Source organism: Haloarchaeobius iranensis, from assembly GCF_900103505.1.
GTDB lineage: Archaea > Halobacteriota > Halobacteria > Halobacteriales > Natrialbaceae > Haloarchaeobius > Haloarchaeobius iranensis.
In genome coordinates, this window is record NZ_FNIA01000004.1 from 113458 (window position 1) to 225407 (window position 111950).

Below are 111950 nucleotides of genomic sequence, written 5' to 3' on the forward strand. Positions count from 1 at the left end.
GACTGAAGATGTCGACCGAAGACAAATCCAACCGACGGATCATGGATCAGTTCGGCGAGGAGAGCCGCATCCCCTACCTCAACATCTCCGAGGGCGACGTGGGCGTGGTGGTGGTCGTCCCCATCCTCGCGATGCTCGTCGTCGCGATGACGGTAGACGCGTTCATCCTGCCGACGCTGGTCCTGAGCTTCCTCCTGATGCTCGGCGTGGTGTACGTCACGCCGTCACACCTGACGGCCCCGGCGTATCTGGGCGCCGTCTACCGACATCTGAAGCGGCCGAACTGGACCTACAGCGTCCCGTACTACGAAACGATGACAGAGACATCGACGGACACGACAGCGAACGAGGGCGGTCTGTTGAACTACACCCCGTTCAAACCGGACGAACGGACGCAGGACCTGACGAACATCGAGCGAGCCTGGCCGGGTGCTGGTGCGATACAGCGTCGGGACGGCGTCATGGAGGCGTACGTGCAGGTCGAGCCCGGCAACATGGACTTCGCGATGGCGGACGACTGGGCGGCCATCCAGGAGGCATGTTCCGAGTTCGCGAACAAGGAGCTCGACTTCCAGCTCAAGTTCCACGCGACGACGAGCACCTACCCCGTCGAGAAGCTGGTCGAACGGCTCAACCAGCGGATGCTCGACGACGACGTCCAGAACAACCCCATCTTCGCGGAGCTGCTCGACGAGTACCGCGAGCGCCGGCCCAGCCAGATGCGGGCACGCGGGGCACAGGAACTCCAGTTCTACATCGGGGTCCGGGTCGACGAGTTCGAGATCAAGAACCGCTACGAGCACGAGCCGACACCGCTGGAGAAGCTCTCGAACATCCCCCTGTTGGGCATCCTGTTCTCGCCGTTCGTGGGGCGCCATCAGGACCGCACGGAGGCGGAACGCCACATGGCGATGTTCGACCGGCTGGACGACCGGCTCGCGACCATCGAGGGTGAGCTGGTCCAGAACATCAACGGCTGGGACTCCCGCCGACTGAGCACCGTCGAGCTGTTCGGTCTCTGCCTCGACTTCTGGAACGGCGAGGAGCACGACTTCGGGACGGCCTCGGAGTCACTGACGGCCAGCCCGGCCATCGGACGGACGGAACGGGGTGAGGTGGATGACTGAGTTCGTCGCGGCGGGCGGGGCACTGCTGCTCGCCGGGAGCACACTCGCCCTGGGGCTGTTCGGGAACTCGCAGGAGGCCGAGGAGCCGCCCGAAGCGGCGGACGAGACGGCGGCTGAGCGGTCCGGTTCTGAGACGGTCGACGACGAACTCGGGGACGAAGAGCCGCCGGCGGACGATGACCGCGAGGACGACGCCCCGGAGGCGGTCCCCGAGGATGCGGAGTGGTCGGTCGACGGCGACGACGACGCGCTCGACGCGGACGGGCTCGACACCGAGGAGCTCGCCGGCGAGACCGAGGCGGACGGCGGGGGGCTGCTCTCGAAGCTCAACCCGCTGCACTGGTTCGGCGACGACGAACCCGAGGTCGAGATGCACGAACTGATGGACGAGGAGATGGAGGCAGCGGCCGTCGAGGGATGGGCCGCCATCGACGAGGTCCACGACATGCAGGCCGACGCGGTCGCCCCCGCGGCCATCGAGTGGGAGACGCGTGCGGCCCGCGTGGGCGAGCAGTGGACGACGACGCTGTACATCTCGGACTACCCTGACTACCCCTCCGACGGCTACCTCTCGAAGGTGTTCCAGACGACGGACGTGGAGTTCGACCTCACCGTCCACCTCCGGCCGAAGAACCAGGAGGCGGCCCGCGACGAGCTGCGGAACGTGGCCGACGAGCTACAGGTCGACGCCGACCTCGAGGAGAGCGTCCGCGGCAACTACCTGCAGGAGCGCGCGAACGAGGCCGCATCGACGTACAAGGCGGTCGAGAGCGGCACCCGCGTCTTCGACCAGGGGATGTACCTGACGGTCCGCGCGGAGAACCGCGAGGAGCTCGAGGAGGCCACCAGGAAGATGCGGTCGCGGCTCCGCGACGACCCCGCGAACCTCACGCCGAAGACCGCCATCTGCAAGCAGGACCTCGCGCTCCAGTCAGCCGCCCCGGTCGGCTACAACGAGTTCGGCCGCGAGTCCATCGCGCTCGGCGGCGCGGTCGGTGCGATGTTCGCTTCGATGAACGAGGCGTCGATCCTCGAGGAGGGCGGTGTCGAGTTCGGACTCCACAAGGACACCGACAGCCCGGTGGTCGTGGACCCCTTCCAGCGGGACAACGGCTACTCGATGTTCACCGTCGGCGACGTGGGCTCCGGGAAGTCGTTCGGGGCGAAGCAGAACTTCGTCCGGTCCATCGAGCAGAGCGAGGACCGGATGGGTATCATCCTGGAGCCGCTCGGCAACTGGTCGGGTGTCGCCGAGGCGCTGGGCGCACAGCGGATCACGGTCGGTGGCACCCTCGGGCTGAACCCGCTCGAGATCAAGCCCACGCCCGAGCACGTCCGGGAGACGATGGGGCAGGACGCGAGCCCGTTCAAGGAGAAGAAGGACGACGCGATGAGCTTCCTCGTGAACTACTTCGAGCTCCGGAACGTGGAACTCGGCGACCGACGGACCACGCTGGAAGCCGCGCTCGACCACGCCTACGAACGGAACGGCATCACCGATGACGTCTCCACGCACGGCCGTGACAGTCCGACCATCCGCACGGTCATGGATGTCCTCGAGGACATGGTGAACGATCCCGAGGAGTACGTCGTCAGGACGCCCGAGGAGACAGAGAAGATCACGAACGACGCGAAGTGGCTCATCGACCAGCTCCGGCCGTTCGAGGAGGGTGGCCGCTACGCGAACCTGGGCAAGCCGACGGAGTTCGACTTCCGTGACCAGAAGGTCGTCTACCTCGACCTCGCCCAGCAGGAGGGGAGCGTCGGCGGCGCGACGAGCCTGCTGATGCAGCTGCTCATCTCGCTGGTGTACGAGCGCGCCAAGGAGACGGAGAAGGAGGTCGTGTTCTCCATCGACGAGGCGCGGTACATCATGCAGGACGCGGCGAACCTGGAGTACCTGGAGACCGTGTTCCGCCACCACCGCCACCACGACCTCTCTATCAGGCTCATCACCCAGACCGTCGACGAGTTCTTCCAGCACCACGAGAGCGAGGCCATCCTGGACCAGATCGCCATCAAGCAGTTCCACCGGCTCGACGGGATGGACGAGAAGTGGGCCGACGAGTTCGAGCTGAACCACGCCCAGATGCGGTTCGTCCAGAACGCCGTCCCCGGCAACGAGGAGACCGGGTTCTCGGAGGCGCTGCTGGGTGTCGACGGCGAGTGGCGTGGCATCGAGATCCACGCGATGCCGAAGGAGACGGCGGTCATCGACTTCGAACCCGCGAACGAGGACCGCGGGTCCCTCCCCGGAGCCGGCGCGTCCGCGGCGGAGCGCGAGGCCGAGGCGGTGGAGGAGAAGCTGTCCGAGCGCGTCGATGAGCGGTCGGGGTCCGCGTTCGAGTTCGGCGGGACGGCCCCGGAGTAGAAGCCCGTTTCTGTCACGCCGAGTTGCAGTCGCTCCGTCACGAACAGTCGTTCGACTGCCGGTCCGCCGGTCGCCGAGCGTCACTGGAGCGATGCCGCCAGCGTGACAGGTCGAACTGTCTGACCGAGACCCTCGATAACCACCGGTTTGGGCCAGTACCGACGCCATAACCGGGTTACCTGTGTGAATAGATAACAGTATACTTTATAACCCCTGAGTCGTAACGGCAGGACAACATGAAGCGACGGCACCTGCTCGGAGCCTGCGCTGGCGTGACCTCCCTCCTGGGGGGATGTGTCAGCAGGGTCCAGGTGCCGACGGAGGACGACCCCGCCAGACGCAGGAGCAATCCGGTCAACCGTGGTGACCTGGTTCGACCCCAGGACGACTCCCTCCGGCGGGTGTCGGACCTGCCCCTCGTCTCGCTGAAGCGAGCACCGGCACCGCCGGAGGGCGAACCACAGCCGGCCGAATCACCGTCGAACGGTGGCGAACTCACCGTGACGGACGAGTACTGGCGAAACCGCACCCACGTGACCGCCTACAGCATCGACGGGGTGGAGGTCGAGGTGTACCCCGACCAGCCCGTCGGCGATTCCGACGTCGGAAAGCTGTACGTCGCGCTGATGGAGTACCCCCGCCAACAGGTCATCGCCGAGGGGACCAGCGAGCGGTTCCAGCGCTCCCAGCGACGGCAGTCCATCACGGTCGATTTCGACCTGTCCACGGCACCACGGAACGAGCGCCTCCAGTACGTCGTCTTCCTGCTGCCCGGTGACGCGGATATCGACTCGGTCGACCCCGGTCGGACGGAGTTCGTCATGGAGACCGACCCGTTCGTCGTCTACTCCGGCGAGGAGCGCATCCGCCGGGCACCCACCGGTGAGGAACCCGGCGAGTCGACCGGGAGCCGCTACAGCCGGACGCCCATCGAGGGCGCGTACCTGCTGCGTATCGGCGGCCGGACCGCGGGGCGGGACTGGGACCTGAACCTCCTGGTGTTCAAATCCGCACACGAGGAGTCCTGGCGCCGGTCCCGCGGCCGTGCGAGGCACGAGTACGTCACCGTCGAGCTGGTCAACGGGGCCGCGAACGAACTCGCGACGCTCCTCTACGAGGAGGCCGGGTCCAACGGCGCGAACGGGGAGAACGCGAGGGTCGAGTTCGCGGTGGACGTCGTCCAGTCGCTCCCGTATGCGCCCGACAGTGTGACCGCCGGCTTCGACGACTACACCAAGTTCATCCTGGAGACGCTGGTGGACGGCGGGAACGACTGCGAGGACACCGCTATCCTACTCGCGTCGGTCCTCGAGGCGTCGGCGTTCAACAAGGACGCCGTGCTCATCCAACCGCCCGGGCACATGGCCGTGGGTGTCTGGGGGCCGGAGCTCGAGGGCTACAAGTACCACCACGAGGGGCGGACGTACACCTACATCGAGACGACGAACCCCGGCTGGAGCATCGGCGACGCACCCGAGGCGTACCAGGGCGAGCGTGCCGAGATTCACCAGGTGTAGGGAGACGGCGACGTCTCACGGAAAGATACAGGTAGCCTGGGTGAAAGTATCCTCGCAGGACGGGTATGAGCGAGACGAAAGAGATCGTACTTGGAGAGACGGTTGACGGGGCGGCCGTGGCGGTACCCGTCGTGGAACTGCTGACCGGACGCGGCTTCGTGACGGGCAAGTCGGGGTCCGGAAAGTCGAACTCGGCGAGCGTCATCGCCGAGGAACTGCTCGAGGCCGGCTTTCCCCTGCTCATCGTCGACACCGACGGGGAGTACTACGGGCTGAAGGAGGAGTACGAGCTGCTCCACGCCGGCGCCGACGAGGAGTGCGACATCCAGATCGCACCCGAGCACGCCGAGCGGATGGCGAACCTCGCCCTGGAGGAGAACGTCCCCATCATCCTCGACGTGTCCGGCTACCTCGACGAGGACGAGGCGAACGAGCTCATCCTCGAGACGGCGAAGCACCTGTTCGCGAAGGAGAAGAAGCTGAAGAAGCCGTTCCTGCTCGTCGTCGAGGAGGTCCACGAGTACATCCCGGAGGGCGGTGGGATGGACGAGACCGGGAAGATGCTCATCAAGATCGGCAAGCGCGGGCGCAAGCACGGGCTGGGCATCGTCGGCATCAGCCAGCGCCCGGCCGACGTGAAGAAGGACTTCATCACGCAGGCGAACTGGATGGTCTGGCACCGGCTCACCTGGGAGAACGACACCAATGTCGTCGGCCGCATCCTCGGCAGCGACTTCGAGGAGCGCGTGACCGACCTTGACGCGGGCCAGGCGTTCATGATGTCGGACTGGGCCGAGCAGGAGGTCCAGACGGTGCAGTTCCGGCGCAAGCGGACGTTCGACGCCGGCGCGACGCCCGGCCTGGAGGATTTCGAACGGCCCGAGCTGAAGTCGGTCAGCGACTCCCTGGTCGACGACTTAGAGGAGATCAGCGAGGAGAAGTCCCGGCGCGAGAACCGCATCCTGGAACTCGAGGCCGAGGTGGAGAAGAAGGAACAGCGTATCGAGACCCTGGAGGAGGAGCTGGAGCGCGCGAAGGACATATCGAACGCCGCGAAACAGATGGCCGACGCCGTCGCGGGCAACAGCGGCATCGAGACGCCCGGCGAGCAGTCGACGCTCCCCACCGACGGGGCCGACGACGACGCGACGGACGGCGTGAGCGAGGCGGGTGACGATGACCAGACGAACGCCGAGATAGAGGCCGAACGCAACGAGCTCCGTCGGCGAGTGCGAGAGCTGGAGGGCGAGGTCGACCGACTCGAATCGCGCAACGAGAGCCTGCGGGAGGAGGCCGAGTCGCTGCGGGCGGGTGATGTCGACGCCGATGTCGTCCAGGACCAGCGCGACCGCATCGCGTTCCTCGAGACCGCCGTCGACCAGCTCCAGCGACGGCTCTCCGGCCGGGCCGACGACGGGACGACGAGTGACGAGCTAGACGCCACCGCCGACGTGACCGCACTCGTGGAGACCGACCCCATCAGCGAGCGCATCGAGCGGGCCATCCGCGAGGCGGACTGCAACGAGCGCTACACCTGGGAGGTCGTCACGGTGCTCGGAGAGAAGGCCCCGCTGACGGTGGGCGACCTGTCGACGTTCGTCGACACGGGGAGCGACCGCATCCAGAGCGCGCTCACTGAGCTGCGTCGCGAGGGCGTCGTCGCCCGGGAGAAGTCGACCGGCGAGTATCGACTCGACGAGGCGTCTATCCGGTCGATGGTGGCGACAGCTCGCGAGCGCGAGGCGGTCGCGTCGCTGACGGGTCGGGAGGGACCGTCGTAAGCGTCGTCGGGCGACGGCCGGCTCAGGCCGACCGCTCGGCGGCGAGTCGCAGGAAGTTCTCGTACACCCGCGTCGCGTCGACGCCGTCGAACCCGTGGTCGCCGTCTTCCCAGCCGAAGTCGGCCACGAGGCGGTCACGGTACTCGGCGGTGAACTCGGGGTGGAACTGCACCGTCCACAGCGGCGCGTCGCGGTGTCGCGTGCCGAAGACGCGGCAGTGGCCGGCGGACGCGACGACGTCGAGCCCGTCGCCCGGCTCGGTGACGGCGTCGCCGTGGACGGCGGGGACGACGGGGGCGACGCCGTCGAACAGCGGGTCGTCGCCGAACTCGACGTCGACCAGCGTCGCCGTGGTCCCGACGTGTTCGACCGTGCCCCCGAGGGCAGCGTTGACGAGCTGGTGGCCGAAGCAGACGGCGAGTGTCGGTATCTCGCGTTCGACCAGCTCCGCGACGAGCGCCATCTCGTCGTCCATCCAGGGGTGCTCGTCGGCCTCGTACACGCCCGCGGTGCTCCCGGTGAGAACGACCGCGTCGACGCCGTCGAGCGTCGGTGTGTCGCCGTCCGGGTAGCGCGCGACGACCGGCTCGTCGAACTGGGCGAGCAGCGCCTCCTCGTGGTACTCGGCGTCGGGGTCGACCTCGTTCCGGACGACGAGGACGGTCTGGTCCGCCATCGTCTACGCGATACTGCCGACGTCGTCGATGGGCATCACCGAGTAGTCGACCGAGAGGATGTCCTTCGTGGCGCGGATCTTCCCGACGAACGTCGAGATGTCGGTGAGGCTCCCCTCGAGGATGAACAGCTCCATGCAGTAGTGGTCGCCGACGTGGTTGTGGACGTTCGAGGCGACGAGGTTCTCGTACTCGTGGCGGAGGTTCATCATCCGGTGTTCGACCTTCGAGGACTCGTAGTCGAACAGCACGGTGATGACACCGATGAGCTCCCTCTCCTCCAGTTTCTTGTCCTCGAACTCCCCGAGCAGGTTCCGGGAGGCCTCGCGGACGACCTCGCTCCGGCCCGTGTAGCCGTGTTCGTCCGCGAACTGGTCGATTCGTTCGAGCAACTCCTCCGGCATGGAGACGCTGACGACTGTCATGTATTAACGGATTCGTCCAGATATATTAAGAAGTTCGTATCAGCCGGCGCTCAGGCGGACTCAGTTATTAGCCTCGAGGGCGTCCCGCCGGTCCCGGTAGGTGGCTGCCGTCTCGTCGGCCCCGGTGCGTTCGCAGACCTCGCTGAGTTCGTCGAGCGTCTCCCGCAGGTACGCGGACGCACCGATGGCCTCGTACTGGTCGACTGCCGCCTCGTACGCGTCCCGTGCCTGCTCGTACTCGCCGGCGGCCTCGAGCGCGCGGGCGTGCCAGCGGCGGGCCCTCGCCAGTCCGGGTGACCGGTCGAGCGACTCCAGCGTCTCCACGGCGTCGCCGAGTATCTCGGTCGCCTCGACGGCGTCACCACCCGCGAGTACGAGCAGGCCGCGGTGTGCCCGTGCGAGTGCGCGGTCCCGTTCGTCGCCGACCTCCGCGACGAGTTCGTCGCAGGTCTCGAGCAGCCGCGCCGACTTCTCGAACGCGCCCCGTTCACGGTGGGTCGCCGCCAGCCCGCGCAGGGCGCGGCACTCGTGATACCGGAGCTCCTCCTTGCGTGCGATATCGAGCGCCTCCGCCAGGTGTGTGGCCGACTCGTCGAGTGCGCCGCGCCAGCGGAGCGCGTTCCCGAGCGCCCTGTTGGCGTTCGACTCGTGTTTCGCGACGCCGAGGCGCTGAGCCTCCTCGACTGCACCGCGGAGCCGCCCGACGGCTTCGTCGAGTGAACCGCGGTCCCTGGCTGCGATACCGAGGTTGATGCTGGTGCTGACCGCCTTCCCCCGGGCGCCGATCTCGCGGTACTGTCGATAGCTGGCCTCGAAGAACTCGACGGCGTTGGCGAGGTCGCCCCGTTCCCACTGGACGATTCCGAGGTGGTTCAGCACCTCCGACTCGGTGCGCTTCGACTCCACCTCGTCGAAGATGGAGAGCGCGTCCCGGAGTCGGCGTTCCGCCTCGTCGATGTCGCCCTGGTACCACGCGAGGAGTCCGAGACCGTTCAGCACCGAGGCCTCGCCCTTCCGGTCGTCGACCTCGCGGACGAGCTCGAGCGACTCCTCGGCCAGCTCGCGGGACCGGTCGAACTCGCCCTTGGACTCCGCGATGATGCTCTGGACCTCCAGGCTCCGGGCCCGTAGCACCGCCTGCTGCCGGGTCGACGCCGTCGTTTCGGCCACCGTCTCGATCCGCTCGCACTCCTGGCGGGCGGCGTCGAAATCCCCCGCGTCGACGTACATCTGCGCGCGGCCCACGAGGGCGTGTCGCCGACACCACGTCGAGCAGGATTCGGGGAGCCCCAGCTCGGTGTACTTGGGGTGGCCGTACAGCGGCGCGAGGTTGGGTGAGTCCCGGCCGAGTTCGAACACCCGGTCGACGACCACGTCCCGCCAGTGGTCGGGGCTGTCGTCGAACGCGTCGACCGTCGGCGCGTCCCCCTGCCGGTAGCGGACGACCTCGCTCCGCAGCGACGGCTCGGTCACGAGTCGGAACAACGGGTTGACCGCCGCGGCGAAGATGCGATGCGCGCTCGCGTCCTCGCGTTCGTCGACGAGGTACGTGAGGAAACTGTGTGACCAGGCGTCGTGGACCGCCGCGACCCCGTCCTCGTGCGGGAACAGCACCTTGCCCTGGAGTGCCGTCACTGCCCGCTCGACCGCGCGGGGTTCGGGCCCGTCGTCGTCCAGGGCGAGCGCGTCGAGCAGGTCCCGTTCGACGGGGAGACCGCCTGCGTTCAGCACGTTCACGAGTGTCGCGACCACGAGCACTGCCGGGTCGTCCGCGACGTCGTCGTACACGTCGCGGACGTTCCGCGACAGTGGACTCGCCGTCCGCCGGTCACCCTCCACGGCGATGTCGGCCGCGTTCCCGTAGCGGTGTGCCAGCGTCAGCAGCTCTCCGGCACCGTCGCTTCCCGTGGCCTGTGGCGGCCTCGCGGAGTCGCCTGCCAGGTCCTCGTCGTCAACGAACTCCTCGAGCGGAGGTATGGGGCCGTCGACGATGCTCGCGACGTGGTCGTGCAGTCGTACACGTTCCTGGTCGTCCAGGTCGGGGACCTGCACGGTCTCGACGCCGCCCTGTCGGAGCGACTCCCGACGCGGGTCGAGCGGCTCCGGGGGTGACGACCACTCCGACTGCCGTGCGTCGAACAGGAACGCGATGTCGTCGTCGGCCTGCTCCAGGGCTTCGAAGACGGCGTTGGCCGCGGGCCGGACGGCGTCCTCCACGACTACGAGTGGCGTGCCGGGTGCCTCGTCGAGCGACGCGGCGAGCCGCAGCGGGTCGTCGAGCACGGCGGCGCTGTCGCTCTCGCGATAGCAGACGGGACCGTTGCCACGTTCGCGCCAGCGACAGGCGGCCGCCTTGCAGACCGTGCTCTTCCCCGCACCGGGCGGCCCGACGACCGCCAGGTTCCCGCCCGTCGCGAGCGCGTCGACGAGGTCGACGGCGAACTCGCGCCGCTGGCCGTCGACGACGTGCTCGCGGTCGAGCGTCCGGCCCGCGGCGACCGCCCCGAGCGTCGGTGTCGTCCGCAGCATGGCACCCGGCGACCTGTCGTCGTCGTGTGCGAGCGTGCGCTCGTCGACCGGCACGAACCCCTGGCTCCGGAGGACGGCCTTGCTCGCCTCGTCCCACCTTGGCACATCGGCCGCGGCGCCGACGAGGGAGCTGACGCCGGTCTTCCGGTCGACCGACGGGGTCTCGGCGGCGTCGAAGACGGTCGTCGCCCAGCTGGTCGCCGCCTCCGTCGCCGCCACGTCGGCGACCGCGTGGATGGACCCACCCTCCTCGTAGATCGTCACGAACACGCGGCTGGCGTCCGGTGCCTCCACGAGGAACACGCCGAGCCGTGTCGGCACGTCGTCGCTCGTCTCGACCCGAACCTCCGCGGTGTCGTCCGGGCCGAACGTCGTCGGCGCGACCGAGCGCATCGTCTCGTGGACCCCCTCGTCGACGGCGAGTGCGACGGCGGCACCGTCGTCGACGAGCGAACGGAGCGTGCTGACGGTCCGGTCGTCGGTGACCGAGGGCCACACCCCTCGCACCGCGGTCGCGTCTTCGAGCGCCGAGCGCAGTCGCCCGACCAGCTCGAACGGGTCGGCCTCGGCGACCGTCTCGACGGTCGCGTCGGCGAGGACGGCCGGTTCGAGCGGGGTATCCCCCGGCAGTGGCGCGAGCGCGTCGGCGTGTCGCTGGACGGCGTCGAGCGCCGTTACCTGATCGCGGTACTCCTGGAGGGCGAGCGAACCAGTGGTGGTCCGGACGTAGCCGTCGTCGGCACGTTCGACCCAGCCTGCGTCCTCGAGCTCGCGGAGGGCCCGGTTGACGGTCGAACGGGAGACGTCGAGCTCGTCACAGAGATCCCGCACGTGATGTCCGCCCCTCCCGAGATGCCCCAGCACCTGTCGCCGTCGGTCGAGGAGCTCGACCGCCGAAGCGACGTCGTCGGGACTCATGTATCGTCAGGAATGATTTGTCAGGGGTGTTATTAAAACTCACGTCGTGAGACGCTGTGTCAGTCGGTGAGTTGACCGTGTATGCACCCGTCCACCCAAGTGGGATCAGTGGAACCATCGGTCACGTCGACGTGATGGGGGATACGGAGGGTCGAGACGCTCGGCCCGCCCACGTCGGCGCCCGGGGGGACGCCGGCGTGGCTGCACGCCGCTGGTCCTGACACGCCGCCGGGTCCTTGCCCGGGACCTCGGCGGTTTCGCCGACGGAGTGGGTTCGTGCCTGCCCGCTCCCGTCGGTCGTACGGTTTCGGACGCCACCGGCCCCTTGCCCAGGCCGCCGGTGGTTCGCGACGGGCGGGGTTCGTGCCCACCGCCGCCCGTCAACCGAAGCTTTCTGTCCCTGCGACGACTCGGCCTCCCGACGCACGGCGTCCGTGACAGCGTTCGCCGCCGCTACTGCCCGTAGGATTCGAACTTCTCCTCGACGACGCCGAGCTGGGCGTCGCTCAGCTCCTGTGGCTCGCCGTTCCCGCGTGCCTGCAGGTACACCTGCGAGAGGTTCTCGACGTGACCGGTGTTCTCGACGGCGGACGGCAGGTCCTCGCCGGTCACGACGAGCCCGTGGTTCTCGACGAAGCAGGCCCGGGAGTCGGCCTCGTCCATCGCGTCGACGATGTTCCGGGCGAGCTCCTCGGTCCCGTACGGCGCGTACTCCGCGACCGGCACCTCGCGGCCGACCGCGACGATCATGTAGTGCACCGGCGGCAGCGGCTCGTGGAGCACCGACATCGTCGTCGACCACGTCGAGTGCGTGTGGACGACCGCACCGGTGTCGAGGAACCGGTAGAGGTGGCGGTGCATCGGCACCTCGCTCGACGGTTTCATCTCGCCGGCGACCTGCTCGCCCTCCAGGTCGACGACCGGGACATCGTCCGCGTCGAACCCGTCGTACGGGACGCCGGTCGGCGTGACAGCGAAGGCGTCGCCCTCGCGGACGCTCAGGTTCCCGGTCCGACCCGGAGTGAGGTCCGCGAGTTCGGGTGCCCAGTCGACGACCGCCTGTCGTTGCTGTTCGTGGCTCATGCCGCGACCACCGCCGCGATGTCGCCGAAGTCGTCGACGTGGTGGTCCGGGTGGCGTCGGCTCTCGAGCTCCGTCTCGTCGGAGTTGAACAGTACCGTCGTCAGACCGACGGCGTTGCCGCCCTCGATGTCGGCGGTGACCGAATCGCCGACCATGACGACCTCGCTCGGCCGCAGGTCGAGCTGGGAGAGCGGGAGCGTGAACATGATCGAGGCCGGCTTCTCCGAGCCAGCCTCCTCGCTGGTGACGACGAGGTCGATGCTACCCTCGATACCCAGGTGCTGTATCTTCTTGAGCTGGATCCGGGTGGTGAGGTTGCTCACGATGGCGATGTCGAGCCCCGCCTCGCCGATGGCGTCGAACGTCTCGACGACGCCGTCGAACAGCTCCATCTCGTCGATGTACGCGTCCCAGTAGGCTTCGCCGAGCTCGAGCGCGTGGCGGGACTTGTGGGTGCCCGTGTGAATCTCGATGAGGCGTTTGAAGTAGAGGAAGCGCTCGTGGGCCGACGCGGTGCCGGCGAGCTCGCGTTTCACCTCCCTGCGAGCTTCCTGGTAGCGCGCCTCGAACGCCCCGCGGTCTAGCTCGTAGCCGAGGTCGTTCGCCCGTCGCCAGGCCGTCCGCTTCCCGGCCTCGTTACAGGGCTGGTACGGGTACAGCGTGTTGTCGAGGTCGAAGAAGACCGCACTGAAGTCCATGGTACCCCGAAACGTGGGGGCGGCGCTACATTACGCTGTTCATCCTCAGCCCCCCGGTCTGGCGACCATCGCGTACAGCCAGAGCGCGTAGAAGAACCCGTAGAACCCTGAGACACCGGGGATCGCGGTCGCGAGCCTGACCGGGACGGCGACGAGCAGTCCGAACGGTCGAGCGACCGTCGGGAGCGCTCGCGCGGTCTCGACCATCGACGCGGTGTCGCTGTGGCTGGGGAAGGCGGTGAGGGCGAGCGTCCCACCGACCCAGACGAGGAGCGGCCACACCGGCGTGCCGGCCAGGGCGACCGCACCGACGAACGCGGCGAGTGCGAGCGTCGTGTTGACCACCAGCGGGGCGAGTGCGACGGCGGTGTCCGCCGGGAACGACTCGATGGGTTCGTGGTCGACGTACGCGTCGCTCGCCAGCGGGTTGAGGTACGCACTCCCGTGGACTGGCACCCCGAGCAACCGGCACGCCAGCTCGTGAGCGAACTCGTGGGCGACGATACCGGGTGCGAGGAGGGCGGTCACGACGATGTTGGCTCCGGTGGCGACGTGGGACACGCTTCTCGTCCCGGCAGTGGGGCCGGCGGGCGAAAACGGTTGCCCTCGCCGACGGGGGTCCCGTCAGTCACGCCGAAGTCCGGGGAGTTACGGTCGTCGCCGTGGACGGTCGACCATGGAGTTCGACGGATACCTCGGCACGGACGAACGCGACTGGGAGGCCACCGCCGACGGCACGCTCCGGGTCGCCATCGTCGGCCTCGGCTGGTGGTCGCGCGAACGCGTCCTGCCGGCGCTGGCGAACCTGGAGAACTGTACCGCGACGGTCGGCGTCAGCGGGTCGTCGGCCAAGCGCGAACGGGCCGTCGCCGACTGGCCGTCGGTCGAGCACGGGCTCTCCTACGACGAGTTCGCCGCCGGCGAGGCGGTCGACGCCTACGACGCGGTGTACGTCTGCACGCCGAACGCGCTGCACCTGCCACACGTCGAGACGGCGGCCGAGTTCGGGAAGGCCGTCCTCTGCGAGAAGCCGATGGAGGCGTCGGTCGAGCGCGCGGAGCGACTCGTCGCGGCCTGCGAGGACGTGCCACTGATGGTCGGCTACCGGATGCAGACCGACCGTGCGGCGCGGTCGGTGCGCCAGCTGGTGCGCGAGGGCGTCGTCGGCGACCCGGTGACCGTTCACGGCCACATGTCACAGCCCATCGCCGAGATGTTCGACGACCCGTCGCACTGGCGACTGGACCCCGACCTCGCGGGCCCCGGGGCGTCCGTCACCGACCTGGGCGTCTACCCCATCAACACCAGCCGGTTCGTGCTGGACGCGGACCCCGAAGCCGTGACCGCTGCGACGTGGTCCGGTGGGGGCGAGTGGTTCGAACGCGTGCCCGACGAGCGCGCGGGCTTCCAGCTCGCGTTCCCCGACGGGGTCACCGCGCTGTGTTCCGTCTCGCAGAACGCGTACAAGACCGCCGAGTTCCGCGTCGTCGGCACTGCCGGCGAGATACGGATGCGGCCGGGCTTCTTCGGTGCTCAGGAGAACGAGCTGTTCCTCTCGACCCCGGCGGGCGAGACCAGTGTGACGTACGAGCCGGCCGACCAGATGCGCGAACTGTTCTGCTTCTTCGCGGACCGCGTGCTGGGTGAGAAGGCCATCCCGGCGGACGGCGAGCACGGACTCGTCGACATGCGTGTCGTCGAGGCGGTGTACGACGCGGCCGAGGACGGGACTCGTCACCAGTTCTGAGACGGATCTCGGGAGTGGGGGGCTTCGGTACCTAACGTGTAGCGGTGTACGACGAAGTGGGCGGCGAGAGAGATCCCCATCCGTGACCCTGGAGACGACGTCTGCGCGTTCTCCCCGCCGACCACAGACTGGGACGTTCGTCGTAGTCACCGGGCGTGCGTCTCGGCGGTTCGACCGCCAGAACCACCGTACTGCACGGCAATCGAGGGCGCGCATCTATTTCCTACTATCGTAGTAGCTGGGTAGAAACTATTAACATAGTACACCACATAGCTGGAGGTACACGAGCATCCGAGCCGCTCGATGGTTCACCAATGACCGAACCGAAACAGACGCTGAAGACGACCGAGAGTCGAACGCCGTCGCGGGACAGACGGCGTAGCAGAGCAGGTGGCACGAGTCGGGCCGAGGAGGCCGAGCGCACGCAGGACGAGCGCACGGTCTGCCCCGAGTGCGGCACCGACGCCATCACCGACGACGAGCACGGCGAGACCGTCTGTGGCGACTGCGGGATGGTCCTCGAGGAGGACCTGGTCGACCACGGCCCCGAGTGGCGTGCCTTCGACAGCCGGGAGAAGAACCAGAAGTCGCGTGTCGGTGCCCCGACGACGCAGATGCTCCACGACAAGGGGCTCTCGTCGGTCATCGACTGGCAGAACAAGGACGCCTACGGCTCCGCGCTCTCCTCGCGCAAGCGCCAGAAGATGCAGCGCCTGCGCACCTGGGACGAGCGCTTCCGCGCCCAGAGCGCCCAGGACCGCAACCTCAAGCAGGCGCTCGGCGAGGTCACCCGGATGGCCAGCGCGCTCGACCTCCCGGACAACGTCCAGGAGACCGCGTCGGTCATCTACCGCCGTGCGCTCGAGGACGACCTCCTGCCGGGCCGCTCCATCGAGGCGATGGCGACGGCGTCACTGTACGCCGCCGCCCGACAGGCGAACGTGCCCCGGAGCCTCGACGAGTTCGCACCGGTCAGCCGAGTCGAACGTCGGGAGTTCGCTCGCGCGTACCGGTACATCGTCAAGGAGCTCGACCTCGCGCTCGAGCCCGCGGACCCGCTCGACTACCTGCCGCGGTTCTGCTCCGAGCTCTCGGTGCCCAACGAACTGAAGCACCGGGCCGAGGAGCTGCTGGAGGCCGGCAAGCGCCAGAGTGTCCACAGCGGCAAGTCGCCCGTCGGGCTCGCGGCGGCGGCCATCTACGCCGCCTCGCTGCTGACCGACGAGAAGCTCACCCAGCGCGAGATCGGCGACGCCGCCGACGTGAGCGAGGTCACCATCCGGAACCGCTACAAGGAGCTCCTCCAGGCGGACGAGGAGTTCCAGCAGACCCCCCAGGCGACGGCGTGATGGCCTCGAAACCCCCAGTCCACCGCGGGCACGGCAGCGGCCGTCGCGAGGGCGAACGACTAAACGACTCCCCACCGAACCAGGGCCAACGACCTGACCGAGCATGACAGACACCGACGCGGGGTCGACCGACGACATCGTCGCTGAGACGGTCGAACTCCTCAAATCGTTCGAACTGACCGAGTACGAGGCGAAGTGCTTCGTCGCACTCGCCCGCATCGGACAGGGCACCGCGAAGGAGGCCAGCGAGGTCGCCGATGTCCCACAGGCACGGGTGTACGACTGCATGGAGACGCTTCAGGACCGCGGTCTCGTGGATGTCCAGCAGTCCAAGCCGCGCCAGTACCGGGGAAGCGACTCCGACGACGCACTCGACACCATCGAGCGGCGCGTCGACCGGAAGCTCGAGCGCCTCCAGGAGCTACTCCCCCAGCTCCGCGAGGGTGAACGCGGCGACGACGGCGGAGAGATATGGGTCACCGACGGGAGCGACGAGGTCGCCGAGCGGATGGCGACCCTCGTCGAGGCCACCACCGACGAGGTGATGCTCGCTGTCGCCGCCCTCGACCTCCTGACGGACGACCTGCTGGACGCACTCGCGGCCGCGGCCGACGCCGGCGTCGACGTCACCGTCGGCTCCCCGGACGGGACCATTCGCGAGCGCGTCACCGAGCGCGTCGCGGACGCGACCGTCGTCGAGACGTGGACCTGGTGGGAGACGGTCCCCATCCGGAACGGCGCGGTGTCGAGTGTCCTGATGACCGACGGCGAGGCGCTGCTGGTGAGCGCGGACGCGCCGACGGAGCTCCCGAGCGTTCGCACGCACCGGGCCGTCTGGACGGACAGCGGCGAGGCACCGCTCGTCGGGATGATGCGGCCGCTGCTCGCGAACGCGATTCGCGGCGAGGTCGAGGGAACGGCCGCAGTGTAGGAGGGCGGGTCGAGACGGCCGGCCAGCTCAGTTCGCGGCGACCCGACGGAGGTTCTTCACGAGGTCCGGACGCTGTTCGACGAGCACGTCGAGCAGCTGCCCGGCACGCTCCCGATGGAAGTCAGCAGCACGCAGGTCGTCGGCGTCCGCGTAGTGGCGGGCCACGCCGAACAGCCCGGTGACGAGTAACACCACGTCCGAGGCGTCGAAACGGGCGGTGAACTGGTCGTGGGGGAGCGCCTCCACACGGGCGGTCAGGGATTCGACGCGCATCCTGACGGCATCGACCACGTACGCGCCGGTGTCGGTCGTCCGGTCGGAGTCCTCGAGATACCCGAGCGCGGAGCGGGCCGCACGGAGGAGCTGTTCGTCCACGTCGACGGCGACGGTCTCGCCGGTGAGAGGTCGCGGCTCGAGCGACGGGGAGAGTCTCGCCGGGTCGTCTACCGTTCGGGTGCGGGAAGCGGGTGCCATGGGTCGGACGGCTACTGCTCGTGACGCCGACAGCATATAACGGCCAGACCGTTGCCGTGAGTTCGGTTCGATTCACGGTTCCGAAGTGGAAAACTACGTTTCACTGTCGGGTCGGAACGCTTTGCGAGCGGACGAGCGCCTTCGAGATGTTTTACCCCGCAGCCTCAGCCGGTCTCGTAATCTCACGGCCGCCAGCTCGGCACCCTCGGCCACAGCCACCCCTCGCAACGGCGCAACCGTCGCTTGAAGCGGCCGTACCATTCATGGTCGCCCCCGGACACGCTACACCGGATGGGACAGGAGTCGATCTTCACGACCGAGTCGGTCGAACCGACGCAGCGAGACAGCGTCTTCGCGAGCAGTTCGGACGCCGCCCGGACCGACCGGAACCCCGGACGCGAGGGGGGAAGCGACGTGAATCCGGTAGTCGACCAGCACGCGCCGTTCGACCGTCGGTTCGACGCCGCGACGACCGCCCTCGGACTCGCACCGACGACGCTCGACTTCGAGACGCCGACCGTCACCCGGATGCGTATCGAGTCGGCCGCCCGCGAGGCGACCGGCGAGACCGAGGCCGTCGTCGAAGCCGCGCGCGAGTTCCTCCTCGGCGTGGTCGCCGAGCCGTCGGCCTATCCGCTCGGGCGCTGAGCGGCGGCCGGCCGGAACTCACTGAACCTCCTCTTGGAGTCGTTGCAGCACCGGTATCTCGTCGACACGTTCCGCGGGGAGCGCCCGCCAGTCGATGCCGGACGGTCGTCGGCCGTCCCGGGCCGGCCGGAGCGTCCGCTCGGGCGTCACGACCAGGTCCATCGGCACGTCGTGCTCGCCGTGTGGGAGGCTCTCGCCCCGGACCTGTCGCTCGTGGACGGTCGTGGCGACGGTCGTCTCGGCGTCGACCCGGTCGAACTCCGCCAGAACCCCGAACTCCAGGTCGCTGTAGCCCTCACCCTTCCCGATTCGTGCGCCGTCCTCGGAGACCGCGACGCTCCCGCTGACGACGAGGTCGACGTGCGGGAGTTCGTCGGGGGCGACCGCGACGCCGGCGTCCCCCAGTCCGCCGACCGTGGTCGCGTCGTCGATGTCCGTGACGGTCTCGGGGTCCAGCTCGACGAAGCACCGCTCGTCGCGGAGCCGCGGGACCGCGACGAAGAGCGTCTTGCCGGCCCGGAGCGCCGCCCGACGGACCGGGAGCTGTGGCGCGTCCGGATTCGCCTTCACCGTCCGGGCAGCCTGCCACTCGTCGGTCTCCGTCAGTCGGTCCGCCGCCGCGTCGGCGCCCGCGAAGTTCGGGATCCGGTAGTGCGGTGGGTACGGGAACCGCGCCGTCCCGCTCTCCTCGAGGTCGTCCCAGACCTGCTGGCGTATCTGCTCCTTCTCCATCGGGCCGGAGTTGGAGCCGTGACCTGAAAAGGACTCGCGGCCGCACCGCCGACTGCTGGTCGGACTGTGTGGCGTAGCCCGGCGGGCAGGCCGACGTAGTGGGGTGGTGGAGGGGAAAGGTGGCGGAGGGGAGCGGTGGTGTGGGGGGATGGAGGGGAACGCTGGTGTGGGCCGAGGTGGCAGGCAGGGAGCGCGGTGTGGGTGGGTTCGGTGTGGGATGCCGGTGGACCTTACGCGCCCGCGGCGTCGTCGGGGCCGTGACCGTGGCCGACGACGAGCGCGAGCGCGTTCAGGGCCAGCAGGACGAGGAACGCCCCTGCGCCGTCCGCACTCCCGAGCCCCGACGCGAGCAGCGGCAGGTGGACGAACGGGAGGACGACTGCCAGCCAGAAGCTGCCCTTTCGAACGGGCGCGAGCAGTGACTGGGTGTCGATGCGTCGGTCGTGGGTGTCGGGGAGTGCGGTGGACATCAGGGGCACCTCGTCGGCATCAACGCCTTGAACGGACACCACCATATAACGGGTCGAGCGTTCGGGTTATTTCCCTGCGTTTTACCACCTGCTGTTTCGTTTTGCCGTTCTTCGAGACCTTTCGAGAGACGTTTAGAAGTTTTACAAGCCGTCCTGAAAGCTCAATCCATATCTGGCCTGCTGGTTGTGTTTGAATCCGAACAACTGTTGCAGTCCCGGTCGGGCGGGCTCGAACGGGTCGTTCGACCGGCTCGAACGACGGCGCGCCCCCCGAACGGTTTACCGGGGCTTCCGAATTTATACGTCCGGCCGCGCTACCGCCGGCTATGGAACTGGACTACGTTCCGCTCGGACGGACGGGTACGATGGTCAGCGAACTCGCCTTCGGCACCTGGCGCTTCGGCCGCGAGACGGAGGCCGGCGTCGAGATCGGCGAGAACCGGGCCTACGAACTCCTCGACGCCTACGAGTCACACGGCGGCCGCTTCATCGACACCGCGGACGTCTACGGCGGCGGCGACAGCGAGACGTGGATCGGCAACTGGCTGGCCGACCGCGACCGCGAGGACTACGTCATCGCCTCGAAGATCTACTGGCCGACGCGCGAGGACGACCCGAACGGCCGCGGGCTCTCGCGCAAGCACCTCCGCCGACAGATCGACCAGATGCTGGAGCGACTCGGAACGGACTACGTCGACCTGCTGTACATCCACCGGTGGGACGACGACACGCCGGCAGAGGAGTTCATGCGAACCCTGAACCGGTTCGTCGAGGACGGCAAGGTGAACTACCTCGGCGCGTCCACGATGTACCCGAACGCCTGGAAGGTGGCGAAGGCGAACGAGCTCGCCGAACGCAGGGGCTACGAGCCGTTCACCGTCACGCAGCCGCGGTACAACCTGGTCGACCGCGAGGTCGAGGCGAACTACCTCGACATGTGCGCCGACTACGACCTCGGCCTCTGTCCGTGGAGCCCGCTCGCTCAGGGGTTCCTCACCGGCAAGTACACGCGGGCAGACCAGACGCCGGAGGACTCGAAGGTCGCCGCCGAGGACCGCTTCCGCGATAACTACCTCACCGACGAGAACTTCGACCTGCTCGACGAGCTCCACGCCGTCGCCGACGAGGTCGGTGCCTCCCCCGCACAGACCGCCATCGCGTGGCTCCAGCATCACGACCGGGTCTCCGTCCCGCTCCTCGGCGCGCGAACCGTCGAGCAGCTCGAGGAGAACCTCGGTGCCGCCGCCGTCGACCTCTCGCAGGAACAGTTCGAACGGCTCGCCGACGCGAAGGAACAGCCGCTGGGGAACATCTGACGGTCGCCGTCTCCGGCCCCGAGTGAGCGGGCCGGGGGCGTCGCGAGGGCCGTCAAGATTTTATCCCGGTTTTCGTTCGATAACAGTGGTAACAGCTGATGGCCGAAGACTCTCCGGTCAGTGTCGTCTGGGTCGCCGTCGAGGACAGCTCGCGACCGACCGACGAGACCGTCCCCGACGGTGTCGACGCCGTTCTCTCGGCCGGAGCGGCGACGGACCACGCGGCTGCGCTCGAGAACCCCGCCGAAACCTGTTTCGTCGCTGCGGGCGTCCCCGGGTTAGTCTGGTTCAGGCAGTGTGCCGACGTGGTCTCGCAGCCGCCGCCGGCGCTCCTCGTGGTCGACGACGCGAGCCTGGCCGAGGCGGCCGCGTCGGGCCCCGTCGACGAGGTCGTCTGGCAGGCCGCTGTCGCGAATCCGAAGCGTTTCGCGCTCCGTGTCGGCCGGGCGGTCGAGGCGTGGTCCGAAGGCGGGCATCCGAGCGGCCCCGAATTGGACCCGCTCGTCGAGCACACACGCGACCTCGTCGCGGTCGTCGGGCGCGACGGCCGCCTGCGACACTGGAACCCCGCGGTCGAGACCGTCCTCGGCAAGACGGCGACGGAGCTCGACGGCCTCGACGTCCGGTCGCTGGTCGACGACGCGCACACACCTCGACTCGACGACCACCTCGCGGCGGTCGCCGAGGGCGAGACGCGGACGGTCCAGCTCGACGTACGCACGGCCGACGGCGAACGCCAGCCCGTCGAGTTCGAGACGAGCCCCATCGTGGTCGGGGGGACGATAGTCGGCCTCTGTGCCATCGGCCGTGACGTGACGGAGCGCGAGGCCCGGACGGAACAGCTTCGTCGGACGGAGCGTCGGTTCGAGGCGGTGTTCGCCGACCCGAGCTCGTTCCTCGGCGTCCTCGACACCGACGGCCGGCTCCTCGACGTGAACGAACGGGCCTGCGAGTTCGCGGGCATCGCCGCGGCGGATGCGACCGGGCGGCAGTTCTGGACGCTGCCCTGGTGGTCTCACTCCGGCACCGAACGCGACCGTGTCAGGGCCGCCATCGACCGCGCGGCCGACGGCGAGTTCGTCCGGTTCAAGACGACGAACGTCGGCGCTGGCGGCGAGATCATCCACCTCGACACCTCGCTGCGCCCGGTGGTCCGCGACGACGGGACCGTCGGCTCCATCGTCGTCGAGGGGACCGATATCGGCGACGAGGTGAAGGCGAACCGGGAGCGCGAACTACTGCTCGACGCCATCCAGTCCGCCGCCCGGTCTCCCGACCTCGGGGCCGCGCTGACCGCGACCCTGCGGACGGTCGTCGGGAACACGAACGCCGTCTACGGTGAGGCCTGGATTCCGGACGGCGACGAACTGCGGTTCCAGGACGCGTGGTGGACCGGGAGTTCTGCGCTCGAGTCGTTCGGCCGGCAGCGCAGCGGGTTCGAGCTCTCCCGGGGCGAGGGGCTGCCCGGACGGGTCTGGGAGACGGGTGCGCCGGAGTGGGTGCCGGACCTCGAAGCCGGCAGCGAGGCCCAGCTCCCGTGGCTCGGCGAGGTCGTCCAGTTCGGGCTGCAGAGCGCGGTCGCGGTGCCGGTGCTCGGCACCGACGGCAGCGTCCTGACCGTCCTCGTGTTGCTGACGGACACGAGCCAGGGTCGCGACGACCACTTCCTCGAACTGCTCGAGACCATCACGGCGCACCTCGGAGCCATCCTCCAGCGGAAGCTGACCGAGGCCGAGCTGGCCGCCGAGCGGGAGCGCCAGCAGCGACTCCTCGAGACCAGCCCGGTCGGTATCCTCGTCGTCGACAGCGACGGCTCCCTCGAACAGGAGAACCAGCGCGCCCGCGACATCCTCGGCGTCGACGACGGCCGGACGGTCGCGGAGGCCTACGAGCACGAACCGTGGCGCGTGACCCCGACGGCGGCGGACGGTCCGACGCTCGCGGACGGCTGGTTCCAGGAGGTTTCGGCGACCGGCACCGCGATACGCAACGAGGTGTACGTCGTCGACCGGGCCGACGGCGAGCGGCTCTGGCTGCTCGTCAACGCCGCGGCAGTCGGGGACGACGAGGGGGAGGTCATCGTCTCCTTCTCGGACATCACCGAACAGAAGCGACACGAGCAGGCGCTCCAGAACCAGGCCGAACGGGTGAGCGTCCTCAACCGCGTGCTGCGACACGACCTGCGGACGCATCTGACCGTCGTCGGCGGGCTCCTCGACCGCATCGTCGAGCAGGCCGACGTGCCGGCGGCCCCGGTCGAGGATATCCGCCGGTCGCTCGACGACATCGAAGAGCTGAGCCAGCGCGCCAGACACATCGAGACCGCGTTCGAGTCCGACGCCCGGAACACCTTCGACCTCTCCGCGCTGGTCGACCGCGCCGCCGCCGACCTCGTCGACACGCACCCGAACGCGCAGGTGCGGGTCACCGAGCGGCGTTCACCGCCGGTCCTCGCACACGAACACCTCCGGCTCGTCCTCGACAACCTGCTCGAGAACGCCGTCGTCCACCACGACGACGACCGACCGACGGTCCGGGTGTCCATCGCACGCCACGACGAGGGGACCGTGCGGCTCGTCGTCGCGGACGACGGCCCCGGAATCCCGGAGTCGGAGATCGAGCTCCGCGAGTCGGGGTTCGAGACCGCACTGGAGCACTCCGACGGGCTCGGACTGTGGATCGTCCGCTGGCTCGTCTCGAAGTCGGACGGCGAACTCAGGCTCGAACAGACGGCGGCCGGTTCGCGGGCCGTCGTCCTCCTTCCGGTCGCGCCCGGAGCGGGGTGACACCGGGACCGGACACGGCTACTGCGCTCTCGTCGCGAACTTCTCGCGGACCGTCTCTATCTTCGGGTCGGCGTGGAACGTACAGTAGCGGTCGTTCGGGTTCTTGTCGTAGTAGTTCTGGTGGTGTTCCTCGGCCTCGTAGAACGTCTCGAGGTCGACGACCTCGGTCACGATGTCGTCGTCGTACTCGCTGTCGAGTTCGTCGACGAACGCCGCGGCGAACTCGCGTTGCTCGTCGTCGTGAGCGAGGATGATGGAGCGGTACTGCGTCCCGACGTCCGGCCCCTGCCGGTTGAGCTGGGTCGGGTCGTGGACCGTGAAGAACACCTTGAGCACGTCCTCGAAGCCGAGCACGCCGGTGTCGTACTCGACCTGGACGACCTCCGCGTGACCCGTCTCGCCGGAGCAGACCTGCTCGTACGTCGGGTCCGTGACGTGACCTCCCGCGTAGCCGGAGGTGACTGACTCAACACCCTCGAGTTCCTCGAACGCTGCCTCGATACACCAGAAGCAGCCGCCGCCGAGCGTCGCTCGTGCTGTCGTCATAAAGCCACGTAAGGTCGGGACCGGCAAAACCCCGTCGGAACCCTCAGTTCTCGGTGACTTCGAACGTCGTCTCGGACGTGTTCGCCTCGACGAGCTCGTCGTCGTCGTTCCACGCGTAGGCGATGACCCCGACCGTCCGCTCGCCGGGGCTCTCGAAGCTACCGGCTCCGACCGGGAGCTCGATGACTCCCTCCGAGAGCGCGCCGCGGAGCGACCCCGTACTCGTCGGCCCGACGTCGACGAACTCGCCCGTGCCGGGTACCTGCCAGTCGTACCCGAGGATGTAGCGGTCGGGTCCGGTGGCGTACGAGCCGGTCGCGTCGAGCGTGACACGCTCGCCGACCGACGGCGTCGGCGCGGAGACGTCGAGCTCGGCCTGCACGGTGTCTGTAAGTTCGTCGTACTCGGTTGCGCTGTCGGGTTCAGGTTCGACCTGGAACTCGGCGATGTCGGTCCCCGTGTTGCCGTCAGCGTCCTCGACGGTCAGGTAGAGGCGGTACGTGGCCTCGATGTCGAACGTGTGCGAGAGCGTCGGGTCGCTCGTCGTCTCCTCGAGGATGTCCGTGTTGTCGGCACGCGGAATCTCGCGGTCGAGGTCCCAGTGGTAGCTCAGGCCGTCGCCGACGGCGTCGACGGAGCCGCTACCGTCGAACTCGTTGGGCTGTCCGGTGTACCGCGCGTTCGGGACCGACAGCAGTGCCTCCGTCCGCTCCTCGACGCTCAGGGTCCGGCTCGTCTCCGCGGTGTCGCCGTCCTCGTTCTCGACGGTGAGGTACATGCGGTACGCGCCCTCGATGTCGAACGTGTACTCGATCGTCGGCTCCTCGGTCTCCTCCCAGAGGATGTCCGGCTCCTGTGGTGTGCGTCGGACCAGTTCCCAGGTGTAGGTGAGCGCCTGACCGTTCGGGTCGCTGGAGCGCTCGGCGCTGAACTCCTGTGGGATACCGACCGCACCGTCGTCGGAGACCGAGAGCAACGCGTTCGGCCCGGTGAGGTCGAGGGTGGCGGTCTCGGTGTCCGTGCGGCCCCAGTCGTCCTCGACGGTCAGGGAGAGCGTGTACGTCTCGTCGAACTCGAACGTGTGGCTCATCGTGTCCCCGTCGGTCTCCTTCACGTCGGTGTTGTCCCGGCGCGGAATCTCGCGGTCGAGGTCCCAGTGGTAGCTGAGGCCCTCGCCGAGCGGGTCCGACGAGTCCCTGGCGGAGAAGAACGCCTCCTCGCCGACGTTGACCGGGTCGTAGGCGATCTCCGCGGTCGGGCCGTCGGCGGGGTCGCCAACCTCGAAGCTGTCTGTGATCACGTCGGCCTGCCCCTGTTCGTCGACGACACTGAGGTACACCCGGTAGTATCCCTCCCCGTAGGCGGACTCGTGTTCGATGGAGTCCGGGACCTCGTTCGGAATCGTCGTTTCGACCGTCTCGCCGAAGTAGTACAGTGGCTGGACGGTGTCGTTCGACATGTTGACCACCCGCCACCGATAGTGGTCGATGTCGTTGCCGCAGTCGCCGCAGTAGGACGAGCTCGCGTCGAGAGTGAGCGCCTCGTCCCCTCCGTCGTAGGACACGTACGAGCTTGCTGTCGGCGGGTTGTAGCGCTGGTCGGCCGGCAACGACGGAAGGTCGATATCCGCGGGGTCCGTCTCCGACTGGTTCGCCGGGATGTTCACCGTCAGCTCCTTGCTCGACGGCACGTACTGGTTGGGGTCGCCGCCACGGTCCTCGGGGACCGACAGGTACCCCCATTCGGTGTCCTGGGTGAGGGTGAAGGAGCCGGACTCACCTTCGGGGACGGTGACGGTGAAGTCCGCGAAGTGAGCGTTGAACTCGCCGAGGTCGCCGCTACAGCGGTGTAGTTCCAGCACGTCGTCGCCGTAGGCGCTGTAGGACTCGTAGCAACCCTCCGCGGTGAACGCCTCGATGAGCCCCGTGAGGTTCTTGGCAACACCGTACAGTGTCAGCACTCCCCCGACCAGTGCGAGCATGGGCGTACTCGCGAATCCGAGTGCGGTGGTCACGAGCCCGATGGCCGGGCCGAATCCGCTCGGCGGGGTCGGCTTCTCCGGGTCGGCCTGGTCCTGCAGTTCGGCCGCGACCTGGGACTGCAGTTCCTCGAACGTCTCGGGAAGTTCGGCGTCGGGGTCGGAGACCTGCGAGAGCGGGACGCTGGTGTCCCAGGCGTAGTTCGGCGTGAACGCGATGCGGCCGCAGCTGTTCGAGCCGGCGTCGATGGTCATCGAGAGCTGTCTCGCGATACCGGCCCCTCCGGCCTCCGTCTGGTCGGGGTCGAAGCACTGGATTCGTGCGAGCCCGTACGAGAAGCCGACGGCGACGAACCGGTGCCGAACGCCGACCCGGTCGTCGTTCTCGCCACAGCTCGGTCGGATGACGTCGTCCTCGTCGGGCAACGTGGTGTTGACGTGGGCGATGGCGAGGTTCTCGAAGACGCCCTGTTCGACGTCGACCTGTCCCGCGGCGTTCAGGTCCGATGCCCTGTGAAGGGTAGGGAACGACTGCGTCAGCAGGTCGTCCTGGTCGAGGAACGACACCGTCGCCTTCTCCATGGAGTCCGGTTGCGACGCGCCAGCGACCGGCAGCGAGGCCGCACCCGCGAGCGCGCTCGCCCCGACCGCCATCGACTGGAGGACGTCTCGACGTTCGAGACCGTCGGACTGTTCGGTCATTGATTCGTACAGTGTCGCCGAGAATCTTAACCTTTTCTTCGTTAGACTATGTGTAGAATAAATACTCTATGCCGTCTGGGGCTTTCGAGGGCCGGTCACCGCATCGCGTCGCGGTCGAGGGGGTCCTCGATGTCACCCATGACCGTCTCCAGCGCGTCCGTCGCGGTGAGGAGCCCCCGGACCTCGCCCTCCGCCATGGCGAGCGCGAGCTCCTGCCCCTCGGCCTGGAACTGGTCGATGACGTCGCTGACGCTCGTGTCCACCGCGACGGTCATCGGCGGCGCGGCGACGTCCGCCAGGTCCAACTCCTCGGCACGAATCTCGTCGACGTGCTCGAGCAGCGACGGCACGTAGACGACGCCGCGGTAGTCGTCGAGGTCGCTGCCGATGAGGGGGTAGCGCGTGTGCGGCGAGTCGTACACCTTCTCGAGGTTCTCCTCGATGGGGTCCGCCGTCGAGAGGACGACGGCGTCGTCGATGTCGACCATGACGTCGCCGACCATGATCTCGTCGACGGTCAGCGCGTTGATGACCTCCTCGTGGCGCTCCTCGGAGAGGTCTCCCTGTTCGAGCAGGAAGTTCAGCCGGTTCCGCAGCTGTGCACGGTTCTCGATGACGTCCTCCTCAGCCTCGAGCCACGCGCCGGTCATCTCGACACCGAACAGCTTCAGCGTCGCCTTCGCCACGGTGTCACCGATACTGATGATGGGGGAGATGACCCAGGCGAACCAGTAGAGCGGTCGCGCCCCCCACTTGCAGACGAACTTCGTGCGCTCGACGCCCAGGTACGTCGGCGTCTGTTCCCCGTGGGTGAGGTGGACGAGGTTGATGATGAGGAAGGCGAGTAGCCCACCCGCCCCGAGGGAGGCCAGCGCGGTGTTGTGGAAGTACGGCTCGAAGATGGCCCCGAGTGCGGGTTCGGCGACGATACCGACCGCGATGCTCGAGGCGGTGATACCGACCTGACAGCTCGTCAGGTAGATCTCGAGGTCGTCCGTCATCTCCCAGGCACGCCGGAGCGCCGGTGTGTCGAACTCCGACTCCGAGTACTGTCTGACCCGCGTCAGTGCGAACTCGATCGCGACGAAGAACCCGTTTGCCAGGATGAGAGCGACCCCAGCGAGTAGCCGGATGGCGATTTCGAGCGAGTTCATCTCGTTGCCGGCTTCCGTCCAATCCGGCAAAAATGGCGGGGGTTACTGTCTTGGGTCGACGCACCCGGCGTCGGGGAACCGGTGTCCTTTTGAGAGCGCCACCGATAGTCAGGGTCACTGATTCCCCTTCGCCAGCGTCGTTCAGGGGATACCTTTCTTCTGTCTTTCTTACTGGTGCTGGCAAGTATCCTGCCGTCGATACACCCGATTCGGCTGAATCCGTTCGGCATGAAAGACACCGAAACCGAACCGGCCGAATCGATTCAGGAAACAAAACACTCATTTTCTCGGGATACTTTTGTACCACTATGTACGACCTCACAGGGTTCCAGCGGGACCTGTTGTACGTAATTGCGGGGCTCGACGACCCCCACGGACTCGCGATCAAGGATGAGCTCGAAGACTACTACGAATCCGAGATTCACCACGGTCGACTCTACCCGAACCTCGACACGCTCGTCGACAAGGGCCTCGTCGAGAAGGGCGAGCTGGACCGGCGGACGAACTTCTACACACTGACCCGGCGCGGTCGCCGCGAGATCGACGCCAGACAGGAGTGGGAAGCGGAGTACGTCGACCAGATGGAGACGGCGGAAGCGTCTTCCTAACCGACCGATAGGTCCCGCCACCGACGGGCAGCACACGAGGGAACAGGGACCACGGATTCACGGCACCCCGATTCATTCTTTCGACGCGACGACCGACAGCGGCAGCGCCGGTCGGCGCTCGAACAGGCTCCGGATCCGGCCACGGTGTCCGCCGTCCGGGCCGTCGTCGGCCCCGGCCTCGTCACGGCGGACGAGTCGTCCCCGGACGATTGGCGCGACCGGCGGAACGCCGGCGCCGATACGCTCGAACGCGACCGTCTCGAAGCGTTCGTCCGCCAGGAACCGCTCGTCCGTCGCCCGGTCGAGCTGGCAGCCCGCCGCGAGGTGCCCCCAGACGGGCTGGACCGTCGTCTGGAGTCGGGCCTGCAAGCCGTCGGCGCGCACGTGTTCGAGGAACCGGAACTCGCCACCGGGTTTCAGGACGCGTGCCACCTCGTCGAGCGCCGCGTCGAACGCCGGGATGGTGCAGAACACGAGAGCGGCGACGACGACGTCGACGCTGTCGTCGGCGAGGGGGAGCGACTCCGCGCCGGTCGGATGGATGGTGGCCGAGAGGCCGCACCGGCGGGCGCGCTCGACCGCCCGCGTTCGCATGTGCGGGTCCGGCTCGACCCCGATGACCTCGACGGCGTCGCTGTCGGCGAGGTCCGGGAACATCGCACCGGTGCCGACACCGATGTCCAGCACCGTGCCGTCGATGTCGGCCGCCAGCCACCGTCGATGGCGCTCGATACGGCGCTCGAACGGCGCGACGACGGGGTCGTAGATGGCCGCGAACAACGGATGTCCCGCCCCAGATGCGTCGTCTGTCACTGGAACCCGCCAGTGACGTACGCCTGAACGTCAGCGATACGGTCGGGGTCGAACGTCCAGAACCCCTTCCAGGGCCCCAGTCGACCGTCCTCGCCGGGGAGCTGGTGGCAGACGAGTGCCGCCGACTCCGTCGGGTCGGTCGGGTGGACGTAGACGACGAACCACGCACGACGGAGCTCCTCGACGGGGGCGTCCGTGTAGCTCGTCGCGTCGATGTCGCCGGGGACGGGCGCGTCCGCGATGCCGTAGATGTTCACGTCGACACCGGTCTCCCCGAGCGAGCGGTAGACCTCCTGGGTGCCACGTTCGTCCCGCAGTCGCGAGAGGTACTGGAAGCTCGAGTGTATCTCCCCGACCCCGTGTTCCCAGGCCCGTGCCTCGATGTACCGGGAGAGCTCGATGAGGAGGAACTTCTGTTTGCGGGTGTCGGGATAGCCCTCGACGGTGAAGACGGTGTCCGCGAGTCCGAGGATTGCTTCCGGGGTGTCGACAGCGTCCAGGTCGCGGGCGCCGGAGATGTAGGTGTCCGAGTTGACGAACAGGATGGCGTTCTGCAACGACTCCAGCGAGGAGCTGAACGTCGTGCCGTCGGTCCGCGAGACGACGACGGTGTCGCTGGGGACGGCGCCGTCGCTCCCTTCCTCGACGATGGTGACCGGTTGCTCGTCGAACAGGTCGTCCAGCATCCCCTGGACGACGTCCGATGTCTGCCTATCGACGACCGTCAAGGTCCGTGAATCCTCCTCGACGCGGTCGATAAGCTCCATAAGACCCATACTAGCCGCAGTTCCCGAACGGCATTAAACGTTCCCGCCAGGCGAAACCGCAAGCAGTAAGACGCGTCTACAGACAGCCGGCGGCGACCCCCGAGGCGGCCGTGAGCGGGTGTCTGCGGGGTGACTGGAGCGACTGTGTGTTAACGCGACTCAGGATAATAATATAACCCTCCAGCCGGTAGAACGGTTTGCTATGAAGAAGCAGGAGCTCATCCACCTTCACGGACTGCTTGCGGAAGTATCCACACACTACGAGACAACGGCCGACGGCGACCTCAACCTAGACGAGTACGAGTCCCTCGGTATTCGACCAACGAGCATCCACAAATCGAAGACTGACCACAAGGCAGCTGTTTTTGCACTCGCGAACGGCATCACCTCCGACATGAGTTCCGAGGAGTCCGAAGAGACGGTCGCCGTCTCCGCAGACTAAACGGGAGAACTCGTCCTACACTGAACCAGAACCCGACAGCGACGGCTTCGTCTCGCTCGAAGCCCGCGATTCGTTACTCGATCAGGTCCTCGAACTCCGGCAGGACCTCGTCGTCGCCGTCCTCGGCCTCGTGAGCGTCGTCGTCTGCAGTCTGTGCTTCCTCCTCCTCCGCTTCGGTCTCCTCGTCGTCGTTCTCGATGACTTCGACTTCGAGGACCTCCAGCGGGATGTTCTCCAGCCGCATCCCGATCTCCTTGCGAGCGATACGGGACGCGTGTTCCTCGCGTTCGACGTTGAACACCGTCATCTCCAGTTCGAGGGCGACCAACGCCTCGTCCGCTGCGATGAACGCGGGCGGGAGCTCCTCGCCGGACGGCGACGTCCGGCTGCCCATGTTGATCTCGACGTAGTTGAGGTCCGGATTCAGCATCTCGCCAGTTTTCGAGATGGCGATGCGAACGGCTTCGTCCGGTGTCGCTACGTCGTAAACCGGCACTGCAGCTTCGACGACAACTCTGCAGTTCATGCAGTAGTAGGGTTGCCCGCCGAACAGTATCAAGGTTGGCGTTCGTTCACCCCACCGGCCGACGGCGTCAGGACCGACCGGGACGACGACCCGGCTCCGTAACCCCCAAACCGACGCGGCCCGGACGGTCGGTCGATGGAGACAGGGTCTATCCCGCTGTCGTCGCTACCCGGCGGCTTCGACGCGCACGCGACGCTGGAGAGTGGCCAGTCCTACCTCTGGCGGCGCGAGGACGGACGGATGTACGAGGGCGACGAGGACGGCTCGCCGTGGTACTACATCGCGCTCGACCTCGACCGACGAGACGCCGCGACCGTCCCGCTTCCCGACGGTGGGCCACACGCCATCCGGTTCCGCGTCGCGGCGGACAGCCTCGAGTGGGAGGCGACGTGCGAGGCCCACGACGCGCTCGTCCACCTCCTCCGGCTCGACGACGACCTCGACGCCATCGTCGCGGATGCGCCCGACGAGTCGCTGATAGACGAGGCGTACGACGCCTACCGCGGCCTCCGGCTCGTGCGCGACCCGCCCTTCGGCTGTACCGTCTCGTTCATCTGCTCGGCACAGATGCGCGTCGAACGCATCCACGAGATGGTGTCGACCCTCGCTCGCGAGTACGGCGAGCCGGTGACACTCGACGGGCGCACCTACCACGCCTTCCCCACGCCCGACCGGCTCGCGGCGACGACGGAGGACGAGCTGCGCGACCTCGGGCTCGGCTACCGTGCGCCCTACGTGCAACGGACTGCCGAGATGGTCGCCACGGACGAGGCCCACCCCGCGGCGGCGGCCGGCCTGGCGTACGAGGACGCCCGCGAGTACCTCACCCGGTTCGTCGGGGTGGGCGAGAAGGTCGCCGATTGCATCCTCCTGTTCTCGCTCGGCTACGACGAGGCCATCCCACTCGATACGTGGATGCGTACCGTCGTGTCGGACTACTACCCCGACTGCGACCGTGGCAACTACGCGGAGACGTCCCGGGCGCTCCGCGAGCGCTTCGGCGGTCGATACGCCGGCTACGTGCAGACCTACGTGTTCCACCTGCTGCGGACCCGGGAGTGAGCCGGCCGCAACGCCGACACCCAGCCTTTTCTCGACCGACGCCGTCGTCCAACGTATGAGCGAGCGACGAACCCGTGCACACGTCTTCGTCACCGGTCGCGTCCAGGGCGTCTACTACCGTGCGAACACCCGCGACACCGCCGGCGAGTACGGCGTCGACGGCTGGGTTCGGAACCTCGACGACGGCCGCGTCGAGGCCGTGTTCGAGGGACCGGAGGACGCCGTGGCGGCGATGGTGGAGTGGTGTCACGAGGGCTCGCCCGCCGCGGACGTCGAAGACGTTGCGGCCGAGTACGAGGCGCCACAGGGTGAGGAGGGCTTCCACATACGGCGCTGACAGCCGGGCCGTCGCCCGCAGGCTGGCGTCGGCGCGCCGCGGGAGGGCGCGGATTTACCACGCCCCCGTTCGAACCAACCGCCATGATTACGAGCGACCGCATGGCCCAGGTCGACGAGAACGCCGCGGCCCTCGGAGCCCCGCGCAAGCAGCTCATGGAGTCGAGCGGCAACGCCGTCGCGCGCTTCGTCCGCGATGTCGCACGGCCCGGTGACCGCATCGCCGTCGTCGCCGGCCGTGGGAACAACGGCGGCGACGCGTTCGTCGCGGCCCGCTTCCTCGACGAGTTCGAGGTGACGACGCTGTTGCTCGGGCGCGCCGACGCCATCTCGACGGACATCGCCCGCGAGAACTGGGACGCGCTCCAGCAGGCCGAGTACGACACCCGCGAGGTGCGGGACTCGACGGCCCTCTCGCTCCCCGACGCCGACGTGGTCGTGGACGCGATGCTTGGCACCGGCGTGACGGGGGCGCTCCGCGAGCCCGAGGCGACCGCCGCCCGGGCCATCAACGACGCCGACGCGACGGTCGTCGCCGTCGACGTGCCCTCCGGGGTCGACGCGGACACCGGCGAGGCCGCGGGCGTGGCGGTCGAGGCGGACCACGTCGTCACGTTCCACGACGCGAAGCCCGGGCTCGGGGACGTGGACGCCGCCGTCACCGTCGCCGACATCGGCATCCCCGAGGCCGCCGAGACGTTCGTCGGCCCCGGCGACCTGCGCGTGCTCTCCCGGGACCCGATGGCCCACAAGGGCGATTTCGGCGAGGTGCTCGTCGTCGGCGGCGGGCCGTACACCGGTGCACCCGCGCTCTCGGCGCAGGCCGCGATGCGCGCCGGTGCGGACCTCGTTCGCGTCGCCTGCCCCGCGAGCGTCGCCGACACCATCCAGGGCTACGAGGAGGGGCTCATCGTGCGCGGCTTCGGGGGGGAGCTGCTCCGCCCGAGCCACGTGGACCAGCTGCTCGACGCCGCCGTCGACGCCGACTGCGTGCTCGTCGGGCCGGGGCTCGGCCGGGCCGAGGGGACGCTCTCTGCCGTCCGCGAGTTCCTCGCCGAGTACGACGGCCGGGCAGTGGTCGACGCGGACGCGCTCCGGGCGGTCCCCGACGTCGACACCGACGCGGACCTGCTCTGTACCCCCCACCAGGGCGAACTCGTCGCCATGGGCGGCCAGACCGACGACGACTGGGAGACGCGGGCCGACCTCGTCGCCGACTTCGCGGCGGACCTCGGCGGGACGCTCCTCGTGAAGAGTGCCTACGACGTGGTGAGCGACGGCGAGACGACACGCGTCAACCGCACCGGCAACCCCGGCATGACCGTCGGGGGGACCGGCGACGTGCTCGCGGGCATCTGCGCCGCGCTCGCGAGCACGCACGACCCCGTCACCGCCGGCTCGGTGGCAGCGTACGTCAACGGCCTCGCCGGCGACGCGGTCGTCGACGAGCAGGGCTACGGCCTCTTCGCCAGCGACCTGCTCGCCGAGATTCCACACGCGATGTGGGGTGGGCGCGATGTCTGAGGAGGACAAAACGACGGGCGACGCCGGCGACCTCACCCACGTCGACGACGACGGCGACGCACAGATGGTCGACGTGGGTGCGAAGCCGGACTCCCGGCGACGGGCGGTTGCCGAGGGGACCATCCACCTCCGCGAGTCGACCGTCGACGCCGTCCGCGCGGACGAGGTCGAGAAGGGCGAGGTGCTCGCGACCGCGCGAATCGGGGCCATCCAGGCGGTCAAGCACACCTGGGAGACCATCCCGATGTGCCACCAGATCCCGGTGACGAACGTCGACACCGCGTTCGACGTGGCGGCCGACACCGTCACGCTGACCGTCGCCGTCGAGACGACCGGGAAGACCGGCTGCGAGATGGAGGCCCTGGAGGGCGTGACGACGGGGCTGAACGTCGTCTGGGACATGGTGAAGGCCGCCGAGAAGGACGCCGACGGCGAGTACCCCGAGACGAGAATCGCGGACGTGCGAGTCGTCGAGAAGACGAAGGCAGCGCCATGACGGGGTTCGACACCCCCGCGACCGACCTGCTCGGTATCGACCACCCCGTCGTCCAGGCACCCATCGGGAGCGCGACCTGCCCCGAGCTGGCCGCCGCGGTCGCCGACGCCGGCGGCCTGGGCCACCTCGCCGTGACGTGGCGGGACCGCGAGGGGACCCGACGCGTCGTCGAGGAGACCGCCGCCGCGACCGACGGGACGTTCGCGGTGAACCTCGTCCTCGACGGCGAGACCGGCGTGCTGGACCCCGGCGAGCACGTCGAGGCGGTGCTCGACGCCGGTGCCGAGGTCGTCTCGTTCTCCTTCGGCGAGGCCGCCCCCCACGTCTCTCGCTGTCACGACGCCGGTGCCACCGTGCTCCAGACCGTCACCGACGCCGACTCCGCTCGCGAGGCCGAGTCCGCGGGCGTCGACTGCGTCGTCACCCAGGGCTGGGAGGCCGGCGGCCACGTCCAGGGCGAGGTGGCGACGATGCCCCTCGTCCCGCGCGTCGCCGACGCCGTCGACGTGCCGGTCGTCGCAGCGGGGGGCATCGCCGACGGGCGGGGGCTGGCCGCGGCGCTCGCGCTCGGAGCCGACGCCGCCTGGCTCGGCACCCGGTTCCTCGCGACGGCGGAGGCGCGCGTCCACCGGGTGTACCGGGAGCGGCTGCTCGCCGCGAGCGAGTCGGCGACCGCCTACACCGAGCTGTTCGACAAGGGCTGGCCCGGGATGCCCCACCGGGTCGTCCAGAACGAGACCGTGCGCCGCTGGCGAGCGGCCGGCGAACCCGCCCCCGGCGACCGACCCGGCGAGACCGACACCGTGGCGCGGGCCGGCGACGGCGAGCCGATCGAGCGCTACGACGAGGCGCTCGCGACGCCCGAGGTGTCCGGCGACGTCGACGACATGGCGCTGTTCGCGGGGCAGTCCGCGGGGCTCGCCGACGAGGTACGGCCGGCCGGCGAGGTCGTCACCGCGGTCGTCTCCGAGGCGGCGGCGACGCTGGACGGGCTCGACGAACAACGGCGGGAGAACTGAGTCACTGCAGCGGCGTCGAGAGGTCGCCGGCCCGAGAGCGCGCCTGCTCGACGACCGCCGGCCGGGCCTCGAAGTCGACCATCACGTCCTCGTCGCCGTAGGTCACGTCGTCGACGTTCGCGTTGTCGTGGATCCACGAGACGAGGCTCATCGTGTCGTCGGTCATCGGGAGCACCAGCCGCTCGTGCTCCCAGTCGGGCAGTTCGTGGACGATGCGCTCGCGTAGTTCGTCGACGTTCAGCCCCTCCATGCCGGAGACGGCGACGGGGTTCGGCGCGAGCGCGGAGAGCGCCTCGCGCTTCTCGGCGAGTTCGTCGTCGTCGACCGCGTCGATCTTGTTCAGCACGGTGACGATGGGTGCCTCGTTGCGCTCGTACAGCGTGTCGTGCGAGGTGACGAGCTTCTCGCGTATCTCCTCGACCGGCTCGCTCACGTCAACGACCAGCAGCACGAGGTCGGCCCGGTAGACGGAGTCCAGCGTCGACTTGAACGACTCGACGAGCCAGTGTGGCAGGTCGGAGATGAACCCGACCGTGTCCGTCAGCAGCACGTCGCGGTCCTCGATGTCGGCGCGGCGGGTCGTCGTCCCGAGGGTCGTGAAGAGCCGGTCCTCGGACTCGGCGGTCGCGTCGAGGTCCGGATGGAGGTCCTCGTTCGTGTCGACGTCGAGGTCCTTCGCCAGCCGGCGCAGCAGCGTCGACTTGCCGGCGTTGGTGTAGCCAGCGAGCGCGACGAGGTCGAAGCCGGCCTCGTGCCGGCGCTCGCGTCGGTCCTGCTCCGTCTGCTCGATGCGCTCCAGCTCGTCCCGGATGCGGGAGATCTGGTCCTTGATGTCCTGCTCGCGGCTCTCGTCGTACTCACCGAGCCCCATGAAGCCGGGATGCTCGTCGCGCTTCGCGAGACTGGTCTTTGCCTCCGCGCGCGGGAGCTCGTACCGCAGTTCCGCGAGCTCGACCTGGAGCTGTGCCTTGCGGGTCTGTGCCCGCTGGCCGAATATCTCCAGGATGAGCGTGAACCGGTCCATCAGCTCGGTGTCGTCGGGGAGCTTCTGGCCCAGGTTGTACATCTGGTACGGGCCGAGCCGGTTGTCGAAGATGACCGTATCGGCGTCCTCACGGGCCGCGAGCGCCGCGAGCTCGTCTGCCTTCCCCTCGCCCAGCTGGAGCGCCGGGTCGGCGGTGCGCGACTGGGTCAGCTCCGAGACCACGTCGTAGCCCGCGGCCGCGGCGAGCTGGCGTATCTCCTCCGTGTCGGCGACGCCGTTGTCGACGCGTTTCGCGATGATGGCTCTCATCGAGCCACCTCGGCCGCACCGCTGGCCGGTCGATACTGTGTCCCACCCGACGGCGCGACCGCCACCGGGCCCTCGACGCTAGGCTCGGCGGTCCGCCACCTCGATGCTGCGTACACGTTCCATACCGACTGTAACCGCTCACCCCTCTTCAATCTCTCCCCGCGAGGGTCACGGTACACGGTCGTTCCAGCGGCCGTCTAGCGATTCCCGTCGGTCGCTTCAACGACGCTCGAATCCTGCCGCCCTCGGGGAGTGTGCTACGTACTGGCCCCAAAAGACTTATTCAGCAGTCGCGTCCGTATCAGGATATGCTATCCCTACAGCTCGCCATCGACCCCCAGCAACTCGGGCTGGAGCTCGGGACTGGGGCCGTCATCGGCGGTCTCATCGGGTTCGCGGCCAAGAAGGTCGCCAAGATCATCGCCATCCTCGTGGGTCTCGAACTCGCCCTGTTCAAGTTCCTCGAATCGAAGGGCTACATCACCGTCAAGTGGGACGAACTCAGCGGCGGCATCCTCGGCGCGGCCGAGGGTGCACAGGATGTCGACGCGGGCTGGGTCGAGCCCATCCTCTCCACGCTGTCCATCGGCGCGGGCTTCACCGGCGGCTTCATGGTCGGCTTCCGGAAGGGATAATCGATGGCGGCACTCTCCGATTTCTCGCGGTTTGATTCTTCTCGGCGTTGGCCTCGACGCGTGCCCAGTCCGCTCTCCATTCGTCGCTACCGCCCTGCCGACGCCGAGCGCGTCCGGAGCCTCCACGTCGAGGCCCTCCGCGACGTTGGCGCGTTCTTCGCCGACACCGACGTGGATGTCGACCTGCTCGACGTCGAAGCCAGTTACCTCGATTCTGGCGGGGGGGTCGGCACCGTCGCCGACCGCACTGTCGCCATGGGCGCGTTTCGACCGCCGGGTGAGCGTATCCAGCACGTCCTCGGGGACCTGCCCGACGATACTGCCGAACTCAAGCGGATGCGCGTCGACCCCGCCCACCAGCGCCGCGGCTACGGACAGCAGGTCCTCGACGAACTGGAGCGCCGGGCGCGCGAATCGGGATACCGGACGCTCGTGCTGGACGTGACCGACCGACAACCGGGTGCGAAGCGGTTCTACGAGGACAACGACTGTTCGGAGTGTGGATCCGTTGAAGTGTCGGCGTTCGCGGAGCCGTTCGTCCAGCGGATCTACCGGAAGGAACTGGAGTAGTCCTCCGGTCCCGTCGCTGTCATCGGGGGAGAAAGCACTCACAACACCGTCGGGTATCACCAGTCGTGCTATGTACCGGGCCGCAATCGCCGCCTGTCTCGTCCTCTCGCTCGTCCTCGCGGGCTGTTCCGGTCTCGTCGAACCGGTAGAGCCACGACCGTCGGGACACGTCCAGGGCAGCGTCGTCTCCGAGGATTCGACCGTCGTCAGCCTCACCTCGTCAAGCATCCCCGAAGACTCGCACGTCGCGGCAGCCGTTCGGGCCGCAGTCGCAGAGCACGAACGGGTGAGTGGCGGCGGCACCGTCGCGGTGTTCCTGAACGCATCGGAGTTGGCGACCGCCGAGGGGCGTCTGGAAGCGCTGGAGACCTCCTCCGTCCGTTACGAGGGGTACGTCGTGGAGCTGCTGCTGGCGGTCGAAGACTAACTCCGAAGGACCGGAGGGCCCTTACCGCGTGCTCAGCTCGTCCTCGTCCTTGACGATCTGGGTCTCGGCGGTGCCGCTGGTCCGGTCGTTGACCATGTCGTAGAAGTCGTTCTGCATCCCCGCCGGGAAGCGCACGACGCCGATCCACGAGCCGTCGTTCTGCCACTCCTCCCGTTCGAGTTCGCCGTAGCCCCGGACCTGCGCCTGCGTGCTGCCGGCGTAGTCGGCGGGGACGTGGACCGCGACGGTCACCTCGTCGAACCGGATGGGGATGACCGGCCGGAGCGCGTCGAGCGCCTCGTCCACCTGGCTCTCGACGGGCTCCATCGGCTCGACCGTGAACCCGGCCTGCTCCAGCGCGGACTCGATGCGCTCCGGCGGGTGGGGCGCGTCGTCCATCTGCGGGTTGACCGCGTTCCGTGCGATCTTGTTCACCAGCTGCTTGCGCTTCTGTTCCTGCATCTCGCGGCGCTGGTCGGCCGTGATCTGTATCTCCCCCCGCTGGATGACCATCGGGATGATCTCCATCGGGTCTGTGGTCTCGAACACCGTCTCGAGGTCGTCCTCGGCGGGGCGGTCGCCGCGCGAAGCGTCCTCGAACACGTCCTCGGCCGCGATGACGTCCTCGAGGTCGCCCTCGAACTCGTCTCGTTTTATCTCCAGGGCGGCGTCCGGGTCGACGAGAACCTCGAACCGCGCACCGTGGCTCTCCAGTCGCGCGGTCACCGCTTCGTCGAGCGAAATCATACCCGAACCTTACGCGGGGTGGTTAAAAAGCTGTTTCCCGTGACGAGGGTTACTCCTCGGAGTCCTCGTCCGCGGCGTCGTCCTCGTCGGCGGTGTCGTCTTCATCGGCCGCCAGCAGGTCGAAGGACTCGAGGTACTCCCCGACCTCGTCGTCGGTCAGCTGCACGAACTGCTCCGACTCGGCGTCGACGGTCGCCATTCCGACGCCCTCCGGACGCAGGCCGTCTTCGTTGGCCGTCGCGAGCGCTGAGAGGGCCAGCTCGATGCCGCCCTCGAGGTCCGCCGTCTCGTCGTAGTTCGTCTCGAGGTACTCCTGTATCTCGCCGCGGTCCGCGCCGACCGCGAGCGCCTTCCACTCGTAGGGCGTCCCCGACGGGTCGGTCTCGAAGAGGCGGGGCTCGCCGTCCTCGATGCCGCCGACGATGAGCGCGACGCCGAACGGCCGCGCGCCGCCGACCTGCGTGTACTGCTGGATGTGGTCGGTGACATCCTTCGTCAGCGTCTCGACGCCGATGGGTTCGCCGTAGCGGAGCTGGTTGACCTGTGCGTCACGGCGGGCGAAGTCGATGAGCTTGCGCGCGTCGGCGACGTGGCCCGCACTGGCGATGCCGATGTGGTCGTCGGCCTTGTGAATCTTCTCGACGCTGGTGCGCTCCATCAGCGGGGAGCGGATGCGCTTGTCGACCGCGAGGACGACCCCCTCCGCTGTTCGGACGCCGATGCTCGCCGTCCCGCGCTTGACCGCTTCGCGGGCGTACTCGACCTGGTAGAGGCGCCCGTCCGGGGAGAAGATGGTGATGCCCCGGTCGTACGCCTGCTGTTGTTGTCCCTGCATTGTGTGTCACTCGAAATCCGTGTTCGTCGCGCCGACGTACCGGTCGTCGACCCGCACGTCGAGAACGCCGTTTCGCTCGACTGCCGGTACCTCGCCGCCCTCGAACGCGACGGTTCTCTGGGCCGAGGGTTGCCTCGGCCGTCCTAAATACTTTTCTTCACAGGCCCGTATCGTCCCCGAAATCCCGCGGACGACGACGCCGAGGTCGTGGCCGTCGACGCTCGCCACGCAGGCCAGCGCGGCCCGGGCGGCGTCCGCGTGCCCGTGCCGTGCGCGGACGATGGCCTCGCCCGCCCCGTCCGAGAACTCGAACCGGACGACCGTGCAGTCGGCGTCGGCGCTGCCGGGGTCGCCCAGCAGATTCCCCGCCGCGTACCAGAGCTCGCGCTGGAACGACCGCCGCGAGAGCGAGGCGTCGGGCGTCGACGCCAGCTCGACCGCGAGGTAGCGATAGCGCGGTCGGAGGTGTTTGGGCAGATGTTTCACTGGGAGCGTGTTGGGCCGGCGTCGGTTTGAATCCCCCGAAGTCGGCGGTCCGGCTCAGACCCGCTCGCCGACGAGGACGCCGACCTGGTCGTGGACCGGCTCGACCGCGATGAGCGCGTAGCCCGCGTCGGTGAAGCAGTCCGCCAGGTGACCGACCGTGGAGGGGTCGTCGACCTCGGGCGAGTAGAACGGCTCCGCCGGGTCGGGCTCGCCGAAGAACATCACGTCGCCGAGGACGATGCGGTCCGGGCCGAGCGAGCCGAGCACGTCGATGGCCTCGCGCTTCTCCTCGTCGGAGAGGTGGTGCATCGCGAAGTTCGAGACGACGACGTCGACCTCGTCGTCGTAGGTGGGCTCGCGGAACGTCCCCTCGCCGAACGCGACGTTCTCCAGGCCGGCCTCGTCGGCCTTCCGGCGCGCCTCGTCGAGCATCCCCTCGCTGATGTCCCGGAAGACGACACTCCCGGCGTCCTCGGCGAGGGAGAGCCCGATTGCGCCGGTGCCACAGCCCACGTCGAGGACCGTCTCGGTGCCCGAGAGGGCGTCGCGGGCGTGGTCCAGCACCAGCGAGACGCAGGCGCGGTACTCGTCGGTCTGGTTGTGCTCGTCGTCGTACTCGGCGGCGACCTCGTCGAACCGGGCCGCGTGTTCATCGATCGACTTCTTCATACCGCCCTCTACGCACGCCGGGCTCAATGAAGGACTCGGACTGGCGCTCCCGGTTCCGGTCGGCGAGCCGACCCCACTCGGCCAGCCCCTCGCGGATGCGCTTCGCGCCGAGCCCGATGGTCTCGCCGACCGCGGCGAGTTCGCGCGGGGCCCGCAGGTGGAGGTGGCTCGTCGGGTCGACGCTCACGACGTACGGCACGTCGAACTGGTCGACCAGCTCGGCGAGCTTCGTCAGGCCACGGAGTGCCTGCACCCGCCCGCCGCCCGAGAGCCGGCAGACCCGGCTCAGGTCGAACTCGAGCCGCACGCCGTTCTCGACGGCGGCCTTCGCCAGGACGTGGTTCACGTCGCCATCGTCGCGCATCGGGTGGGCGAGTACGTCGACACGGTCCTGCTCGACCGCGAACCGGTTCATCGCGTTCGTCCCGCCGTGGACCAGCAACAGGGTGTGGTCGCCCCGGTAGTTCCCGACGTAGCCGCTCGCCTGCGAGGGGTCCTCGGCGCGGATCTCCATCCCCCGCACCACGTCGATGCCCGTCTCCTCGCGGATGCGCCCGGCGTCGTACTCGGTGCGGGCGTCACCGTGGTTGCGCACCACGACCCCGTCGAAGCCGTAGCTCGCGGCCGTGCGGGCGTAGCGGGCGACGGTCGCGTCGCCGTCCGGGTGTGCGTGGACGGCCTCGTACATGGCTCGTCGTCTCTCGGGGGATTCCCTTAGGGTTCCGGTTCCGTGTCGAGACCACGGGTGAGGGGTTCCACTCAGTGTGCGCTTTTCCGAGAACCGTCGCTCTCCGGACAGTCGAGCGGTTCCAGTCGGCAGAAGCGGCGTCGGCGACCGCCGCGTTACTCGTCGCCGTCGTCGGCCAGCAGCTCCAACGTCTCCTCGGCGTTCACGACCGCCTTCTCGCGCTTCGCCGGGTACGCCTCGACCTTCGCGCGGAACGTGATGCCGTCACCGAGGACAGTCTCGCCGGAGAAGGCGGCCTGCTTGTCGAGGTGGACGAAGAACTCGCAGTTCTCGGTGACGCGGTCGTCGAGCTCGTCGACCAGCCGGTCCACCTCGGGCGCCTCGGCCAGTTTCGAGAGGACGTGGCGCACGTCGTCGGCGTTCTCGACGCGAGCGGAGAGCACGACGATGCGGTCGCCGTGGTGGCCCTCGCTCTCGGCCCGCTCCAGCTCGAACTCCTCGGGGAGGTAGTGACGGAGGGCGGCCTCGACGCGCTTCTCGTCCTCCGTCGCGTAGCAGAACGCACGGAGGTCGACGTAGTGGAACGGGACCGAAGCCATGGTGGAGGGGGTAGCCGCGTTACTCCTCGTCGTCTTCGTCGTCGGCCTCGGCGGCCTCGAGCTGGTCCTCGGGGATGCCCTGCTCCTGGCCGTCCTCGAAGGAGACGGTGTAGGTGGCGTCGCCGAACATCGTGTCCATGACCTGCGTGATGGTGCCTGTCTCGCCGTCGAACTCGCTGTGCTTGTCGTGCAGGACGACGGTGTCGTCTTCCTCGAAGCTCATGCCCCGAGCTATCCGTGGCGGCGATAAAAAGGGACTGATTCGCTGCGGGTCGACGCGACGGTCCGAACCGACTCAGACGGGGGTCTCGACACCGAGTTCGGCGAGCAGCGTCGCGGCGGCGGCCGACGAGGACGGCGGGCCACGACCGGTGATGAGGTCGCCGTCGACAGTCACCGACGTGTCCGAATCGAGCTCCGCGTCCCAGTCCGCCCCGGCGGCGACGACCTCGTCCTCGACCCAGTAGGGGAGTTTCCGTCCGTCAGGCATGATGTCGTGCTCGTCGACGATGTCGGCCTCCCAGGCGTTCGGGAAGCCGGTGACGGAGCGGCCGTCGACGAGGAACCCACCGTCCGCGTCGCGCGTGAACGCGAGGATGCCGACCGCGTGGCAGACGACGAGCGCCTTGCCCTCGTCGCCGGCGACCGCGTCACGCAGGAGGTCGCGGGCGTGGTGGTCCTGGTTCACGTCCCAGACCGTGCCGTGGCCGCCGGGGAACACGACCGCGTCGTAGTCCTCGGCCTCGACCGTCGCGAGTGGCTCCGGGTCGTTGAGTCGCTCGTCCGTCTCGTGTATCTCCCGGGCCTCCTGCGCGTACGTCTCGCCGACCTCCTCCGGGTCGAGCGAGCGCTCGTCGACGACCGGCGGGTCGCCGTCGGGTGTGGCCACGGTCACGTCGACCTCGGCCGCGGTCAGCGTGGTCAGCGGCTCGATGCACTCCTCTGCCCAGTATCCTTCCTGACTGACGACGAACAGTGCAGAACTCATTCCAGCCCCGCTAGGCCACGGAGCCTTTTCAGGGTCGAGGAACCGGCTCGCCATGCCGTATCCGTCTCGTGTGATACGTTCGCGGACCGGCGAAACGCCGAAGTGGACGGCCCGAGCAGGGCCAGTCGTGACCCGCGACTGATGCCGGACGGGTGGCCCGGCCGTGGCATGCCCGTTCACGACCAGTATCGTGCTCGACCGCCCGCGAAGTGACAGCCACCCATGGAGATACGCGACCCACGACCCGACGAACACGACCGCATCGGCACCGAACTCCTCCGCCCGGGCTACCTCGACGCCGAGAAGCGCGAACCGGAGTACTGCAACCTGACCGACCAGGCACGGGCCACACCCAGCCTCGACAGCTGGCTGGACGACGACGACCGGACCATCCTCGTCGCCGTCGCCGACGACGGCGAGCTGGTCGGCAGCGTCTCCGGGGCAGTGTCGCCGACGCCACCCATCTACGACCGCCCGCCGGTGGTCTACTGCGACGGGCTATATGTCAAACCCGACTACCGCCGCGGGGGCGTCGCGACCGACCTGCTCGACCGGCTCGTCGACTGGGGCCGCGAGCGCGGCTGCGGCTTCTTCTCGCTCTCCGTCCACGTCGACAACGACAGCGCGACCGAGTTCTTCCGGGACTACGGCATGGAGCAGGCGTACCGCTCGATGCGCACGAGCATCTGAGCCGGGGTGCTCACCCGTACACCCCCGTCACGCCCGCGGTCCGGCCTACGCCACGTCGCCGAACGTCTGCCCGTCCTGTGAATCGGCCTTCATCCGGCGGACCGTCGCCCGCGCCTGGCTCGCATCGTAGCCGAAGTAGACGTCCTCGGCGTACTCGTCGGCGACCTCCGTCGCGTGGGCGAGGCTGTCGATGTCGATGTCGACCGCGTACAGCTCGATGGAGAACGGTTTCGAGAGCGCGTCGACGAACCCGCTCGCGATGACCTCCAGCCAGTAGGTCGTCGAGTACGCCATGTCGTACAGCGGGACGACGAACTCGTCGACGTGCTCGGCGATGGCGTCGAGGTCGAGCCCCGCCCGCCGGTACAGGTGCTCCGGGTACGGGTCGGGGTAGAGCGTGAAGTACGTCTTCCCGGGGATGCGGTCGGCTGCCTCGCCGACGAACGCCGTGATGACGTCGGCGCGCCAGTCGAACCGGTCCGCGTCGGGGGCATCGCGGAGTTCGTAGTCGGCGGGGTCGCCGCCGTCGCGGTCGGCCCGCCACTGCGCGTACGACTCCCGGCAGTGCTCGCAGTAGCAGTACTCCTCGCGGGGGAAGCCCACGTCGTCCAGCCGCACGGCCTCGTTGGCGTCGGCACAGTCGGCGATTGTCTCGAGGAGCCCCGCCCGATAGCGTTCCCGTGTCGGACAGATGTAGCCCCAGTCGAAGTATGGCTGCTCCCGCGTCGCGGACTCGCCCTCGTCGCTGACGGGGACGAGGTCGGGTTTCGCCTCGCCCGCGGCAGTGTCGCCGAAGCAGGAGACCATGTTCACGGCCGCATCGACCGGCTCGACGGCCCGACCGGTCACGTCCTTGACCTCGTAGAACCCCAGCTCGAACTCCGCCCAGTCGAGCTCCTCCTCGTTGCGCGTGACGACGCCGTACATACCAGTGGCTAGGGAGTGTTGGCGGGGTAAGTGGTTCGAAAGAGGCGGGCTACTCTTCGTCGAGGTCGTAGTCGACTTCGACCGTGGAACCGCCGCTGGTGACCATCTTGTACACGAGCGCTGCAACGATCAGGGCGAGCAGGAGTTTCACCTTCTTCGACATGGGAACACGTTCGTCCGGTGACTATTTAGTCCTTTCCGAACGGGTTTCCTTCCCGACCAGCGAGGCGGCGAATTAGCTAGTCCCCACCGATGTGGTTCGCGATGTCCTCGCGGACGATCTGCTCGCAGAACTCACAGCGAACGCCGTCCCGCAGCACGGCGAAACGTGTCTCGACCGGCTCGTCGGCGTTGGTGATGCAGTTGTGGTTCGGACACGACAGCACGCCGGTGACGGTCTCGGGGCGGTCCACCCGATGCTTCTCGACGACGTCGTACTCGCGGACGATGTTGATGGTCGCGTCGGGCGCGATGAGCGAGAGCACGTCGACCTCGTCCTGGCTCAGCTCGCGGCCCTCGACCTTCACGACGTCCTTCGTCGCGAGCGTGTCCGAGGGAACGTTCATCCCGATGGACACCTGCTCGCCGCCGCTCCCGTCGATGCCGAGGATGGCCAGCACGTTCAGCGCCTGGCCGCCGTGGACGTGGTCGATGACGGTGCCGTTCTCGATCTTCGAGACGCGAAGCTGTTTGTCGGTCATGCTGAATCCTCCAGCAGCAGGTCGAGCAGCGCCATCCTGACCGGGACGCCGTTGTGTGCCTGTTCGAAGTACCGCGCGTAGTCGGTGCCGTCTATCTCCGGGGCGATCTCGTCGACGCGCGGGAGCGGGTGCATCACCGTGAGGTCGTCGCTCGCCGCCTGGAGCGTCCCGGCGTCGATCTGGTACTCGCCGGCGATGCGGTGGTACTCGTTCTCGTCGGGGAAGCGCTCGCGCTGGATGCGCGTGACGTAGAGGACGTCGAGCTGTGGCAGCACCTCCTCGATGTCGGTGTGCTCGCGCACCGTCGCACCCGCCTCGTGCAGGTCGTACCGGACGGAGCGAGGCAGTTTGAGTGACTCCGGCGAGACGAAGTGCTGGGTCGCGTCGAAGTTCGTCAGCGCGGTGGCGAGGGAGTGGACGGTCCGCCCGTACTTCAGGTCGCCCATGATGCCGATGGTGAGGTCGTCCAGTCCGGCGTTCTCGCGGATGGTGTACAGGTCGAGCAGTGTCTGTGTCGGGTGGTGGCCCGCCCCGTCGCCGGCGTTGACGAGGGGCACGTCCACGAACTCGCTCGCCATCTTCGCCGCACCCATCAGCGGGTGACGCAGGACGAGCGCGTCCGTGTAGCCCTCGACGACGCGGACGGTGTCAGCGAGCGACTCCCCCTTCTTCACCGACGACGAGTCGACGGAGCCCATGTCGACGACGTCGCCGCCGAGACGCTTCATCGCCGCCTCGAAGCTCATCTTCGTGCGCGTGCTCGGCTCGAAGAAGCAGAGCCCGAGGAGCGTTCCGGCGTGTCGCTGGCCGAACGACGCCGGGTTCGCGTCCACCTCGGCCGCGCGGTCGAGGACGAGCTCGATGTCCTCCCGCGTGAGTTGGTTCGCCGTCAGCAGGTGGTCGTGACGCATCGAGTGAACAGGGTCCGGCGGCGGACTTGAATCCAACCATCTCGTGCCGAGCCCGGGCTCGCCGAGCCCGCGCGGGTGGACCCGCTCGAGAGGACGACCGTCGGCACGACGTGGCTCCAACCCGTGTTCTCTCCGGACGCGGGCATCGCGACCGATGTGCGGTCCGCGACGGGCTGCTGAGACGCTTGCCACGAATCCTTTTATGGGAACGCGACCAACCCGCGGGCATGAGTCTCGACGACCGCGCCGAGGAGCTCGCCTCCGACCTCGGTGTCGACAAAGCGGAGGTCAAATCGGACCTCGAGAACCTGGTGTCGTACAGCGTCCCGATAGACGAAGCCGTCCAGAGCCTCCGCCGCAAGTACGGGGACGGTGGCGGTGGCGGCGGCAGCGCGCCCTCCGAGAAGGACATCGGGGACGTGACTACCGACGACAGCAGCGTCAGCCTCACAGCGCGCGTGCTCACGGTCGGGAAGCGCTCCATCCAGACCCAGGGCGAACAGCAGGACATCTTCGAGGGCGAACTCGCCGACGAGACGGGGACGCTGTCCTACACCGCGTGGACCGACTTCGGGCTGAGCGCGGGCGACACCGTCCAGGTCGGCAACGCCGGCGTGCGCGAGTGGGACGGCGAGCCCGAGCTCAACCTCGGCGAGAGCACGTCGCTGTCGTTCCTCGACGACGAACTCGACGTTCCCTACGAGGTCGGCGGCGGTGCGACGCTGCACGAGCTCCAGTCCGGCGACCGCGGCGTCACGGTCGAGGTCGCCGTCGAGGAGGTGGAGCGACGGACCATCGACGGCCGCGAGGGCGAGACCGACATCCTCAGTGGCGTCCTCGGCGACGAGTCCGGCCGCCTGCCGTTCACCGCGTGGGAGCCCCACGAGGCCATCGAGAACGGCGACCCCGTCAGAATCGAGAACGCCTACGTCCGCGAGTACCGCGGCGTGCCCGAGGTCAACGTCTCGGAGTACTCCACCGTCACGCCGCTCGACCGGGACATCGAGGTCGGCGAGGACGCCACGCAGGTCTCCATCGCGGAGGCCATCGCGGCCGGCGGGATGTACGACGTCGAGCTCGTCGGCGACGTGCTCGCCGTGCGGGACGGTTCCGGGCTCATCGAGCGCTGCCCGGAGTGCAACCGCATCGTACAGAACGGCCAGTGCCGCAGCCACGGCGACGTAGAGGGTGAGGACGACCTGCGCGTGAAGGCCATCCTCGACGACGGCACCGCCACCGTCACCGTCGTCCTCGACCGCGAGCTGACCGAGGACGTGTACGACGGCACCCTCGACGACGCCAAGGAGCAGGCCCGCGACGCGATGGACAAGGAGGTCGTCGCCGAGGACATCCGCAGGAACATCGTCGGGTTCGAGTACCGGGTGCGGGGCCACTTCTCGGTCGACGACTACGGCGCGAACTGCGACGCGACGAGCTTCGAGCGGACCGACGACGACCCCGCAGACCGTGCTCGGGCGCTCCTCGAGGAGGTGACGGCATGAGCGACATCCAGCGCCGCGAGACCGCCTACCGGCTGTTCGCCGCGGAGTTCGACGACGCGACCCTGTCGCACCAGGAGGCCGACGAGGAGCGCGCCCCGAACTACGTCATCACCCCGACCGGCGCGCGTGTCAACCGACTCTTCGCGGTCGGCGTGCTCACCGAGGTCGAGTCCGTCAACGACGACGTGCTCCGGGGGCGCATCGTCGACCCGACCGGTGCGTTCGTCGTCTACGCCGGCCAGTACCAGCCGGACGAGATGGCCGCACTCGAGCAACTGGACACGCCCGCCTTCGTCGCGGTGACGGGGAAGGCGCGGACCTTCTCGCCGGACGACTCCGACCGCGTGTACACGTCGGTCCGCCCGGAGAGCATCACCCAGGTCGACGCCGCCACGCGCGACCGCTGGGTGGTCGACACGGCCGAGCAGACGCTCGAACGCGTCGCCACCTACGCCGGCGCGGCCGCCCTCGAGGAGCGCGGCGACGACCTGCGCGTCGCCCTGCAGTCCCGTGGGGTCCCGCCGGGACTCGCGGACGGCATCCCCCGCGCGATGGCCCACTACGGGACCACCGCGGCCTACCTCTCGCGACTCCGCGAGACCGCCCTCGACGCGGTCCGCGTGGTCACCGGCGACCGCGACGAGGCCACCGCCGTCACCATCGACCCGGACGACGAGGGTGACGACGCCGCGACCTGGGCGGACCTCCGTGACGAGGACCGCGCCGCGTTCGGCTCGCCGCTGGGCGAGGCTGAGCCCGTCGAACCCGCGGGCACGGACGATGAAGAAGCCGACGAGGTAGCCGAGAAGGAACCGGTCTCCACCGACGCCGGAGCCACGAGCGAGCCGGACTCGGCAGCCGGCGACGACGGGTCGGCCGACGAGCCCGACGAGAACGAACCCGCGGCGAGCGAGCCCGAACCGGAGTCCGCCGAGGCGACGGACGAGGTCGACGCCCCGGCCGGGACTGGTGCCACGGAACCGGGCGACGCCGAGAGCGAGTCCGAGGACGATGACGCCGGCGGCATCGGCGACTTCGAGCCGGGTGACCTCGGCGACGACGCGGACCGCGAGGAGGACGCCAACACCGGAGACGCGACCGCCGAAGCAGACGCATCCCCCGCGGCTGACGACGGCGGGATGTACGAGATGGACGAGGCGGAGCGCGAGGAGATCGAGGACGAGTTCGGCACCGAGTTCTCCAGCGGGAACGACGTGGCTGACCCCGGCGAGGCCGGCATCGAGACGCCCGAACCCGAGGCGGACGCAGAGCCCGCCGCGGAGCCGGCGACGGATGACTCAACGGCTACCGCCGACGAATCCGACGCCGAGCCGGCCGAAGCCGATGGCGAGGGTGACGAACCCGCTGCGGATGTCGACCTCGAGGCGCACCTGCTCGACGTGATGGCGGAACTGGACGACGGCGACGGGGCGGACCGCGCCGAACTCGTCGACCGCGTCGCCAGCGAGACCGGGACGTCCGAGGAGGCGGTCGAGGACGCCATCCAGGACGCGCTCATCGGCGGGCAGTGCTACGAACCGGGCGACGACCGTCTGAAGGCGATCTGAGCGATGGCGAGCGTCGAGCCGGTGCCGGACCGGCCGGCCGCCGTCGTCGACACCGGGACCGAGCACGCACTCGTCGTCGCGGACTTCCACGCCGGCATCGAGGCCGGACTCAGGGTAGAGAGCGGCGTCCACGTCGCCAGCCGCGCCGAGGAGCGTCGCGAGGTGGTCCACGCGATGCTCGATTCGGTCGACCCCGACCGCTTCGTGGTCCTCGGCGACTTCATGCACTCCATCGGCGGCCCCGGCGGAGCGGAGCGTGGCGAGATAGAGGTGTTGCTCGAAGCCATCGACGTCCCGACGACCGTCGTCAAGGGCAACCACGACGGCGACATCGAGTCGTGGGTCGACGCAGCCGTGACCGACGGCACCGGCGTCAGGCTCGGCGACGTCGGGTTCACCCACGGTCACACCTGGCCCGCCCCGGAGGTACTGGCCGCCGATATCGTCTGCGTCGGCCACGAGCACCCCTGCGTGCGGCTGACCGACGAGGTCGGCGGGAGCCGTATCGAACGCGTCTGGCTCCGCGGCCCGCTCGACCGCGAGCCGTTCAGCGAGCGGGACCTCGACCACGACTGGTCGGGGCCCGAACTCGTGGTCTTCCCGGCGTTCAACGACCTCTGCGGTGGGACGTGGGTGAACGTGAACGAGAACTTCCTCGCGCCGTTCCTCCCGGAGGCGCTGCCGAGCGCCCAGGCGTACTTGCTCGACGGGACGCGGCTCGGCGGCTACGGTCGCGTCTAGTCGTCGGTGTCGGGCTCCACGGCGGGCTCGCTGTCCCCCTCCCGAACGTCCGCGGGTTCGCCGTCCAGCTCGTCGAGTTCGGCCTCCAGATCGGCGACGTGGTCCGCGAGCCGGCCGATCTCCTCCTGCAGGGTGTGGAGCTCGCCGTCGTCGGCGTCCCCGGCGACCGTGGCGGCGTCGACCTCGCCCTCGACGAGCTCTGTGATGGTGAACTCGTCACCGTCCGGACCGGGGAACTCCGTCTCGTCGAGCTCGGCCTCCAGCTCGGCGGCGTCGACCGGGTCGAAATCCGCGGCCAGTTCCTCGAACGTCTCGACGACGTCGTCGATGACCGGTTCGGCCGCCTCGTCCTCGGCCGTGACCGGCGAGACGAACACGTCGACCACCTGCGGACGGTCGACCAGTGCCTCGACGATGCGCCCCGCTGACTGGTCGGTGACGACGACCGCGTCGACGATGTCCCGTCGGCCGTCGCCGGTGACCTGACGGCCGTCGATCTCGAAGGCGTTCGCGAGTTCCTGTGCGACGACGACCGCGCCACCGCCGTGGTAGCTGTCGCGTGTCTCGACGCGGACGAGGTGGCTCCCTGGCGAGACGGGCTGGTCGAGGAGGTCGTCGACGGTCGCCTCCTCCGGCGGCGCCAGCTCGCCGACACCGCCGCGGACGACCGGATGGGGCCAGTCGTTGTCGGGCTCTGGGAGCGCCTCGCGGCCCGGCTCGGTGACGGACGCACCCGATGTGGGTCCGGCCCCTGCCGCCGCGCCGTCGGTGTCGTCCCAGGTGCCACCCGCTGGTGGAGCAGCGACGGGCTGTGACCCGGAACCCGGTCGGTCCGTCGCGGCGTCGGCCGGCGTCGTGAGCGCCCGCTCGACCGCGGCGCGGATCCGCTCGAACGGCTCGTCCGAGGCGAAGCGACCGTCGACACGGAGCAGGTCGGTCTCGACGCCGACCGGTCGGAGCGACGGGGCGTTCGGGTTGGAGGTGACTCGCAGGTGTGGCTGGCCGAGGAAGCCGTAGATGTGGTCGGGTTCGGAGAGCCAGACCATCAGCAGCGTGACGACCGTGTCGCCCGGCGGGACCGAGCCGGTGTAGACGAGCCGACCGTCGTCGAACGCGGTCCACCCCTGGCCGCCGTAGTCGGCGTGGACCGCGACGTGCTCCCGCTGGACCGACTCGGGCAGGCGTTCGGTCAGCCGGACGCCGACGGGGGCGTCCCTCCCGGACTCGAAGGCGAATTTGACCGACGGTAACGGGAGGGTCTCCAGGTCCAGCCCCTTTCTGACGACGACGTCGTCCACCTCGACGTCGACGGTGTACCCCCCATACCACCTGTTGGGCACACGCATTCGGATGTACCACCGTGGCAGAGGGAGATAGTCGCTTTGTCAAAAATCCTGGTTTTTGCTGCCGAAATGAACTGGCGAGCGACTTATTCCCGTCGCGGCGTTAGGACGGGCGATGACGGAGGGAGCGGCCGCGTTCACCGTCCTCGGAAGCGAGGTCAGGGCGGCGCTGTCGGACAGGGGATTCCAGTCGCCGACGCGCACCCAGCGACGAGCACTACCCCCCATCGCGGCGGGCGAGCACACGCTGGTCGTCGCGCCGACGGGGACCGGGAAGACGGAGACCGCGATGCTGCCGGTGTTCGACTCGCTGGTCCGAACCGAGGACGAGGAGCGCGGTACCTACGGCTTCCGGGCGCTCTACATCACGCCGCTCCGGGCGCTGAACCGCGACATGCGCGAGCGACTCGACTGGTGGGGCGAGCAGCTCGGCCTCAACGTCGACGTCCGCCACGGCGACACGACCGACTACCGGCGCTCGAAGCAGGCGAACGACCCGCCGGACGTGCTGGTGACGACGCCGGAGACGGTGCAGGCGATGCTCACCGGGTCGAAGCTCCGGACCGGGCTGGAGTCGCTGGCGCACGTGGTCGTCGACGAGGTGCACGAGCTCGCCGCCTCCAAGCGCGGCGCACAGCTGACCGTCGCGCTCGAACGCCTCCAGGAACTCGCTGGGCCGTTCCAGCGCGTCGGCCTCTCGGCGACGGTCGGCGACCCCGAGGCGGTCGGCGCGTTCCTCACCGGTGGCCGGGGCTGTGCGATACGGCAGGTCGACGTCGGCAGCGACCTCGACGTGTCGGTCGTCGAGCCCGCCGTCGAGGACGGCGACGAACGCCTCGCCAGCGAGCTCGTCACCGACGCGACCGTCGCCAGCCACGTGCGGACGATACTCGACCTCGTCGAGAAGCACGAGTCGACACTGATATTCGTCAACACCCGCCAGACTGCCGAGGCGCTGGGCTCGCGGTTCAAGGAGCTCGACGCAGGTATCGGCGTCCACCACGGCTCGCTCTCGAAGGAGGCCCGCATCGACGTGGAGGACCGGTTCAAGGCCGGGGAGCTCGACGGCCTGCTCTGTACGTCCTCGATGGAGCTCGGCATCGACGTCGGCCGTATCGACCACGTCGTGCAGTACCAGAGCCCTCGCGAGGTCGCCCGACTCCTCCAGCGCGTCGGTCGCGCGGGCCACCGACGCGACGAGGTCTCCTCGGGCACCGTCGTGACGACCCGGGCCGACGACACGTTCGAGGCGCTGGCCATCGCCCGCCGGGCGCGCGACGGCGAGGTCGAGCGCGCGAACATCCACGAGGGCAGCCTCGACGTGGTCGCCAACCAGGTCCCGGGCATCGCGATGGACGCCGAGGAGATATCGATAGCCGCGCTCCACGAACTGTTCACTCGGGCGTACCCCTTCCGGGACCTCTCCGAGGAGGACCTCCGGGCCGTCGTCTCCGAGCTGAAAGGGAACCGCGTGGTCTGGTTCGACGAGGCCGTGGACACCGTCGAGACGACCGGCGGTACCTGGCAGTACGTCTACGCGAACCTCTCGATGATTCCCGACGAGGAGACTTACGACGTCGAGGATGTCGCCAGCGGCCAGCAGGTCGGCACGCTCGACGAGCGCTTCGTCGTGAACTTCGCCAGCGCCGGCGAGGTGTTCGTCCAGCGCGGCGAGATGTGGCGCATCGTCGACGTGGACGACGACGAGTCGACCGTGAAGGTGTCGCCCGTCTCGGACCCCGCCGGCGAGGTGCCGTCGTGGGTCGGCCAGGAGATCCCGGTGCCCGAGGCGGTCGCCCGCGAGGTCGGCTCGATGCGCGACGTGGCGACGCCGCAGTTCGAGCGCGAGGCACCCCGCACAGCTGTCGCCCGGGAGTTCGCGAACCGCTACCCGGCCGACGAGGCGACGCTCGGGAGCGCGCTGGCACAGGTCGAGAACCACGTCGAGGCCGACGCGCCGACGCCGACGGGCGAGCGAATCGTCGTCGAGGGCCGCGGGAACACGTTCGTCGTGAACGCGCCGTTCGGCCACAAGACGAACGCGACGCTGGGCCGGGTGCTCTCCTCGCTGCTCGGCCAGCGGGCGGGCTCGACCGTCGGGCTCGACACGGACCCGTACCGCATCGAGCTGGAGGTGCCGTCGGGGGTGTCGCTGGGCGAGGTGCGCGAGCTGCTGGAGACGACGGACCCGGAGCACGTCGAGGCCATCGTCGAGCTCTCGCTGAAGCGCTCGGACGCGCTGAAGTTCCGGCTCTCGCAGGTGGCGGCGAAGTTCGGCGCGCTCAAGCGCTGGGAGGGCAGCGGCGTCTCCGGCGACAGACTGCTCGCCGCGCTCTCGGACACCCCCATCTACGACGAAGCGGTCCGCGAGGTGTTCCACGAGGACCTCGCGGTCGAGGCCGCCGCCGACGTGCTCCGGTCGGTTCGCGACGGCGACTGCGAGGTGCTCGTCCACGGCGACCGGACCCCGATCGGCACCGACGGTCGCTCCGCCGGCAAGGAGCTGCTGTCGCCCGAGAACGCCGACGCGAGCGTCATCGAGACGGTGAAAGAGCGCATCCGGAACGACCGCGTCATCCTCTTCTGCGTGCACTGTCAGGACTGGAAGCAGAAGACGAAGGTCCGCCGCGTGCGCGACCAGCCCGACTGCCCCGAGTGTGGTTCGACCAGGATCGCCGCGCTCAATCCCTGGGACGAGGAATCCGTCGCGGCGGTGCGTGCCGCGGAGAAGGACGAGGAGCAGGAGCACAAGACGGAACGGGCGTACCAGGCGGCGGGGCTCGTCCAGAGCCACGGCAAACGGGCCGTGATCGCCCTCGCGGCGCGTGGCGTCGGTCCGACGAACGCGGCGCGGGTCATCAACAAACTGCGTGAGGACGAGCAGGCGTTCTACCGGGACCTGCTCGCACAGGAACGGGAGTACGCCCGCACCCAGAGCTTCTGGTGAGTGGTCCCGGCAGACGTACGGTTGGCCGGCCCGGGAGGGGGCGGGTGGGCCGGCCGTCAGCAGTGTGTTCGGAACGCGTAGTCGCAGCTCGGACAGTCGAAGTCGGACGCTGGCCCCGCGAGGGGTGTCGACACCGTGTTCATTCAACCGCAGACGGGACAGTCGGGTGAGTAGTCCATACCGTCCTGTCGTCCGGCGAGGCGATAACCACACGCACGAACCTGTAAGCCGCGACAGGTCGAGCCACTCGTATCAGTTGGACCCGAGGGACGGGCTCGCTCGCTCCCGAAACGCACAAACCCGTCGCCCCCGGTCGTCCAAGCATGCGATTCGTGCCCGACGGCCGTCGGTACGCCGGCCTCCTGTTCGCCGCAGTGCCGGTCGCGACGGTCCTGGCGACTCCCATCGCCGGCGTAGCGTTCGTGCTCGCCGGCGCTGCGACGCTGCACTTCTTCCGCGACCCGCCACGGTCGCCGCCGCCGTCGGGCGTCGTCTCGCCCGCCGACGGCCGCGTCTCGGTCGTCCGCGAGGAGGACGACCGGCTCCGCGTCGGCGTGTTCATGAACGTCACCGACGTCCACGTCAACCGCGCGCCGGTGTCGGGGACCGTCCGCGAGGTCGAGCACGTCCCCGGCGCACACCGCCCGGCGTTCTCGAAGGACTCCGACAAGAACGAGCGCGTCCACATCCGCATCGACGCCGCCGAAACCGCGGCCGCGGGCGAGCCGGGACCGCTCGACGGCACCGAGGTCGAGCTCACCCAGATCGCCGGCGCGTTCGCCCGCCGCATCCATCCGTGGGTCGAGCCGGGCGCGAAGGTCGACCGCGGGGACCGCGTCGGCCACATCGCCTTCGGGAGCCGCGCCGACGTGCTGTTCCCACCCGCGGTCGAGCGGTCAGACCTGCGCGTCGAGAAAGGCGATACCGTGCGTGCCGGCGAGTCGGTGCTCGCGACCGTGGAGTCGGCGACGGCGGAGAGCGACTGAGCCGGTCACTCCCAGCCGACCAGTCCCTTCAGCCACCCGTAGGCGGTCGACGCGACGTACAGCCAGCCGAGCATCAGCACGACGGCGAGCGCGAGCCCGACCAGACCGCTGACGAGGACCAGGGGGTACGACACCTCGTCGACGACCCCGACGTGCTGGACGACCAGATCCGGGAGCTCGACGAAGACGGAGAGGAAGCTCCAGGTCCCGAGCGCGACCCCGACGACACCCGCGAGGAGGAACGCGGCGAGTCCGACCAGCTCCACGAGCCGGACCCGCTCGACGGCGTCGAACATGGGTGGAACTCGTCGCGACGGCCATTAATCGGTTCGGGCGGCCGGGGACGGAACTTTTAGGCTGGGGAGTCCCGTCGGTGGAAGCGTGAACTGGGACTCCCTTCGCGAACGACTCCCGCTGTCAGGCGACGAGGGGAGCGACGCATCCGACGGAACGAGCGAGGGGACGGACGCGCCGGTCCGGACCGATGGCCGGACCACGGACGGCCGACGGGTCACCCGTCGACGCGCGCTCACCGCGCTCGGGACGGTCGGCTTCGCCGGCGGCGCGAAGGCGCTCGACAACGTGGTGGTCGGCTACGGCATCCTCGAGGGCACGAACCTGCTCGACCAGAACCTCGCGACGGTGGTGGGCGAACGACTCCAGCCCCGCAGCACGTGGACGAGCGTCCGCGGCCAGGAGCTCGTGTTCGACGACGGTGTGGCCTTCCTCGAGGGCGACGGCGTCGACGAATCGCTCGACCTCGCGACCGCGACGCGAGGCGACGCACGGGCGCTCGACGAAGAACTCGGCCTCTCGTTGTTCGAGCCGCTGGTCGCTGACCACGACGTCCTCGCGGCGATGGTCGACGAGAACGCCGCCGACGTCGACGGTGTGCGGTTCGAGTTCTCGACGTACGAGCCGTTCTTCGAGCGCGTCCGCGAGGGCGACGCACGCCCCGGCGCGGTCGCCCGGCTGCGCGAGAACCGCTACACGGACGTCGACTCGGCGACCGTCGCGGCGTTCGCCGACGCGGACCCGCGCGAGCCGGAGGCCGTCGTCGACGGCCTCGTCGGCGCGTTCCGCGAACACACCAGCTACGACATCCCGCGCTACGCCGCCGGCTCCGTCGAGGACAACGTCCTGCTCGGCAGCGTGGACCTGCGCCAGCAGTTCGAGTCGCCGACGACCTTCGAGGCGCTGGAGGACGGCCGCAACAGCGGGCTGTTCTGCTACGAGTTCGTCTACCGTTCCGTCGAGGCACTGCACTCGGTATCCGCGTACGAACAGACGACGCCCGTGTTCGGCGGGCGCGTCCACGACGAGCGCCACAAGCACGCCTACACCGCCATCGGGAGCGTGCTCCGCGAGGGCGACGAACTCGTGATTCCGATGACGTTCGTCGACTACACCCACTCCACGCTGTACGACGACCTCGCGCTCCGCGGCGTGATGGGTCGCGGGCTGGAGGCGTACAACGACCGCCACCGCGCGACGGATATCTACTGGAACAACTGACGCCGGCCGGGCGCACCGCGGGTTCGGCGGACGGTGTCACCGCGCCTCTCGTGCCGTGAACCCGACCCGCGGAGTCGCCCTACTGCCCGCGGAGCCGCTCCAGCGCCGCCTCGAAGTCGTCCATCCCGATGACCAGGTCGGCAGTGCGCTCGTTGGCTTCCTCGGGCGGGATGCCCTCGGCGATCTCCCGGATCGCACGCATCGACGCGGTCCGCACGAGCCCGTCGATGTCCGCACCGGTCATGCCCTCCGTGCGGGCCGCGAGGTCGTCGAGGTCCACGTCGTCGCCGAGCGGTCGGCCCTCGACGGTCACCTCGAAGATCTTCCGGCGTCCGGCCTCGTCCGGTTCGGGCACGAGGATGTGGGTGTCCAGCCTGCCGGGGCGGAGCAGCGCGTCGTCGACGTGGTGCTTGCGGTTCGTCGCCGCCAGCACGACCAGGTTCGGGTTCTCCGCGAGCCCGTCGAGCTCGGTGAGCAGCTGGGAGACGACGCGCTCGGTCACCTCGTTGGTGTCGCTGCCGCGCTGGCCCGCCACGGCGTCAATCTCGTCGAGGAAGACGATGCTCGGTGCGGACTGGCGGGCGCGCTCGAACACCTTCCGGACCGCCTTCTCGGACTCGCCGACGTAGCGGTCGAGCAGCTCGGGGCCGTCCACCCGGATGAAGTTGACGCCGGACTCGCCGGCGAGCGCGCGGGCGAGCAGGGTCTTCCCGGTGCCCGGCGGGCCGTGCAACAGCACGCCAGACGGTGGCGTCGTGTTCGCCGCCTCGAACAGCGGCCCGTACGCCAGCGGCCACTCCACGGCCTCGCGCAGTGTCTCCTTGGCGTCGTCCAGCCCACCCACGTCCGCGAAGTTCACGTTGGGCTTCTCGGCGATGTACTCCCGCATCGCGGAGGGTTCGACCGACGCCAGCGCGGACTCGAAGTCCGAGCGGCCGACCGTTGGGTTGTGGTTCCACTCGCTGCGGGCCTCCTCCTCTGTCGGACGGTTCCGGATGGCGACCATCGCCGCCTCGCTGGCGACGCTGTCGAGGTCCGCCCCGACGAAGCCGTGGGTCCGGCGCGCGATGCGGTCGAGGTCCACGTCGTCGCCGAGGGGCATCCCGCGTGTGTGCACGTCGAGGATCTCCCGACGGCCGTTCTCGTCGGGGACGCCGATCTCGATCTCGCGGTCGAAGCGTCCGCCGCGACGGAGTGCGGGGTCGATGCTGTCGACCCGGTTCGTCGCGCCGATGACGACCACGTCGCCCCGGGACTCGAGCCCGTCCATCAGGCTCAGCAGCTGCGCGACGACGCGGTTCTCCACGTCGCTCTCGTCGTCGCGCTTGCCGGCGATGGAGTCTATCTCGTCGAAGAAGACGATTGCCGGCGAGTCCTCCCGGGCCGCCTGGAACGTCTCGCGGATCTTCTTCTCCGAGTCGCCCTTGTACTTCGACATGACCTCCGGGCCGGAGACGTGGTGGAACGAGGCGTTGACCTCGTTGGCGACGGCCTTCGCGATGAGCGTCTTTCCCGTCCCTGGCGGCCCGTACAGCAGCACCCCCCGCGGTGGGTCGATGCCCAGCTTCCGGAACAGGTCCGGCTCGGACAGCGGCAGCTCGACCATCTCGCGGACGAGCTCGAGCTCGTCGTCCAGTCCACCGATATCCTCGTAGGTGACTCCTGAGGTCGGCTCGCTGGGCTGTGCAGCCGAGGAACCGCCGCTCCCGCGCTCGGCCGTGGCACCGCCGCCGGAAGCGTTCGACTGGCCGCTCGTCTCCGTCTTCGGCGTCGTCGGGGAGCCCGCCCCCTCCACGACGATGCGTGTGCCGGCCGTGATGCGGACCGGCGACTCCGGCGTCGTCTCGGCGATGCGGAACGGCTCCGCCGCGATGCGCTCCAGCCGGATGCGCTCGCCGACGCTGACCGGGTGGCCCTCCAGGTCGCGCGTGATCGCCCGCTCGACGATGCCGTCGGGGACATCACGCAGCGACTCCGGGGGCGAGAGCCGGATGGTCGTCGCGTCCGCGACCTCCTCGGCGTAGACCTGGACCTGGTCGCCGACGTTCGCGCCGGCGTTCGCCCGGGCGTCCGCGTCGATCTGGATGACCCCGTCCGGCACGTCGGCGTCGGCCGGCCACACCTTCAGGACCGTGCGACGCGAGCCCTCGACGAGCACGGTGTCGCCGCTCAACACCCCCAGGTCACGGCGCGCCGACTCCGGGACGCGGGCGACCCCCCGGCCGGCGTCGCGCTTCTCGGCGGCTCGCACCGTCAACAGCACTTCCGTCCCTCCCTCGGCACTCATACAGGTTCCTTTCGGTCGGACGCTCTTGAGAATTGTCCTCTCGTGACAGTTGCATCCGACTTCCGTCTCGGACTCGCGACCGGCGTGGGCACGAACGGCCCGGGAAAACACCGATGGTTCTTGCCGTCGTTGTCTCGACCATGGTCGCCACGACACAGCGAGACGGTGAGACCTGGTACGAGTGCGAAGACTGCGGGCTGCTGTTCGACGACCGTGACGACGCCAGAATGCACGAGTCCGACTGCGACGGCGGGGACCCGTCGTACATCCAGTAGCTACAGTTTCGCCTCGTGCTCGGCCGCGAGGTCGGCCGCCTGCTCGCGCGTCTGGGCGGTGGTCCAGCGCACCTTCGCGGCGTCGCGGTACGCCAGCGCGTCCTTCAGTTCGTCCCGCAGGACACCGTGGCCCACCTCGACGACGGTCCCGTCCGCGTCCCCGAGTTCGTACACCCCCAGCCTGTCGGGGGCCGAGCGGACGGTCGACCGCTCGAACGGCTCCCACCGGCGCTGCAGCGGCATCAGACGACCTCGTAGGAGTGCTCGCTCATCTCGTCCTCGGCGAAGACGAAGACACGGCCGCGGGCGGTCTCGGGGTCGGCCTCGACGACGATCGCGTAACCGTCGGCGCGGACGGTGACGCCCGGGAACACCGACTCCTCCTCGCCGGGGTCGATGATGACCCGCCCGACGCCGGTGGACTCGAGGATGTCGTCGTGTGTCTTGCGGTCGTTGACGTACAGCATGACGCCCTCCGTCTCCGTGGGGTCGGTGACGAGGATCTGGACGTGCTTGCCCGGCGGACAGCGCACCGAGTCCTCCTTCCGCTGTGGCACGCCGTTGTAGAACGTCTCCCGGCCGTCGGTGTACTCGACGACGACGCCACCCTCCTGCAGGTCGACGCCGAGCGTGCTCGGCGCGATGTCGCTCCGGTTGCTCATGCTCCGGCCTTGTTCGCCGGCGGTCAAAAGCGACGCGATGCAGGGAGCGACCGACGCTCCGACGACCCCCTGCTGGAGCGGCAGGTTTGGGTCGCACCACAACCCCCAAGTTTCCCCTCGTCATCCGGTCGCACATGGACGGCCACGGCCGCGCCGTCGCCCCCGCCGCGGGGACGGTGTGCAACGCGCTCGCGACCGGTCGAGGCTCGGCTTTCGCCATCGACCTCGAGACGACGGCGACGGTCGACCTCGACGCGACCGGTGCGTACAGCGGTGAAGTGGCAGACGCGCCCGACGCCGACACGACACTCGTCGAACGCTGCGCCGAGCTCGCGGTCGCGGAGTGGGGCGACGGCGAGGGCGCGACGGTCCGCACCGAGAGCGAGGTCCCGATGGCCGCCGGCCTCAAGAGTTCGAGCGCGGCAGCGAACGCGACCGTGCTGGCGACCGCCGACGCGCTCGGCGTCGACCCCGACCCGCTCGCGGCCTGCCGCCTCGGCGTGCGGGCCGCCCGCGACGCCGGCGTCACCGTCACCGGGGCCTTCGACGACGCGAGCGCGAGCATGCTCGGCGGCGTCACCGTCACCGACAACGAGCGCGACGAACTCCTCAGCCACGAGGTCGTCGACTGGGACGTGCTCGTCTGGTGGCCCGACGCGCGGGCGTTCAGCGCGGACGCAGACGCGGAGCGCTGCAAGCGGGTCGCCCCGCTCGCGGACCTCGTCACGGACCTCGCGCTCGACGGGCGCTACGGCGAGGCGATGACCGTCAACGGCTTCGCCTTCTGTGGCGCGCTCGGCTTCCCGACGGAGCCGCTGCTCGAAGGGATGCCCGACGTCGACGGCGTCTCGCTCTCGGGGACCGGCCCCAGCTACGTCGCCGTCGGGAGCCGGGACGCGCTCGAATCGCTCGCAGGACACTGGAACGAGAGAGACGGAACTACATGGCACACGACGACACGACAGACCGGCTGCCGGACGAGATGACCCTCGACGAACTCCGCGCGGAGATCGAGGAGATAGACCGCGACCTCGTCGAACTCATCGCGAGACGGACGTACGTCGCAGACACCATCGCGGAGGTCAAGGCCGAGGAGGGCCTGCCGACCACCGACGAACAGCAGGAGCAGGCGGTGATGGACCGCGCCGGCGCGAACGCCGAACGCTTCGAGGTGGACGCCAACCTCGTCAAGGCCATCTTCCGCCTGCTCATCGAGCTGAACAAGGTCGAACAGCGGGAGTCCCGGTAGCCGGGAGAACCGCTGTTCCGGCGGTTCTGACCGCCTACTGTCGGGTGAGCATTGGCCCCCGACGCCACGCGACTGGCGTCGAACTCGGCGAGCGGCCGGAAGCGTCGACCCGCCCCGGCAGACACGCTGTCACGACGACCATTGCGGACGGTACAGCGTCGTCATCGTGCGGGATAGCTACGTCATCGAACGACGGTGACCGGGACCGGTGAGTGACGGAACACCTTCTGTGCAACGTCTCCGACGAACAGCCGCTCGGCGAGCGTTCCGCCGTGGCTCCCGAGCACGACGGTGTCGAAGTCGGTTGCTCTATTGACGATCACTTTCGCTGGGGTCCCCCACGCGACGTCCGTGCGTATCTCTGTCTCGTGTGTTCCTGCGATCTCACGCGCTCGCTCGAACACCTGTGCTGCGTGCTCCTCCGCTGCCTCCTCGAGATCGTCTTCGAGTGCGAGTCCCATCGCCTTCCCCATCATCGGTGAGGGGCCACCCACGACGTGTAGCACCGTTATCTCCGCATCGGGATGCGCCTCTAGCGCGTACTCCAGCGCGTGGTCGGCCATCTCGGAATCGTCCATCGGGACGAGAACGCGGGCAATCATGAACGATGTACGGCGGCCGTAGGGATAAACGACTGGGCAGACCGCCTCGTGTCGACCCCCGACCGACGACCGACGACCGATATCGGCACGCACGAACAGTGACGAGCCTCGTCTCAGGTTGACTCGCCCCGGAACTCGCCGGCTCGAACGACCTCGAGCAGCGGGCGTCTCGATAGGGTTCGGGGGTTGGTCAGGCCTCGTACCGCAACAACACGGTCGACGCCCCGTCGGAGCCCCGCCAGACGACTCTGACGGTGGTCCCGGGCTGGACGTCCGAGAGCGTGACCTGGTCGCCCTGTGTGACGGTTCCCGAGCCGGGCCAGGGACGCTGCTCCCCGTCCACGTCGAGCGTGACGGTGCCGCTGTCGAACGCGTCGCCCGCCTCGTGCGTGATGGTGAGCTCGCCCGCGGCCTCGTCGTAGCTCGTCACGAACTCGACCTGCGGGGCCTCGGCTAACTCGGCACCGCCACCGACGTTCAGGACGAACGCGCCCACGACGGCGGCGAGGACGACCAGCAGCGGGATGAGGACGAACATCCCGACGCCGAGTGCGACGAGCAGTTTCACCCAGGTCGGTAGCTCTCGTATCGACTGAACGACATCTGCCATAGTGGACGAGGGACCAGCGCGTGAAATAAAGGTTGGGGTTCGGGTCAGTGGCCGACCGCGAGCCGGTCAGCGGTCCACCGTGCCACCCCTTCGTCGACGGGCTGGCCGGACCACGAGTCCGTCGAGGCGGTCGGCACCGCCGATGTCCTGCGTCGGACGTGTCTCACCGACGTGCTCCGGGGGCACGCGCCAGAGCGAGCGATGTGACGGCTACTCTCCGGTTCTCGCGTCGCACGCACCGGGTCAGTACGCCCAGAGCCGTCGGATGCGGTCCGCCACCTCGGAGTTCTCTTCCCGGAGTGACGCCACGTCGCGGTCGCCGTCCACGTTGACGACGTGGACCTCGCCGCGACGCTCGGTGTAGACGTCCTGGAAGTCGTAGACGACGCCGACAGCCGTCACGTCGTCGGGGACGTCCTCGCTCTCGAGCAGGAACTCGACCTGTCGGTCGACGTTGTACTCCACGAGGTGGTTCACCGCCGCGGCACGGTCGAGGCCGTCCGGGAGCGTCTCGACGCCGGGTTCGAGGAAGTCGGTGAGCAGCGACACCGAGTGCTCGATGCCCGCCGGTTCGTCGATGCCGTCCGTCAGGGCCTCGTACGTCGCCGTCACCGCCCCACAGCCGGTGTGACCGACGACCACCGCGACCTCGGTGCCCGTGTGCGCCAGCGGGTAGAGCACGTCCCCCGACACGACCGGTCCCGCGTCGCTCTCCTGGACGACCCGGTTACCGATGTTCCCGCAGGTGAACAGCCGTCCGGGCCGGTCGTTGCCCCAGACGTGGTCCTGGAGGACTCGGGAGTCCGAACAGCAGACCGTCACGGCGTCCGGGTGCTGTGCCTCCTGCACGTCGTCGAACCGGTCCCCGAACTCCCTGGCGTGCCCCGCGTTCGCCGCGAGGAGGTCGGTGATCGTCCCTCTCATGGTCCGTAGCGCGGCTGGCACCGAGTAGAATCATTCGGTCTCGCCAGGCGCTCTGGCGACCGGCGTAATCGGCGGAGTCCGGGCGGTGCTGACCGACGCCCCGGAGAGACGAACGCCCGAGGACGACCGCTGCTGTGACTCCTCCGTCGGGGGCTCAGAAGTCGGCCCGTTCGAGCCAGTCGACCGCGGTCAGCACGAACCAGGCCATCCACACCACGAACGCGGCCAGCGCCGCACCGTACACCGCGACACGGGACCCGTCGACGAGCGCGAGTGCCACGGGGACCACGACGAGCACGACTGCGACGGCGTTCCGTCGCCAGTCCCCGAGCGCCGCGCGCAACGCGGCCAGTCCCGGTCTCTTCGACACGTCGCGTGGTTGGGCGACCGCGACCAAATAGGTGGGTGCTCGCCGCGACGGCGACCAGGTGCGCGACGAACGTCGGCACGAGCCGACCCACGCCGACCGGTTCCGCTCGCCGAACTGCCTCACGGGGACGACCAACCACGACGAATCGGCGGTCCGCGAGCGGCTGTTCGAACAGGGGCTCGAGTCGGCGGTCTGACCCGAGGAACGGGGAGTTCTCGGGGTTCGACGACCGTCAGCCGCGCCGCCGGCGAACGACGAACGCTGCGAGCAGCGCCGCGACGAGCGCGGCGACCAGCCCGAAGCCGGGGGTCGCCCCGGTCGAGTCATCGCTCTCGGTCGTCCCGTCGGGCGTCTCGCTCGCCGCCACCGTCTCGGCGGGCGTCCCCTGCTGGGTCCCCGCCGGCGTGTTGATGAGCGGCTGCGTGGTCGCCGACGCGTTCTCCACCTTCGAGAACGAGAAGAACGTCCGGACGGGCTGTCCGTCTGGGGCGACGACCGCGTCGTGCTCGGCGTCGAAGGAGCCGTCGCCGTCGGACGTGTGGAGCGTCGCGGCGAGCGACTGCGTGCTGTCGACGCTCATCGACTCGAACAGCGACTCGTCGATGTCGACGGAGAGGTCGTCGTAGGTGCCGGCGTCGAGGCTGCGAGTGCCGACCACCTCGGTCGGCGCACCGGCTTCCACCCGCTGGAGCACCACGTAGCCGGGCTGGTTCAGCTGGACGCGGGAGAGCGTCACCGAGGGCGAGTCGGCGCGCTGGCCGTTGTACTCCGCGGCCAGCACCCGGGCCGCCCCGTCGGCGCTCTTCCCGACGGGGATGCGGGCGGCGACGTAGCTCCCGTGGAGCCCGGTGACAGCGCTGTCGACCATCGGGTCGAACCCGCCGTCGTCGGGGTTCTGGTCGCGGTGCAGGACGACCCAGTAGCTGCGGTTCCCCTCGTGTTCGTCCCAGTGCTGCTGGTCGATCTGTATCTCGAAGTTCGAGCGAGCGCCGCTGTCGATGTCGACGACACCCACGGGCCGGCCGGGCTGGTCGCCCTGGTCCTGGTGCACGACGAGGTAGCCACCGTTCACCGAGAACATCGACTCCACCACGATGCTCCCGTCGTCGGAGACCTGCGGGTCCGCTCTGACGTGGCTCCCGTGAGCCGCGACCGGCATCGCCACCAGCGACGAGACCATCGCGAACGCGAGCAGGAGGGCAAGCGGTTTGCGCATGTCGTTCCGTGGGGAATCCGCCGGCAAAGAACTGTCGCTACACCGTGAAGGTCGCACCGTCCATCCGCAGGAAGGCGGTCTCGTAGCCCTCGTGCCGGCCAACCTGTGGCGGCGTGACGACGGTGACCTCGACCTCGTCTCCAGATTCGAGACTGTCGACCTGCGTCCCGTAGTGGTACTGGATGTCGGGGTGGACGGCACGGGTCAGCTGGCCGTCGAAGACGTCCTCGCCGCCGCGTGTGACCGTCGCGTCCAGCGACATCATCGGCAGCACGAGGTCGTTGTGCGGCGTCCGGGCGGAGACGTAGAGGTACGCGCCGGCGTCGCCCGCGAGCTCGTTTTTGGCGGCCTTGAGGACGAAGTCCGCCTCGTCGACGCGCTGGGTTCCGATGGTCTCGCCCGGGAGTTCCTCGGGGGACGCGGCGACGCCGGTCGGCATCATCCCCATATCCATCGGGCGGATCGCGCCGGGGTCGCCGGCCTGGTCGAGCTCCTCGATGGTGAGCTGGTCGCGGACGGCCTGGTTGAACTCGAACCCGAGGTCGACGGTCGTCGCCTCGTCGAACCGGCTGGCGAACGACCCCATGGGCTCGGCGCTCAACGGGCTGGCGGAGACCCGGGCGGTGTAGCTGCCGTCGCCGTCGAGCGTGAAGTTCCCGCCGTAGTGAAAGCCCATCCGCTGGGAGAGCATCGGGTAGATGACCTCCTCGCTGACGGTCTCGCCCTCCTGCAGTATCTCGACGCTGACGCCGGATTCGGGCAGGACCACGCCCGTCTCCTCGTCCCAGACCTGGACCATCAGGTGGACCGACTGGCTGTCCTCCCGCTGGTGCCTGGAGAGGTCGCTGCCGGTGACCGTCCAGAAGTTGTGGGGCACCGCGAGCATCAGGCCGAACGAGTAGTCACCACCCATCGCCATGCCGGACTCCGGCATGGCCATCCCTTCCAGGTAGGACTGGACGTAGACGCCGTCGGGACCGTCCGTCACGGCTGTCTCCGTCGCGGTCGCGGTCGGCGTCGGCGTTCCGGTACCGTCGCCCTCGCTACCACCGTCGCCGAGGCATCCCGCCGCGCCGGCGAGGGCCAGACCGGGCAGCGTTCGGAGGAGTTGGCGGCGTTGCATGTAATCCCCTAGCGAGAACCTGTAAAAAACCGTTCTGGTTCGTCCGTCGAATCACCCGCCGACGGGACGGGACAGGATCCACAGCGAGAGAACCGTGTAGCCAACCATGAGCGCCACCAGCGGCGCGTGCCCCCGGGCCGCATCGACCCCGAACAGCTCCCGGGAGGCCAGGTGGGCCGCGACGACGGCGACGAGGTGGCCGACGACGACGAGCCCGACGGCGGATCCCCAGTAGACAACCGGCGACGGCGCGACTGACGGGAGTCCGGGGACGGCGAGCTGGCCGAGCGCGGTGACGTTCACCAACACGTACGGCCAGTTGTGCGCCACGTCGTACGCCACGGCGATGGGGAGCAGCGTCGCGCCGAACCACCGCGTCACCCGTACGGCGTCCGCCCCACCCAGCCGCGCGGCCAGCACCGACACCGCCGCGAACGCGGCGAGGAACAGGACGAGCCCGCCGAGGTAGGTCGCCAGGCCGGCGACCGGGCCGAGCGCTGTGTCGGCGAGCCGGAACAGCAGTCGCTGGTACGAGCCGGTCTCGACGATGCCGTCGAAGCTCACAGTGTAGACGGCGGCGACGGCGAGGGCAGCGCTGGCCCCGCCGGGTAGCGGCGTCGCGACCTCGTGCCAGACCGGCCGCCGCGTGAGGACGACCATTCGCGTGTCCGGGTCGCGGTCGACCGACAGCGGCGCGACCCGCCCAACCAGTTCGTACAGCACGCCCAGGGGGTCGGCGTTCCGGAGCCACGCCCGACCGAAACCCACCGCGCCGAGGAGCATGGCGAGCGCGTAGCCGGCCACGAGGACGGCCGTGAGGCGTGGCCGGGTCGGGACGACGGTCAGGTTCTCCACCACGCCGACGAGGACGACGAAGCCTACGGCGGCCGGCCAGCGACCGAGCCGCGCCGGGTACTCGAACAGGGCGACGTCCTCCCCTTCGAGCCGGGAGAGCAGCTCGTAGCCCGTCATCCACGGCGCAAGCGCGGTCCAGTGGTTGCCGACGAGCGCGGCGAGGAGCAGCGACCCCTTCACCCACACCGGCCAGACGAACGTCGTCGCGGGGCTGACTCGCGCCTGTCGCCCGGTCAGGCCCTCGACGACCGCCGCGACGACCGCCGCCAGCAGGAGCAGTCGGAGCAGCCACAGGAGCGCTCGACCCCGTGCCATCGGGACGACGGCGACCTCCCGGACCGACCGCGAGGGACTGGCGTCAAGCCGGGCGAGTGCGGCCGCCGTCCCGCCGACGGTGACCGCCGCGCCGGCGAGCAGCAGGTCGCCCGGAATCGGCGTCGAGACGGTCCGCACGCCGTGAGCACTCGCGACGCTCGCGAACGAGGCGAACGCGAGCGTGCCGAACAGCGCCGCCCCCGCGCGGGAGTGCCACCGGTCCATGTGCGGTCGTCGCCACGCCGGTCGAAAAACGCCGTGGTTCGCTCGTCGAAAGCGGCGGGCCGAGGAGTAGCGTTTTGTCCCGGCACGACCGAGAGCAGCCAATGCGTACGCGGACCCTCCTCGCCGTCGCCGTGCTGGTCGCCGGACTCCTCGGCGTGGTGTACGTTGGACTCTCCGGGGAGTCGACCGGCACGCTCGCGCCGGAGTGGACGAGCGAGACAGACCCGGGGACGGCCGGCAACCACCATGAACCCGCCGTCGCGGTCGTCGACGGCGAGCCGCTGGTGTTCGCGCCGGTCTCCTCGACCCAGGACGCCGACGAGTGCGCGCTGGTCGCCCTCGACGCGACCGACGGGACCGAACGCTGGCGGTACGACGTGCCCCGTGGGAACTGCACCATCCACGCCGTCGCCGACCCCGCCGTCGCGGACACCGACGACGATGGTGACCGCGAGGTGCTCGCCCCGACGACCGAGGACGAGGTGCTCGTCGCTGGCGCCGTCGAGGGCGCAATCGAGGACCGGCTCCCGCTGACAGACTACGGCTACACCCGCCCGACCGTGGCCGACATCGACGACGACGGCGAGCGCGAGACCGTCGCGGTCGACGTGCTCGGCTCGGTCCGCGTGTTCGCGCCGGACGGGACCATCGAGTGGCGGGCCGACCGCGAGGCGTACGTCTGGGCGACGGCCGTCGTCGACGACGTGGACGCCGACGGAGAGACCGAGGTCGTCGTCGCCGACCGGCGCGGGTACGTCACCGCCTTCGGTCCCGACGGCTCGGTCCTGTGGAACCGCTCGACCGGAGCAGACCTCGTCGCGACCTGGATGACCAGCGCGGACCTCGACGACGACCCCGCACTGGAGTACGTCGTCGCCAGCACCGCCGGCGCGACGGTCGCCTACGACGGCCGGACCGGCGACCTGGAGTGGCGCCACGACGCCGGTTCGCTCTCGGCGGTCAACGCCGTCCTGTCGGTCGAGGGCCGGCCGACGGTGTTCGCGACCGCCGCCGACGGCTCGCTCGTCGCCATCGACGGTTCGGACGGCTCGGAGCGCTGGCGGACGACCGTCACCGACGAGGCGATCAACATGATGCCCCCGCCGGTCGCTGGTGACGTCGACGGCGACGGCGACGCCGAACTGGTCGTCGCGGCCAACGACGGCACCATCGCGGTGTACGACCCCGCCAGCGGCGAACTGCTCGCCACCCACTCGCGCGCCGTCGGTATCCTCGCCCACCCGGTGCTTGCGGATACGGACGACGACGGCGTCGAGGAAATATACGTCATGTACGCCGACGGGCGGATACAGCGGCTCTCGTACGAGAACTGAGTCAGTCGTCGAGGTACGTATCGCGCATCGTCCGCGCGAGCAGCCCCTCCCGGTCGAACGCCACCGCGACGGCGACGAACGGGTCGCCGACGGGGTCGAGCACGAACACCGACCGCGCCACACCGTCGTCGTCCCGCGAGCGATTCACCCGCAGCACCAGCGGCTCGATGGGCCGGGTGCCGCGCTCGAACCCCGCGAACAGCTCGCCGCTGCTGTCCCCGAACACGTAGCAGACACCGGTCTCCTCGCCGTCGGTGTTCCGCAGCACCGTCGAATTCATCCCGTCCCCGCCGGTCACGGCCTCCGCCCAGGCGTCCTGCGCTGCCTCGAAGAGGTTCGTCGTCTCCGGCACGAAGCGATACCGCGTCTCTCGCTCGACGGTCAGCTCCGAGACCGTCGGCGGCGACGCCTCCCAGTCCAGCGTCGCCGACACCAGTGCCCCCGGCTCCACGTCCGAGAGGGCGTCCGAGTCGGCGACGAACGTCGGCTCGTACTCGTGGGCGTCCGGGTCCTCGTCGGGCTCCGGCAGCGAGACGAACAGCCACTCCTCGTCGCTCCGGGGGCTCGCCAGCGCACGGAACCGCCCGCTCGTGGTTCGCATGGTCGTGCCGATGGACCGACGCCAGTTAACGGGTCCGGAACGGGAATCCGTAGATTCAAACCGCTCCCAGCGCCTCGTACAGACGATGACAATCCCGACGTTCGTAATCGGCATCGCGGGCGGAACGGGGGCGGGGAAGACGACCGTCGCCCGCGAGGTCGCGGACACGGTGGGCGAGGCCGTGACACGCATCCCCATCGACAACTACTACGAGGACCTCTCGCACATGCCACTGGAGGACCGCGAGGAGGTCAACTACGACCACCCGGACGCGTTCGAGTGGGAACTGCTCGTCGACCAGCTCGACTCGCTGCTGATGGGCCAGCCCATCGAGATGCCCCAGTACGACTTCGAGATACACAACCGAACCGACGAGACCGTCACCGTCTCCCCCTCTGACGTCATCGTCGTCGAAGGGATATTCGCGCTCTACGACGAGGATATCCTCGACATGTGCGACCTCCGCGTGTTCGTCGAGACCGACGCCGACGTGCGCATCCTCCGGCGTATCCGCCGCGACGTGCTCGAACGGGGGCGCGAGCTCGCCGGCGTCATCGACCAGTACCTCTCCACCGTCAAGCCGATGCACGAGCAGTTCGTCGACCCCACGAAGAAGAACGCCGACGTCATCATCCCCGAGGGCGCCAACCGGATGGCCGTCGACCTCCTCGCCGAGAAGGTCGAAGCCGAGACCGAGGACGGCCCCGCCGAGGAGACCGCCCGTGCGTGGGAAGCCGTCGAGGAGTCCGACCGGACCACCGTCGAGCCCTCCGACGCCGAGGCCGACTCCCCGTCTCCGAACTGACCGTGACAACAGGCAATTTTTATCCCTCTCCGTTCGAGATGCGTTCACATGAGCGCCAAAAACGGCTCCGACGGCGAGCTCCAAAGCCCGGCCCGCGTCGAGGGTGGCTTCCTCAAGCAGAACAGCTGGCTCAAGCCCTTCGCACTCATCCAGCTGTTCCTCATCCTGTCGCTCGTCGTCCTCGACCTCGCGAACGACATCTTCGTCCAGATTCAGGGCCGCTTCAGTAACGTCCTCTTCGGTGTCATCCTGGCAGTCATCGCGCTGAGCCTCCTCACCGCCTTGATCGTCCTCGTCGTGAACGCGGTCGGGTACGTCACGAACACCTGAGTCGACCCTATTTCTACCCGGTCACGAACGCCGTGCTGATGAACGCCGTGAACCCGTAGCTGTAGTCGTCCACTTCGAACACCTGACAGAACCCCTGCGGCCCACCGTTGGTGTACAGATCGATGAGCCGCTGTCTCCCCCGTAGTCGAGGTCCGCCGGGGTCCCGCCAGCTGTGAGGATCTCCTTCACAGCCTCCAACGAGAACACAGTCCCACCGGTCGATCGGTACGAACGAACGGTCGATGTGGGGTCGAGTCACAGCTCTCCAGAAACGTGCCTACAGGTCTGCGTCGGGCGGTAGAAAGAGCCGGTGGAGGGATTTGAACCCTCGACCTATTCCTTACGAAGGAATCGCTCTAGCCAGTCTGAGCTACACCGGCGCTCCGTGTGCACTCTCTCGTTGTCCGATGAGTACAATAAGGGTTGCGAATCGCCCCGGGAGTCACCCTCTCGTCAGGCGAACGTCGAGGCAGACGTTGTACTCGTGAGGGGCGTACGAGCGGACAGTTCGGCGCTCCTCGACCGCGACATCGTACGCGGGTTCTGCGGCCGCCCGAATCGCACGCTCACCCGGGCCGAACCGGTCGTCCTCGTGCTGGATGTCGTAGTAGTGGAGCACGCAGTCGTCGCCGGCGACGACGACCGCAGTGTCGAGGAACTCGTCCGCGCTGTGGGGGAGATTCATCACGATGCGGTCGGCCCAGTCGTGGTATCCTCCGGCGACATCTCGAACGTCGCCCTGTACGGCGGTCAGCCGGGCCGTCACGTCGTTCCGTCGCGCGTTCTCGCGGAGGTACTCGACGGCCGCTTCGTTCAGGTCCACCGCGACGACCTCGCCCCCGCGCGCCGCGGCCGGAATCGCGAACGGCCCGACACCGGCGAACATGTCGAAGACGTGCTCGCCCGGCTGGACCTGTTCGACGACCCGATGGCGTTCGGTCGCGAGCCGTGGCGAGAAGTAGACGGTATCGAGGTCCAGCGCGAACTCGTGGCCGTACTCGCGGTGCACGGTCTCCGTCTCCTCGCCGACGAGCACCGTCCAGTCACGCACGCGGAGCTCCCCCTGTATCTCCGAGGCGCGGTCGACGACCGTCTCGACCGGGAGGTCGGAGTCGACGATGGCCCGGGCGATCTCACGGGCCCGTGCCGGGTCGTCCTCGTCGACGATAGCGACGTCGCCGAGGCGCTCGTAGCTGAGGTCCTCGCCGAGGATGTCCGCCGGCGTCGTCGGTGTGCGCCGCGCCGGCGCGTCGTAAGTGACGACCGTCAGCTCTCCGGGGACTGCCTCGGCGTCGGTCACCGGGAGGTAGAGCCAGCCTTCGTCGCCGGTGATGGCGTACTCGTCGTCGAGCAGTTCCGCGTCGGCGAGCCGCTTTCGCGTCGCCTCGCCCTCGGACTGCTCGACGCGAACGCAGGGAACGTCCATGGTCGACCCTCCCTCGCGGCGGCCCTAACGCCTTCGCTTTCGGTGGGTGAGCCGAACACCGCCAACTTATCGGTCCGGCCCCCCGAACACCGGTATGCTCACCTTCATCGGTCTCGGCCTGTACGACGAACGGTCCATCACCGTCGAGGGCCAGGCGGCGCTCCGGGCAGCCGACGCCGCCTACGCGGAACTGTACACCAGCAAGCTCGTCGGCGCGTCCATCGAAGACGTCGCCGAGTACCACGACGCCGACATCGAGGTGCGCGACCGCGCCGGCGTCGAACAACAGCCAGGGGAGATCCTCGACGCCGCCGAAGACCAGGACGTCGCGTTCCTCACCGCCGGCGACACGATGATCTCCACGACCCACGTCGACCTCCGCCTCCGCGCCCACGAGCGCGGCATCGACACCCGCGTCGTCCACGGGACGACCGCACAGACCGCGACCAGCTCCCTCACCGGACTCCAGAACTACCGGTTCGGCAAGGCCACCACGCTCCCGTTCGAGTACGCACACGGCGGAAACGGCGTCCCCCAGAGCGTCCTCGACACCATCGCGGACAACCGCGAGCGCGGCCTCCACACCGTCGTCTACCTCGACATCAAGGTCGGCCGCGGCCCCGATGGCGACGACCCCGCACACGAGGAGTACATGACCGCCGACCACGCAGCCGGCCAGCTGGCCGAGCACCTGCCGGACACGCTCGGCGTGGTCGTCGCCCGCGCGGGCAGCCCCGACCCACTCGTCACGGCCGACCGCCTCAGCGCACTCGCAGACCGCGAGTTCGGCGACCCGCTGCACCTGCTTCTCGTCCCCGGCGACCTCCACCCCATCGAGGCCGACGCGCTCGGCGAACTCGCCGATGCGCCCTCCGAACTGGTCCAGTACTGAAATCGACTCGTTCTCCTGGTTGCCCACCGTGACGAGTGCCGACGGTCGCGAGAATCGACATCGCTACCGCTGGTGGGTGTGGCGTCCGAAAGAAAGCGAAGTACCGCGAAGGACCGGACGAAGTCCGGTTAGTTAGCGTTCGTTAGTTCTGACGGCGGAGCGCGAGGAGCGCTGCGCCCATCAGAGCGACGAGTGCGACACCGATGCCGAAGCCGGGCTGACCACTGTCATCGCCGTCGTCAGTCTCGGTCGGCGTGTCGGTCGGCGCGTCCGTCTGCGTTGCCGTCGGCGTCGCCGTCTCGGTCGGAGTCGGCGTCGCCGTCTCGGTCGGCGTCGGCGTGGTATCTGCCTCGACCGTTATCTCAGCCGTCTGGCTGGAGTCGCCCGCGGAGATACCGTGTTCGTAGGTATCCGCGTCGACGTCAGCCGTGATGCTGAACTCGACGGTCGTGGACTCGCCGGGTGCGAGCGTGACTTCCTGAGAGTCGAGGACGTCACCGCCGAACGTGAATTCGACAGTCGTCGTGCCCTCGGTGCCACCGTTGTTCGCGACGGTGGCCGTGGCGGTCACTTCGTCACCGACCATGACCGTACCGGGTGCGCTGAGGTCGGAGACCTCGAACGAAGCCGGTGCGGCTGCCTCCTGAACGGAGCCGTCAGCCGTCGCGGCACCGTTGTTCACGTTGACCGTGAACTCGCTGCCGGCGGCGATGTCGCTGAAGTTGACGCTGGTGGACCAGGTGCCGTCAGCCTGAACCGTTGCCGTTGCCGGCTTCAGGAAGGCGACGCCCTCGTCCTGACCGTTGACACGGATGTTGAGCGACGTACCGGGTGCGAGCGTCGACGTACCGGAGATGGTCTCGCCGTCCTCGGCGGAGACGTTGACCATGTCGTCGTCGTTCGTGTCAATCTCGATGTTCCGCTGGGCGAGTTCCCAGGTCGCAGTGACCGATTCGTCGGCAGAGGCGAGCTGGCTCTCCTCTGCGATCATGAACTCGGCCTCGTACTCACCGTGGGACGGCATCGCGCTGATGTCGTCGGTGTCGGTGATGAGGTAGTAGACGTCCTCGCCTGCGATGACGTCCGTGTTCGTGTCGTTAATGTTGACCGTGCGAGCCGGCTGGTTGCGGGCGGGCTCGACTTCCGTGACGGTCAGGCTAACGTTGTAGATGCCGTCGTTGTCGCCGATGACGCCGAAGATGCCGTTCGAGTCGTTCTCGATGACACCCTCGAGGCCCGTTGCGTCGAGCTCGTGGATGAGGTAGTCGCCCTTCGCGACCGTGCCATCCTGCGTGATGGTACCGTCGTCGACTGCGGAGGCAACGCCCTCAGCGTCGGTCGGGAGGGACGCGGCGCCGGGTGCAGTCCACGTGTTCAGCTCGTTGGTCGTGCGCGGCTGGATGTCGAACGTCCCGACGTTCTGGGAGTTGACATCGTAGTCGGTGCCGGTTGCGACCTCGACGTTGTAGCCACCGGTGGCGATGAGGGAGCCACCGAGGTCACCGTACTCTTCGTTGCTGATCGAGTCGTCATCGTTGGCGACGGTGAACGTGTCACCGTTGCCAGTCCCCATGAGGAACGTGTTCACGTTGACGACGACCTCGCCGTCACCGTCACCGTCGGTGATCGTGAGGTTCGCTTGGTAGTTGTCGGACGCCTTGTCACCGATGCGGACGACACCCTGCGAGGTGTCCTCAAGCGTGAAGGTGATCGAAGCGACGTCACCGATCTCGTCGGTGTAGAGGTTCTCACCCAGCGCGACCGTCCCGGTGGCGGGCTTCGTGACGTTGACCGTCGTGGAGTTCGAGATACCGGTGTCAGCGGCAGCGAACGTGTAGTCGTACGAGCCAGTGGCGATGCCGGTGAAGTTACCGGTCACCGTCTCGCTGGTGTCGAACGTGCTCGAGACCAGCAGTGCGTCAGCCTCGTCGGTGGCGTCGGCGTTACCGTCATCGTCCCAGTCGACGGGCGTACCCGTGACGCTGGTGAAGGTGGAGTTGATCTCGTTCGGGGTGAAGTCATCGTTCGCGATGATGAGGCTCCAGCTCGGACGGTTCGACGTCACGGTGACCGTGGTCTGGTTGGCCGCACCAGCGTTTTCCACGGCGACCGGATCGGCGGATGCCGTTACCTTCTGCGTACGGAGCGCGAACGTGTAGTTGCCGTCCACAGTGCCACCGTTCGTCTCTTCGACGAAGCGGTAGTCACTAGTGCTGTAACTGCTGGTGTCGAGAACGATGTCGTTCCCGCTGTCGACGTCAACGAACGTCTGGAACTCCCAGTTACCGTTACTGTTCTTCTTCTCGAGAATCACTTCGTCGTTTGAATCGAAGTGGTCGAGTACTGCGATAGTCTGTCCCGACCAGGCGGATCCCCCGTTGGAGATCGCCTTGTCGTAATCGCCAGAGTTTGCCGCGGCGACACTTCCCGAGAACGCTACGACGCCCGCGAAGACGGACGTAATCATGAGCGCGGCCAGGAAGAGGCCACGGACCTTGTCTTGTGTTCCTGTCATAGTTTGCTTGGGTTCCGCGTGGTTCGAGCACCTTTCTCGCTCGGCGCCTGTGGGGGGACGCGAACGGTAGTCAGTACTGTCACCGTGGGTAGGGGTACAGTACAAACGCACGAACCATTGTTATAAATGCTTTGTGGTGGGTGGGTGTGGTGTCAAGCGTTCACACACCCGCTCAAACCCGGGAATTTCGGGGTCGCGGCGTCCCGGTCACCCGAGGAACCACCCCCACAGAGTACTTAAACGGAACTGTGTTTCGAGCCGACAATCACCGGTTGTGACCTCTGGGGAGTGACGAAATCGGCCGTCCGCCGGATTCCGTTCCCGCCGTCGTTTACCCCTTCACTCCCGCGTGACGATCTCGACTTCCTGCCCGTCGGGCGTCTTGGTGAACGCGTAGCGGTCGTTGCAGGACTCGGGGTCGCGGTAGTCCGCCGCGCCGCGCTCAAGCAGCGTGGTCCACGTCCCGTGGAGGTCGTCACAGCGGACGGCGACGTGGCCCCAGGCGTCGCCCACGTCGTACGTGCGACCGTCGTAGTTGTAGGTGAGCTCGACGCTCATCGCCTCGGCGGCGGCGTCCTCGGGTTTGAGGAAGTAGAGCGCGAAGTCGTCGAACTCCTCGCGGCGGAACAGCTCGTACTCGAGCTTGCGGGTGAACCACCCGATGGCGGCGTCGGCGTCCTCCACGCGCAGCATCGTGTGGTCGAGGCTGAACCTGGCGCCGTGGTCGCGCTCGACGAGTTCGACCTCGTGGCCGTCGGGGTCGCGGACGAACGCGTACGAGCCACCACAGGAGTCGGGGTCGCGGTAGTCGTCGACGCCCTCGTCCATGAGTCCCGCGTAGGCGTCGTAGACGTCCTCGACCCGGACCGCGATGTGCCCCCACGCATCGCCGTGGTCGTACGTGCGGCCGTCGTGGTTGTAGGTGAGTTCGAGCAGCGCACCCTCCTCGTGGACGTCCTCGGGGCCGAGGAACACGTTCGTGAACGTGTCGGCCTCCCAGCGACCCTTCTCCTCGTAGTCGAGGTGTGTGGTGTACCAGTCGAGGCTCGCGTCGAGGTCCTCGACGCGCATCATCGTATGGTCGAGCGTGGCCTGCATGGCCAGACGTACGGCCAGACCGTTGAAACCAGTAGCGGATGCGGAACTCGAGGGGCTCACCTTCGGGTGATTGGAGCAACTACTGCTGTTTTCCATCGCGCACACGCGAGAGGGCGCAGCCTGTCGAGCCGCGGTCGCCTACTTCCTGAGCACGAGCTTCAGCACGTCCTCGTCCTCCAGGACGTGGTCCTCGCCGACCTGCTGCCCGTCGTGCTTCGCGCTCGGGCCGCGGATTCGGGCGAACCGGAACCGGTCCTCGAAGTCGCCGCCGAGCTTCGAGAGCGCGTCCCCGATGGTCGCCCCCTCGGAGACGACGAGTGGCTCCTCCCAGTCGACGCCGCGGCCGGGCTTGTCCATGTAGACCCGGATGAGCCCGAGGTTGTTCCAGATGCGTTCTTTCAGCGCGTCGAGACCCTTCTCCTCCGCGGCGGAGATGAACGTCGCCTCCTCGGGGTCGATGTCGCGTTTCCGAAGCTCCTCGTCGACCTGTTCCTTGTAGGAGGGCTCGATGAGGTCGGTCTTGTTGACGGTCACGATGGACGGCGTGTACACCCGGTTGTCCATGATGCCGTCGATGAGCCGGTCGATGTCGAGTTCCTCGCCGAGGTTGATGTCCGCGTTGACGTAGCCGTGTTCGCGCAGGACCTGTTTGATTGTGTCGTCGTCCATCGGCTGGTCGACCGTCGAGGTCACCTTGATGCCGTCTTTGATCTTCTTGCGGATGGTGACCCGTGGGGGCGTCTGGTCGATCCGGATCTTGTTGTTGTACAGTTCCTCGCGAAGTCGGTCGTACTGCTCGATCTCGAACACGGAGAGCATGAAGATGAGGAGGTCGGCGCTCCGAACGACCGAGAGGACCTCCTTCCCGCCACCGCGGCCGTCCGCCGCACCCTCGATGAGACCGGGCACGTCGAGCAGCTGGATGTGGGCGCCGTTGATGTCGACCATCCCGGGGTTGACGGTCAGCGTCGTGAACTCGTACTCGCCGGTCTCCGAGTCGGCGTTGGTCATCGCGTTGATGAGCGTCGACTTGCCCACGCTGGGGAAGCCGACGAGTGCGACCGAGGCGTCGCCGTGTTTCTCGACCGCGTAGCCCTGGCCACCACCGCTGCCCGACTGGTTCTCAAGCTTCTCCTTCTTCTGGGCGAGCTTGGACTTCAGCCGCCCGATGTGGGCCTCGGTGGACTTGTTGTAGGGCGTGTTGGCTATCTCCTCCTCGATCGCCTCGATCTCGTCTTCGAGCCCCATCGTTGCACTCTCCGCCGTGGGAGCCGAAAAACCTGTCCACTCCGTCCTGCTGCCGACGCGACTCCTGGGCGTCTTCGTCCACTTCGGTACGTTCATCAGTCTCCGAAATAAACACCCGGGCAGAGGATGCCCGACCCGACGCAGTTACGCGATAGCACCCAGATAGTCCTCCCGGATGGAACGCCGCGTGCGTTGCTGGCGCGGCTGGACGAGGAGTTCGCGCTGACGCTGCTCGAGGAAGACGGGACGTACCGGCTCGTCGGGAGCCCGGTCGAGATCGACCGCGCCAGCGACTACCTCGTCAGGCAGGGCATCCCCGTCGCCTGACCGGTGCCACGGCTACGCCCGGAGCCGCGCGAGCGCGTCGAGCGTGCCGTCCGCGTGTGCACCGTCCAGCGTCACGTCCGCCGCGGCCAGTGCCCGGTCGTCGGCGTTCGAGGGCGCGAAGCTCCGGCCGACCCGCTCGAACGTGGAGACGTCGTTCTCGGAGTCGCCGACGGCAGCGAACGCCGCGGGCTCGTAGCCCAGCCGGTCGGCGACGCGTTCGAGCATCAGTCCTTTCGACATGTCCGGTTGCTTGAGGTGGAACGCGTAGCCGGTGTCGACGACCTCGAGGTCGTGCTCCGCGGCGACCTCGCGGAGCAGTGCTTCGTCCGCGTCGAGGGTGACGGCGACTTCGGTCTCGCGCCAGCGGTTCACGAGGTCGACGTCCCCCCAGCCGAGGTCGCCGCCGGCGGCCTGGAACGCCTCGACGGCGGCGGTCGTGCGCTCCCTGTCGCCGTGGACCAGCACCTCGTCGTTCACGTGCGCGATACCCCCGTTCTCGGCGATGACACGTTCCTCGATGGCCATGAAGGTACAGAGCGAAACCGGATACGGGAACGCCTTCCCCGTCGCCAGCACGACGGGCGCGGGCCACTCCCGCACCGGCTCGAAGACGCGCGGGTCGATACCCCCCTCCGGCCGGGTGAGCGTGCCGTCGATGTCGAGCACGAGCGGCGGGGCGTCGGTCATACCTCCCCTGGGGCGACCGACGGTAAATGGCTCACGTTCTCGAGTCGCTCTCGTGTTGCAGCTCGTAGAGCCGGCTGAACACGAGCGTCGGGAACCGGGGTTCGAGCCTGCTCGGCGGCCGGCCCGCGCTCTCGGCGTCCCGCTCGGCCGTGACACGCTCAGTGATCCCCTCCTCGGCCAGCTCGTACAGGTACCGCTTCACCGTCGAGGGCGAGAGGTCGATGCCCGGCGCCGCCGCGACGGACGCCGCCGCGTCCCCCACCGTCGTCGTCGCCTCCTCGGGCAGGTCGACCAGCGTCCGCAGCACGAGCTGTCGGTTCTCGGGGAGCGTCAGCACCCGCCCGAGCGCGACCGTGGGCCGCGGAACCGCGTCGAGCCCGGCCTCCAGGTCGCGTTCGGTGATTCGCTCGTGGCTCTCCCTGGTCGCCACCTCGGCCGCCCCGAACAGGGCGGTGAGCGCGTCGTGGGCGTCCCCCTTCGCCCACTCCGCGATGCGCCTGATCTGTTCGTGGTCGAAGGCCTGCCGGGCGAGGCCGTCCGAGGCTCTCCCCGTCAACAGGTCGACGAGCGCGTGCTGCTGGTACGGCGGCACGTGGATGTGCTCCGGTGGCAGCAGTTCGCTCGACAGCTCCTCGGGCGGGGTCCGGCCGACGGCGATCCAGCTGAGCCGGCCGTCCATCCCGTCGAACGCGCCGTGGAGCGTGGAGAGCCCGAGCGTGTCGAACTCGTCGACGTGGTCGACTGCCACGACCGCGCGGTCGCTGCCCGACAGGCGCTGTATCAGCCGCGACCGGAGCGAGTCCGTCCGGACGCCCTGCTTCGGCACCTGTTCCTCGACGAGCGCATCGAGCACCGTGTGGTAGAGCGCGAACTCGCTGTCGTCGACACGGGCGTCGACGTAGACGAAGTCGGGTGCGGGCGTCGAGCGAGCCCGCGTCGTGGTGTGGATGACCCCCCCGGTCCCCGTCAGCAGCCGGTCGAGGTGGTCGAACAGCGCGGTGACGACTGCCGACTTGCCGACCCCCCCGTCCCCCCAGACGTAGGCTGTCGGCGGCAGTGACCGCTCGAATATCGGGTCCAGATGGTCGAGCAACTGCTCGAGGACCGGCCCCCGTCCCGACGGAGCTTCGACGTGGACGACCGGGGACAGGGCGTCGTAGTCCTTCACGATGCTGGGTTCGCCGCTGCGCCGTTGTCGTCGTCTGATTCGTGCTTCGATATCCATGCGATAGGTCGGTTCGGTTGTGGTAGCTCGGTCCGTCCAGTTCTAAAAGCCTCGGGGGTGCACCGAGGCCGTGCCGGTGGCGACGCCCCCGCGGGCATGGCCGCCTCAGAGGTAGCCGGCGTTCGGCAGCACGGAGACTATCTCGAGGAGCGCCACGGCGACCATGGCGATCGCGATGGCCATCGCGGGCGGGTCGACGTGGGTCCCGGAGTGCGCGTAGAAGAGGCGCTGGGTCACCTCGCCGAGGAGCCCGCTCACTGCGCCGAAGACGCCGGCCGCAAGCAGCGCGACGACCGGACCGAACTCGGGCTGCAGCACGACCGCCCCGACCGCCCCGATGAGCGTGATGTGGTGCGTCACCGGGATCTTCTCGACGCCGAGGTTCAGGAACAGCAGGCTCATCGCCGAGATGGCGTAGCCGAGGAAGATGCTCCCCGTCAGGATGTAGATGTACCCGCCGAGGATGCCGCCGACGAGCCCGATGGCCGTGACCCCCGACCACTTGTACTGGTGCGGGAGCCACGGCTCGGTCGCCAGCCGCCCCTCGTGCTCTATGGGGACCTCACCGCCGTCAGCAACGGTCCGGGGCTCCTCGCGCTCGAACGGCGACATGTCGAGGATGCTCGAGCCGGCGGACTTCCCGACGATGGGGTAGCCGAAGACGGCCCGTGCGACGAACGCACTCACGACGACCGTCAGGGCGATGGAGTCGGTGACGCCGGTGCCACTGACCACCAGGAGTGCGCCGGCGAACTGGTTGAACAACGCCCCGAACACGCCGAAGATGGCACCGACCGCGAGGATGTCGGGCTTGGTGCCGAAGGCGTACAGGATGTTCTTCCCGAAGTGGTAGTCCCAGCCCTCGGGCTCCATCTCGGGGTACTTCTTCCCGGCGTAGGCCGAGGCGGCGACACCACCCGCGAACGCGATGTGCGGGCCGGTGACGGCACCGAAGCCGATGATGCCGGACAGGCCGCCGACGAGTTCGCCCTGTCCGACCGCGATGTCGGTCCCGCCGAGTTGCCGGTTGACGATGCCGAGTCCCTCACCGAGGAAGACGACGAACCCGGTGAAGATGAACGCCGGCAGTGCGCCGATGGCGGCCCCGAACGCGCCGCCGGCTGCGGCCGCGATGACCAGCAGCAGGAACGTCTCGACGCTGATGTCGATGACTGGCACCATCGTCTGGATTGCGACCTCGAACATCGTCAGTCACCCCCGTCCTGCGCCCAGTTCAGGCTGCGCTCGACCGCGTCACCCCAGCGGTCGTACTTCGCGTCGAGCTCCTCCTGGTCGCCTTCGGGGTCGAACGCGCGGTCCACCTGCCAGTTTTCCCGCAGCTCGTCGACGGTCTCCCAGTAGTCGACCGCCAGCCCGGCGGCGTACGCCGCACCGAGCGCCGTTGTCTCGTCGACCTCGGGTCGGACGATGTCGGTCCCGAGGATGTCGGACTGGAGCTGGCAGAGGAAGTTGTTCTTCACCGCGCCGCCGTCGACCCGGAGTCGGCCCATGTCGATGCCGGCGTCGGCCTCCATCGCCTCGGCCACGTCGCGGGTCTGGTAGGCTATGGACTCGAGCGTGGCACGGACGATGTGCTCGCGCTCGGTGCCGCGGGTCATCCCGACGATGGTGCCACGGGCACGGCCGTCCCAGTGGGGTGCACCGAGACCCGTGAACGCCGGGACCACGTACACCCCGTCGGTCGAGTCGACGCTCCGGGCGAGTTCGGCCGTCTGGACCGGGTCGTCGATGAGCTTGACGTCCTCGAGCCACTCGATGGCCGCGCCGGTGATGAAGATGGCACCCTCCAGCGCGTACTGGACGGGCTCACCGGAGCGCTGGAACCCGATGGTGGTCAGCAGGCCGTGGTCGCTCTTGACGGCCTCCTCCCCCGTGTTCATCAGGAAGAACGACCCCGTGCCGTAGGTGTTCTTCGCGTCTCCCTCGTCGAAGCAGGTCTGGCCGAAGAGCGCGGCCTGCTGGTCACCGAGCGCCCCCGCGACGGGCACCTCCGCCCCGAGGAAGCCCTCCGCGTCGGTGGAGCCGTAGGTCGCGTCGTCGCTCGACGGCCGCACCTCGGGCAGCAGCGTCTGGGGCACGTCGAACTCGTCGAGGAGCTCCGGGTCCCACTCCATCTCCCGGATGTTGTACAGCATGGTCCGGGAGGCGTTCGTGACGTCCGTGATGTGGTTGCCGGTCAGCTTGTAGATGAGCCAGGTGTCGATGGTGCCCATCAGGAGCTCGCCGCTCTCCGCGCGGTCGCGCAGGTCCTGCGGGAGCGTCCGCTCCATCTTCATCGGGTCGGCGTTGTCCAGTAGCCACTCCACCTTCGTCGCCGAGAAGTAGGCGTCGGCCTCCAGGCCGGTCTTCTCCCGGATCCACTCCACCTTGTCCTCCGATTCGAGCTCCTCTACCCTGTCGGTCGTCCGCCGGTCCTGCCAGACGAGGGCGTTGTGGACCGGTCGGCCGGTCTCCGAGTCCCAGAGCAGTGTCGTCTCGCGCTGGTTCGTGATGCCCAGCGCGGCGAGTTGCTCCGGGGCGAGGTCGGCCTCGGTGAGTGCTGCCTCGACGACCGACTTCGTGTTCTCCCAGATCTCCATCGGGTCGTGCTCGACCCAGCCGGGCTCCGGGTATATCTGTTCGTGTTTCTCGTATGCGTTGGCGACGACCTGTCCGGCGTGGTCGAACACCATGAATCGAGTGCCTGTCGTCCCCTGGTCTATCGCGCCGACGTAGTGCTTGCCTGCCATAGGTTCCTCCGTGTCCGCGGGCCAATGTTTACTCTTGGCCCGCAACCAGTAGTAAACACTATGGTAAACCCTGATAAAACTTGTGCGTGTTGTTCACAACCAGAGCAATATAGGGGCCACAGACGAGAGAATCAGCCGAACGGGTTTGGAACTAGCGCGAAACGTTGGAATAGTTTGTACTGAGTTACTGACGGCTGGGGTACCAGGGTAAACAATGAAGTACTCGCGGTCCCCAGTGTCGATATCCGGATGGCAACGACTACCGAAGTACTCGTCATCGGCGGCGGGTCCACGGGCGCGGGCATCGCACGCGACCTCGCAATGCGCGGAGTCGACGTGACGCTCGTCGAGCAGGGCAACCTGACACACGGTACCACCGGGCGCATGCACGGGTTGCTCCACAGCGGCGGCCGGTACGCCGTCGCCGACCAGGCGAGCGCGAGGGAGTGCATCGAGGAGAACAGGGTCCTGCGCGATATCGCCGGCCACTGCGTCGAGATGACCGGCGGACTGTTCGTTAAGCGGCCGGAGGACACCGACGAATACTTCCAGGAGAAGCTGCAGGGGTGTCGTGAGTGTGGCATCCCGGCCGAGGTCCTGTCCGCGGCGGAGGCACGCGAGGTCGAGCCGTACCTCGCGACGGACATCGACAAGGCCATCGAGGTTCCGGACGGGGCGGTCGACCCGTTCCGGCTCGTCGTCGCGAACGCCGTCTCCGCCGAGGAGCACGGCGCACGCATCGAGACCCACGCCGAGGTCGTCGACCTCCTGACCGACGGCGACGAGGTCACGGGCGCACGCGTCCAACACGACTCCGGCCCGGGCAAGCGCGAGCACGGACTGCCGGGGGAGACCGAGGACATCCACGCCGAACACGTCGTCAACGCGGCCGGCGCGTGGTCCGGCCAGCTCGGGGAGATGGCCGGCGTCGACGTCGAGGTCCGCCCGTCGAAGGGCGTCATGGTCGTCATGAACGTCCGGCAGGTCGACACCGTCGTCAACCGCTGCAAGCCGAAGGGCGACGCCGACATCGTCGTCCCGCACGAGACCACCGCCATCCTCGGGACGACCGACGAGGAGGTCGAAGACCCCGAGGACTACCCCGAGGAGGGCTGGGAGGTCGACCACATGATCGACGAGCTCTCCGAGCTCGTCCCCATCCTCTCCGACGCGCGGACCATCCGCTCGTTCTGGGGCGTCCGCCCGCTGTACGAGCCACCGGACACCGGGACGACGGACCCCACGGACATCACGCGGGACTTCTTCCTGCTCGACCACGCGGACCGCGACGGCGTCGACGGCCTGACGACGGTCGTCGGTGGCAAGTTCACCACCTACCGGATGATGGCCGAGGACGTGACCGACCACGTCTGCGACCTCCTCGGCGTGCGGGCGTCGTGCACGACCGCCGACGAACCCCTCCCGGGGAGCGAGAACCTCGACCGGCTCGAATCGGCGATGGACGACTACGGGCTCCGCTCGCCGGTCGCGCGCCGGAGCAAGGAGCGACTCGGCTCGTACGCCCCGGAGGTGCTCGGCACCGACGAGCCGAACCCGGTGCTCTGCGAGTGCGAGGCCGTCACCCGCGCCGAAGTGCAGCACGCCATCGGCCAGGCCGGCACCGACCTCAACGCGGTCCGGCTCCGGACCCGCGCCTCGATGGGGAACTGCCAGGGCGGCTTCTGCTGTCACCGGGTGGCGAACGAGCTCCATCCCGAGTACGACGCCGAGACCGCCGACGCCTCGCTCGACGAACTCTGGCAGGAGCGCTGGAAGGGCCACCGGCACGCGCTCTGGGGCGAGCAGCTCTCCCAGGCGATGCTGAACCACACGCTCCACGCGACGACCTGGAACCGCGACGGCGACGACGCGGACGTCGACTGGGACGCCTTCGCCGGCCCGACACGGACCGCCACAGACGGGGGGAGCCATGATCGGGACTGAGGTGCTCGTCGTCGGTGGCGGACTGGCCGGCTCGGTCGCCGCGCTCTCGGCCGCCCGCGACGGTGCGCGCGTCACGCTCGTCTCGAAGTCCGAGAGCACCCTCAGGCAGGCCTCCGGGCTCGTCGACGTGCTCGGTCGTGTCGACGGTGACCTCGTCGCGGACCCGTTCGCCGCCATCGAGGACCTCCCGGAGAGCCACCCGTACTCGGTCGTCGGGACCGAGGCACTCCGCGAGGGCCTGGCCCTGTTCGACGACGTGACCGGCGACCGCTACCGTGGCGGCGACCGGAACGCGCTCGTCCCGACCACGCAGGGGACCGTCAAACCGACGCTCCGGTACCCCGCGAGCGTCGCACCCGGCATCGCGGGCGACGGGCACGAGACCCTGCTCGTCGGCATCTCGACCGACCCGGACTTCGACGCGAAGCGAGCGGCGGACACACTGGCCGGGACCGTCCCAGGCGAGGTGCGCGGCGTCACCGTTCGGTTCCCGCGGCTCCGTGACGACGCCAAGCGCACCCGGTACGCGAAGCTCCTCACCGAGGACGCGGAGTTCCGCGACGCCCTCGTCGAGAAGATCGCCCCGAAGGTCGACGGCGCGGACCGCGTCGGCTTCCCGGCGGTGTTCGGCGAGGACCCCGCGTTCGTCCGGGCCGAACTCGAGGCGGGCTTCGACGCGGCCGGCGAGCCGGTGTCGGTGTTCGAGGTGCCGACCGGCCCGCCGAGCATCCCGGGGACGCGGCTCCGGGACCTGCTCCGCCACGAGCTCGAGGCGGCGGGCGTCGAGCTGGTCACCGGCGTCCCTGTCGTCGACTTCGAGGCCGAATCGGCGGGGTCAGGGGACGAGGACGGCGAGCGCGTCACGTCTATCGTCGTCGACCGCAACGGCGCACGGGTGCCGTACGCGCCCGAGCAGGTCGTGCTCGCGACCGGCGGCCTCGTCGGCGAAGGCATCGACTCCGAGCGCGACCGCGTCTACGAACCCGTCTTCGACCTCCACGTGCCACACCCCGAGGACCGGTACGACTGGTCCGAGGAACCAGCGTTCGGCGACCACGCGTTCGCCCGGTTCGGTGTGCGAATCGACGACGACGCACGGCCGCTCGACGCCGACGGGGCGGTCGCCTACGAGAACCTGCGCGCGGCCGGGGCGGTCGTCGGCGGTGCGGACACGGCGACCGGGAAGGCGGCGAGCGGCGTCTCGCTGGCGACGGGCTCGCGAGCAGGGACACGGGCAGCCACAGCAGTCACCCAGTCATGAGTACGGACAACGAGGACGACTTCGAACCGATCCAGGTGTTCCCCGAGGGCGACGCGGACCTGCGCCCCGGGGCGGACAGTTGCTACAAGTGCTCGACGTGCGACTCGTCGTGTCCCGTCGCGGAGGTCGACGACGACTTCCCCGGCCCGAAGTTCCAGGGCCCCGAGCAGTGGCGGCTCACGCGCAAGGAGGACCAGGAGATCGACGACTCCATCATGAAATGTTCGAACTGCATGCGCTGCGACGGCGCGTGCCCCTCCGACGTGCCGCTGAGCCAGATGCACAACACGGCCCGTGCCCAGTACGTCGAGGAGTCGATGAGCAAGCTCTCGGTGGAGTACTGGCGCAACCGACTGCTCGCGAACTACGGCACGATGGCCCGGTTCGGCTCGATGTTCCCGCGGCTCACCAACGCCGTCATGGGCAACTCGCTCGTCCAGAAACTCAACGACCGGTTCGTCGGTATCACCAGCGAACGCGACTTCCCCGAGTTCGCCACCGAGACCTTCCGCGAATGGTGGGCAGACCGCGGCGGGGCAGCCGTCGAGAGCGACGAGAAGCGCGTCGCCTACTTCCACGGCGACTACGCGAACTACAACACCCCCGAGGTCGGCAAGGCGATGGTCCGCGTCTTCGAGCACTTCGGCTACGAGGTGGCGGTGCCCGAGCAACGCTGCTCGGGCACGCCGATGTTCGCCAACGGGATGCTCGACGACGCTCGTCGTGCCGCACGGTTCAACGTCGAGACGTTCGCCGACCTCGTCGACGACGACTACGATATCGTCTGCTCGTGTACCTCCTGCTCGATGGCGCTCCGGCAGGAGTACCCCGAGCTGTTCGACTTCGACGACACCGAGCGCGTCTCGGCACACACCTACGACGCCGTCGAGTACCTCCGTATCCACGAGGACTTGGACGGCGAACTGGAAGCCGTCGACGACGTCGATGCCCCCGACTTCGCGTACCACGCGCCCTGTCACGCCCGCAACCAGGGCCTCGACGGGCAGACCACCGCCGTGCTCTCCAACCTCGGCGACGTCGACGCTCACGACGTCGGCGAGTCCTGCTCCGGCATCTCCGGCACCTACGGCTGGAAGTCGGAGAACTACGACGCCTCCATGGCTATCGGCGAGGAGATGTTCGAGCACATGGACGAGGCCGAACCCGAAACCGGTCTGACCGAATGTCCGACCTGTGCGATGCAGATGGAACACGGCAGCGACTACCCCGTCAAGCACACCTTGCAGGTGCTCGAAGCCGCGCTTACCGACCGCCCGCTCCCGGCCTGAGCCGGCAGCGTCCCCCGTCCCGTCTGCGGTAACCCGACGTTAGTGATTGCCGATTGATACAACCAGCAGCAGGAAATTTAAGTAGCACGACGGGTATCTACAGTTAACGACCACGACGGTACCCCGGCACTGCTCGGGCCACACGAGACGGTCACGACTGGCGAACCATCCCCCTCCTCCCCCGAGATACGGCACGACAGGGGTGGCGTAGTCGGCCGCGGACCCCACGGCAGAACCCGTCGATGGTATCGCCGGCACATCATGAAGGTCAGTTACAAGGAGACGGACGACCCCTGCGGCGTCGCCATCACGGACCAGATCAAGCAGCGACGCCTGCAGGTGCTGACCGACGAGCCGGTCTCACCGACTCCGACCGACGCCGAGTCCTTCGAGTTCCCCGTGGACGAGGCGTTCACGATCGTTGCCAGCGAGCTGGCTATTGCAAGAGCGGAGGAGGTCTACCTCCGAAGCGAGTGTGGTACGTACGACGGTCCAGTGAGCGCCCACACGAGCACGGAGCTGGAACGCAACGTCTACAGCCTCGACATCTCCGCTCCCGTCAAACTGTACTGGCAGTTCGATGGAGCGCCGAACATCACGAAAGGGGCTGATTCCACCCGCGTGTCATTCCAGAGCCCGACGCTCGTCGAGTTCGGCGTCCGAACGTATCACAAACACCCCGCCGGGACAATTACAACCACGAGCGACCCCGGCGACGTGATGCAGGCGTTGAGCACGCTCTCCTCCGCACTCAAGACGACAGCGAGCGAGCGGTCCTATCCGACACTTCGTGGGCATCCCCCACTGGTCGAACTTGGCGAGGAACTGCAGATACCGGACGGGTTCTCGCCCCCGGACACCGGTGTCGAACTCGTAATCCCGCCGGCGTTTCAGTATATCTACCCGGCAGCCCCCCTCGCGTTCTATCTGGGTGCTGACCTCGTCCCGGGGAAGGAACCCACGATTCGGACGGCGCAGTTCGAGCACGAACTCAACAGTGGACAGTGCTTCGAGGACGACGTCGCGACGCTACTGAAACGGATCCTGTTCCTCGACTGTATCGTTCGGACCGAGGGAATCCATCAGGTCGAACTCTACGAACGGAAACAGGTCGAACCGGAACTCCCGTTCGATATCGGGTCGATGTACGGCCGTCCGCTGGTGGAACAGCTCGAATCGTATCTCACTGTTTCGCAGGAGACCGTCGAACCGTACCTGCCACGGTGGTGCTTGACAGCACATCTCCCACACAAGGCAGACAAGGTGGTAGCTGTGCCACACATAGTCAACGATCTCGGAGTAATACGTTCGACGAACGGACAGACGCACTCTGTCTCGCGAACGGCGAACACTGTGGATTCGAGGGGTCGTGTACGGCGGTCTGCTCGGAACTCCGTCCCCGAGGAAGTATCTCTCCAGCTCGTCGAGCCGAAGGTGAACGACGAATCCATCGAACATGCGTGGTTCGGCGACCAGCTACCGATGGGTGCGTCGAAGGCCTCCGTGAACTCCTTCGAACACCAGTTGAAGCAGGGGCAACGCAGCGAGTCGATCAACATCACCGTCGTCTGTAACGACCCACGGATGCTGGACGAACAGGTCAGTCTGGACGACGTCTACGGCGACAGGGACGACCAGCCCTACAACATCGACTCTCACTTCGGTGTGCCACAGGACGAACTCGCCGATCTGTTGACCGATAACTCGTGTGACTTCCTGCACTACATCGGCCACGCGACACCGACCGGGCTACGATGCACGGACGGCGAACTCGATGTCAGGGAACTCGAAACGGTCGGGGTGAACGTCTTCCTCCTCAACGCGTGCCGTTCGTTCGAACAAGCCGAGGCGCTGGTCGAAAAAGGTTCCTTCGGTGGTGTGGCGACACTCGGCGACATCGTGAACGAACATGCCGTCGAGATTGGACACGCCGTCGCTCATTTTCTGAATCTCGGGTTCCCACTACGAGCCGCGATCGAACTCGTCCACGAGCACACCCACATCGGCGAGCAGTACCTCGTCGTGGGTGACGGCTCGGTCGATGTCGTCCAGTCCGACGGTGGTCCACCGATGGTCTGTCACGTGGAGGCCGTGGGAGGGACCTCGTACGAACTCAGCATCCAAACGTATCCGACGAAGGAACTGCAACTCGGGTCACGCACTGTTCCAACACTCGACTCCGTCGAGGAGTACTATCTGCTGCCTGGACGCATGAAGACCCTCGAACTCGAGGAGCAAGCGCTCGTCGATTACCTCACGTGGACGATTTCACCAGTCGAGTTCGAAGATGAACTCTACTGGAACAACACCATCGGTACTGTGGACTTCCAGTAATACGATCTGCTGCCGCAGAGTTTACGGCCCGGGACTTGCTTCCGCGCCGGTCGCGACGACGGGAGCTGCCTGCATCAGCAGCAGGCCGATCATGAACAGGACGCCGATCATACGGGGGTGCTCGGACAGCCAGTCTGACATCGTGCCTTTGTCGGACATTGTACTTGCATGGTTCGCGGGCACATACATCAAATTATCTTAATATTACTTATAAAATTTCATGGTTTTTTACACTATTGGTTTAGAAATGTCTTGTAATTCAGCAAAATGGGTAACAAATATCCATTCATAACGCCAGGTACCCGAAGTACAGCCAAAAAGTACAAATAATGGTTTACGCTCGGGCAGTTCCAATATCGTACAGTAATCACCAATCAACGCACCGGCAGTAGTCGGGCACTAGTAGTCGATTTCTTCCGTGAAGAAGTCGACGCCGAGCACCATCCCGCCCCCGATCAGCGCGAACACGACGACACCAGCGACGTCTGCCGTGGCACCGAACTGGGCCTCGGTCGTGATGGTCGTCGCCGGCTTCACGAGACCACCGACCATCAGGCTCACCAGGAACGTGAGGGTCCCAGCACGGTACTCCTGGAAGGCCCACTTCACCACGCGGGCCATCGTCAGCAGCCCCAACAGTGCCCCGGTACAGAACGTGACGACGACCGTGAACGACTCCGTGAGCGAGGCCAGATTCCCGCCATCCGCGAGACCGATGACGCCATCGACGAACGCCGTGAGATTCGTGATCATGTAGTCGTACTGATTCAGGACGTAGAGGAGGAACGACCCAGAGACGCCGGGGAGTATCATCGCGCAGACGGCGATTGCCCCCGCGATGAAGACGACGAAGTAGGAACTCCCTATCGCACTCTCGGGGAGGCTCGACACACCCGCCGCGAGGGCGATACCAACCAGCGCGACTGCCAGGCGTTGTGGCGTCCCCACGTCGACCTCGGAGTAAAGCACGACGGCGGAGGCACCGATCAGACCGAAGAAGAAGGCCGCGGTGAACGCCGGGAACTGTTCGAGCGTGTGTTCGAGGACCCGGGAGAGCGTGAGCACCGCGGAGGCGATGCCGAACCCCAGTACCATGAGGAACACCCCATCAGCTCTGACGAACAGGTCACGGAGATCACCCCGACCCTCCGTCGTGTGGAGTTCCAGCATGAGCCGGGCATCTGCAGGGTCGACGCTCGTGATTGCCTCGATGAGTCGTTCGTAGATACCGGTGATGAGGGCGATGGTCCCACCGGAGACGCCGGGAACCGTGTCCGCGGCGCCCATGAGGAACCCCTTCAGGTAGACGGAGAGTGACGGACGCATCGGTCGGTGGTAACCACCGTAGTGGGGAAAACAGTTCGCTTTCGGCCCGCTACGCGAGCGGTGCGTGGTGACGGACCGGGAGGAGCGCCCCGTCTGTCCGCTCTACGTCCTCGGCGGACCCCTCGGACTCGTCGCCCGACGACGTCGATGCGTTCTCGTCGAACGTGACCTCGATGGGCGAGCTATCCTCGTCGACGACCGCCGTCTCCGGGACCGAGATCCGAGTCGACTCGTTGTCGTACGTGACCTCGTAGTCACCGGTCGGCTCGACCGCCACGTCGGTCGCGCCGTCCTCGGGACCGAGTTCGTCGTTCGTCGCGTACGGCACCGTAATCTCGAAGCTGCCGTCCGCGTCGGTCCGGACCGTCTGCGTGTAGTTGAACGTCCGGTTCAACGTGTCCGAGGTGAGCTCGACGCGTGCGGTGACGTTCGTCGGACTGCTCACGTCGGCCTGCCCGGTGAGCGTCGCACCGGGGACCCGTTCGTAGGTCTTCACGGTCGACTCGGCCTGGGTGTTGTACGTCTCGAACTGCGGCCGGAGCTGGTACTGGAAGTACTGCTGGACCGGAAGCGGCTGGTTCACGAACCGCGACGGCTGTAGCGTCCCCGACTCGTTGATCGCGATGGACGTGAACACGCGCTGGTTCGACGCCTCGTGCACCAGGCGGTAGTGCTCCATGCCCTCGGCGTCGTCGAAGTAGAGCCGCGAGAGCATCGTGTTCTCGTAGGAGTCCGAGCGCGTCGGCAGCGCGGCCTGCTGCCCGCCGACGGTCACGTTCTCACGCTGGTTGTAGTACGACCCCGGACCCGGGCCGGTCCAGGTCGCGATAGCACCGAACTTGCCACCGGCCATCTGGTAGTCGATGACGACGTACTGGGTGTCCTCGCTCGCTTCCTGTTCGGTCTGCTCGTCGATGAGGCTCCGGAGCTCCTCGTTGCTGAGGTTGTAGATCGGCTCGTCCGCATCGTCCGAGTTCGGCATCGCCTCGAGCAGGAGGTTCGCACGCGTCTCGTTCTGCGCCTGGAGGTACGCAGACGAGATGCGTGCGTTGTGCTGGAACGGATTCGCCACCGGAACCCGCTCGCTCTTGGTCGTGATCCAGTGTCCGTAGTCCCACCACGACATCACGCCGTACGCGCCGTCCGGGTACTCGAAGTCGTCCTGGTTCGGGTACTGGTCGTAGTAGCCCAACTCGTTGTCCGCGTCACCGTACTGACCGGGTTCGGGCGTGTTCTCCTGCATCCACTCCGTGCTCTCGTTCCAGACGAGCACCGAGCCCGGGGAGAGGCCCTGTGCCTGCTTGTCGACCGTCGTCGAGGTCATGTTCGTCCCGGGAGTCAGCGGGACGAGCAAGAGCATCACCACCGCCACGATGGTGATGACCTGGTACAATTCGAAGTTGTACGACTCGGAGGAGATCTCCGTCAGCCCGATGAAGGAGACGATCCGACCCAGGAACCAGCCGTTCAGTGCCGCGATAGGCACGACGAGGTAGTAGTTGAATCGAACCTGCGTCAACGCCATCATGAACGTGAACAGGGTCCAGACGGCGACGAGGAGGTACTCCGCCCGGTACTCCTCACCAAGATACAGGTAAGAGAGGAGCCACACGAGCGCGACGAGGGCCAGGATGTAGCTCAGTCCGTACTGCGAGCCGAAGAACTCCGTCGCGGTCTGGAAGAACGGTTCGCCAGCACCGATGACGGACTGCGCTTCACCGATAGTGAGCGTCGTGTCACTCTGATTCAGTGCGACCGTCTGATTGAGACTACTGATGATCTGATTGTACACCGAGGGTGCGATGAATCGGGTCCCGACAAGACCGAGGATCAACAACGAGCCGACGCCGAGCGGGAAGTGGGCACGACGTTCGTCATCGTGCACGTAGTAGGACCCGAACGCAAGGGGCCCGGCGATGAGGAAGACGATAGCGAACGGATACGGGAGGAACGCGAACCCGAGGATTGGCGCCAGCAGGAGCGCGAGCAGGAGGACTGCGCTCAACGGCAGAACGACCGATCGAAGTGTTCGGACTTCCATATCGTCCCAGAGGCGTCCGAGGTAAGCAAGGAAGGCCGACCCCCCTGCGAGGCCGAGCGAGATACCGACCTGCAGCGGCGAGAGCGACGTGACGCCGAGGCTGAACTGATCGATATTCAGGAGGACCACCACTGCGCTTACAACACCGATGACGACACCGGTGTATGCGAGGTGGTCAGGAGACCGTCCAGCCTGGTATTCGATGACGAGCGCGATGGTGAAGAAGACCCCGAGGATACCGACGATGACCGCGGCAGGTGGCCAGACCCACATGTAGAGACCGACACCGAGGCCAGCGAGTGCGGCCCACTTCGTCGGTTCACGGAGTGCATCCCAGTCGCGGTCGAGCAGTAGTTCGAAGACGGGCTTCTCGCGTTCGGCCGACCGAAGGGCGACCATCACGGCGAGAACGGCGAAGGCCTGGAAAAGGACCTCTGCGACGTGGTGGTCGGAGAATCCGGCAGTGCTGCGACGGAGGAAGACGCCAGGAAGAAGTGCGAGGACCAGCGCTGCCGCGATTCCGCCCGAGCGGCCGCCGAGTCGCTTCCCGATGAAGTAGGTGGGAACGGCGACGAGCGCCCCGAACAAAGCCGGGGCGACCAGCAGTGTCATCCCGATTGTCTGCTGGGACGGGTCACCGAGCCCGACGACGAGAGCGGCCGTAGCGACGATCTGGTCGAACAGCGTCCCGAACTGGTCGGCCCTGACGCCGGTTGGGAACTCCGAGTAGACGTCGTAGGGTATCGTCCACGGCCAGTTCCGGGTCGTCCACGACACCTGCCGGTAGTGGTACCAGGCGTCGTTCCCGGCGAAGAATATCTCGCCGTTCCGCGTGAAATTGTCGAGCGGTTGGAGCCGAATCCACAGCATGAACAGCATTATCAGGCCCACGCTCGGCACGTGATACCAGCGTTCGATAGCTTCGAGGAGGGAGCCCGAGGTGGCTTGCTCGGTGTCGGCCTCCTCTCCGGTCGACGTACTCATTGTACGGGAGAAGTCCGAACCCACGAATAAGCCTTGTGTAATCGTTTCGGAGAGGAACAGGTTGTGAAAAGCGCGATGCAAAACGCTTATTCGCGCTTCGGGGGTGAATCCGAACGATGAACGTCTCCGTCGTCATCTGTACGTATCCGACGGACCGCTACGAGGTCTTCTCCGACGCCGTCGAGAGTGTACTTAATCAGACATACGACGACATCGAGGTCGTCCTCGTCATCGACGGTAACGAAGAGGTACACGAACGGGCGGTCGCGGACTTCGGTGACGAGGAGACCGTCCGCATCCACTGCAACGACGAGAACCGCGGCATCTCCTACTCGCGGACGAAGGGTGCCCAACTCGCTTCCGGGGAGGTCGTCGCGATGATCGACGATGACGCCGAGGCCGAACCCGACTGGGTCGAGACGCTGGTCGAGACGTACGAGGAGACCGACGCAGTCGCCGTCGGCGGGCAGGTGCTCCCCGACTGGCAGGTCGAAAAGCCCGACTTCTTCCCCGACGAGTTCTACTGGCTCGTTGGCTGCGACGAGAAGGGCTTTGGCGAGCACATGGAAGAGATGCGCAACACCTACGGCTCCAACATCTCGTTCCGCCGCAAGGTACTGCTGAACGTCGGCGGCTACGACGAGAACACCGGCCGCAAGGGTGACAAACACATTCAGGCCCACGAATCCACTGTCGGTGCGAGGATTCGTCGCGAGTACGGACGTGGCGTAATCTATGACACCGACGCGAAGGTCCACCACAAGCTCTTCGAGTACCGCGGCGACTTCCGGTGGCTCGCGAGCCGGTCCCTCTGGCAGGGCTACTCCAAGCGCATCATGGACCACATCATCCCCGAAGCAGCGGGCGACAAGAACGAGTACCTCGCGGACCTGCTCACGAAGCACGTCCCCGAACGGCTCGTCTCCCTCGTCAGAGAGCCCGAGCCTGCGAAGGTGAAACAGCTCGTCGCGCTGTTCGTCTTCACCGCGATGGTCGGGTTCGGGTACGTCTACGCCATCCTGAAGCCGAACCTGCTCGACGACTACGAGGACTGATGAGCTCGCTCAGGCGATATCGTACTCGTCGTACCAGTCCGGACGGATCGTTGCCTCCGATACTGCCTCCCTCGCCACCGCTTTCATCCCCTCGTGGAACGACTCGACCGAGAACCGATCGGCGAACGAGGCGATCTCCGCTGCGGACCACTCCACGCCCTCGTCCTCGAACCGTTCGACGCTCTCGCGGATGGTCGTCCCCGTGTCATCGCGTTCGTGATGGTAGCCGTTCTTCCCGTCGAGGACCTGGAACTGCGTCATCCCCTCCGCCACCCCCAGAAGCGGCGTCCCAGAAGCGAGTGCCTCGACGGGTGCGATACCGAAGTCCTCGTCTCGGGCGTTGAACACGAACGCCTTCGCTCCCGCTAGCAGTCGTCGCTTCTCCGACTCGTCGACGAACCCGGCGAACTCGACGTTGTCACCGGCCATGGATTCGAGCCGCTCGCGCTCCTCACCGTCACCTGCGACGATCAGGCGCTCGTCGAGTCCGTCGAACGCTCGGACGATACCGTCGATGTTCTTGTGCCAGTCGAGCCGAGAGAGCGTCAGGTAGTGGTCGCCGTCCTCGGCGTCTCCGGGGTCGAAACTCCCCGTCTCGACGGGCGGGTACACGACGCGGATCTTCTCCGCTGGCACTCCCCAGTAGCGAACCAGACGGCGCTCGACCACCTCCGAGTTCACCACGAACAGATCGGGCTTGTGGGTATTGTGGTCGTACGCGACCCGCATCGCGTAGTACAGCAACAGCTTGACCGACTCGAACCGCGACGACGCCAGTTCAGTTATTTGGTCCGACTGCCGCCGGTTCGTGTGGTGGATGTACGCTACCCACGTCTGGTCGTCCGGCGCGACGTAGAACAGGGGCTCGTTCCCGCTGGTTACCAGGAGGTCGTACTCCCGGAGTTCGGGAGCGATCTGCCAGCCGATCAGGTGGGCGAGCTGTCGAAGCATCCCACCGCGGCGGAGCCCGAAGTTCAGGAGTTGCCCATCGATCAGCTGCTCCGACTCGATGTCGTCCGGTTCGATGGATTCGTCGACCCACCCCGCGTAGTACGACGAGTCCTCGAAGACCCTGGCGAGCTCCCACGCCAGGCGGTCACCGCCACCGTTGGCGTGCTCACCCCAGTGAGCGACCGCCAGACTCCGGTTCGAGAGTTCCGACGCTCCGTCAGACTCGTCGGTCATCGTCTTCCACCTCAAATCGGAGGGCTATATCTGTCACGACTTTCGGACGGCACCGGCGTCGGCCACCTCAGACCAGTTCCTCGTAGGCCGAGATGAACTGGGGCACGACCGCATCGGGGTGGTACGTCTCCTCGACGTACTCGCGATTGGCAGGTCCGATACTGTCCCGTCGCTCGTAGGCCTCCTGGATGGCCTCCGCCAGCCCAACGGGGTCTTCGGGTGGACACAGCAGGTCCGGCTGTTGCACCGTCTCCGCCGGACCGCCGACGTTCGTCGCGACGACCGGGAGCCCGGCCTGCATCGCTTCGAGTATCGTGCGACCGAACGGTTCCGGCCACACCCCGGAATGGACGAACACGTCCGCAGTCGCGTACGACCGCGTAACCTCCTCGTACGGTATCTCTCCGGTGAACCGCACCCGGTTCGAGAGCCCCTTCTCCGAGACGCGACGCTCCAGGTCCTCCCGCTTCGGTCCGTCACCGACGATCTTCACGTCGAGGGGCGAAGAGAGGTGCTCTATCGCGTCGATCAGGTAGCGAACGCCCTTTGAATCCCGGAGATATCCCACGTAGAGCAGTTCCGGAGCGTCCTCTTCGTCGGCGGCAGCGGGAACGTCGAAATCGTCGTCCAGCATGTTGGGTACGACCCGGTAGTCAGCTCGGTCGAACCCATGGTCACGGTACACCCGCTCCACCGCGCCGCTCAACGGCAAGAGCAGGTCGATGTTGTGGATCTGGCGCCGCAATCTCGGCCGTTCGAGACGGAGCACCGTCGACTCGTAGATCCGTCGCTGAAGCGACGGTGTGACCCCGATGTCCGCCCAGTTCAGCAGTGGGTACGCGTTCAGGGTGCCCACCGCGGGAACGTTCCGCTCCGAGGAGAGCCGCCCCACCGCGGGATGGAGATGCATGTTGTACGCGTGCAGGAGATCGAAATCGAGGTCCTCCGCCCCGAGTTTCCGGTACGCGATCTCGTTGGGCAGCGTGTACGGGTACTGCGGGACGTCGTACAGTCGCTCGACGCTCACGCCCTCGACCGTCTCGCTCGAACTCCCATCGAAGGAGAACACCCGAAGTCCGTCAACCGCCTCGTGAGACCGCAGCTGGTTCGCCAGGAGCTGGACGCTTATTTCCCCACCACCAGCGTGGGTGGGCGGATACCGTGGCGTCACGATTCCAATCTTCATCTAGGCGTACAACGTCAGTGAGCCTTTTTAGCTACTGCGGGTCGCCCTGATGAAGTAGTTGTCACGTCGCTCTCCCAGCACCTCTATCTCGAACCCCAGGTCCCGCAAGAACGCTTCGACGCGGTCCGGAGACCCGCCGATGTCAGCTATCTTCTCGGTGTGAATCTCACAGTAGACGACACGGCAGTCGGAGTTCCGAAGCGTCTCTTCGAGTCCCGAGAGTGCGAGATACTCCGCCCCCTCGATGTCGATTTTACAGACATCCGGAACCGGTATCTCCCCGTCCTCGACCAGTGAATCGGCCCGGGTCGTCTCGACGGTCAACGTGGTCTCGTCGCGCGTGGATACCAACTGGTGACCGGTGTACCCTCGGGAGACCATCGCCACGGTCCCATCGTGGTCCGAGAGAGCGACGTTCTGCAGCGAGCCGGAGACGTCGTTCTGGTCCGCGTTCCGCTGGAGTACGTCGAACATCTCCGGGTGTGGCTCGAACGCGACCACCTGCCCGGACTCCAATTTATCGGCGACCAAGCACGTGTAGATACCGACGTTCGCACCGATGTCGTAGAACACGTCGTCCGGCTCCACGTCGTCGAGAACGGCGGTGATGAGGTCTCTCTCGGAACGCATGTCATCGACGAAATCGTACTGTCGGAGCGAACGGGTGGTCGTACTGAACGATGCGGTCGTGTCTCCGACCGAGTACGTTCGGAAGCTCGGTTTCAGAACCTGATAGAGCGGGTCGATCGGGCGGATGCTCCGGTCGATGCCCCGACCGACAAGCTCCACCAAGCCGTCGTCACGGGCGATCTCAAGCGCCTTTGCCGTGGTGCTCATGACAGATAGGACGGCACACACCGATATAGACGTCAGCAAGAGCTTGGAACTCGATTCGAGACTCGAATCGAGATTCGAAACGTCCGAAATCGGCGCGAAGGGTTACTTGTATCCGAGCGCTTCCAACTGGCGGTCGAGTTCCTCCTTCGACTGAGAAGCCCCGGGTGGGTCGTGAACCGGTGTGTACTCCCCCCTATCCTCCGCTGTGGTCGTCACCCAGGGGACCGTCCGCACGTGCGGGTGGAGACTGCCGTTGTTGTGACCGAACTCCCAGTACTCCCCGAACGCCTCACCGTGGTCGGAGGAGATGGCGACCGTTCCGGCGTCCAGGTTCTCCAGCAGGAGCTCGACGTCGTCGAGGACGTATCGCAGTTCGTCGAGGTACGCGTTCCAGACGGTCTCCTTGTCGTTCGTCTCCGCGAGGTATCCCCACCAGTCCGTCTCGTACTGTTCGAGGGGTCTGTCCTCGTCGATGCCGTTCGCCATGTACGGGGAGTGCGGCTGGAGGTAGTGGAGGATCATCCGGTCGAAGTCGTGCTCCCGCCAGACCGCTATGCCCCTGTCGGTGACGTACCGGGGTGGGGTGCCACCGTCGACGTGACCGAGCGGCCCCTCCTCGCCGACGCCTTCGTAGGTGAAGAGGTACTCGCATCGCCCGAGAGCGTCGACGTCGACGTTCGGGATCCGTCCCAGCAGTCTGTAACTCAGGTTCGTCTCGCTCAGGGGGATCGTCTCGTGTTCCCTGTCCTCGAGGATCTGGTCGGTGTAGACGTTGGCGGACAGGTACGCCGTCTCCGCGATCGTGTCGCGGTAGTCCTCGTGGAAGGTCTTCGCGATCCACTCGGGGGAGCGCCCACCGACGGACCGTATCTTTCCGACGTCACCGAGGAAGTCATACTCGTCGGCCACTTCCCGGAGTGCATCGACTCGACACGTATCCAGAATCAGCAACACGTCCCACTCCTCGTCGAAGACGTTGGTCCCGATTGTCGTGAGCGTGTTGAGGTAGGTCGCGGGAATGCGGTAGAAGAGCTCGTAGACCGTCGCGTCGAACGCCTGGTCTGGGGCCTGCAATCCCTTTCGCAGGGTATCGAGATTCAGGTCGTGACGCAGCATGACTTAGGGGTTCACGACAGCGTGTTTAACGGTTTTGATGGCTTTTTCGGTTGTAGATGGGTCTAATGGTCTAGCCAAGAAGATAATATTGTCCGAGTAAGGATAACTTCATGTCGATATACACAGTAGGATGTGCTTCGAGAGAATCATAGCGTTATTATCCTCGAACGAACTCTGACTCCCTATGCGCCATCATCTCAGAAAAGCTCGCGAAATATATTCTGAGAAGGGGTTTCTCCAAGCGAGCAAGAGCGCTCTTCGGTATGTCCCAATCGAAATAAATAATTTCTACGTCAGACTCAAATATGGCCGTGGGGCTCGCGTTGCTGAGGAAGATTGGGATAATCTCATAATCCTCGATGGGTGCCGCTACGACATGTTCTCGGATCGAAACTATCTAGACGGAACTTTAGAATCGAGAATCTCGTTGGGTTCAAGCAGCGAGGAATTTCTCGAACGAAATTTTGACTCTGGAACTTACTACAATACCGTGTACGTGAACGGCAACCCATATATTCCGAAACTGGGACTTGATCAGGGAACGTTCCATGCAGTGGTCGATTGTCTTTCCGATTGGGACTCCAGCCTACAGACTCTGCCACCCGAAAGCGTCGTAGAGAACGCCCGAGAAGCGATGGTTGAGTTTCCAAATAAACGTTTGATAGTCCATTTTATGCAACCCCATACGCCCTTTATTGGTGAAGTTGGGAGAAGTATCGCGGGCGGAGGTTGGACGATGGACCACGATATAAAAGAAGAGCCAGGTATCTGGAACCAACTTCAGAATGGTAAAGCTGATATTCCACTTGAGACTGTCTGGGAGGCATACAACGAAAATCTCGATCTCGTTTTGGCGGAAGTCGAAAGCCTACTGGGAGAGCTCGAAGGAAAAACCGTCATCACGGCAGACCACGGAAATCTTGTTGGCGAACGCCTCTCACCTATTCCTACACGGAGAAAATACGGACATCCATATGGAGTCCATGCACCCGAACTTGTCAAGGTTCCTTGGTTTGTCGTCGATGGAAACGAACGACGAAAGATTCAGTCGGATCCACCAGTAGAAACAGAAAGTATCTCTGGTGAGAAAGTCGATGCGAGACTCAAGGCACTTGGATACCGTTGATTCAATGCGTTCACAGTTGAACATTTCGATGTCAAAAGTTCTTTTACAATAGTGAAGGATGGTTTCCTCGGAATTCACAGTCAAGAAATTAAAACGGAAAATCAAATCAGATGGTGTCAAACAGTCATTTATTTCAGCAGGTGACTTAATTACTCGGAAGAAGCTCGGCCGCCCAGTCTTTGATTGGCTTGTCCGCATTGGAATAATCAAGACGATCCCGAGAGGGAATCTTGAATCGAAGTCAGATGAAACATTACATATCTCTTATCAATCGGAACCGTATTTCGTATCTGTAATCAATTGTGGAGTAGTACTTTCTGAGACAGGATTGGTCCTATCTGACCAGTCCGAAATCATCGAAGAGAGTGCTGCCGAGCCAACACAGGCCATGCAGGCGATGATGGCGATGCTCTCCAGGGAGCTCTTCTTCGGCCAGTTCCCCCTGAAGGCACTCGTTCGAAAGACTGCTCCCGAAGCAGCTGGGTCGCTCGGAACCGCCGCACCGCTCATCCCCCGGTACCCGAACTACTACCACTGGATGGTCGAGACGGTCCCGAAAATCCGGTACCTCCGTCGGTTCGAGGAGTCCACGGGCGAGAGCGTGACGCTGGTCATCCCCCAGGATTCCCCCCCGTTCGTGGGTGAGACGCTCCAGGCCCTCGACTGGCCGGAGTCGAGGATAGAACGTGCGACTGAGCCGGCGTACGCGGTGGAGAACCTCGTCGTCCCGTCGTTCCCCCAGCGCCGGGCTGCCGACTTCGAGTGGATACGGCGCCGGATTCTCGGTGAGAGTGCAACGTCACCCGAGGCGGACGCCAACAACGTCTACATCTCGCGGGCCGGGGCAGTCGAACGGCAGGTACTGAACGAGGATGCGGTGATGGAGATGCTATCGGACCACGGATTTGAGCGGTACAGGCTCGAAGACCGGCCCCTCATGCGGAACGCCCGGCTGTTCAGCGAGGCCGACATCGTGGTCGCCCCTCATGGCGCGGGAATCACCGACATCGTCTTCTCGACCGACTGTACCGTCATCGAGCTCTTCGGTGACAAGGTCAAACAGCCGTACGAGATACTGGCCTCGGTTCTCGACCTCGACTATCGAGCGGTCTACTGTGAGGCCGAGTCAGCAGACATTCGCGTCGACGTGGACGAGCTTGAGAAGGTGGTAGCGGCGGTCGAACGAGAGGATCAGTAGTTCGGTCCAGGTAGCGGGGAGACGCCGTGCCGGTCCGAGGACCGTCCTGGCAAATCGACGCTGCGTCATCGACAGTTCTGACGGTGGGCTGTCGAGTCCTCAGCCACATCGTCTTCGCGACGTGCGAGACTACGAACGATTTATACTCCTGAGAGGAGCATCAATGCTCAATGAGCGACTCCGGTTCGACCGTGGACAAACTGCAGAAGGGTCTCCGAAACCCGTCACGGATTCTCGACAATATCGTCTTCGAGTATCTCTATCGAACGCCGGCCATCGCTGCAAACGGCGTCCGGACGATCGGGACCAACGTCTTCGACGAAGAGTGGGACCTGCTCATCGTACTCGACACCGCCCGGGTCGACGCGATGCAGGCCGTCGCAGACGAATACGATTTCATCGGCGACGTCGACAGCATCTGGTCGGTTGGCGGTGCGTCGGCGGAGTGGCTCGCCCGGACGTTCGACGAGCAGCACGTGGACCAGATACGCGAGACAGCGTTCTTATCCGCACAGAGCCACATTCAGGAGATCCTGGATACGAAGGCACACGTCAACGACTCTCGGAGGCCACTCCCCTTCAAGACCCTCCGTCTGCTGCCGTCGGTCGACATCGACACGTTGGGGAAGGCAGAGTACCTGTTCAAGTTCGAGACCGTCGGTGAAGAGGGTCCCTACGGGCATACACGGGGGAACACGCCCCCGGAGTACGTCACCGACCGAGGGGTCGCAGTCGGTCGAGAACATGACTTCGAGCGACTCATCCTCCAGTACCACCAGCCCCACACCCCGTGGTTCTCACAGGCACTCGCGGAAGACCGCGAGCTTGAGTACCACGAATACGACTGGTGGAACTACTACTACGAAACGGGCGACCTCGAGAATATCTGGGACGCCTACATGAGCGACTTGCGGTACGTGCTGGACGAGATCGAGGTTCTCCTCCAGAACGTCGACGCCGAGCGGGTCGTCATAACGTCCGACCACGGAGAGGCCTTCGGTGAGTACGGCGTCCTCGGCCACAACCTGGGAAGCCTCCACCCACAGGTCCGAAAGGTTCCGTGGGTGACGACGACCGCCGAGGACACCGGAACCTACGAACCAACCGTCGAGGAGCCGACGAACGAGAAGATGGGCCGGGACGAACTCGACAACCAGCTGGAAGCGCTCGGCTACAAGGTGTGATGGGGGCGGGAGACGGACCCCACCGGCTCCGACAGGAAAGGAATTATCAGAAGGGTTTTGCTCGAACGTCACCAATCGAACCAGAACGCGCCCGATGAAGAACCACTACACGCTCGAGAACCTGCGGCGAGCAATCGGCAATCCTATCCTGTTCGGCCGTGAAGGTCTTCGACTAGCGAGTTGGCCGATACACCGGGGCTACGGACGGTATCTCGATCGGAAGTACGACGGCGGAATCGACGTCATGGAAGCGGACTGGGACAACCTGCTCGTCCTGGACGCGTGCCGGTACGACTACTTCGAGGAACTGAACACCCTCCCGGGTGAGCTGCGCAGGGAGGTGTCGAAGGGGAAGAAGAGTTGGGACTTCATCCGTCACAACTTCGTTGGACGGGAGTTGCACGATACGGTGTACGTCACCGCGAACCCGTTCTCGACCGACATCGAGGACGACACGTTCCACGACATCGACCATCTTCACATGAACCGCTGGGACGACGAGATAGGGACCGTCCAGCCGGAGGACGTCGTCGATGCGGCGGTCGAAGCGAACGAGACGTATCCCGACAAGCGACTCGTCGTCCACTTCATGCAGCCGCACCGTCCGTACATCGGTGAGATGGCAAACGAGCTCCGTCGGCGCGTCGACCTGCAGGGATACGGCGACCACGACGACGGGATCCAGATATGGGGAGCGGTGAAGCAGCGCGAGGTGTCGGTCGACGAGATACGGACGGCGTACAGGCAGAGCCTCCAGCTGGTGCTCGAGTCGGTCGAGGGGCTGCTGGAAGAACTCGACGGGAAATCCGTCGTCACGGCTGACCACGGGGAGATGCTCGGGGAACGGGTGCTCCCAGTAACGACCCGAGTGTGGGGACACATGGAGGGATTCAGCACCCCCACCCTCAGGGAGGTACCCTGGCTGACCATCGAGGCCGAGGCCAGACGCGACGTCGTCGCCGAGGAGCCGGTCGCCCAATCGAGTTTCGACGAGGACGCCGTTTCGGACCGGCTCTCCGCACTCGGTTACAGGTGAACTCGGGCCCGGTTGCGCCTCGACCAGTCGCAGACGGGACACCGATGCGAACGACAACAGAAGGATTATGACCGTCACGATTCCAACTGCCCGTACCCCCGCCCTCCCAGTACGATGAACCTCGGTCAAACCTCCGTCGTCTACTTCATCTCTCGAATCGTCGCGACCGCGTTCGGGTTCCTCTCGACGATCTACCTGGCCCGGATTCTCGGTGCGGACGTGCTTGGCGTCTACTACCTGGTCGTCGGTCTCGTCGCGTGGCTCTCGATCGTCGGTCACGTCGGCTTCTCGAAGGCCATCTCCAAACGCATCAGCGAGGGCGTCGAGCAGGGCGAGTTCGTGGCGGCTGGTGCGTTCATCATCGCGGTGATGTTCGGGATTATCACCCTTGGCTTACTAGTCGCGCGGCCCTACGTCAACGACTACATCGGGACGTCTGCGACGGTGTACGTGGCACTCGTACTGTTTGCCACACTTGCCAACTCGACGACGTCGTCGATGCTGACCGGGTTCGGGCTGGTCCACGTCGACGGTGTCCTCACGACGGTGAAGATCGGCCTGCGGAGCCTGTTCCAGATCGGTGCGGTCATGCTCGGGTTCAAACTCACCGGGCTATTCCTGGGCTATCTGGGTGGTTATCTGGTCGCCATCGGGATCGGTCTCTACTTCGTGGTGCGTGGAGTCGAGCGCTTCTCGCTCCCGAGCAGGCGGCACTTCGAGAGCCTCGCTGGCTACGCGAAGTTCTCCTGGATCGGCAACCTCCGCTCGAAGATGTTCAGCTTCACCGACATCCTCGTACTGGGGTTCTTCGTCCCGTCGTCACTGATCGGCATCTACTCCATTGCGTGGAACATCTCGGAGTTCCTCATCATCTTCTCGGGGTCCATCAGCACGACGCTGTTCCCGAAGATAAGCGAGCTATCGGCCAACGAGGAGGTCGGTGCAGTCCGGAACCTCGTCGAGGACTCGCTGGCGTATGCCGGCCTGTTTCTGGTGCCCGGCATCGTCGGTGGTGCGATTCTCGGACGGCGCATCCTCCGCATTTACGGGGGGGAGTTCACGCAAGGGGCGACGATACTGGTCATCCTCATCGTCGCGAACTTCGTCATGAGCTACCAGAACCAGATACTCAACACGCTGGACGCCATCAACAGACCGGACCTGTCCTTCCGGGTGAACGGCCTGTTTGCGGTTGCGAACCTCGTACTGAACGTCGCACTCATCCCGACGTTCGGCTGGCGCGGGGCCGCCGTCGCGACGACGCTTTCGGTGGCGGTCAGTCTCCTGCTCGGCTACTACTACCTCGATACAGTCATGACCTTCTCCGTCCCGTACGCAGAGTTCTCCCGTCAGTGGGCGGCGGCGCTCGTTATGGGCGTCATCGTGTACCAAGGTCTCCAGTTCGAACGCTCGTTGGGTCTCCTGTCCCAGAACTTCGTCATCGTACTCGTGTTCGTCGGTCTCGGGGCCGGGGTGTACTTCGCTGTCTACCTCCTCCTCTCGGACCGCTTCCAGCGGACCGTCTCGGACAATCTTCCGTTCGAAGTGCCGTTGCTATCGAAACTCTGAGTAAATCGACGGCAGAACGACAGCGACGGCGTTCCGGAGCGATGGGGGGATGGAACTACCCGTCCACGTCCCGGAGCACCGCTTCTCCGGGCCTGCTCGTCGCACCCGTCCCCATCGTCACACCGGCGTTCAGGCTCGAGTTGATCCCGGTCTTCGCGCCGTCCCCACACACAACGCCGAGCTTGCGCCGGCCAGTGTCCACCCGCTCGCCTTTCACGGTTAGCCGGACGTTCTCGTCGTCGTGCCTGAGATTGGCGACCTTCGTCCCCGCCCCGAAGTTCACATCGCGACCAAGCACCGAATCACCCACGTAGGCATGATGCGCGACGTTCGTGCCGCGCATCAGGACCGAGTTCTTGACCTCCACCGCATTACCAACCCGAACATCCGGACCAACGACCGTCGCACCGCGAACGAAGCAGTTCGGGCCGACGTCCGCGCCAGACTGCACCACCACGGGGCCCTCGATGTACGCGCCGTCACGCACACGAGCCCCCTCCTCGACGACGACCGGGCCCGACAACGTTGCACCGTCCTCGACCTCACCCTCGATTCGACCTTCCAGCCCCTCCAGTATCGTCTCCGTCGCCGAGAGCAGTTCCCAGGGCCGACCGACATCCAACCAGGGACCGTCGTACTCGACCACCGAGACCTCCTCGCCGTCGTCGAGCAGGTGCCCGATGGAGTCGGTGATCTCGTACTCGCCGCGCTCGCTCAGCTCGGTGCGGTCGATGGCGTCGAAGACGGACTCCTCGAACGCGTACAACCCCAAATTCGCGAGGTTCGACGGTGGCTCCTCGGGCTTCTCGACCAGTTCGGTGAGCCGGCCGTCGTCGTGGCTGACGACGCCGTAGTTCGACGGGTCCGGGACGGGCTTCGTCGCGACGGCCGTTCCACCGGCGTCAACCAGCCCGGCCACCAGTTCGTCGGTGACGACCACATCCCCGTTCAGCACGAGGAACCGCCCGTCGACAGCGTCCGCGGCCCGCCCAACGGCGTGTGCGGTCCCGAGCTGTTCGTCCTGCTCGACGTACTCGACGGGGAGTCCACGATACTCCTCGCCGACGAGGTCGCGGATGACCTCGTCGCGGTAGCCGACGACGAGCACGTAGCCGTCGACGTACGGTTCGGCCACATCCAGCACGCGTTCGACGAGCGGCGTCCCGGCGACCGGGAGCGTCGGCTTCGGCCGGTTCGCGGTCAGCGGTCGCATGCGGGTCCCTTCGCCGGCGGCGACGACGACCGCCTGCATCTATTCGGACCCGCTCCCGGCGGTGGCTTCCTCCGTGTCCTCGGCGTCGGCGGACGCGTCGCCGCTCTCGGCGGCGGTGTCCTCGGCCTGGAGCTTGCGCTCGGCGTCGTCGCGGTCCTCGGGGTAGCCGATGTCGGTGCGCCAGCCGTCGATGCGGATGGCGTCGATGGTCCGCCCGCTCTTGATGAGCAGGTCGACCGCGTCGCTGATCTCGTACTCGCCGCGGTTCGACGGCTGGACGAGGTGGCAGGCGTGGAAGATGGCGGGCGAGAACGTGTAGAAGCCGGTCATCACGAGGTTCGACGGCGGGTCCTCGGGCTTCTCGACGACGTCGACGATCTCGCCGTACTTGTTGGTGTCACAGACGCCGTAGCGGCTCGCCTCCTCCCAGGGGACCTCCTCGACGAGGAAGGCGGCGTCGGCGCGGTCCTCGCGCTGGCGGCGCACGACGTCCTGGAGGTTCGCACGGAAGATGTTGTCGCCGAGGATGAGCATGAAGTCGTCGTCGATGTACTCCTCGACGGTCAGCAGCGCGTGGGCGAGGCCCTTCTGCTCGCGCTGGTGGGCGTACGTGATGGGGATGCCCTCGAACTCGTCGCCGTAGTGGCTGATTATCTTCTCCTTGAGGTAGCCGACGACGACGACGAACTCGTCGGCACCGAGGTCGCGCAGCTGTTCGAGGCAGTGCGTGATGATGGGCTTGCCGTTGACCTCGACCATCCCCTTCGGTTTGTCGTCGGTCAGCGGTCGCAGACGGGTCCCTTTCCCGGCCGCGAGTACGACTGCTTTCATACCCACATATCGGCCGCCCCGGCTGTAAATACTTTTAGTCCTCGGGAGCCGCGGCCGACAGCAACTCTTTTGCGGCCACCACGTCGAAGTCCGTGCGATGGCCGAGACGGACGACGACGTCTGTGTGCTGGTGCCCACGTACAACGAGGCGGCGACCATCGGCGAGGTCGTGTCGGGCCTGCGCGACGAGGGGTTCGACAACGTCCTCGTCGTCGACGGCCACTCGACCGACGGCACCCGCGATATCGCCGCCGAGCACGGCGCACGCGTCGTCCTCCAGACGGGGAGCGGGCGCGGCTCCGGCAAGGGCGAGGCGGTCCGCGAGGGCGTCGAGCACAGCGACGCGGAGTACGTGCTGATGCTGGACGGCGACGGCACGTACAAGCCCGAGGACGCCGAGGCGATGCTCGAACCGCTCCGCTCGGGCCGCGCGGAGCACGTCGTCGGCGACCGCTTCGCGGACATGGAGGCCGGCGCGATGACCCGGCTCAACCAGTTCGGCAACCGCGTCATCAACGCCGGGTTCCGACTCATCCACCGGCAGGACTTCGGCGACATCCTCTCGGGCTACCGGGCGTTCACGCGGGAGTCGTTCGAGCTGATGTCGCTCAGCGCGGAGGGGTTCGGTATCGAGACGGAGCTCGCCGTCGAGTGCGCGCGCCACAACATCACCACAGAGGTCGTCGACATCACCTACCTCGCGCGGCCCGACGGCTCGGAGACGAACCTCCGCCCGTTCCGCGACGGTGGTGGCATCCTGTTGACGCTGTACCTGCGTTCGAAGACCCACAATCCGCTGTTCTACTTCGGGACGGTCGGTGGCGTGGTCGGGACCACGGGTGTGTTCGTCGCCGCGTTCGTCGCCTACGACTGGTTCGTCAACAATGTCCCCCACGACGTGCTCGCGATGCTGGCGGGCGTTCTGTTGCTCGTCGGAGTCCAGCTCGCGATGTTCGGCGTGCTCGCGGACACCATGGTCGTCCTGCATCGCGAGCAGCGCGAGCGCCTCGAACGACTGACGGAGCGGCTGGACCTCGACGAACAGTACGACGACGACTGAGAGCGGCGACCCACCAGTGCGGACGGGTCAGAACGGCAGGCTCGACCGGAGTCGGTCGAAGACGGTCCCCTTCTCGCGACGACGCTCGAAGACGGGGTGGAGCGCGTTCAGCAGCGCCTGTTCGTCGGCGAACTCGCTCTGCTCGACCCGCTCGAGCGCGTCGCGCATCGACAGCGTGTTCCCCTTCATGTCGTAGGCGACGTCGAGGTGGCCGACTCGCCGCTTGAGGTCGTGTTTCGACACCGGGTACGAGATGTCGTACTCGTCGAGTCTGGCGTCGACCGCCGCGATGCCGAACTCGACCGATGTCGGCTCCTCCGTGTCGTTGGACGGCGGGCGCATTCCCATCGTTGGTGGTGCGTTACGGCTCGTGGGGCAAAACGCTTCGGCCACGGCGTCGGGGCTCCGCAAGGCCCAATAGCGACGCCGCGCTCTGGGCGCACGTGACCGAATACACAACCGTCTCCATCCCGAAGGACCTCGCGGACCGCGTCGAGGAGACGATCGAGGGCACGAGCTTCTCCTCGACGTCGGACCTCGTGCGGTTCCTGCTGCGTAGCATCGTCATCCAGCACCAGCGGCGGGGCGAGCTCACCGAGGCGGAGTTCGAGGAGATAACGGAACAGCTGCGGGACCTGGGCTATCTGGAGTAGCCACCCGACGGTCGGGCCCGCGCCAGGCTCAGTCGAGCGAGCCCTCGGGCGGCACCGCGTCCACGACGTGCATCTCCTGGCGGCGACCGGAGCGGTCGAACGCGCGGACGTTCTCTAGCCCCCAGGGCGGGACGGCGACGAAGACGACGGCGTGGAGGTCGTCCTCGCGGGAGACCGCCAGCTCGCCCGTCGCGTGCGAGACGAACCGCCCGTGTGTCTGCCCGGGCGGGGTCGAGAGGTCGACGCCGAACACCGCCGAGACCGAGCCGCCGGCGTCGGGCAGGTAGAAGTCCGTCAGCACGGGAGTCTCCGGCGAGAGTCCCTCGGCACCGTCGAGGTCGCCGGCGGCCGTCGCGGCGAGTGACACGGTCACGTCCTCCGGGTCAGCCTCGCGTGCGAAGTCGAGCAGTGTCTCGAGCAGTCCCCGTGTGAGATATACCACGTCGATTGGTAGCAGGCCTACGCGTTAAAGGGGTTTGGTCGTCGGCAGCCGCAGGTCAGTCGTCGGCCGTCGTGCCGGTGCTCGACCGCGGGACGCCGGTCGATTTGCCGCTGGTATCGAACCCGAATCCGAGCACCGCGCTCCCGAACAGGACGAGCGGCGAGAGGTACGCGAAGAAGTAGTACGGCGCGAAGCCGGCCAGCCCGTACTCGCCCGCCCACGGCGGCACGCCGAACACGCCGGCCATGTAGACGCTGCCGGCGTGCCACGGGATGAGCGCGCCCGTCGGCGTCCCCGCGGCCTCGACGGCCTGCGAGAGGTCGTCGCTGTCGAGCCCGTACTCGTCGTAGAGGTTCCGCAGGGTCATGCCGGGGACGACGATGCTCATGTACTGCTGTGCGGAGAAGGCGTTCACGACGATCGCGGAGACGCCGGTCCCGGCGACGAGGCCGCGCGGGCCGCGGACGGCGGCCGCGAGCCGGTGCGCGAGGACGGCGAGCACGCCGACGCGTTCGAGCAGGCCGCCGAGTGCGAGGGCGGCGACGACGACCGAGATGGTCCACGCCGAGCCGGCGAGCCCGCCGCTGACCAGCAGGTCGGTGACGACCGGGACGCCGGTCTCGGGGCTGGTCCCGTTCAGGAACACGTCCCAGGCCGCGGTGAACGCGGTGCCCTGGACGAGCACGGTCGTCGCGACGCCCGCGAACACGCCGGCGACCAGGGTTGGGAGGGCGGGGTAGCCGTACAGCGCGAGGCCGAACGTGACGACCAGCGGGAGCACGACGAGCATCGAGAGGTCGTAGGTCCCGGCCAGCGCGCCCTGTATCTCGGCGACACGGCCGGCGGGAATCGCCCCGCCGGCGCGGAGGCTGAGGACGGCGTACGCGAGCACGGCCAGCCCGAAGGCGAGGGCCGTGCCGTTGCGCATCGCGTGGATGTGGTCGTAGAGGTCGGTGTCGGTCACCGCGGCCGCGAGGTTCGTCGTGTCCGAGAGCGGGGACTGCTTGTCGCCGGCATATGCGCCGGAGAGGATGGCCCCGGCGGTCATGGGTGCGGGGATGCCGAGTCCCGACCCGATGCCGATGAAGGCGACGCCGAGGGTGCCGGCGGTGGTCCACGACGAGCCGATGGCGAAGGCGACCAGCGCCGCGAGCACGGCCGTCACCGGGAGGAACACCGCGGGGCTCAGCACGGAGAGCCCGTAGTACATCAGCCCCGGAATCGTCCCCGCGCTGATCCACGTGGCGATGAGCGCGTAGATGACGAACAGGATGAGGATGGACTGCAGCCCCATCAGGAGGCTCTCGGCGATGCCCTCGTAGAGGTCGTCCCAGCTGTAGCCGAGCCAGTGCTTGCCGACCGCGGCGGTCAGGACGATGCTCCACAGCAGCGGGCCGTGCGGTGCGAGCCCGAGGTAGCCCGAGCCGATTCCCAGGAAGACCACGACGCCGAGTACCGGGACGAGCGCCTGGCCGAGGCTCGGTCGCCGGGCGGGGTCGAGGTCCGCGTACGTTCGCGGGTCGAAACTGCGTTCAGTCACGGTTGTCGGGGGTAACTACTGAGAGTAATTAAACTAGGCGGTTTTATTCGCGTAGGGCATGGGTTTTGGTCCCACCTCCCACGGGACGTGCTGGCGTCGGTGTCGGTGGTGGGCCGAACCGGTGGAGACCATCACCGTCATTAGCCGCCCCGATGAACTGGTCGGCAATGGACGTCAGCATCATCGGGAGCGGCTACGTCGGGACGACGGTCGCGGCCTGTCTCGCCGACGACGGCCACGACGTGGTCAACGTCGACATCGACGAGGAGAT

110 protein-coding genes and 1 tRNA gene (2 of these 111 only partly in view) are annotated in these 111950 nt (G+C 67.3%); 50 read left to right on the forward strand and 61 right to left on the reverse strand.

What is annotated here, in order from left to right; translation table 11 throughout:
- The 5 genes from BLT27_RS04695 to BLT27_RS04715 form a co-directional block, all read left to right on the forward strand.
- Positions 1 to 6: the end of a TrbL/VirB6 family protein gene (locus tag BLT27_RS04695; RefSeq protein WP_089731883.1), read on the forward strand. The gene continues 1182 nt to the left of window position 1, outside the view; the window shows 6 of its 1188 coding nt (coding positions 1183-1188); its start codon lies beyond the left edge, outside the window; its stop codon occupies positions 4 to 6.
- A gap of 2 nt (positions 7 to 8) precedes the next feature.
- Positions 9 to 1127 carry a TraC-like domain-containing protein gene (locus BLT27_RS04700; protein WP_089731884.1) on the forward strand — a complete coding sequence of 373 codons (1119 nt, stop codon included), beginning with the start codon at positions 9 to 11 and terminating at the stop codon, positions 1125 to 1127.
- Positions 1120 to 3498: a VirB4 family type IV secretion system protein gene (locus BLT27_RS04705; RefSeq protein WP_245707625.1), complete on the forward strand. Its 2379-nt coding sequence runs from the start codon at positions 1120 to 1122 to the stop codon at positions 3496 to 3498. Before BLT27_RS04700 ends, BLT27_RS04705 begins: the two co-directional genes overlap by 8 nt.
- A gap of 236 nt (positions 3499 to 3734) precedes the next feature.
- The gene (locus tag BLT27_RS04710; protein WP_139172252.1) at positions 3735 to 5015 is read left to right on the forward strand and encodes a hypothetical protein; all 1281 of its coding nucleotides are present in this window, start codon (positions 3735 to 3737) and stop codon (positions 5013 to 5015) included.
- A gap of 65 nt (positions 5016 to 5080) precedes the next feature.
- Positions 5081 to 6796 carry a helicase HerA domain-containing protein gene (locus BLT27_RS04715; RefSeq protein WP_089731886.1) on the forward strand — a complete coding sequence of 572 codons (1716 nt, stop codon included), beginning with the start codon at positions 5081 to 5083 and terminating at the stop codon, positions 6794 to 6796.
- A gap of 22 nt (positions 6797 to 6818) precedes the next feature.
- On the opposite strand, the gene BLT27_RS04720 is transcribed toward BLT27_RS04715, so the two are convergent.
- From BLT27_RS04720 to BLT27_RS04745, 6 genes are all read right to left on the reverse strand, one after another.
- Complete coding sequence (locus BLT27_RS04720) at positions 6819 to 7472, reverse strand: type 1 glutamine amidotransferase (protein WP_089731887.1); 654 nt, start codon at positions 7470 to 7472, stop codon at positions 6819 to 6821.
- A 3-nt stretch (positions 7473 to 7475) separates the two neighbouring features.
- Entirely contained in the window at positions 7476 to 7895 is a 420-nt protein-coding gene (locus BLT27_RS04725) for a CopG family ribbon-helix-helix protein (RefSeq protein ID WP_089731888.1), read from the reverse strand.
- Positions 7896 to 7955: 60 nt separating this feature from the next.
- Positions 7956 to 11342 carry a tetratricopeptide repeat protein gene (locus tag BLT27_RS04730; protein ID WP_089731889.1) on the reverse strand — a complete coding sequence of 1129 codons (3387 nt, stop codon included), beginning with the start codon at positions 11340 to 11342 and terminating at the stop codon, positions 7956 to 7958.
- 453 nt (positions 11343 to 11795) lie between these two features.
- The gene (locus tag BLT27_RS04735; RefSeq protein ID WP_089731890.1) at positions 11796 to 12425 is read right to left on the reverse strand and encodes a ribulose-1-phosphate aldolase; all 630 of its coding nucleotides are present in this window, start codon (positions 12423 to 12425) and stop codon (positions 11796 to 11798) included.
- Complete coding sequence (locus BLT27_RS04740) at positions 12422 to 13123, reverse strand: ribulose-1,5-bisphosphate 5-phosphatase (RefSeq protein ID WP_089731891.1); 702 nt, start codon at positions 13121 to 13123, stop codon at positions 12422 to 12424. The genes BLT27_RS04735 and BLT27_RS04740 overlap by 4 nt, the downstream gene beginning before the upstream one ends.
- Positions 13124 to 13168: 45 nt before the next feature.
- Positions 13169 to 13684, reverse strand: a complete 516-nt coding sequence (locus BLT27_RS04745; RefSeq protein WP_089731892.1) for a hypothetical protein — start codon at positions 13682 to 13684, stop codon at positions 13169 to 13171.
- Between the two features lie 115 nt (positions 13685 to 13799).
- Here BLT27_RS04745 and gfo6 point away from each other — a divergent pair, with 115 nt between their 5' ends.
- The 3 genes from gfo6 to BLT27_RS04760 all read left to right on the forward strand — a co-directional run bounded on the left by gfo6 (position 13800) and on the right by BLT27_RS04760 (position 17150).
- Positions 13800 to 14870 carry a D-xylose 1-dehydrogenase Gfo6 gene (gene gfo6 / locus BLT27_RS04750; RefSeq protein WP_089731893.1) on the forward strand — a complete coding sequence of 357 codons (1071 nt, stop codon included), beginning with the start codon at positions 13800 to 13802 and terminating at the stop codon, positions 14868 to 14870.
- 314 nt (positions 14871 to 15184) lie between these two features.
- On the forward strand, positions 15185 to 16219 hold the full coding sequence (locus BLT27_RS04755; RefSeq protein ID WP_089731894.1) for a transcription initiation factor IIB: 1035 nt from the start codon (positions 15185 to 15187) through the stop codon (positions 16217 to 16219).
- Between the two features lie 103 nt (positions 16220 to 16322).
- Complete coding sequence (locus BLT27_RS04760; RefSeq protein ID WP_089731895.1) at positions 16323 to 17150, forward strand: TrmB family transcriptional regulator; 828 nt, start codon at positions 16323 to 16325, stop codon at positions 17148 to 17150.
- Between the two features lie 27 nt (positions 17151 to 17177).
- Here BLT27_RS04760 and BLT27_RS04765 read toward each other — a convergent pair whose 3' ends face one another.
- Positions 17178 to 17624 (reverse strand): hypothetical protein, encoded by a 447-nt coding sequence (locus BLT27_RS04765; protein ID WP_089731896.1) that lies wholly within the window; start codon positions 17622 to 17624, stop codon positions 17178 to 17180.
- A 291-nt stretch (positions 17625 to 17915) separates the two neighbouring features.
- On the opposite strand from BLT27_RS04765, the gene BLT27_RS04770 reads away from it, so the two are divergent.
- Complete coding sequence (locus BLT27_RS04770; protein WP_089731897.1) at positions 17916 to 18272, forward strand: hypothetical protein; 357 nt, start codon at positions 17916 to 17918, stop codon at positions 18270 to 18272.
- Positions 18273 to 18290: 18 nt separating this feature from the next.
- Here BLT27_RS04770 and BLT27_RS04775 read toward each other — a convergent pair whose 3' ends face one another.
- Both BLT27_RS04775 and BLT27_RS04780 read right to left on the reverse strand, forming a co-directional pair.
- Positions 18291 to 19004 (reverse strand): 5-formyltetrahydrofolate cyclo-ligase, encoded by a 714-nt coding sequence (locus BLT27_RS04775; RefSeq protein ID WP_089731898.1) that lies wholly within the window; start codon positions 19002 to 19004, stop codon positions 18291 to 18293.
- Positions 19005 to 19234: 230 nt separating this feature from the next.
- Entirely contained in the window at positions 19235 to 19474 is a 240-nt protein-coding gene (locus tag BLT27_RS04780) for a DUF8028 family protein (RefSeq protein WP_089731899.1), read from the reverse strand.
- 326 nt (positions 19475 to 19800) lie between these two features.
- On the opposite strand from BLT27_RS04780, the gene BLT27_RS04785 reads away from it, so the two are divergent.
- Both BLT27_RS04785 and BLT27_RS04790 read left to right on the forward strand, forming a co-directional pair.
- Complete coding sequence (locus BLT27_RS04785; protein WP_089731900.1) at positions 19801 to 20790, forward strand: aldo/keto reductase; 990 nt, start codon at positions 19801 to 19803, stop codon at positions 20788 to 20790.
- A gap of 98 nt (positions 20791 to 20888) precedes the next feature.
- Positions 20889 to 23576, forward strand: a complete 2688-nt coding sequence (locus BLT27_RS04790) for a PAS domain-containing protein (protein WP_089731901.1) — start codon at positions 20889 to 20891, stop codon at positions 23574 to 23576.
- Positions 23577 to 23594: 18 nt separating this feature from the next.
- Here the strand turns inward: BLT27_RS04790 and msrA are convergent, their stop codons facing one another.
- The 3 genes from msrA to BLT27_RS04805 form a co-directional block, all read right to left on the reverse strand.
- Positions 23595 to 24122 carry a peptide-methionine (S)-S-oxide reductase MsrA gene (gene msrA, locus BLT27_RS04795; RefSeq protein ID WP_089731902.1) on the reverse strand — a complete coding sequence of 176 codons (528 nt, stop codon included), beginning with the start codon at positions 24120 to 24122 and terminating at the stop codon, positions 23595 to 23597.
- Between the two features lie 43 nt (positions 24123 to 24165).
- The gene (locus BLT27_RS04800; protein WP_089731903.1) at positions 24166 to 26802 is read right to left on the reverse strand and encodes a PKD domain-containing protein; all 2637 of its coding nucleotides are present in this window, start codon (positions 26800 to 26802) and stop codon (positions 24166 to 24168) included.
- A gap of 95 nt (positions 26803 to 26897) precedes the next feature.
- On the reverse strand, positions 26898 to 27956 hold the full coding sequence (locus BLT27_RS04805; RefSeq protein WP_089731904.1) for a CNNM domain-containing protein: 1059 nt from the start codon (positions 27954 to 27956) through the stop codon (positions 26898 to 26900).
- A gap of 308 nt (positions 27957 to 28264) precedes the next feature.
- On the opposite strand from BLT27_RS04805, the gene BLT27_RS04810 reads away from it, so the two are divergent.
- Entirely contained in the window at positions 28265 to 28564 is a 300-nt protein-coding gene (locus BLT27_RS04810) for a PadR family transcriptional regulator (protein ID WP_089731905.1), read from the forward strand.
- Positions 28565 to 28636: 72 nt separating this feature from the next.
- Here the strand turns inward: BLT27_RS04810 and BLT27_RS04815 are convergent, their stop codons facing one another.
- A complete protein-coding gene (locus tag BLT27_RS04815; protein WP_089731906.1) occupies positions 28637 to 29377 on the reverse strand; it encodes a class I SAM-dependent methyltransferase in 741 nt (246 codons plus the stop codon).
- Positions 29374 to 30153 carry a DICT sensory domain-containing protein gene (locus BLT27_RS04820; RefSeq protein WP_139172253.1) on the reverse strand — a complete coding sequence of 260 codons (780 nt, stop codon included), beginning with the start codon at positions 30151 to 30153 and terminating at the stop codon, positions 29374 to 29376. Before BLT27_RS04820 ends, BLT27_RS04815 begins: the two co-directional genes overlap by 4 nt.
- Before the next feature lie 193 nt (positions 30154 to 30346).
- Here BLT27_RS04820 and BLT27_RS04825 point away from each other — a divergent pair, with 193 nt between their 5' ends.
- Positions 30347 to 30586 (forward strand): UPF0058 family protein, encoded by a 240-nt coding sequence (locus BLT27_RS04825; RefSeq protein ID WP_089731908.1) that lies wholly within the window; start codon positions 30347 to 30349, stop codon positions 30584 to 30586.
- 73 nt (positions 30587 to 30659) lie between these two features.
- On the opposite strand, the gene BLT27_RS04830 is transcribed toward BLT27_RS04825, so the two are convergent.
- Positions 30660 to 31112: a DUF555 domain-containing protein gene (locus BLT27_RS04830; RefSeq protein WP_089731909.1), complete on the reverse strand. Its 453-nt coding sequence runs from the start codon at positions 31110 to 31112 to the stop codon at positions 30660 to 30662.
- Positions 31113 to 31247: 135 nt separating this feature from the next.
- Between BLT27_RS04830 and BLT27_RS04835 the strand changes: the two genes are divergently transcribed.
- From BLT27_RS04835 to BLT27_RS04855, 5 genes are all read left to right on the forward strand, one after another.
- Positions 31248 to 32174: a DNA-3-methyladenine glycosylase family protein gene (locus BLT27_RS04835; protein ID WP_089731910.1), complete on the forward strand. Its 927-nt coding sequence runs from the start codon at positions 31248 to 31250 to the stop codon at positions 32172 to 32174.
- A gap of 55 nt (positions 32175 to 32229) precedes the next feature.
- On the forward strand, positions 32230 to 32511 hold the full coding sequence (locus tag BLT27_RS04840; protein WP_089731911.1) for an acylphosphatase: 282 nt from the start codon (positions 32230 to 32232) through the stop codon (positions 32509 to 32511).
- Positions 32512 to 32594: 83 nt separating this feature from the next.
- A complete protein-coding gene (locus BLT27_RS04845) occupies positions 32595 to 34034 on the forward strand; it encodes an NAD(P)H-hydrate dehydratase (RefSeq protein ID WP_089731912.1) in 1440 nt (479 codons plus the stop codon).
- On the forward strand, positions 34027 to 34530 hold the full coding sequence (gene moaC, locus BLT27_RS04850; RefSeq protein WP_089731913.1) for a cyclic pyranopterin monophosphate synthase MoaC: 504 nt from the start codon (positions 34027 to 34029) through the stop codon (positions 34528 to 34530). The genes BLT27_RS04845 and moaC overlap by 8 nt, the downstream gene beginning before the upstream one ends.
- Positions 34527 to 35549, forward strand: a complete 1023-nt coding sequence (locus BLT27_RS04855; RefSeq protein ID WP_089731914.1) for an NAD(P)H-dependent flavin oxidoreductase — start codon at positions 34527 to 34529, stop codon at positions 35547 to 35549. Before moaC ends, BLT27_RS04855 begins: the two co-directional genes overlap by 4 nt.
- Before the next feature lies 1 nt (position 35550).
- On the opposite strand, the gene hflX is transcribed toward BLT27_RS04855, so the two are convergent.
- On the reverse strand, positions 35551 to 36843 hold the full coding sequence (hflX, locus tag BLT27_RS04860) for a GTPase HflX (RefSeq protein ID WP_089731915.1): 1293 nt from the start codon (positions 36841 to 36843) through the stop codon (positions 35551 to 35553).
- 308 nt (positions 36844 to 37151) lie between these two features.
- Between hflX and BLT27_RS04865 the strand changes: the two genes are divergently transcribed.
- The 3 genes from BLT27_RS04865 to BLT27_RS04875 all read left to right on the forward strand — a co-directional run bounded on the left by BLT27_RS04865 (position 37152) and on the right by BLT27_RS04875 (position 38475).
- On the forward strand, positions 37152 to 37478 hold the full coding sequence (locus BLT27_RS04865; RefSeq protein WP_089731916.1) for an FUN14 domain-containing protein: 327 nt from the start codon (positions 37152 to 37154) through the stop codon (positions 37476 to 37478).
- A 60-nt stretch (positions 37479 to 37538) separates the two neighbouring features.
- Positions 37539 to 38048: a GNAT family N-acetyltransferase gene (locus BLT27_RS04870; protein WP_089731917.1), complete on the forward strand. Its 510-nt coding sequence runs from the start codon at positions 37539 to 37541 to the stop codon at positions 38046 to 38048.
- A gap of 70 nt (positions 38049 to 38118) precedes the next feature.
- Complete coding sequence (locus tag BLT27_RS04875) at positions 38119 to 38475, forward strand: hypothetical protein (RefSeq protein WP_089731918.1); 357 nt, start codon at positions 38119 to 38121, stop codon at positions 38473 to 38475.
- A gap of 21 nt (positions 38476 to 38496) precedes the next feature.
- On the opposite strand, the gene BLT27_RS04880 is transcribed toward BLT27_RS04875, so the two are convergent.
- From BLT27_RS04880 to BLT27_RS04915, 8 genes are all read right to left on the reverse strand, one after another.
- Positions 38497 to 39222, reverse strand: a complete 726-nt coding sequence (locus tag BLT27_RS04880; protein WP_089731919.1) for a ribosome assembly factor SBDS — start codon at positions 39220 to 39222, stop codon at positions 38497 to 38499.
- A gap of 49 nt (positions 39223 to 39271) precedes the next feature.
- On the reverse strand, positions 39272 to 40057 hold the full coding sequence (gene psmA / locus BLT27_RS04885; RefSeq protein ID WP_089731920.1) for an archaeal proteasome endopeptidase complex subunit alpha: 786 nt from the start codon (positions 40055 to 40057) through the stop codon (positions 39272 to 39274).
- Between the two features lie 6 nt (positions 40058 to 40063).
- The gene (locus tag BLT27_RS04890; protein ID WP_089731921.1) at positions 40064 to 40543 is read right to left on the reverse strand and encodes an Rpp14/Pop5 family protein; all 480 of its coding nucleotides are present in this window, start codon (positions 40541 to 40543) and stop codon (positions 40064 to 40066) included.
- Positions 40544 to 40597: 54 nt separating this feature from the next.
- Positions 40598 to 41212 carry a class I SAM-dependent methyltransferase gene (locus BLT27_RS04895; RefSeq protein ID WP_089731922.1) on the reverse strand — a complete coding sequence of 205 codons (615 nt, stop codon included), beginning with the start codon at positions 41210 to 41212 and terminating at the stop codon, positions 40598 to 40600.
- Entirely contained in the window at positions 41193 to 41900 is a 708-nt protein-coding gene (locus BLT27_RS04900; protein ID WP_089731923.1) for an RNase P subunit p30 family protein, read from the reverse strand. The genes BLT27_RS04895 and BLT27_RS04900 overlap by 20 nt, the downstream gene beginning before the upstream one ends.
- Before the next feature lie 155 nt (positions 41901 to 42055).
- Positions 42056 to 42499, reverse strand: a complete 444-nt coding sequence (locus tag BLT27_RS04905) for an RNA-binding protein (RefSeq protein WP_089731924.1) — start codon at positions 42497 to 42499, stop codon at positions 42056 to 42058.
- Between the two features lie 19 nt (positions 42500 to 42518).
- Entirely contained in the window at positions 42519 to 42722 is a 204-nt protein-coding gene (locus BLT27_RS04910; protein ID WP_089731925.1) for a DUF1918 domain-containing protein, read from the reverse strand.
- A 72-nt stretch (positions 42723 to 42794) separates the two neighbouring features.
- Entirely contained in the window at positions 42795 to 43487 is a 693-nt protein-coding gene (locus tag BLT27_RS04915) for a type 1 glutamine amidotransferase domain-containing protein (RefSeq protein ID WP_089731926.1), read from the reverse strand.
- A gap of 222 nt (positions 43488 to 43709) precedes the next feature.
- Between BLT27_RS04915 and BLT27_RS04920 the strand changes: the two genes are divergently transcribed.
- On the forward strand, positions 43710 to 44177 hold the full coding sequence (locus BLT27_RS04920) for a GNAT family N-acetyltransferase (RefSeq protein WP_089731927.1): 468 nt from the start codon (positions 43710 to 43712) through the stop codon (positions 44175 to 44177).
- 45 nt (positions 44178 to 44222) lie between these two features.
- On the opposite strand, the gene BLT27_RS04925 is transcribed toward BLT27_RS04920, so the two are convergent.
- The 3 genes from BLT27_RS04925 to pyrB all read right to left on the reverse strand — a co-directional run bounded on the left by BLT27_RS04925 (position 44223) and on the right by pyrB (position 46716).
- Positions 44223 to 45104 (reverse strand): hypothetical protein, encoded by an 882-nt coding sequence (locus tag BLT27_RS04925; RefSeq protein WP_089731928.1) that lies wholly within the window; start codon positions 45102 to 45104, stop codon positions 44223 to 44225.
- Positions 45105 to 45343: 239 nt separating this feature from the next.
- The gene (pyrI, locus tag BLT27_RS04930; RefSeq protein ID WP_089731929.1) at positions 45344 to 45805 is read right to left on the reverse strand and encodes an aspartate carbamoyltransferase regulatory subunit; all 462 of its coding nucleotides are present in this window, start codon (positions 45803 to 45805) and stop codon (positions 45344 to 45346) included.
- On the reverse strand, positions 45802 to 46716 hold the full coding sequence (pyrB, locus tag BLT27_RS04935) for an aspartate carbamoyltransferase (protein ID WP_089731930.1): 915 nt from the start codon (positions 46714 to 46716) through the stop codon (positions 45802 to 45804). The genes pyrI and pyrB overlap by 4 nt, the downstream gene beginning before the upstream one ends.
- A 227-nt stretch (positions 46717 to 46943) precedes the next feature.
- Here pyrB and BLT27_RS04940 point away from each other — a divergent pair, with 227 nt between their 5' ends.
- Genes BLT27_RS04940 through BLT27_RS04950 form a run of 3 tightly spaced genes read left to right on the forward strand, consistent with a single transcriptional unit; the run spans position 46944 to position 50527 of the window.
- A complete protein-coding gene (locus BLT27_RS04940; protein ID WP_089731931.1) occupies positions 46944 to 48218 on the forward strand; it encodes a Single-stranded DNA binding protein in 1275 nt (424 codons plus the stop codon).
- Positions 48215 to 49786 (forward strand): hypothetical protein, encoded by a 1572-nt coding sequence (locus BLT27_RS04945; RefSeq protein ID WP_089731932.1) that lies wholly within the window; start codon positions 48215 to 48217, stop codon positions 49784 to 49786. Before BLT27_RS04940 ends, BLT27_RS04945 begins: the two co-directional genes overlap by 4 nt.
- Before the next feature lie 3 nt (positions 49787 to 49789).
- Complete coding sequence (locus BLT27_RS04950) at positions 49790 to 50527, forward strand: metallophosphoesterase (protein ID WP_089731933.1); 738 nt, start codon at positions 49790 to 49792, stop codon at positions 50525 to 50527.
- On the opposite strand, the gene BLT27_RS04955 is transcribed toward BLT27_RS04950, so the two are convergent.
- Positions 50524 to 51825 carry a hypothetical protein gene (locus tag BLT27_RS04955; RefSeq protein WP_175526383.1) on the reverse strand — a complete coding sequence of 434 codons (1302 nt, stop codon included), beginning with the start codon at positions 51823 to 51825 and terminating at the stop codon, positions 50524 to 50526. The two genes, BLT27_RS04950 and BLT27_RS04955, sit on opposite strands and share 4 nt — an antisense overlap.
- Before the next feature lie 160 nt (positions 51826 to 51985).
- Between BLT27_RS04955 and BLT27_RS04960 the strand changes: the two genes are divergently transcribed.
- Positions 51986 to 54817: a DEAD/DEAH box helicase gene (locus BLT27_RS04960; RefSeq protein WP_089731935.1), complete on the forward strand. Its 2832-nt coding sequence runs from the start codon at positions 51986 to 51988 to the stop codon at positions 54815 to 54817.
- A gap of 323 nt (positions 54818 to 55140) precedes the next feature.
- Positions 55141 to 55803 carry a protein sorting system archaetidylserine decarboxylase gene (locus BLT27_RS04965; RefSeq protein WP_089731936.1) on the forward strand — a complete coding sequence of 221 codons (663 nt, stop codon included), beginning with the start codon at positions 55141 to 55143 and terminating at the stop codon, positions 55801 to 55803.
- A 5-nt stretch (positions 55804 to 55808) separates the two neighbouring features.
- Here the strand turns inward: BLT27_RS04965 and BLT27_RS04970 are convergent, their stop codons facing one another.
- Positions 55809 to 56099 carry a hypothetical protein gene (locus BLT27_RS04970; protein WP_089731937.1) on the reverse strand — a complete coding sequence of 97 codons (291 nt, stop codon included), beginning with the start codon at positions 56097 to 56099 and terminating at the stop codon, positions 55809 to 55811.
- 85 nt (positions 56100 to 56184) lie between these two features.
- Here BLT27_RS04970 and BLT27_RS04975 point away from each other — a divergent pair, with 85 nt between their 5' ends.
- On the forward strand, positions 56185 to 57318 hold the full coding sequence (locus tag BLT27_RS04975; RefSeq protein WP_089731938.1) for a hypothetical protein: 1134 nt from the start codon (positions 56185 to 56187) through the stop codon (positions 57316 to 57318).
- Between the two features lie 79 nt (positions 57319 to 57397).
- Here the strand turns inward: BLT27_RS04975 and BLT27_RS04980 are convergent, their stop codons facing one another.
- Positions 57398 to 59605, reverse strand: coding sequence for an AAA family ATPase (locus tag BLT27_RS04980; RefSeq protein ID WP_089731939.1), 2208 nt, complete (start codon positions 59603 to 59605; stop codon positions 57398 to 57400).
- Positions 59606 to 59745: 140 nt separating this feature from the next.
- On the opposite strand from BLT27_RS04980, the gene BLT27_RS20370 reads away from it, so the two are divergent.
- Entirely contained in the window at positions 59746 to 59880 is a 135-nt protein-coding gene (locus BLT27_RS20370) for a DUF7128 family protein (protein WP_281241450.1), read from the forward strand.
- Here the strand turns inward: BLT27_RS20370 and BLT27_RS04985 are convergent, their stop codons facing one another.
- Both BLT27_RS04985 and BLT27_RS04990 read right to left on the reverse strand, forming a co-directional pair.
- Complete coding sequence (locus BLT27_RS04985; RefSeq protein WP_089731940.1) at positions 59881 to 60123, reverse strand: DUF7508 domain-containing protein; 243 nt, start codon at positions 60121 to 60123, stop codon at positions 59881 to 59883.
- Entirely contained in the window at positions 60123 to 60542 is a 420-nt protein-coding gene (locus tag BLT27_RS04990) for a DUF5796 family protein (protein ID WP_089731941.1), read from the reverse strand. Before BLT27_RS04990 ends, BLT27_RS04985 begins: the two co-directional genes overlap by 1 nt.
- Before the next feature lie 134 nt (positions 60543 to 60676).
- On the opposite strand from BLT27_RS04990, the gene BLT27_RS04995 reads away from it, so the two are divergent.
- Both BLT27_RS04995 and BLT27_RS05000 read left to right on the forward strand, forming a co-directional pair.
- Positions 60677 to 61528, forward strand: a complete 852-nt coding sequence (locus BLT27_RS04995; protein ID WP_089731942.1) for a shikimate kinase — start codon at positions 60677 to 60679, stop codon at positions 61526 to 61528.
- The gene (locus tag BLT27_RS05000; RefSeq protein ID WP_089731943.1) at positions 61486 to 61791 is read left to right on the forward strand and encodes a chorismate mutase; all 306 of its coding nucleotides are present in this window, start codon (positions 61486 to 61488) and stop codon (positions 61789 to 61791) included. Before BLT27_RS04995 ends, BLT27_RS05000 begins: the two co-directional genes overlap by 43 nt.
- Before the next feature lie 182 nt (positions 61792 to 61973).
- On the opposite strand, the gene BLT27_RS05005 is transcribed toward BLT27_RS05000, so the two are convergent.
- The 4 genes from BLT27_RS05005 to BLT27_RS05020 form a co-directional block, all read right to left on the reverse strand.
- Positions 61974 to 62393, reverse strand: coding sequence for a universal stress protein (locus tag BLT27_RS05005; protein WP_089731944.1), 420 nt, complete (start codon positions 62391 to 62393; stop codon positions 61974 to 61976).
- Between the two features lie 190 nt (positions 62394 to 62583).
- On the reverse strand, positions 62584 to 63003 hold the full coding sequence (locus BLT27_RS05010) for a type IV pilin domain-containing protein (protein ID WP_089731945.1): 420 nt from the start codon (positions 63001 to 63003) through the stop codon (positions 62584 to 62586).
- A gap of 243 nt (positions 63004 to 63246) precedes the next feature.
- Positions 63247 to 63927: a carbonic anhydrase gene (locus BLT27_RS05015; RefSeq protein WP_089731946.1), complete on the reverse strand. Its 681-nt coding sequence runs from the start codon at positions 63925 to 63927 to the stop codon at positions 63247 to 63249.
- A gap of 154 nt (positions 63928 to 64081) precedes the next feature.
- Positions 64082 to 64297, reverse strand: coding sequence for a hypothetical protein (locus BLT27_RS05020; protein ID WP_089731947.1), 216 nt, complete (start codon positions 64295 to 64297; stop codon positions 64082 to 64084).
- A gap of 31 nt (positions 64298 to 64328) precedes the next feature.
- On the opposite strand from BLT27_RS05020, the gene BLT27_RS19650 reads away from it, so the two are divergent.
- A complete protein-coding gene (locus BLT27_RS19650; RefSeq protein WP_175526384.1) occupies positions 64329 to 64493 on the forward strand; it encodes a hypothetical protein in 165 nt (54 codons plus the stop codon).
- Between the two features lie 36 nt (positions 64494 to 64529).
- Here the strand turns inward: BLT27_RS19650 and BLT27_RS05025 are convergent, their stop codons facing one another.
- From BLT27_RS05025 to BLT27_RS05035, 3 genes are read right to left on the reverse strand one after another with little or no spacing between them, the layout of a single operon-like run.
- Positions 64530 to 65513, reverse strand: coding sequence for a DUF7282 domain-containing protein (locus tag BLT27_RS05025; RefSeq protein WP_089731948.1), 984 nt, complete (start codon positions 65511 to 65513; stop codon positions 64530 to 64532).
- A 37-nt stretch (positions 65514 to 65550) separates the two neighbouring features.
- Positions 65551 to 66636 (reverse strand): DUF7350 domain-containing protein, encoded by a 1086-nt coding sequence (locus BLT27_RS05030; RefSeq protein WP_089731949.1) that lies wholly within the window; start codon positions 66634 to 66636, stop codon positions 65551 to 65553.
- A gap of 51 nt (positions 66637 to 66687) precedes the next feature.
- The gene (locus tag BLT27_RS05035; RefSeq protein ID WP_089731950.1) at positions 66688 to 68031 is read right to left on the reverse strand and encodes a hypothetical protein; all 1344 of its coding nucleotides are present in this window, start codon (positions 68029 to 68031) and stop codon (positions 66688 to 66690) included.
- A gap of 101 nt (positions 68032 to 68132) precedes the next feature.
- On the opposite strand from BLT27_RS05035, the gene BLT27_RS05040 reads away from it, so the two are divergent.
- A complete protein-coding gene (locus BLT27_RS05040) occupies positions 68133 to 69365 on the forward strand; it encodes an outer membrane protein assembly factor BamB family protein (RefSeq protein WP_089731951.1) in 1233 nt (410 codons plus the stop codon).
- Position 69366: 1 nt separating this feature from the next.
- On the opposite strand, the gene BLT27_RS05045 is transcribed toward BLT27_RS05040, so the two are convergent.
- Positions 69367 to 69966 carry a DUF6663 family protein gene (locus BLT27_RS05045; protein WP_089731952.1) on the reverse strand — a complete coding sequence of 200 codons (600 nt, stop codon included), beginning with the start codon at positions 69964 to 69966 and terminating at the stop codon, positions 69367 to 69369.
- Between the two features lie 85 nt (positions 69967 to 70051).
- Here BLT27_RS05045 and udk point away from each other — a divergent pair, with 85 nt between their 5' ends.
- The gene (udk, locus tag BLT27_RS05050) at positions 70052 to 70771 is read left to right on the forward strand and encodes a uridine kinase (RefSeq protein ID WP_089731953.1); all 720 of its coding nucleotides are present in this window, start codon (positions 70052 to 70054) and stop codon (positions 70769 to 70771) included.
- Positions 70772 to 70819: 48 nt separating this feature from the next.
- Positions 70820 to 71101 carry a hypothetical protein gene (locus BLT27_RS05055; RefSeq protein WP_089731954.1) on the forward strand — a complete coding sequence of 94 codons (282 nt, stop codon included), beginning with the start codon at positions 70820 to 70822 and terminating at the stop codon, positions 71099 to 71101.
- Positions 71102 to 71406: 305 nt separating this feature from the next.
- On the opposite strand, the gene BLT27_RS05060 is transcribed toward BLT27_RS05055, so the two are convergent.
- Together BLT27_RS05060 and BLT27_RS05065 are read right to left on the reverse strand one after the other, a co-directional pair.
- Positions 71407 to 71481, reverse strand: a tRNA-Thr gene (locus BLT27_RS05060).
- A 62-nt stretch (positions 71482 to 71543) separates the two neighbouring features.
- A complete protein-coding gene (locus BLT27_RS05065) occupies positions 71544 to 72527 on the reverse strand; it encodes a class I SAM-dependent methyltransferase (protein WP_089731955.1) in 984 nt (327 codons plus the stop codon).
- Between the two features lie 94 nt (positions 72528 to 72621).
- Here BLT27_RS05065 and dph5 point away from each other — a divergent pair, with 94 nt between their 5' ends.
- Positions 72622 to 73419 carry a diphthine synthase gene (gene dph5, locus BLT27_RS05070; protein WP_089731956.1) on the forward strand — a complete coding sequence of 266 codons (798 nt, stop codon included), beginning with the start codon at positions 72622 to 72624 and terminating at the stop codon, positions 73417 to 73419.
- 142 nt (positions 73420 to 73561) lie between these two features.
- On the opposite strand, the gene BLT27_RS19035 is transcribed toward dph5, so the two are convergent.
- The 3 genes from BLT27_RS19035 to BLT27_RS05090 all read right to left on the reverse strand — a co-directional run bounded on the left by BLT27_RS19035 (position 73562) and on the right by BLT27_RS05090 (position 78280).
- Positions 73562 to 75934 (reverse strand): DUF7827 domain-containing protein, encoded by a 2373-nt coding sequence (locus tag BLT27_RS19035; RefSeq protein WP_139172254.1) that lies wholly within the window; start codon positions 75932 to 75934, stop codon positions 73562 to 73564.
- Positions 75935 to 76273: 339 nt separating this feature from the next.
- On the reverse strand, positions 76274 to 77032 hold the full coding sequence (locus BLT27_RS05085; protein WP_089731957.1) for a VOC family protein: 759 nt from the start codon (positions 77030 to 77032) through the stop codon (positions 76274 to 76276).
- 138 nt (positions 77033 to 77170) lie between these two features.
- Positions 77171 to 78280, reverse strand: a complete 1110-nt coding sequence (locus tag BLT27_RS05090; RefSeq protein WP_089731958.1) for an OBG GTPase family GTP-binding protein — start codon at positions 78278 to 78280, stop codon at positions 77171 to 77173.
- 126 nt (positions 78281 to 78406) lie between these two features.
- On the opposite strand from BLT27_RS05090, the gene BLT27_RS05095 reads away from it, so the two are divergent.
- Positions 78407 to 78607: a VNG_1110C family protein gene (locus tag BLT27_RS05095; RefSeq protein WP_089731959.1), complete on the forward strand. Its 201-nt coding sequence runs from the start codon at positions 78407 to 78409 to the stop codon at positions 78605 to 78607.
- Between the two features lie 12 nt (positions 78608 to 78619).
- Here BLT27_RS05095 and BLT27_RS05100 read toward each other — a convergent pair whose 3' ends face one another.
- The 4 genes from BLT27_RS05100 to glpK form a co-directional block, all read right to left on the reverse strand.
- Positions 78620 to 79294: an HAD-IIB family hydrolase gene (locus BLT27_RS05100; protein WP_089731960.1), complete on the reverse strand. Its 675-nt coding sequence runs from the start codon at positions 79292 to 79294 to the stop codon at positions 78620 to 78622.
- A gap of 31 nt (positions 79295 to 79325) precedes the next feature.
- A complete protein-coding gene (locus tag BLT27_RS05105; protein ID WP_089731961.1) occupies positions 79326 to 80519 on the reverse strand; it encodes a Cdc6/Cdc18 family protein in 1194 nt (397 codons plus the stop codon).
- A 105-nt stretch (positions 80520 to 80624) separates the two neighbouring features.
- A complete protein-coding gene (locus BLT27_RS05110; RefSeq protein WP_089731962.1) occupies positions 80625 to 81725 on the reverse strand; it encodes a DUF7973 family transport facilitator in 1101 nt (366 codons plus the stop codon).
- Between the two features lie 2 nt (positions 81726 to 81727).
- A complete protein-coding gene (gene glpK, locus BLT27_RS05115; protein WP_089731963.1) occupies positions 81728 to 83269 on the reverse strand; it encodes a glycerol kinase GlpK in 1542 nt (513 codons plus the stop codon).
- A 249-nt stretch (positions 83270 to 83518) separates the two neighbouring features.
- On the opposite strand from glpK, the gene glpA reads away from it, so the two are divergent.
- The 4 genes from glpA to BLT27_RS05135 all read left to right on the forward strand — a co-directional run bounded on the left by glpA (position 83519) and on the right by BLT27_RS05135 (position 90097).
- Entirely contained in the window at positions 83519 to 85213 is a 1695-nt protein-coding gene (glpA, locus tag BLT27_RS05120) for an anaerobic glycerol-3-phosphate dehydrogenase subunit GlpA (protein ID WP_089731964.1), read from the forward strand.
- A complete protein-coding gene (glpB, locus tag BLT27_RS05125) occupies positions 85200 to 86474 on the forward strand; it encodes a glycerol-3-phosphate dehydrogenase subunit GlpB (RefSeq protein ID WP_089731965.1) in 1275 nt (424 codons plus the stop codon). The genes glpA and glpB overlap by 14 nt, the downstream gene beginning before the upstream one ends.
- Positions 86471 to 87763 (forward strand): anaerobic glycerol-3-phosphate dehydrogenase subunit C, encoded by a 1293-nt coding sequence (locus BLT27_RS05130; RefSeq protein ID WP_089731966.1) that lies wholly within the window; start codon positions 86471 to 86473, stop codon positions 87761 to 87763. The genes glpB and BLT27_RS05130 overlap by 4 nt, the downstream gene beginning before the upstream one ends.
- A gap of 399 nt (positions 87764 to 88162) precedes the next feature.
- A complete protein-coding gene (locus BLT27_RS05135) occupies positions 88163 to 90097 on the forward strand; it encodes a hypothetical protein (RefSeq protein WP_139172255.1) in 1935 nt (644 codons plus the stop codon).
- 21 nt (positions 90098 to 90118) lie between these two features.
- Here the strand turns inward: BLT27_RS05135 and BLT27_RS19655 are convergent, their stop codons facing one another.
- The 3 genes from BLT27_RS19655 to BLT27_RS05145 form a co-directional block, all read right to left on the reverse strand.
- The gene (locus BLT27_RS19655; RefSeq protein WP_175526385.1) at positions 90119 to 90256 is read right to left on the reverse strand and encodes a DUF7503 family protein; all 138 of its coding nucleotides are present in this window, start codon (positions 90254 to 90256) and stop codon (positions 90119 to 90121) included.
- A gap of 240 nt (positions 90257 to 90496) precedes the next feature.
- Positions 90497 to 91423, reverse strand: coding sequence for a DUF368 domain-containing protein (locus tag BLT27_RS05140; RefSeq protein WP_089731968.1), 927 nt, complete (start codon positions 91421 to 91423; stop codon positions 90497 to 90499).
- A gap of 49 nt (positions 91424 to 91472) precedes the next feature.
- Positions 91473 to 94448, reverse strand: a complete 2976-nt coding sequence (locus tag BLT27_RS05145; RefSeq protein WP_089731969.1) for an STT3 domain-containing protein — start codon at positions 94446 to 94448, stop codon at positions 91473 to 91475.
- 116 nt (positions 94449 to 94564) lie between these two features.
- On the opposite strand from BLT27_RS05145, the gene aglG reads away from it, so the two are divergent.
- A complete protein-coding gene (gene aglG / locus BLT27_RS05150) occupies positions 94565 to 95503 on the forward strand; it encodes a glucosyl-dolichyl phosphate glucuronosyltransferase (RefSeq protein WP_089731970.1) in 939 nt (312 codons plus the stop codon).
- Positions 95504 to 95512: 9 nt separating this feature from the next.
- Here the strand turns inward: aglG and BLT27_RS05155 are convergent, their stop codons facing one another.
- The 4 genes from BLT27_RS05155 to BLT27_RS05170 all read right to left on the reverse strand — a co-directional run bounded on the left by BLT27_RS05155 (position 95513) and on the right by BLT27_RS05170 (position 99827).
- On the reverse strand, positions 95513 to 96688 hold the full coding sequence (locus BLT27_RS05155; protein WP_089731971.1) for a glycosyltransferase: 1176 nt from the start codon (positions 96686 to 96688) through the stop codon (positions 95513 to 95515).
- Positions 96689 to 96755: 67 nt separating this feature from the next.
- Positions 96756 to 97874, reverse strand: coding sequence for a glycosyltransferase family 4 protein (locus BLT27_RS05160; RefSeq protein WP_089731972.1), 1119 nt, complete (start codon positions 97872 to 97874; stop codon positions 96756 to 96758).
- A 27-nt stretch (positions 97875 to 97901) separates the two neighbouring features.
- Complete coding sequence (locus tag BLT27_RS05165; protein WP_089731973.1) at positions 97902 to 98711, reverse strand: FkbM family methyltransferase; 810 nt, start codon at positions 98709 to 98711, stop codon at positions 97902 to 97904.
- A gap of 102 nt (positions 98712 to 98813) precedes the next feature.
- Entirely contained in the window at positions 98814 to 99827 is a 1014-nt protein-coding gene (locus tag BLT27_RS05170) for an alkaline phosphatase family protein (RefSeq protein ID WP_089731974.1), read from the reverse strand.
- A gap of 184 nt (positions 99828 to 100011) precedes the next feature.
- Between BLT27_RS05170 and BLT27_RS05175 the strand changes: the two genes are divergently transcribed.
- From BLT27_RS05175 to BLT27_RS05195, 5 genes are all read left to right on the forward strand, one after another.
- On the forward strand, positions 100012 to 100953 hold the full coding sequence (locus BLT27_RS05175; RefSeq protein WP_245707628.1) for a hypothetical protein: 942 nt from the start codon (positions 100012 to 100014) through the stop codon (positions 100951 to 100953).
- A gap of 58 nt (positions 100954 to 101011) precedes the next feature.
- Positions 101012 to 102151, forward strand: a complete 1140-nt coding sequence (locus tag BLT27_RS05180) for a glycosyltransferase family 61 protein (RefSeq protein ID WP_089731975.1) — start codon at positions 101012 to 101014, stop codon at positions 102149 to 102151.
- Positions 102152 to 102321: 170 nt separating this feature from the next.
- Positions 102322 to 103335 (forward strand): alkaline phosphatase family protein, encoded by a 1014-nt coding sequence (locus BLT27_RS05185; RefSeq protein WP_175526386.1) that lies wholly within the window; start codon positions 102322 to 102324, stop codon positions 103333 to 103335.
- 244 nt (positions 103336 to 103579) lie between these two features.
- Positions 103580 to 104371, forward strand: a complete 792-nt coding sequence (locus BLT27_RS05190) for an alkaline phosphatase family protein (RefSeq protein WP_089732014.1) — start codon at positions 103580 to 103582, stop codon at positions 104369 to 104371.
- A 114-nt stretch (positions 104372 to 104485) separates the two neighbouring features.
- Complete coding sequence (locus BLT27_RS05195; protein ID WP_089731976.1) at positions 104486 to 105940, forward strand: flippase; 1455 nt, start codon at positions 104486 to 104488, stop codon at positions 105938 to 105940.
- A 55-nt stretch (positions 105941 to 105995) separates the two neighbouring features.
- Here the strand turns inward: BLT27_RS05195 and glmU are convergent, their stop codons facing one another.
- Together glmU and aglF are read right to left on the reverse strand one after the other, a co-directional pair.
- Positions 105996 to 107192 carry a bifunctional sugar-1-phosphate nucleotidylyltransferase/acetyltransferase gene (gene glmU / locus BLT27_RS05200; protein ID WP_089731977.1) on the reverse strand — a complete coding sequence of 399 codons (1197 nt, stop codon included), beginning with the start codon at positions 107190 to 107192 and terminating at the stop codon, positions 105996 to 105998.
- Positions 107193 to 107984 (reverse strand): UTP--glucose-1-phosphate uridylyltransferase AglF, encoded by a 792-nt coding sequence (aglF, locus tag BLT27_RS05205; RefSeq protein ID WP_089731978.1) that lies wholly within the window; start codon positions 107982 to 107984, stop codon positions 107193 to 107195.
- A 97-nt stretch (positions 107985 to 108081) separates the two neighbouring features.
- Here aglF and aglJ point away from each other — a divergent pair, with 97 nt between their 5' ends.
- The gene (gene aglJ / locus BLT27_RS05210) at positions 108082 to 109044 is read left to right on the forward strand and encodes an S-layer glycoprotein N-glycosyltransferase AglJ (protein WP_089731979.1); all 963 of its coding nucleotides are present in this window, start codon (positions 108082 to 108084) and stop codon (positions 109042 to 109044) included.
- A 27-nt stretch (positions 109045 to 109071) separates the two neighbouring features.
- Here aglJ and BLT27_RS05215 read toward each other — a convergent pair whose 3' ends face one another.
- Positions 109072 to 109392 carry a hypothetical protein gene (locus BLT27_RS05215; protein WP_089731980.1) on the reverse strand — a complete coding sequence of 107 codons (321 nt, stop codon included), beginning with the start codon at positions 109390 to 109392 and terminating at the stop codon, positions 109072 to 109074.
- 95 nt (positions 109393 to 109487) lie between these two features.
- On the opposite strand from BLT27_RS05215, the gene BLT27_RS05220 reads away from it, so the two are divergent.
- Complete coding sequence (locus BLT27_RS05220) at positions 109488 to 109697, forward strand: ribbon-helix-helix domain-containing protein (protein WP_089731981.1); 210 nt, start codon at positions 109488 to 109490, stop codon at positions 109695 to 109697.
- Positions 109698 to 109725: 28 nt separating this feature from the next.
- On the opposite strand, the gene BLT27_RS05225 is transcribed toward BLT27_RS05220, so the two are convergent.
- Positions 109726 to 110139 (reverse strand): JAB/MPN domain protein-containing protein, encoded by a 414-nt coding sequence (locus tag BLT27_RS05225; protein ID WP_089731982.1) that lies wholly within the window; start codon positions 110137 to 110139, stop codon positions 109726 to 109728.
- Positions 110140 to 110194: 55 nt separating this feature from the next.
- A complete protein-coding gene (arcD, locus tag BLT27_RS05230) occupies positions 110195 to 111679 on the reverse strand; it encodes an arginine/ornithine antiporter ArcD (RefSeq protein WP_089731983.1) in 1485 nt (494 codons plus the stop codon).
- A 167-nt stretch (positions 111680 to 111846) separates the two neighbouring features.
- On the opposite strand from arcD, the gene aglM reads away from it, so the two are divergent.
- Positions 111847 to 111950, forward strand: the 5' portion of a protein-coding gene (gene aglM, locus BLT27_RS05235) for a UDP-glucose 6-dehydrogenase AglM (RefSeq protein WP_089731984.1). 1201 nt of this gene lie beyond the right edge of the window; the window shows 104 of its 1305 coding nt (coding positions 1-104); its start codon is at positions 111847 to 111849; its stop codon lies beyond the right edge, outside the window.

Coding starts and splice junctions, on each gene's coding strand:
- glmU (WP_089731977.1), bottom strand. CDS start 107,192: ATGCAGGCGGTCGTCGTCGCCGCCGGCGAAGGGACCCGCATGCGACCG.
- BLT27_RS05180 (WP_089731975.1), top strand. CDS start 101,012: ATGGTTTCCTCGGAATTCACAGTCAAGAAATTAAAACGGAAAATCAAA.
- BLT27_RS04995 (WP_089731942.1), top strand. CDS start 60,677: ATGGACGGCCACGGCCGCGCCGTCGCCCCCGCCGCGGGGACGGTGTGC.
- moaC (WP_089731913.1), top strand. CDS start 34,027: ATGTCTGAGGAGGACAAAACGACGGGCGACGCCGGCGACCTCACCCAC.
- glpB (WP_089731965.1), top strand. CDS start 85,200: ATGATCGGGACTGAGGTGCTCGTCGTCGGTGGCGGACTGGCCGGCTCG.
- glpA (WP_089731964.1), top strand. CDS start 83,519: ATGGCAACGACTACCGAAGTACTCGTCATCGGCGGCGGGTCCACGGGC.
- pyrB (WP_089731930.1), bottom strand. CDS start 46,716: ATGCGTCACGACCACCTGCTGACGGCGAACCAACTCACGCGGGAGGAC.
- BLT27_RS05005 (WP_089731944.1), bottom strand. CDS start 62,393: ATGATTGCCCGCGTTCTCGTCCCGATGGACGATTCCGAGATGGCCGAC.
- BLT27_RS04820 (WP_139172253.1), bottom strand. CDS start 30,153: ATGGGTCTTATGGAGCTTATCGACCGCGTCGAGGAGGATTCACGGACC.
- BLT27_RS04970 (WP_089731937.1), bottom strand. CDS start 56,099: ATGTTCGACGCCGTCGAGCGGGTCCGGCTCGTGGAGCTGGTCGGACTC.
- aglG (WP_089731970.1), top strand. CDS start 94,565: ATGAACGTCTCCGTCGTCATCTGTACGTATCCGACGGACCGCTACGAG.
- BLT27_RS05175 (WP_245707628.1), top strand. CDS start 100,012: ATGCGCCATCATCTCAGAAAAGCTCGCGAAATATATTCTGAGAAGGGG.
- glpK (WP_089731963.1), bottom strand. CDS start 83,269: ATGGCAGGCAAGCACTACGTCGGCGCGATAGACCAGGGGACGACAGGC.
- BLT27_RS04700 (WP_089731884.1), top strand. CDS start 9: ATGTCGACCGAAGACAAATCCAACCGACGGATCATGGATCAGTTCGGC.
- BLT27_RS04740 (WP_089731891.1), bottom strand. CDS start 13,123: ATGGACTTCAGTGCGGTCTTCTTCGACCTCGACAACACGCTGTACCCG.
- BLT27_RS04790 (WP_089731901.1), top strand. CDS start 20,889: ATGGCCGAAGACTCTCCGGTCAGTGTCGTCTGGGTCGCCGTCGAGGAC.
- BLT27_RS04895 (WP_089731922.1), bottom strand. CDS start 41,212: ATGAAGAAGTCGATCGATGAACACGCGGCCCGGTTCGACGAGGTCGCC.
- BLT27_RS05195 (WP_089731976.1), top strand. CDS start 104,486: ATGAACCTCGGTCAAACCTCCGTCGTCTACTTCATCTCTCGAATCGTC.
- BLT27_RS04965 (WP_089731936.1), top strand. CDS start 55,141: ATGCGATTCGTGCCCGACGGCCGTCGGTACGCCGGCCTCCTGTTCGCC.
- BLT27_RS04880 (WP_089731919.1), bottom strand. CDS start 39,222: ATGATTTCGCTCGACGAAGCGGTGACCGCGCGACTGGAGAGCCACGGT.
- BLT27_RS05025 (WP_089731948.1), bottom strand. CDS start 65,513: ATGCGCAAACCGCTTGCCCTCCTGCTCGCGTTCGCGATGGTCTCGTCG.
- BLT27_RS05185 (WP_175526386.1), top strand. CDS start 102,322: ATGAGCGACTCCGGTTCGACCGTGGACAAACTGCAGAAGGGTCTCCGA.
- BLT27_RS05110 (WP_089731962.1), bottom strand. CDS start 81,725: ATGTTCGAGGTCGCAATCCAGACGATGGTGCCAGTCATCGACATCAGC.
- BLT27_RS04800 (WP_089731903.1), bottom strand. CDS start 26,802: ATGACCGAACAGTCCGACGGTCTCGAACGTCGAGACGTCCTCCAGTCG.
- BLT27_RS05140 (WP_089731968.1), bottom strand. CDS start 91,423: ATGCGTCCGTCACTCTCCGTCTACCTGAAGGGGTTCCTCATGGGCGCC.
- pyrI (WP_089731929.1), bottom strand. CDS start 45,805: ATGACCGACAAACAGCTTCGCGTCTCGAAGATCGAGAACGGCACCGTC.
- BLT27_RS04875 (WP_089731918.1), top strand. CDS start 38,119: ATGTACCGGGCCGCAATCGCCGCCTGTCTCGTCCTCTCGCTCGTCCTC.
- BLT27_RS04810 (WP_089731905.1), top strand. CDS start 28,265: ATGTACGACCTCACAGGGTTCCAGCGGGACCTGTTGTACGTAATTGCG.
- BLT27_RS04770 (WP_089731897.1), top strand. CDS start 17,916: ATGGGACAGGAGTCGATCTTCACGACCGAGTCGGTCGAACCGACGCAG.
- BLT27_RS05045 (WP_089731952.1), bottom strand. CDS start 69,966: ATGCGAACCACGAGCGGGCGGTTCCGTGCGCTGGCGAGCCCCCGGAGC.
- BLT27_RS04715 (WP_089731886.1), top strand. CDS start 5,081: ATGAGCGAGACGAAAGAGATCGTACTTGGAGAGACGGTTGACGGGGCG.
- BLT27_RS04915 (WP_089731926.1), bottom strand. CDS start 43,487: ATGAGTTCTGCACTGTTCGTCGTCAGTCAGGAAGGATACTGGGCAGAG.
- BLT27_RS05145 (WP_089731969.1), bottom strand. CDS start 94,448: ATGAGTACGTCGACCGGAGAGGAGGCCGACACCGAGCAAGCCACCTCG.
- BLT27_RS04720 (WP_089731887.1), bottom strand. CDS start 7,472: ATGGCGGACCAGACCGTCCTCGTCGTCCGGAACGAGGTCGACCCCGAC.
- BLT27_RS05170 (WP_089731974.1), bottom strand. CDS start 99,827: ATGCTGCGTCACGACCTGAATCTCGATACCCTGCGAAAGGGATTGCAG.
- aglF (WP_089731978.1), bottom strand. CDS start 107,984: ATGAAAGCAGTCGTACTCGCGGCCGGGAAAGGGACCCGTCTGCGACCG.
- BLT27_RS05095 (WP_089731959.1), top strand. CDS start 78,407: ATGCCCGACCCGACGCAGTTACGCGATAGCACCCAGATAGTCCTCCCG.
- BLT27_RS04775 (WP_089731898.1), bottom strand. CDS start 19,004: ATGGAGAAGGAGCAGATACGCCAGCAGGTCTGGGACGACCTCGAGGAG.
- BLT27_RS04985 (WP_089731940.1), bottom strand. CDS start 60,123: ATGCCGCTGCAGCGCCGGTGGGAGCCGTTCGAGCGGTCGACCGTCCGC.
- BLT27_RS04835 (WP_089731910.1), top strand. CDS start 31,248: ATGGAGACAGGGTCTATCCCGCTGTCGTCGCTACCCGGCGGCTTCGAC.
- BLT27_RS05190 (WP_089732014.1), top strand. CDS start 103,580: ATGGAAGCGGACTGGGACAACCTGCTCGTCCTGGACGCGTGCCGGTAC.
- msrA (WP_089731902.1), bottom strand. CDS start 24,122: ATGACGACAGCACGAGCGACGCTCGGCGGCGGCTGCTTCTGGTGTATC.
- BLT27_RS04705 (WP_245707625.1), top strand. CDS start 1,120: ATGACTGAGTTCGTCGCGGCGGGCGGGGCACTGCTGCTCGCCGGGAGC.
- BLT27_RS04785 (WP_089731900.1), top strand. CDS start 19,801: ATGGAACTGGACTACGTTCCGCTCGGACGGACGGGTACGATGGTCAGC.
- BLT27_RS05030 (WP_089731949.1), bottom strand. CDS start 66,636: ATGCAACGCCGCCAACTCCTCCGAACGCTGCCCGGTCTGGCCCTCGCC.
- BLT27_RS05155 (WP_089731971.1), bottom strand. CDS start 96,688: ATGACCGACGAGTCTGACGGAGCGTCGGAACTCTCGAACCGGAGTCTG.
- BLT27_RS04825 (WP_089731908.1), top strand. CDS start 30,347: ATGAAGAAGCAGGAGCTCATCCACCTTCACGGACTGCTTGCGGAAGTA.
- BLT27_RS04710 (WP_139172252.1), top strand. CDS start 3,735: ATGAAGCGACGGCACCTGCTCGGAGCCTGCGCTGGCGTGACCTCCCTC.
- BLT27_RS04780 (WP_089731899.1), bottom strand. CDS start 19,474: ATGTCCACCGCACTCCCCGACACCCACGACCGACGCATCGACACCCAG.
- BLT27_RS05165 (WP_089731973.1), bottom strand. CDS start 98,711: ATGAGCACCACGGCAAAGGCGCTTGAGATCGCCCGTGACGACGGCTTG.
- BLT27_RS05055 (WP_089731954.1), top strand. CDS start 70,820: ATGAGCGCCAAAAACGGCTCCGACGGCGAGCTCCAAAGCCCGGCCCGC.
- BLT27_RS20370 (WP_281241450.1), top strand. CDS start 59,746: ATGGTCGCCACGACACAGCGAGACGGTGAGACCTGGTACGAGTGCGAA.
- BLT27_RS05040 (WP_089731951.1), top strand. CDS start 68,133: ATGCGTACGCGGACCCTCCTCGCCGTCGCCGTGCTGGTCGCCGGACTC.
- udk (WP_089731953.1), top strand. CDS start 70,052: ATGACAATCCCGACGTTCGTAATCGGCATCGCGGGCGGAACGGGGGCG.
- BLT27_RS04990 (WP_089731941.1), bottom strand. CDS start 60,542: ATGAGCAACCGGAGCGACATCGCGCCGAGCACGCTCGGCGTCGACCTG.
- aglJ (WP_089731979.1), top strand. CDS start 108,082: ATGGCCGAGACGGACGACGACGTCTGTGTGCTGGTGCCCACGTACAAC.
- BLT27_RS04805 (WP_089731904.1), bottom strand. CDS start 27,956: ATGAACTCGCTCGAAATCGCCATCCGGCTACTCGCTGGGGTCGCTCTC.
- BLT27_RS04945 (WP_089731932.1), top strand. CDS start 48,215: ATGAGCGACATCCAGCGCCGCGAGACCGCCTACCGGCTGTTCGCCGCG.
- BLT27_RS04950 (WP_089731933.1), top strand. CDS start 49,790: ATGGCGAGCGTCGAGCCGGTGCCGGACCGGCCGGCCGCCGTCGTCGAC.
- BLT27_RS05160 (WP_089731972.1), bottom strand. CDS start 97,874: ATGAAGATTGGAATCGTGACGCCACGGTATCCGCCCACCCACGCTGGT.
- BLT27_RS05035 (WP_089731950.1), bottom strand. CDS start 68,031: ATGGACCGGTGGCACTCCCGCGCGGGGGCGGCGCTGTTCGGCACGCTC.
- BLT27_RS05105 (WP_089731961.1), bottom strand. CDS start 80,519: ATGGATATCGAAGCACGAATCAGACGACGACAACGGCGCAGCGGCGAA.
- BLT27_RS04755 (WP_089731894.1), top strand. CDS start 15,185: ATGACCGAACCGAAACAGACGCTGAAGACGACCGAGAGTCGAACGCCG.
- BLT27_RS04760 (WP_089731895.1), top strand. CDS start 16,323: ATGACAGACACCGACGCGGGGTCGACCGACGACATCGTCGCTGAGACG.
- BLT27_RS05100 (WP_089731960.1), bottom strand. CDS start 79,294: ATGACCGACGCCCCGCCGCTCGTGCTCGACATCGACGGCACGCTCACC.
- BLT27_RS05010 (WP_089731945.1), bottom strand. CDS start 63,003: ATGGCAGATGTCGTTCAGTCGATACGAGAGCTACCGACCTGGGTGAAA.
- BLT27_RS19035 (WP_139172254.1), bottom strand. CDS start 75,934: ATGACAGGAACACAAGACAAGGTCCGTGGCCTCTTCCTGGCCGCGCTC.
- BLT27_RS04830 (WP_089731909.1), bottom strand. CDS start 31,112: ATGAACTGCAGAGTTGTCGTCGAAGCTGCAGTGCCGGTTTACGACGTA.
- BLT27_RS04845 (WP_089731912.1), top strand. CDS start 32,595: ATGATTACGAGCGACCGCATGGCCCAGGTCGACGAGAACGCCGCGGCC.
- BLT27_RS04730 (WP_089731889.1), bottom strand. CDS start 11,342: ATGAGTCCCGACGACGTCGCTTCGGCGGTCGAGCTCCTCGACCGACGG.
- hflX (WP_089731915.1), bottom strand. CDS start 36,843: ATGAGAGCCATCATCGCGAAACGCGTCGACAACGGCGTCGCCGACACG.
- BLT27_RS04960 (WP_089731935.1), top strand. CDS start 51,986: ATGACGGAGGGAGCGGCCGCGTTCACCGTCCTCGGAAGCGAGGTCAGG.
- BLT27_RS04865 (WP_089731916.1), top strand. CDS start 37,152: ATGCTATCCCTACAGCTCGCCATCGACCCCCAGCAACTCGGGCTGGAG.
- BLT27_RS05215 (WP_089731980.1), bottom strand. CDS start 109,392: ATGGGAATGCGCCCGCCGTCCAACGACACGGAGGAGCCGACATCGGTC.
- BLT27_RS05090 (WP_089731958.1), bottom strand. CDS start 78,280: ATGGGGCTCGAAGACGAGATCGAGGCGATCGAGGAGGAGATAGCCAAC.
- BLT27_RS05130 (WP_089731966.1), top strand. CDS start 86,471: ATGAGTACGGACAACGAGGACGACTTCGAACCGATCCAGGTGTTCCCC.
- dph5 (WP_089731956.1), top strand. CDS start 72,622: ATGCTCACCTTCATCGGTCTCGGCCTGTACGACGAACGGTCCATCACC.
- BLT27_RS04900 (WP_089731923.1), bottom strand. CDS start 41,900: ATGTACGAGGCCGTCCACGCACACCCGGACGGCGACGCGACCGTCGCC.
- BLT27_RS05015 (WP_089731946.1), bottom strand. CDS start 63,927: ATGAGAGGGACGATCACCGACCTCCTCGCGGCGAACGCGGGGCACGCC.
- BLT27_RS04725 (WP_089731888.1), bottom strand. CDS start 7,895: ATGACAGTCGTCAGCGTCTCCATGCCGGAGGAGTTGCTCGAACGAATC.
- BLT27_RS04735 (WP_089731890.1), bottom strand. CDS start 12,425: ATGAGCCACGAACAGCAACGACAGGCGGTCGTCGACTGGGCACCCGAA.
- BLT27_RS04940 (WP_089731931.1), top strand. CDS start 46,944: ATGAGTCTCGACGACCGCGCCGAGGAGCTCGCCTCCGACCTCGGTGTC.
- BLT27_RS04840 (WP_089731911.1), top strand. CDS start 32,230: ATGAGCGAGCGACGAACCCGTGCACACGTCTTCGTCACCGGTCGCGTC.
- BLT27_RS05085 (WP_089731957.1), bottom strand. CDS start 77,032: ATGCAGGCCACGCTCGACCATACGATGATGCGCGTCGAGGACCTCGAC.
- BLT27_RS04905 (WP_089731924.1), bottom strand. CDS start 42,499: ATGGCTTCGGTCCCGTTCCACTACGTCGACCTCCGTGCGTTCTGCTAC.
- BLT27_RS19655 (WP_175526385.1), bottom strand. CDS start 90,256: ATGTCCGACAAAGGCACGATGTCAGACTGGCTGTCCGAGCACCCCCGT.
- gfo6 (WP_089731893.1), top strand. CDS start 13,800: ATGGAGTTCGACGGATACCTCGGCACGGACGAACGCGACTGGGAGGCC.
- BLT27_RS05065 (WP_089731955.1), bottom strand. CDS start 72,527: ATGGACGTTCCCTGCGTTCGCGTCGAGCAGTCCGAGGGCGAGGCGACG.
- psmA (WP_089731920.1), bottom strand. CDS start 40,057: ATGCAGGGACAACAACAGCAGGCGTACGACCGGGGCATCACCATCTTC.
- BLT27_RS04910 (WP_089731925.1), bottom strand. CDS start 42,722: ATGAGCTTCGAGGAAGACGACACCGTCGTCCTGCACGACAAGCACAGC.
- BLT27_RS04980 (WP_089731939.1), bottom strand. CDS start 59,605: ATGAGTGCCGAGGGAGGGACGGAAGTGCTGTTGACGGTGCGAGCCGCC.
- BLT27_RS04920 (WP_089731927.1), top strand. CDS start 43,710: ATGGAGATACGCGACCCACGACCCGACGAACACGACCGCATCGGCACC.
- BLT27_RS04765 (WP_089731896.1), bottom strand. CDS start 17,624: ATGGCACCCGCTTCCCGCACCCGAACGGTAGACGACCCGGCGAGACTC.
- BLT27_RS04925 (WP_089731928.1), bottom strand. CDS start 45,104: ATGTACGGCGTCGTCACGCGCAACGAGGAGGAGCTCGACTGGGCGGAG.
- BLT27_RS04855 (WP_089731914.1), top strand. CDS start 34,527: ATGACGGGGTTCGACACCCCCGCGACCGACCTGCTCGGTATCGACCAC.
- BLT27_RS05000 (WP_089731943.1), top strand. CDS start 61,486: ATGGCACACGACGACACGACAGACCGGCTGCCGGACGAGATGACCCTC.